Below are 115343 nucleotides of genomic sequence, written 5' to 3'. Positions count from 1 at the left end.
ATGCCGGTCTCGCGCAGTTGGGCGCCTTTACCCATGAATGGTTGGGCTATTTATTGGTGGTGGCGGTCGTACTGCATATTGCGGGCGCGCTCAAGCATCATCTGTTTGATAAGGATCGCACCTTGCTGCGAATGCTCGGGCGTTAAACGAGAAATGGGTGGGTTAAAGTCTGGAGGAGTAAAGCGCGCGTAAACAGCGAGTAACAGCCGCGTAAACACAGTAAACGCCTCGTAAAGTGCGAGTAAAGGGCGCGTAAAAGCCGGGTTGGGCGGGTTTTAATTGGGGTGATGAGCGCCTATGTTGGTATTACGGCGCCAAACAACAGGCGCGCCCTTGGAACTTCGGGACTTATCATGAAAAATTTATCTGTGTTTGCATTGGCGTTTAACGATCACCTGGTTCAACCAGAAGAGTTTGAAGACATTAAACCGGCCACGCCGGCACTGGCTATTTTGACTGACTTTCGCAGCCACAAACCGCATATGGTGGATAGCCATCTGGAAGCCGCTGAGGCGTTGGAGCTGATGCGTGCGGAGGATGTCCGGATCAAGCTGGTGGTAGATGACCATAAAGAGTTTGTGGGGGTGATCAGTGTGGATGACCTGTCACATCACAAAATGCTGCTGAAACAAATGGCGCTGCAATTGAAACACGATGAGCTGCTGGTTCGCGATTTAATGCACCCCCGCGGCGAGATTCGTGCCATCGATTTTGACCAATTCAAAAAATGCACTGTGGGCGATGTGGTTTCTACCCTTAAAAAATCCCATCAGGAATACCTGCTGGTGGTGGACAAAGAGGCGCACCATATTCGCGGCATAGTTGCGGCGCGCGACATCGCCAGCCGTTTGCATGTACCGGTGGAGATCGAAAAAGAACTCACCTTTATGGATATTTTCTCCGCCGTCAAAGCGCACTAAACCCCCGTATTTTACTTCCCTCGGTTCGCATACTCCTTTACGGGCGCCGCAAGGCGCTCTTTTTTTGTCCCAACTTGTGCAGCACTCGTCCTAAAGGCGGTAAGCGCCTCTGGCGTGGGTTGAGACCGATGCCATATTGCTACCGGCTGTTACCCCCGGTAACTAGCCTATCTTTTTGATTTTATTGTCTATTTTTCCATTTCTGCAGCTTGCCAATGCCACCTTGGGGTGCAGTTCAAAACTGGGACGACGCTGGTGCGGCAGAGGTAGATTCTGCTAACACAGGGTTATTGATTCGTGAGTCATTCCACCCATAACGACAGGTTGCAGCAGCCACTGCGACAGGCTCACAGGGCGCGATAACCCCTTACGGTGTATTCAAATAATAGATAACGACTCCCTGTCACTGATGAGGTGAACATGAAAGCAATCATTTCGGCTGCAGCGCTTTTGCTGACGGCAACACAATTAACAGCGCAAGTACCCAACCCACCACCCAGCACTACCCCGACCATTAACCCGGTAGCGGTGGGAAGCGGTAGCTATTTGACCAATTGGGATGGCCGCATCGATTTGGCGATTCCCGATAACCGCGATGTGCAAACCACCAAACACATCACCAGCAACCTGGCCAACCAACCCATGCCCACCAATTCCTGGTGGAGCTCGATTCTGTGGGAAGGCACCAACTCCCCCTGGCAGGATTGGGGCACCCGCGGCTCACACAATGTGAGTTACGCCCACCCCTTTGCGATTAAGCCGGAAATCAACGGTATTCGTCTCTATTCGCCACGCTTGGAGGATTTTTGGGCTATCGATTACGCATTTGTGGGCACCATGCCGGCACCGGCCACCCAGTGGGTAAACGGTGTAGAACAGCCTATGCACGACACGGTTTACTTTAAAGAACTCGATTTTGTGCTGGGTAACAGCGCGGCCAGCGGCAACTTTACGGCCAAGGTGCACGACTACAGCGACTGGTATGTCACCACCCGCATGGAGGCGGGTACGGCGGCGATGGATGTGACCTTTGGTCATGGCTCGCCCTACGTGTTTGCCAACTATAGCAACGGTAATCCCACCCTGAGTTTTGCCACCCACAGCACCGCCCCGGTCGCCGCGAGCACACCGGAAATCTGGTCGGGCAATAGCAGTTCGGCGGTTATCGGTTTCTCGGTACAGGGCCGCAACTACGCTGCTTTTGCCCCGGCCGGCACCACTTGGTCCGGGCTTGGCACTTCCAAAATCACCGCCAACCTGCCAGCAGGTAAAAAATACTTCTCGGTGGCGGCGCTTCCCAGTCGTGCGGCTCTGCCTGTGGTGAGCAAATATGCCTACAACCACGTGACCGGATCGCAAGTGAGCTGGAACTATCAAGCGAGCAATAGCAAGTTGCTTAGTACCTATGCGGTAACAACCAACAACTACCCCGAATCAACCGGCACTGGCACCCTGATGGGCCTGTATCCGCATCAGTGGCGCAAACTGGCCGGTGGCGCCAGCCTGACGGGCGACAGCTATTTCACTCCTCGCGGTTATATGAAATTGGCCGAGGGTGCTTCGTTCACTACCGCCATTACCTACCAGGGGGTGATTCCCTCGCTGCCAGCCCTGACCGATCAGGCGGACAAAACCCGTTTATCCGGTCTGGTTAACAATGTGCGCTCGGAAGTATTCAGCAACCGCGACACCTATTACACCGGTAAGCGCCTGGGCAAGGTGGCAACCCTTATCCCACTGGCACAACAGGCGGGCAATACCGCCGCCGAAACCCAATTTAAAGATGAGTTGAAGTGGCGGTTGGAAGGCTGGTTAAAGGCGGATGTGATCGATGATTTGGAGCCATCGCCCTTCGCCAAAAACCTGTTCTACTACAACAGTAACTGGGGCACTTTGCTTGGTATTGATGGCAGCTTCGGCAGTTTAAAAGAGCTGAACGATCACCACTTCCACTATGGTTACTTTGTGCGGGCGGCGGCTGAAGTGGCGCGCAACGACAAAAACTGGGCCCAACCCCAGCAGTTTGGCGGCATGATTGAATTACTGATGCGCGACTACGGCAACTGGGAGCGCCCACGCAACCCGGCTACCAGCACTACCGGCAAAATGTTCCCCTTCCTACGCAACTTTGACATTTATGCCGGCCATTCCTGGGCCTCAGGCCATGCGCGTTTTGGTGCGGGCAATAACAACGAGTCATCCTCTGAAGCGATGAACGCCTGGACTGCGATGATCCTCTGGGGCGAAGAAACCGGTAATACCGCTGTGCGTGATGCCGGTATCTTCCTTTATACCACCGAGATGACTGCCATCCAGGAATACTGGAACAACGTGCATGAAGAGAACTACCACCCCGCCTACAAACGCCCCATGGCGTCGCTGGTGTGGGGCGGCAAAACAGATTACGCCACCTGGTTCAGCCCGTTGGCAGAGGCCATGCACGGCATTATTCTGTTACCGATCCAGTCAGGTTCGCTCTATCTGGGCCAATACCCCGAGTATGCGCGCAAGAACTTTGACTACATGGCCAATGGCCGCACCATGTTTACTATGTGGGATGCGATTTTCTATGCCTATCAAGCGGTGTATGACCCGACCACTGCGCTGGCTAACTTTAATGCCAACGAAGGGCGGATGCGCAATTCGGTTGCTGGCCCGGCGTCTTACACCGAGGAAGGCAACTCACTGGCCAATACCTTTGCCTGGATCAAAACATTCCACCGCTTTGGTCGTATCGACAACGAGGTAGTTGCCACCAATCACGCTACCTTTGCGGTGTTCCGCAAGGACAACGAGCGCACCTACGTGGCCTACAACGCCAGTGCTACCGATGCCAAAAACGTGACTTTTAACGATGGCACCAGCCTGCTGGTCAGCCCGGGTGAGTTGAAGGTCTATACCGGGGTGATAGTACCTGTATCTTCCAGCAGCAGTTCGGCGCCAAGCAGTGCGTCTTCCCTGAGCAGCCTGTCGTCAGCGAGCAGTTTGTCTTCGGTCAGTAGCAGTTCGGCCACCTCAATGAGCAGCTCATCCAGCGAATCGTCTGCCTCCAGTATGTCGTCAACTTCATCCGTCTCCAGTTCGTCTTCATCGGCAGTGACAACGGGTGTGGTGCAAATGACCGCGTTGGCGGGCGGTATGCAATTCAGCATCCGTCTGCCAGAGCGTAAACAACAAGTGCATTTATTTGCCCGTCGCAATGGTGCGCAGGACTTTGTGAGAATTGACCTGCATGCGCAAGCTGGTGGTGAAATCAATAATGGCGATGGCACCTACACCTACCAAGCCAGCCGCAGTGGTGTGTATGCGGCAGGTGATTTGGTCGAGGCGCGCTTTTATACCTTCACGCCAGCGAGCGGCCAGCTGTTCTACCCGGGGCCAATCGAAAATAGTTGGACGGCAATGACCTACGCGGGAGCTTCTTCGGCATCGAGTATATCCAGCTCCAGTTCGTCGGCACCTTCGAGTGTATCCAGTTCATCGGTACCCTCCAGCGTTTCCAGCTCATCGCTGTCATCAAGCAGTTCCAGCTCCTCGTCCTCCGCCACCACCGGCTACTCGGCGAACGCGGTAATGCCGAATGGCGCGCCAGTGGCTTACACCACTACTGCGAACTACAGCAACGGCGGGGTGAAAATCACCTTTACTACCAGTGAAAACCTCAACTGGGCATGGGTATTCACCCCCGGTTGGAACAACATGACACGGGTACAAGGCAATAGCTTTGAGGTGACTATCCCCAATGTGGCTCCGGGTACAGCGATCAGCTATTACTTCACGGTAAGCACCGCCACCCGCGGTGAGGCAAACAACAACAATCAGCAACATCAGTGGATTGTGCAATAAACCCCACCGGTTTTTTCTTCCAACCGCTTGACCGGCGCCTGACAGCGCCGGTTTTTTTATGCGCCTCGTTTCTGGCGGAATAATGTACCTGCGGTGTTTTTCCGGTAAGCTGCGCGCACTTTGTGTTGATCGGGTAGTTGCACCATGAAAGACAACATAGCTCCACTGTTAATTAAATTATTTGCGCTGCTGCCGCTGGGATTTTTGCGTGTTATCGGCGCCACACTCGGGCGCTGCTGGTGGCTGGTGAATGGTCGCGCTGCCAAAATCACTACTGAAAATATCCGTTTGTGTTTCCCCCAATTATCGCCGGCCGAGCAGCGTTTACTGGCCAAACAAAGTTTGCAGGAAACTGCCAAAACAGCGATGGAAGCTGGCGCTATCTGGCGCAACTCCTGGGAGTGGCTGGATAGCAAAATTGTCACCAAAGAGGGCGACGATTTGCTGCGCCGTAAATTGGCGGAGGGGAAGGGCGTATTAGTACTCGCTCCGCACCATGGCAACTGGGAAGTGGTGGCACCCTATTTGGCGAGCGTGGCGCGGCTTACGGCCATGTATCAACCGGTGGAAAATCCCAAAATGGATGCGCTGGTTCTGGCGGGGCGCAGCAAGTTAAACATCTCTATGGCGCCCACCAATCGCAAAGGTGTAATGATGTTATTCAAGGCGCTGCAGGGCGGCACTATTGTGGGTATTTTGCCCGATCAAGTGCCCGCTGCTGATGCCGGCGGCGAAGTGGCACCTTTTATGGGGCAGCCTGCGCTGACCATGACGCTGGTGCACGGGTTAATCCAGCGTACCGGCTGCGCGGTGTGTTCATGTTATGCCGAGCGGGTTGCCGGGGGGTTCAAAATGGTGGTGATGGAAGCTGACCCGGCGATTTACAGCGAGGATCAGCTCACCTCGGTGGCTGGTTTGAATGCCAGCGTGGCGGCCTGTGTGCAGCGCGCTCCGGCCCAGTATCAATGGGAATACAAACGCTTTCGTCGCCTGCCGCCCGAGTACCCCAAACACTATAGATTTAAAGGATAAATCCTGTGGCGAGGGTGTTTTAGCAAACACCAGCGGCTACAATTAGCGCACTTGTAATCTCAATAACGCTTTTCTAAAAACTTCCGGTTGTGGTGATGAATAAAAAAACTCTGTTGATGGCAGGTCGCTCGGCGCGCACCTTGACCTTGGCCGCGATGGCGGTGGTATCCCTAAGTGCTTGCACCCAGCAAAAACTGGTGCAAACCCAAACTGAATTAACCAGCGCGCGCGAGTGCCTTGTCAAACAGGAACAGCAGGGCCAGTTGATGGTGTCGCAACAGGCGACGCTAATGGAACAGCTGCAGAAAGTACAAACCCAACTCAACGTACAGCAGACTATGCTGGCAGAGCGTCCACAAGTGATCCAAATGGCGGCGCAGCCCAAAACCGATTGCCCGCCACCACCACCGCCCGAAAAGTTCCTCAGCAGCCAGCCGCCGTTGAGCGATAAACAAATTGTCGGTCTGCGCGAGCAAGCGCTCATCGCCGGTCTGAACGTGGTGATGCAGGCGCGTATCAGTACCAATGTGCCGCACTCGGTGATAGATGCGCGCAACATCCAGATGTTTGAGCGCAACAGCGAAGAGTGGGTGCGTTTTACCATCTACAACCCCGACACCAAAGAGCCCCATGTACTGGAACGCAAACGTCTGCGTTTCCAAACTGTGCAAACTGCCACCAGTGCTAACCCTGACCGCCGTCCGGTGGTAGAGATCCGTTTCACCATTGGCAAGCTCAGCCAGCGCGGTGAATTTGTGCTGGCAGATCGCAGCGACTCTGAGTTTCCCATCCTGATTGGCCGCAACCTGCTGCGCGATGTGATGCTGGTAGATGTGAGTGGCAATAACCTCGCACCACTCCAGCGCAGCGATGACGCCGGGAAAAACTAATACCGATTAATCTCAGGCCGGTGCACCGCACCGGCCGTGCAAGACCCGCCTGTTAAGGATCCTCCCAATGAAAAAAGCTTCCCGTGCTCCCTTTTACACCGTGATCGGCCTGTTAGTTCTGGTCGGTGTGGTAACCGCCTGGATGCGCCATAGCCAAATGGAAATCCCCTTTGTGCCGGGTGTGCAAAAACCGGTGTGGCTGATTGAGGCGCGTATCGACTTTGACGCCACTGGTGAGCCGGTGACGGCGCGCTTGGGTCTGCCCGACAGCCCACCCGGCTATCGCAGCTTCAGTGAGCAAGCGGCTGCACCGGGTTATGGCTATTCGGTAGTGAGTGAAAATGGTGTGCGTCGCGGGGAGTGGTCAAAGCGTGAAGCCGTGGGCCCGCAGACCATTTACTACAAAACCCAATTTATGGAAGCGGAAGACGCCCAGGCCGATGAAGTGCTGGAGGAACCGCTGAGCCGACTGGTTGATTGGGACGGTTCATCGCAGGAGACCGCAGCCCAGCAGGTATTGGATACCGCTTGGGCAAAATCCAGCAGCCCGCGCAGCCTGGCACGGGAACTGATTAAACTGCTCAATAGCGAAACCCTGGATCAAAATGCCGCCCTGTTGCTGGCTGCCCAGAGTGAAAAGTCCCAGCTGCTGGAAAAGCTGCTCAATCAAGCGGGCATACCCGCGCGCCCGGCGCTGGGTTTGTATCTGGAAGACGCACGCCGCCACCAGAACCTGACCCGTCTGGTGCAGGTTTACGATGATAAACATTGGGTGCTGTTCAATCCCTATACCGGGGAGCAAGGCGTGCCCCACAACCTGCTGTTGTGGCACACCGGCAGTGAATCGATTCTGGATGTGGCCGGCGGCAACCGTTCGCGGGTCAGCTTCTCCATGATCCACCAGACCGTACCGGCGCTGGATCTTGTCAATGCACAGAATAAGGACAGCGCTTTCAGTGTGCTCAGCATCCAGCACTTGCCGATTGAAGAGCAGAGTATGTTTAAACTGCTGCTGCTCTTGCCTATGGGCGCGTTGGTGGTGGTGTTTATGCGCATCATTATCGGCCTTAAAACCTCGGGCACCTTTATGCCGATCCTGATCGCCATGGCCTTTTTGCAGACTTCATTGGTATTGGGGGTGGTCAGTTTTGTGACGGTGGTGGCAATGGGTCTGGTGCTGCGCACCTACCTGTCGCGGCTCAACCTGTTATTGATCTCGCGGATTGCGACGCTGGTAGTGCTGGTGATTTTTATCATCTCGGTGCTCAGCTTGGTCGGCTATCAAATGGGCCTGAATACCGGCATGACCATCACTTTCTTCCCAATGATCATCATCGCCTGGACGATTGAGCGTATGTCGATCCTGTGGGAAGAAGAGGGCCCCAAAGAAGTATTGGTGCAGGGCGGTGGCAGCTTGCTGGTAGCAGTCTTGGCCTATGCACTGATGCAGCTGTCGCTGGTGGGGCACCTGACATTCAACTTCCCCGAACTGAATTTGGTGGCACTCGCACTGATTATGTTGATGGGTCAATACACCGGCTACAAACTTTCCGAATTGCGTCGTTTCCGCGCCATGGTGGATAACGCCGAGGTGGGCAAATTAAACGAGCCAACCAAAGCCGCTGACCCAGCCAAAGGAGCCGATGCATGAGTCAGGCTCCCACTGCACCAAGCAGCACTACACCACTGGCACCGGCAGCACCTAACGGTATCAAGCGCTGGTGGAACTCCTGGGTTAGTCCTTGGCGTTTAAAGCGCATGGGCATACTCGGCATGAATTGCCGCAACCACGACTTTATTGCTACCTACAACCCGCGCAGTCTGTTTCCCTTGGTGGATAACAAACTCAAAACCAAACTGCTCGCGGAAGAGTACGAAGTCGCCACTCCCCAGCTGTTTTTTGTGGTCAATGCGCAGCATGAAATCGCCACCATTGAAAACAAACTGATGGCGTTGGAAGCTTTTGCGGTGAAACCCGCCAAGGGTTCGGGCGGCAAGGGGATTTTGGTCATCATTGGCCGCCGTGGCGATAAGTTCATCAAATCGTCGGGTGTGGAAATCACCATCGAAGATATTCGCCGCCATATGACCAATGCCCTTGCTGGCCTCTATTCATTGGGCGGCAAGCCGGATGTGGTGATCGTTGAAGACCTGATCCAGTTCGATGACTACTTCAAGGATTACTCCTACGAAGGTGTGCCGGACATCCGCATCATCATCTTCAGAGGCTACCCGGTAATGGCCATGCTGCGCCTCGCGACCCACAAGTCCGACGGCAAAGCCAACCTGCACCAGGGTGCGGTGGGCGTGGGTTTGGATATAGCCACTGGCCGCGCACTCAAAGCCGTGCAGCACTCCAAACCGGTAACCCATCACCCGGATACCAAGCGCGCACTCAACGAGATCCAGATTGCCGATTGGCGCAACTGGCTGTTGCTGGCCTCCAAGTGCTACGAAATGACCGGCCTCGGCTATATCGGCACCGATCTGGTATTGGACAAAGTGCGCGGCGCGCAACTGCTTGAACTCAACGCTCGCCCGGGTCTCGCAATTCAAGTAGCCAATGGCCGCGGTTTATTGCCGCGCCTGCGCCATGTTGAATCGCTCAAAGAACGCATGCACCGCACCGCCGAACAGCGGGTGGATTATGTAATGAAGACGTTTACGGCAGATGGTTTGTAATCTGGCGTAATTTTTTAATCAGCGGCGACTATCGCCCTAAACCTGACTGGAGTAGTAATCATGGCGACATCCGCTATTGTTGGGCCTGGCCTGTTAATGGGTACGTTTGCACTTATCATCCTCATCGGTTTTGCTCTCTCATTCGTTGAAAAACGCTTGGAGCCAAAGCGCGAGCATTAATATGCATGTGCGATTGAACGCAAGTGATAGATAAAAAACCGGGCCATTTAAGCCCGGTTTTTTATGCGCAAATTAAATTCCACCAAATGCCCTGCGCAATACTGGCACAAGTGGAATTTGTGCTGGATCAAATAATATTGCGCGCGTGCAAGTGCGGCCACGCACAATTGATCGAGATCAACAACACCCGGTCCTGACGCGCGCAATCTACTCCTGAAGGCACTGTCTTTCCATTAACAGACCAGTGCAATAACCGATGGAGAAATCACCATGTTAATTTCAGGTATTGTTGCAACTGCATCCTTAGTGGCTGTGTTGGTACTCTTGTTGGTAGGCGGTTTGGCGCTTGCGGCGTTGGATAAACATTTTGATGCGGGGCGCGAGCACTAACTTTTGCGATAGTTCACAGCCCGGCAGCGGTTAACCTATACACTGCAGTGACTTATTGGCTATTTTGTCGATAACAACGAGTGATAGTGAATGATGTTGTCGGTGCGTGCGAGAATTACAGCGCTGGTTGAGTGGCTATTTGCGTTTGCGCAGCGCTATCCGTTTGCGATAGCGCTGTTTGGTTTTGTCTCAGGTGTGCTCAGTTTTGTGATGGTCGAGCGCAATCAGGAGTTGGTGAAAGTCATTGCCATCCTGATGCTGGTGAGTTGGGTATGGCTGGCATCAGAGGTTTTGTTAACGCGCGGTATATTTCACTGGTTTGGCTTTAAGTTGCCGCCCGCGTTGGTCAGTTTTGCCACGCAGATGGTGCATCAGGAAAGCCTGTTCTTTGTTGTCCCCTTCTTTTTTATCACCACTGCCTGGAATAGCGGGCAGATGGTATTTACTGCATTTTTAATCGTCGCCGCGTTTGTCTCGATTGTTGACCCTATTTACTATCGCTGGTTGGCGCCGCGCCGTTGGCTGTATTTTATTTATCATGGCGTTACGATTTTTGCGGTATCGCTCACTGCCTTACCGATTATTTTCCAACTGCCGACACCCAAGGCGTATCTCTATTCGCTACTTATTGCGGTAGCGCTCACCCTGCCCAATGTGGCGCGCTCACTGCAATTAGTGTGGTGGAAGCGCTTTTTTGTGGTGATCTTGCTGGCGGCTGCCGCTGGTGCCTTGGGATTATTGATGCGCCCCTGGATTCCACCGGCGACGCTTTGGCTTACCGAGGTGGCAATCACCGATGAAATAAATACTGAAGATCGCGTACCGATGCGTGTCTATAAAAAGGTGTCCGCTGAGCAGCTGCGTAACGGTATTTATGCCTACACGGCGATCCACGCTCCGCGCGGGTTAAATGAGCGCATTTACCATGTGTGGACTCATAACGGCAAAGTCATTGATAAAGTGGCGCTGCATATCAGCGGTGCGCGCGAGGCGGGCTATCGCTCCTGGTCGCGTAAAGAAAATTTCCCCGAGGATTCCGTCGGGCGTTGGAATATCCGGGTGGTAACTGAAGCCAATCAGGTCATTGGTATCCTGCGCTTTCAGGTTGTTGCAGCCCCTGCTACGGAATTACCGAGTAAGGAACCTGTTACCGCGCCCGAATCTCTACCCAGCGAATAGCACCAGCCAGAAAACTGTCGGGCAGCACCGACAAACACCTGTCGGCAACAAACACCTATAATGCGCAAAACATTCAGGTGTCTGTTGTCCATGTCTTATTTCCCCGTCACCAATCACCAGCCCAAAACTACAGGCGCAGCGCCGTCTGCAGCACGTGCCGATGTTTCTCCGACTAAACCACGCGCCTTGCGTATCGCGTTATTGGGCTACCGCAGCCACCCGCATGTGGGCGGGCAGGGGATTTACTTACAGTATTTGAGCAAAGCATTGGTGGAGTTAGGGCACAGCGTTGATGTCATTTCCGGCCCACCCTATCCTGAATTAGATCCGCGTGTACGCTTGATCCAACTGCCAAGCCTCGATTTATACGCGCACCCGAATCCCACCCGCGCACTGCGGCCACAACATTTTTTATCGCTCGCGGATTTTTACGAGTGGTGGAGTAAATTGAGCGGCGCCTTTGGTGAGCCTTATTCATTTGGCCGCCGGTTATGCGCGCATTTTAAAAAACACAAACCGCAGTACGATATTGTCCACGACAACCAAAGTCTTTGTTACGGTTTACTGGATTTGCAAAAACGCGGAGTGAATGTGATCGCCACTGTGCATCACCCGATTACGCAAGACCGCGATCTCGCACTGGCTGCGGCGACGGAAAAAGGCCAGCGCTGGTTGATCAATCGCTGGTACAGTTTTTTGGCGATGCAAAAAAAGGTGGTGCAGCAACTCAGCCATGTGATCACCGTATCGCAGCAATCGCAGCGCGATATCGCCGCCGCATTTGATCGCCCAGTAGAAAATATCCATGTCATTCCCAATGGTGTGGATACCAGTATTTTTAAACCGCTCGACAATATTTCGCGCGCACCATTCCGGTTAATTACCACAGCCTCCTCTGATCAGCCCTTGAAGGGATTAAGCGTGTTATTGCGCGCGCTGGCGTCACTGCGCAATGAGTTTCCCGAGTTGCAGTTAATTGTCATCGGAAAATTGAAAGAGAATGGCGAAACGCAAAAAGAATTACAGGCGTTAAATTTACAAGACGTAGTGCAATTTAAATCCGGCATCAGCAATCAGGAACTCGTCGAAGAATATGCGCAGGCAAGTATCGCTATAGTGCCTTCGCTCTATGAAGGGTTCGGTTTGCCCGCTGCCGAAGCCATGGCTTGTGCAGTGCCGTTAATTTGCAGCGACGGCGGTGCATTGCCAGAAGTAGTGGGCAAGGCCGCACGTTTGGTGCGCGCAGGTAACGTTGAAGATTTGCAAAGCGCGCTGCACGAATTATTAAACAACGAAAAAACACGCGAGCAATTAGGCGCACAGGGTCGCGCACATATTCTGCAACAACTCAGTTGGGATTGCGTCGGTAAAAAAATGGAACGCTACTATTATCAGGTGTTGCAACAACAGTTGCAGGTTGATCCAGTAGTTGAACGTGAAGTAGCGAGTGAGCGAGTGCAAAATGCTTACGATTAATTTTCACGATTTTCCGCTTAACGCAGGCGACCGCGTATTGGATCTCGGCTGCGGCGAAGGCCGCCATGTGATCAATGCCTATTTGCACGGCGATGTCACCGCCATCGGTGTCGATTTAAATCACCGCGATCTACTCACCAGCCGCGAACGCTTTTTACCTTTTGCCCAAGCTTCAGGTAATAAACAATTTTATCTGCAACAAGCGGATGCGACCCAATTGCCCTTTGCCGACCACAGCGTCGATAAAATTATTTGCAGCGAAGTACTGGAACACATTCCCGACTATCAAGCCGTGCTCGCTGAAATCGAGCGCATCTTAAAACCTGGCGGCCTGCTGGCTATCACCGTACCGCGCGCCTGGCCAGAAAAAATCTGTTGGTGGTTAAGCCATGAATACCATCAAGTTGAAGGTGGCCATATTCGTATTTTTAATGGCGCACATCTGCGTCGTGAAATAGAAAAACAATCATTTCAATTTTATAAACGCCACTGGGCGCATGCACTGCATTCACCTTTTTGGTGGCTAAAATGCCTCTGGTGGAAAACCCAGGATACTAATCCGCTCATCAAAAGCTATCATCGTTTATTAGTCTGGGATTTAATGGAAAAACCCTGGATTACACAAACCCTGGAAAAATGGCTGAATCCGATTATGGGAAAAAGTGTGGTGATGTATTTTAAAAAAATTGACCCCACCCTAGCCCTCCCCTTGTCAGGGGAGGGGATTAAAACTCCTCCCCTTTATCAAGGGGGAGGCCGGGAGGGGGTTGTGCGGGCAGGAGGGGGTAACACATGAAAAATTTATTACTCACCAAAGGATTTTTCCCCGAGTCGCTCCTGCGCCCAACCGTCAATTATATTTTGCAAACCCAATTACCTAACGGCTGCATCCCTTGGTTCACAGGCGGAAAAGCTGATCCTTGGGATCATATCGAAGCCGCCATGGGTTTAACTATTGGCGGTGAATTAGCAGCTGCGCGCCGCGCCTATCAATGGCTTGTGCAAGAACAACTTGCTGACGGCAGTTGGTGGGCAAATTATCTTGGCGATGAACCGGTCGATAAAGATCATCGCGAAACCAATTTTATTGCCTATATCGCCACGGGCATTTGGCATTATTATTTAGTGACGGAAGATGCAAGCGTTCTGCGCGAATTTTTTCCGACTGTAAAAAAAGCGATTGAATTTGTCTTGCGCTACCAGGCATCGACGGGCGAAATCTATTGGGCAGTCGCCGAAGATGGCAGCGCAAAAAAAGATGCGTTGGTAACAGCATCCAGCTCAATATATAAAAGCCTTGAATGCGCGATTTTAATCGCACAGACACTGGGCGAAGAATCGGCGCATTGGTATAAAGCGTATCAACATCTCGGAAATACATTACGTCATCATCCCGAATGTTTTGATCGCACCTGGGAACCCAAAACCCGTTTCTCTATGGATTGGTTCTATCCCATTCTGACGGGAATTGCGCAGGGCAAATCCGCGCAGCAGCGCATTGACAATAAATGGCATACCTTTGTTGAACCCAATATTGGTTGCCGCTGCGTAAGCGATGAACCCTGGGTAACCGTTGCAGAGTCCTGTGAATTAACACTCGCATTATTAGCAGCAGGCGAACACGCCAAAGCGGTGAATTTATTTAGTTGGTTATTCCAATTTATGGATGAAGATGGCGGCTATTGGACGGGCTACAATTTCCGCGATGACGTAATCTGGCCGCGCGAAAAAACTACCTGGACCACCGGCGCGATTTTATTAGCCGCCGATGCCCTCACCGAACATACAGGCGCGGCGCGTCTATTTATTCAATCTGCATTAATAGTGGAATCTGCAGTGGATGATACAGACCAATCACTGCATGCCAAAACCGAGCATTGATTTTTGCGAAACTAATTGATCTTTTAAGAAACTAGCGACTATGCGAATCCCACGAATTTTTACCGAACAAAATTTGCTGAGCGGCGAACAGATCGAACTGGAAGAAGCCGCCTCGCACCATTTAAGCAAGGTGCTGCGCATGCAAGCCGGGCGCGAATTGATTTTATTCAACGGTGCAGGCGGTGAATTCGCTGCGACTATCCATGAAGTGAATAAAAAACATGTGATCGTCAGCGTGCAAGAACACAGCGCCGAAAACCGTGAATCGCCATTGGAACTGGAGCTTGCGATTGGTATTTCGCGCGGTGAACGGTTTGAATGGGTGCTACAAAAAGCCACCGAACTCGGCGTCACCAAAATTACACCGCTAATTACTGAACGCACTGAAGTGAAAGTGAATGGTGACCGCCAGGAAAAAATGCACGATCGCTGGCAACATATTCTCATCAGCGCCTGCGAGCAGTGCCAACGCAATTTATTGCCGCAATTATCCGCCCCCATCCAAATCTTCGATTGGCTTCCTAGCGTCAATTCCGATTTGCGTTTTGTATTACATCACCGCGACAGCAAAACGCTACCCGCTGAACAAAAACCGCAAAACGTTACCTTGTTGATTGGCCCAGAAGGTGGATTAAGCGAGAGTGAAATCGAACAGGCCTTGGCGAAAAATTTTAACGCGCTCACCCTCGGGCCAAGAGTATTGCGCACAGAAACTGCGCCAGTTGCGGCAATTAGTTTGGTGCAGTATTTGTGGGGGGATTTTTAGTAATCGATCTGGGTGGATAATAACTACTTTTTTGGTTATCGAATGTAGGCTATCGAGTTAACTCCCCCGCCGGAAAATCCTAGCGGGGCTATTACAAAAAAATAATTATGTAAGCGTGGAAGGTTAAAACATTTTCCCGCGATTATTTTGATCGTCAGATTGGATCGACAAACTATCTGCCGCATGGGACAAATAATTTGAATCGGTTTCCGAGGCGAGTTTAATCATCAGGCGCAAGTCGTTGGGTGAGTCGGCGTGCAGCAGCGCGTCTTCGTAGGTGATTTCACCGGCGTCGTAGAGTGCATAAAGCGCTTGGTCGAATGTCTGCATTCCTAATTCGGTGGAGCGTTTCATCAATTCTTTTAATTCTGATACTTCCCCTTTGCGAATTAAATCCTGCGCCAGTGGGGTGTTGATCATAATTTCCAGACAGGCGCGGCGGCCATTGCCGTCGGGTGTGGGGATTAATTGCTGCGCCACAATCGCTTTTAAGTTCAGTGATAAATCCATCCACAATTGGCGATGGCGATCCGCCGGGAAGAAGTGAATGATACGGTCCAGCGCCTGGTTGGCGTTGTTGGCGTGCAGCGTACACAAACACAAGTGACCGGTTTCCGCAAAGGCGATGGCGTGATCCATGGTTTCGCGCGAGCGCACCTCACCAATCAAAATCACATCGGGCGCCTGGCGCAGGGTATTTTTCAGTGCAACCTCAAAGGATTCGGTATCAATACCCACTTCGCGTTGGGTGATGATGCAACCTTGGTGCTGATGGATAAATTCAATTGGGTCTTCGATGGAAATAATATGGCCTTTGCTATTCTGGTTGCGATGGCCAATCATGGAGGCGAGTGACGTGGATTTACCGGTACCGGTCGCGCCTACAAAAATAATCAGGCCACGTTTGGTCATGGCCAATTCTTTAATAATTTCCGGCAGGCCCAATTCATCCACTTGCGGAATTTTGGTTTCAATACGGCGCAATACCATGCCCGCGAGGTTGCGCTGGTAAAACGCGCTGGCGCGGAAACGGCCAATACCGCGTGCACTTACCGCAAAGTTAAGTTCTTTTTTCTCCAGAAATTCATTACGCTGTTTTTCATTCATCACACTCAGCACCAGCTCGCGCGCTTTTTCTGGCGCGAGTGGTGTGGCGGTCACGGGCACAACCTTGCCGTGGACTTTGATCGAAGGCGGTACACCGGCGGTGATAAATAAATCCGACGCGCCTTTTTCTACCATCAAGGACAATAACCGATCAAAATCCATAACAATGCACCTTAAATATTATTGAAAAGTTGTGCTGCAAAAAATGATTAAACCTTTTGTTTCTAACTAGACGTTTTCAGGGGCTTTTAGTTAGAAGTTTTCCGGGAATTTGGCTTTGGATTTGGCGGCATCGCGGCTGATAATGCGGCGCGCGACCAAATCGGCCAAGCACTGATCCATGGTCTGCATACCGAGCGATGCGCCGGTTTGGATTGCCGAATACATTTGCGCCACTTTGTCTTCGCGAATCAGGTTACGGATCGCCGAGGTGCCGCGCATAATTTCGTGCGCCGCGACACGGCCGCCGCCATTTTTCTTCATCAGGGTTTGTGAGATTACCGCTTGCAGCGATTCCGACAACATTGAACGCACCATGGATTTTTCGTTCGCGGGGAATACGTCCACGATACGGTCGATGGTTTTGGCGGCGGAGGTGGTGTGCAGGGTGCCGAATACCAAGTGACCAGTTTCGGCGGCAGTTAACGCGAGACGAATAGTTTCCAGGTCGCGCATCTCACCGACGAGAATAATGTCCGGGTCTTCACGCAGTGCCGAGCGCAGTGCTTCGTTAAAACCGTGGGTATCGCGGTGCACTTCACGCTGGTTAATCAAACACTTTTTGGATTCGTGTACGAATTCAATCGGGTCTTCAATGGTGAGTACGTGTTCGTATTTGTTGTCGTTGATGTAGTCGATCATCGCCGCGAGCGTGGTGGATTTACCCGAACCGGTCGGCCCGGTCACTAACACTAATCCACGCGGTACCGCGCAGATATCGCGGAACACATTGCCCATGCCCAATTCTTCCATCGTTAATACTTTGGAGGGAATGGTACGGAACACGGCGCCGGCGCCGCGGTTCTGGTTGAAGGCGTTCACCCGGAAGCGGGCCACACCGGGCACTTCGAACGAGAAGTCGGTTTCCAGAAATTCTTCGTAGTCCTTGCGCTGCTTGTCATTCATAATGTCGTAAATCAAGCCGTGCACCTGCTTGTGCTCCATGGGCGGCAGGTTGATACGGCGCACGTCGCCGTCGACACGAATCATCGGCGGCAAACCCGCCGAGAGGTGCAAGTCAGACGCGCCTTGTTTGGCACTAAACGCCAGCAGTTCGGTGATATCCATCAGAGCAACCTTTTGTTATTCGTCTGCGCCGCAGACGTTTGTGGGCAATTTCAGCGATTTTTAAGAAAACGGAATATGCACAAGATAGACGACCAGCTCGCGAAAGTCACCGCACGAATTCATCAAGCTGCCACAGCTGCCGGGCGAAATCCGCAAACTGTGCAGTTGATCGCTGTGAGCAAAACCCAACCTGCACAAGCCTTGAGCGAAGCCTATGCTTGGGGCCAGCGCGCCTTCGGTGAAAACTACCTGCAGGAGGCGCTGGACAAACAAGTCCAGCTGGCGGGTTTGACGGATATCGAATGGCACTTTATCGGCCCGATTCAATCCAACAAAACCCGCCCGATTGCCGAGCACTTTGACTGGGTGCACTCGGTCGACCGGCTTAAAATCGCCCAGCGTTTGCATGAGCAGCGGCCTGAATCCCTGCCGCCGCTGAATATCTGTGTGCAGGTGAATATAGACGATGAAACCACCAAGTCGGGTATCAGCCTCATCGAATTACCCGCGTTAGTTGCCGCCATAGCGCCGTTGAATCGCCTAAAGCTGCGCGGTTTGATGGCAATTCCGGCGGCGACGAATAATACCGATCAGCAGCGCGCTGCCTTTGCCAAATTGCGCCTGGCGCTTGCGGCATTAAACCAGCAGGGCTATGGGCTGGATTGCCTGTCCATGGGCATGTCCGGCGATATGGAAGCGGCCATTGCCGAAGGTGCGACCCATGTGCGGGTCGGCACCGATATTTTTGGCGCGCGCGCCAAACCGGCGACCGCGTGATTACTTTTACTTTTTGTTAAGGATTTATTGTGGCTACACCAAAAATCGCAGTACCCAAGACAGCACCCAAGATTGCCTTTATCGGCGCGGGCAATATGGCCAAGGCCATTATCGGCGGCCTGCTTGCCGAAGGTTTTAATCACAGCCAGATGCTCGCTGCCGGCCCGCGTCAGGAAACGCTGGATAAAGTGCAGCAGGAATTTGCTATTGAAACCACCACTGACAATAACGCGGCGGCGGCCTGGGCGGATGTAATAGTGCTGGCGGTTAAACCGCAAATGCTTAAAGAAGTGACTCTGGCGCTGCGCGATTCGCTGTCGCATCAGCCGCTGGTTATTTCGCTCGCGGCGGGCATTACTACCGACAGTATCGGCGTTTGGTTGGACGGCGACTTGCCCGTCGTGCGCTGCATGCCCAACACGCCTTCACAATTGCGCGCCGGTGCCAGTGGTTTATTTGCTAACAGCCGGGTGAATGATGAACATAAATCCCTCGCCAACGCGATTCTCGGTGCAGTAGGCATAGTGCAATGGTTGGATGACGAAGCCTTATTAAACCCGGTCACTGCCGTCTCCGGCTCCGGCCCCGCCTATTTCTTTTTAATAATGGAAGCCATGATTGATGCCGGTGTGGAGCTGGGGTTGAGCCGTGAATGTGCGACGGAGTTGACCTTGCAAACCGCGCTGGGTGCCGCCATGCTCGCTAAAGAAAGTGAGTATGATGTGGCCGAGCTGCGCCGCCGCGTTACCTCGCCCAAGGGCACTACCGAGCAGGCGATATTGTCATTTGAGCAGGATAATATCCGCGCCGTTGTCGCCCGCGCCATGACGGCCTGCAGCAATCGCGCGGTGGAATTATCGGAACTATTAGGTAAGTAACTGGCGCCTGTAGGTAAGTAACAGCGTCTGTTGTCAGGCCAGAATTTCTTTCATCACCGGAGCTTTGCATGTTTGCCAATATTTTGCATTTGATCGCCTACAGCCTTTTGTCGCTGGTGCTACTGGTTGTAGTGCTGCGTTTTTTGCTGCAACTGGTGCGCGCTGATTTTTACAACCCCATCTCCCAGGCGCTGGTTAAAATCACTATGCCGCCACTGCGCCCGCTGCGCAAAGTGATCCCCAGTATTCTCGGTATCGATACAGCGTCGGTAGTATTGATCCTGCTGGTGCAGTTGATTGCGAGCGCCATTCTCTGCCTGATCACCGGCTTGACCGGGTTAATCGCGCTGCCGCATATCCTGCTGGCCTGGGGGTTTGTGGGCGCGCTCACCATCATCGTAAACGTGTTCTTCTGGTGCATGATTATCAGCATCATCGGCAGTTTTATCGCGCCCATGAGCCATCACCCGCTGCTCAGCCTCGCCAATCAAATTATCGATCCGCTCTGCAAACCTATCCGCAAAGTGATTCCACCGCTAGGTGGGGTGATTGATGTCTCGCCGATTGTCGTGCTGCTCGGCCTGCAGATCGTGGAGAAAATCCTGATCCGTGAACTGGCCATTTGGCTGCAACTCAACCCGCAAGTGGTGCTGGGTTACTGGTACTAGTTTCTTTCTTGTTGCTCCCTCATTACCTGCTGGCAGTGGCGCTTATGCAACTGCCAGCGGCTATCTCCCTTCTTTTCTATTCCTCCGATACTGCCTTGCGAGTGCGCAGGGCGTCTCATTTCAGCAATTCTGTAAAAAAATTGAATCCAAAACCCGCGGCAGGCCGTAAAGCAACTGAATGGGCCACATTCTGGCGGAGTCCAGTGGCCCGATGAATCCTCAACGGTTGATAACAACGAGAATGACTATGGATCCGAATCAGGAGTTTTTGCAGCTGCTCAGCGCCACCGCACAGGGCGATAGGCAGGCTTTCGCCAACCTCTACCAGCGCAGTGCGGGCAAACTTTACGCCGTCAGCCTGCAGATGTTGCGCCGTCGCGATTTGGCGGAAGAGGCGGTACAGGAGGCATTTGTGCGGATATGGCACAACGCGGGCGAGTATCAGCAGGAGAAGGGCGAAGTGCTTACCTGGATGATCAGCATAGTGCGCTACCGCGCGCTGGATATGCTGCGCGCCACCAAGAGTCGGCGCGAGACTGGCGCCGAGGAATTGGAAGAGGCAGTTCATCATCAGACACCCGAGCAAGAGTTGTATGAGCAGCGCGACCGGGTGCGCATCGACCGCTGCATGGATCGGTTGGAAGACAGCCAGCGCAGCGCCATCGAACTCGCCTATTTTCGCGGTTTGACCCACATGGAAGTCTGCGCCCGGATGGAGCTGCCACTAGGCACCATCAAAACCTGGATTCGTCGCGGATTGGAACGTTTAAAGAGGTGCCTTGAATCATGAATTACCTTACCGATGAACGTCAAAATGCACTCTCGGCTGAATATGTGCTCGGCAGCTTGCAAGGCCCTGCGCGTGTCCGCTACCAGCGACTGCTGATGCAACACCCAGGCCTGCGCTCCAGCCTGTGGCGCTGGGAGAGTCGCCTGAATGAGTTGGGTGCTGCACTGCCCAATGTCCAGCCCGCGCCCGAGGTGTGGGAGCGTATCCAACAGCAGTTGGGTTTTGTCAGCACCGGTGCTAGCACCGACAGGGTCAGTAATGTGCTGGCACTGCCGCAACGCAAACCACGCGCCTTGCAATGGTTCGCCGGGTTAGCTACCGCCGCGGCAATCCTGATGGCGGTCTTGCTGGTGAATCTGCAACCGGTCGAACCTTTATCGCCGGCCCAAATCGCCGTGGTGCAAAGCGAAAAAGCCCAAGCCCTGTGGTTGATTGAATTACGCGAGGACCAACTAGTGGTGAGCGCCACCGACAAGTTCACCCCGCTGGACAATCAGGACTATGAATTGTGGATGGTCGCCGCCGATGGTCGCGCGCCAATCTCACTCGGTCTGCTCCCCAAAACTGGCAAGTTGAGTTTGCCGCGTTCGGCACTGTTTGATCAGCTACAAGTCGCCGCACTCGCAGTGAGTTTGGAACCACTCGGTGGATCGCCCACTGGCCAGCCGACCACCGTGTTGTACACGGCGGAATTGGTGGCGATGTAAGTGTTTTTGCAGGGATAAAAAGTTAGACTCCTGATTTGTCCGGTTGGTGATCTTGCTTATCAACCGGACAGTATTTCGATGTGCTAACAACAATTTACAGGATGTTAAGAGATGAAAATCTTACCGACAGAATTTGATGGAAAACCTATTCGCCGCGTTTACGACGAAGAAACTGAAACTTGGTGGTTCTCGGTGATTGATGTGGTGCAGGTGCTGACCCAGCAACCGGATTATCAAGGAGCACGCAATTATTGGAAGGTATTGAAAAACCGCTTAGCCAAAGAGGGTAGTCAACTGGTTACAGATTGTAACCAGTTGAAAATGCCTGCTGAAGACGGCAAGCAGCGCTTAACAGATGCGGCAACTGCACAGACTCTCTTGCGTCTTGTGCAATCAGTGCCAAGTCCTAAAGCCGAACCCATCAAACTCTGGCTGGCGAAGGTCGGTTACGAACGTATGCAGGAAATGTCAGATCCGGGGCTGTCGCTAAATCGTGCCCGTGAAACCTGGCAGCAGCAGGGGCGCAGCGAAAAGTGGATTCAGCAGCGCATGACGGGGCAGGAGACGCGCAATAAACTCACTGATTATTGGGCAAGTCACGGTGTTAATAAAGGTGATGAATTTGCCATCCTGACGAATATTATTCACCGCGAGTGGGCCGATGTGAACGTCAAGGAGCATAAAGCGCTGAAAGGTTTGGAAAGCCAAAATCTGCGCGATCATATGAGTGAAGCCGAACTGATTTTTACCGCACTGGCCGAATTATCTACTCGCCAAATAGCGGAAGCAGAAGATGCAACCGGTATGGATGAAAATAAAGCCGCAGCCAGTCAGGGTGGTGGCATTGCCAAACAGGCGCGTATTGCACTGGAGCAAAAGACCGGTAAGTCGGTAATTAGCGATACCAATTTTTTACCGCCTACTGCTAAAACTATTAATACCAAGCCCAAAAAAGAATAGTGTGTTGATTTTGTTGTATCCAAACCCCGCCCCGCGCGGGGTTTTTTATGCCCGCTAAAAAATATTTTTGCGCACTTACACGATAATTAAAAAATAATCACAAAAAGTTGAATCCAAAAATCAACTTGAGCCGTTTGCTGTTGTGAATGTCACAACAACCAACGGAGTCATCATGAAACATAATTATTTATCGGCCGTTATTGGTACCCTCTGTGCAAGCCTGCTTGCCACTGGCAGTTTTGCATCATCCCACCGCGAAGCGCCGAATATCACCCGCGCACCCGCGCTCGATTCAACCGATTTTTACGCGTTTAATTCCTATGAAAGCGGGCGCGAAGATTATGTCACGCTGATCGCCAACTATATTCCGCTGCAAGATGCCTACGGCGGCCCCAATTATTTTGCGATGGACCCACACGCTGTATATAGCATCCACGTGGATAACACCGGCGATGCTGTAGAAGACCTTACCTTTGAATTTCGTTTCAGCCAGGCACTGGCAGGCGGTGAAGGTGTAAAGCTGACGGTAGGGCCGGAAGGTAACAGCCGTTCAGTTGCGGTTCCTTTGAAAAATGTCGGCGGCATTTCTGCAAGCGATATGGCTGCTGCTAATTTCAGTGAAAGTTATACCGTGAAATTGCGCACAGGTGATCGTAAAACCGGTATGCGTTCTGATGTCACTATGGCATCGGGCATGGGTATGACATTTAACAAACCACTGGATTTTATTGGCACCAAAACATTTTCATCCACACAGGCTTATGCCAATTACGCCAACAGTTTTATTTATGAAATTGCGATTCCCGGGTGTAGTGCCAACGGCAAAGTATTTGTCGGCCAGCGCAAAGATCCCTTTGTGGTCAATCTCGGAAAAACATTTGATTTGGTTAATTATGTTCCCGTCGAAGGCGATAGTGCCGCTGGAGCTGGCGACGGTGGTGGCTTCCCCGGTGGTATTACCCAATCGGCAATGAATGATGATTTGCTCGATAAAAATGTCACCGCCATTTCGCTCGAAATTCCCAAAAGCTGTTTGGTGGGCAGTGGCAATGGTGTGATTGGCAGTTGGACTACTGCGAGCTTGCCGCAGGCGCGTATTTTAAATCCGCAGGCATCGTTTAATAAAACGGAAGTAAATGGCGGTGCGCTCACCCAGGTGTCGCGTTTGGGCAACCCACTGGTGAATGAATTGGTGATTGGTTTAAAAGATAAGGATCGCTTTTCCACTGCCGAACCAAAAACAGATGGCCAGTTTGCTGATTACGTTACGCATCCCTCGCTACCTGAATTATTAAATATTTTATTTAAAGATGCGGTTAACACCACGCTCGGTGCCAATTTGCCCACGCTGGCGCCCACTAATTTCCCGCGCATGGATTTAGTCACCGCTTTTCTCACCGGCTTCCCCGGCGTCAATCAATTAAAAACCGTTACGCCGTCAGAAATGTTGCGCTTGAACACTGGCATTGCTGCAACGGCACAAGCGGAGCAATCCAATTTTGGTGTGGCGGGTAATGATCTGGCTGGTTTCCCTAATGGCCGTCGCCCGGGTGACGATGTGGTGGATATTGCGTTGCGCGTTGTTATGGGGCGTTTGTGTTATCCAATTCCTGTTGGCGGTGTGGATACCGATTTGGGTTTGTGTAAACCCGAAGACGCCAATGTGGGCAATGTGCCTTTCACCGACGGTGCACCACTTAACGCGATGATGATGAAAAATTCCTTCCCTTATCTGGCCGATCCACTGCCCGGTTCTAACTAAGGAGTTGCCATGAAAATTTCTAACGCACTCTTACCGCTGATTTTGTCGGGCAGTTTATTCATCACGGCTTGTGGTGGTGACGGCGCTAAAAAACCAAAAGTCAATGCGCCACCCACGGCAAATAATGCGGCGCTCAGTACCAAGGCCGACACGCCATTTACCGGAAAATTAATGGCGAGTGATTTGGATAAAGACATGCTCAGTTTTGCAGTGGTGACAGCACCACAAAACGGCATGCTTAGCCTGCAAACCGACGGTAGTTTTAGTTACACCCCGGCGCCGGATTTTGTGGGTGCTGATCAATTTACCTTTAGTGTGAGCGATGGCAAAACCAGCTCGGCGGTAGCCACAGTCAATATCACTATTGATTTACTGACGGTTGCCATGAGCAGTTATACCCGCACGGCATTTAATCAACAGCCCAACGATACACCCTTGTCACTCAACAGCCGCAACATCACGCAAGATGTAAGTGATGAAAACGCGTTTGATGATCTGTTGGCGCCTTAACGTGAAATAGTTGTTGATTAAAAGTTCCTTACCTTGATGCCCGCTATGGATGGCAGGCTTTTTAAAATTCATAAAAATATCTCCGTTAAAAACGACTCTATTTTATTAGCTGAATTGCAGCGGGTGTGACCGATGAAAACATTATCTTTGTTAATCTGGGTTGGATTTTATCTTGCCCTATTGTTGCCAACCGCCAATGTATTGGCGACAACAAATGCACAAACATTGACCCAATCAAACGCACGTTATCAACCCCACTCACCAGAGCAAATTATTGCGCGTTGGGATACAACTGCCGCGCAAGTAACTAACACAACGCGGGTGATGAATGCTGATAGCATCAGCCAATTAGCGAATGATTATTTAAGCAAAGCATCACAACCGGGTTATAGCCATCTTTACGGTATAGCTGAAGCAGTGTTAAAGCCGCAGGTTGAATCCGGCAGTAATCACTTGCCCACACTCCTGGCCTGGGCGCAGGTACAACAACATCAACATCGTTTTAGTTTGGCTCAGCAAACACTCAGCCTTATTTTGCTGCAAGACGCAGCGCAACCAACGGCGCTGTTATTAAAAGCGCGTTTGCATTTAATTCAGGGCGAATTATCTGCCGCCAAAAAAACCTGCATGGCTTTGCTCGGCAAAGTGGATTTACTGACCCTGGGTGCGTGCAATTTGGAAGTGCGCAGCAGCGAAAGTGAGCAGGCATTGCGCGAAAGCTATGCGCAGTTACAACAATTAATTGCGAGCCAAGGTTTACCCAGGGATGAACGCAACCTCTGGCTATTACAAATGTTGGCGGATATGGCGCTGCGTTTGAATCAACCCGAGCGCGCCTTGCAGCATTTACAGCAGGTTAGTCATAAGAATTCCCTCAGCTATTGGGTGCAGTGGGCTGATATTAATCTGGCGCTGGGCGATTCGCCTGCGGTAATCCAGCAATTAACGCCTTTAATAAATAATGCGCCGCAGCAGGATGATGCGCTGTTGTTGCGCCTAGTGATAGCGGAAAAAAATCTGCTGCAGGATTCGCCAATACACGAACAACTTGCGCAGCGAATGCAGTTGCGTATTGCACGCGATGATCAAGCGCATGCCGCTGAAGTGGCACTGTTTTTTTTGCAAGTGCAACCGGATGCACAACAAGCGCTCTACTGGGCTGAACGCAATTGGCAACTGGCGCGGGAAGCAAGCGATAAATTATTGCTGGAACGTGCGCAACAAGCCGTTGCGCTTGACCTGACTCATTTGCAGCAGGAGGGTTAAGCATGACGCAGATAAAAATGTTGCATCGATTTTTTGTATTGCTGTTGATCAGCTGGGCTTTTACCAACCAGGCTGCGGCCCACCAACTCAGTACCGCCTACGCGAATGTGCAAATTAATTCGCAGGGATTAGTAACCGGTGAGCTGCAAGTGCGCCTGTATGATTTGGAGCGTGCGCTACTGGTGGATGTGGATGGCGACGGCCAATTGCGCTGGCAAGAATTACAAAATCGTGCAGATGCCGTAAAAAAATATTTAACCAACCACTTGCAATTGACGCGCGGCAGCGAGTGCCCGGTGGTATTGGGTGATGACTGGCAAATTGATGCGCATTTTAATGAAGCTTATGTGGTAATTCCGCTGCGTGCGCAGTGTTCACTTGCTGGCGATATAGCTGTTCACTACAGCGCAATCTTTAAAGACGATGCCGACCATAAATTATTGCTGACACTTTCCAGTACCAGCAATAACAAATCATCCAGTATCAGAGTGCTGGACGATACACAGCGCCAGATAAACTGGCAGGCGGAGCAGGGCAGTAAACTTGCGACGCTGGGTGAATTTATTTATCAGGGCGTGCTGCATATTTGGATTGGACTGGACCATATTTTATTTTTGCTGTTGTTGTTAGTCGCCTGTGTGGTGGAGCGGCGCAACCATCGCTGGCAGGCGGTCAGCAATAATCGGCAAATTATTATTAACGCTTGCTGGATTGTCACTGCATTTACCCTCGCGCATTCCATCACCCTGACACTTACGGCGCTACACATTATTCAACTGCCGAGCCGCTGGGTGGAATTGGGTATTGCAGTCTCGGTATTGCTGGTTGCCCTCAATAATATTTTCCCGCTGTTGCTGCGTTTGGGTTGGCTCACCTTTGGGTTTGGTTTGCTACACGGGATGGGTTTTGCCGGCGTGTTAGGTGAATTGGGTTTGCCTGCCGATCAACAACTGTTGGCGGTGTTGGCCTTTAATCTGGGCGTGGAGTTGGGGCAAATGACAATCGTATTACTGCTGTTACCGGTGTTGATGTTATTGCGCCATTACTTTTGGTATGCGCGCTATGCCTTGGGAGGCACCTCGGCAGTGATTGCGTTGGTGGCAGTGCAATGGATTTTGCAGCGCTGGGCAGCCTAGGAAAGTGATGATGAAAAAAATACAGTATTTTTTTGCAGCGATTGTTATTCCACTTTACGGCAGCGCCAGTGAGCCGGAGCGACTTGCGCTTGCCACCGCGACAAGGCCAATGCCAGCACTGGAGAATTTAGTGGTCTACGGCCATCGCCTGAATTTAGTGGGCAGCAGCTTGGCGGCCGCAGAGGGTGTTATCGGCAGTGCTGAAATTGCCAACCGACCACTTGCGCGCACCGGTGAAATTCTGGAAATGGTTCCCGGTATGGTGGTTACCCAGCACAGTGGTTCCGGTAAAGCGAACCAATATTTCTTGCGCGGTTTTAATTTGGATCACGGCACTGATTTTGCCACCAGCATCGACACTATGCCGGTAAATATGCGCAGCCACGGTCACGGTCAGGGCTATACGGATTTAAATTTTATTATCCCTGAATTAATTCACACCATTCATTATCGCAAAGGCACTTATTACGCCGAGGTCGGTGATTTTTCCGGTGCAGGAGCGGCAGCGTTTGTAGTAAAAAATACCTTGGATAATAGTGAACTGGCGCTTACCGCGGGTGATTACGGCTATCAGCGTTTATACAGCGCGACACCAATCATTATTGATGATGGGCATTTATTAGTTGGAATGGAGGCGCAAGCTTACTCGGGCCCCTGGAAAGATATTGATGAAGACCTGCGCAAAACCAATCTGCTTGCGCGTTATTCATCGCGCCTTGCCGGCGGTGAATTTTCACTTACAGCGATGGGCTATCGCAATCGTTGGAACTCGGCCGATCAAATTCCACAGCGCGCGGTGGAGCAGGGCATGATTGACGCACTGGGCTCACTGGATACCGATGTGGGAGGTGATGCCAGCCGTTACAGTCTGTCAACACAATGGGTGAACGCCAATTGGTCGATCAGCGCTTACCTTGTTGATTCAACATTACATTTATTTTCCAACTTCACCTATTTTTTGGATGACCCGGTTAACGGTGATGAGTTTGAGCAAGTGGATGATCGGCAACTGCTCGGCGGTGAGTTGGTGCGCAACTGGCAAACCAGCCTTGCCGGAAAATCCGCAACCCATAAACTCGGTGTGCAAATTCGCCACGATGCGATCGATGAAGTGGGCTTGTATAAAACCCGCGCGCGCGAACGTTTGTCAGCGACACGCGTAGATGCAATTGATGAAACATCGCTGGCGCTTTTTGCGCAGAGCGATATTCAACTAAGCGAGAAAATTCGTGCTCATCTGGGCTTGCGTCATGATTATCTGCAAGTGGAGGTAGATAGCGATCTTGCACAAAACTCCGGCAGGGCATCAGATGACATTACCAGTATTAAAGCGGGTGTGAGTTATAGCTTTAGCGATAATGTTGAAACCTATTTAAACCTCGGTCAGGGTTTTCATTCCAACGATGCACGCGGTGCAACAATTGTGATTGATCCGCTATCGGGTGAGCTGAGTGAACCGGTGGATTTATTATCGCGCTCACAAGGGGCAGAGCTGGGTGCAAAATTATTCGATAACCGGCGCTACAGTATTTCCACATCGATTTGGTACCTGGCGCTGGATTCAGAATTATTGTTTGTGGGCGATGCGGGCAATACCGAGGCGAGTCGCGCCTCTGAGCGTTCTGGTGTCGAAATCGCCAGCTATGTCTGGTTTGCCGAGGGCTGGAGCCTGGATACCGAACTGGCCTGGACCCACTCGCGTTTTAGCGAACAACAAACTGTGCAGGGCAAGTATGTGGATGGTTCGCTGCCGTTTGTCGCCAGTGCCGGTGTGAGTTATGCGCCGGCGGCACAGGGCTTTCATGGCAATTTGCGCTACCGCTATTTTGGCGCGCGGGTTTTGGACAGTTTTAATCAGCAGCGCGCGTCGTCCACCAGTGTGGTCAACCTGGGTTTAGGCTATCGCTGGGCGCAGTGGTCGCTGGGGTTGGATCTGCTCAATCTGGCCAACAGCCGCGATCACGACATCACCTATTTTTACCCCTCGCGCCTGCCGGGCGAGGTGGACGAGGGGGTGGAGGATGTGCATTTTCATCCGCTCGAACCGCGCAGCCTACGCGTGTCGGTGCAGCTGGATTTTTGATTGCGGGTGTCGGTTTTTTTTACATATTGTGACATTTCAAGCTTTTATCCACTGCAGTGAAATTTATTTAACTTAATGATTATTAAGGATTTATTTTATCTAGAAAACCGAATTTGGCGCGTGGATCATTTTTTGCATATAAAAGGGGGTTCATTATAGTTAGTAGAAATATTAACTATTCTATTTAGATGCTTATAAACGGACATACCTATGAAACTGAAGCAGCTCTTATTAATTCCCTTTATGTTGTTGGTCAGCATTAGCGCCAGCGCCACCATTATTGATTTTGACAGCCAGGTCGCGCCTGGTACTTTTGGGCCAAGTTCCGGTGCTGGTTTTGTGGATTCAGGTTTTGTATTCAGCACTAATATGGATGTGATTGATGTAAGTGAAACCGGTGGTTGGTGGGGTACTGGTACCGGTGGTGGCCACAGTGGCAAGTTTGCTGCGTTGAACAACTATGGCGATGATATGTTCATGACCCAGCAGGGCGGCGGTAGCTTCAGCGTGCAGGATCTGTGGCTGCACGGTTGGCAAGCTGAATGGCAAACCGGCGCTGTTATCGGCTGGTTCAATGGTGGCCTGGTAGATATGGTTGAAGTCAGTTTCAGTAGCCCCTGGCAGAACGTGGCGCTGAACTTCGCCAATATCGATACCTTGCAAATCACCTCCAGCTATTATTTTCTGGTTGATGATATCCAGATTAATAGCACCAGCGTGCCAGAGTCATCTTCCCTGGTGTTAATGGCGATTGCATTGGCTGGATTGGTCTGCCTGCGTCGTCGCAAGCAAAATGTCTAAGTAAGACAGCTTTGCAAACCCTGAAAAACGCAGCAGCTCGCTGCGTTTTTTTTGCCCCAACAATTCCCTCATCGCGCGCGGTGCGCGCCGCAATTCCCTGACAGAAAGATGTTGTAAAGTCGCAATTTAGCCGCCACTCAGCCCCCGCAATTAACCGCTGGCTGCTCAACTTCTAGCCAATGGCGCGTTTTTCGGCTTTAATGCTCCTCTACCTAAAATAATTATGTAATCACCCTTTGGTTATTTCGCTGGGTTATTACTAACAACAGACGAGATTCGCGTTATGGACGTCAGATCCTTGCATCGCCAAATGACCCATTACAACCGTTGGAAGCGCCAGTTGGATGAGCGCCTGCAGCGGTTTGAGCATTGGGGCAAGGCGCACAGCCTGTTTGGCCAGAGCATGGACAAAACCCTGCACCGCGCCCGTCAGCTGTTGCGCGGCGAGAGTTTTACCATCGCCTGCGTCGGCGAATTCTCGCGCGGTAAAACCGAGCTGATTAACGCGCTGCTCTACGCTGGCGGCGGTCGTCGCCTGTTGCCATCGCAACCGGGCCGCACCACCATGTGCCCGACCGAAATTTTCTGGGATGCTAGCCAGCCCGCCAATTGCGTGCGCCTGCTCCCCATCGAAACCCGCCGCAGTAATACCAGCCTGCAGAGTTTCAAGCGAATCCCGCAAAAGTGGGTGACTATTCAGTTTGATGCCAGGGATTACGAACAGACCCGCGCGGCGATCAATCAAGTCTCAGCCAGTAAACAGGTCAGCGTGGCCGATGCAATTAAGTTAGGCTTTGCCGAGGACGAGCTGGGTGAGCGCGATGCCCAGGGCATGGTCACTCTCCCGGCCTGGCGCCACGCGCTGATTAGCCTCGATCACCCATTGCTGCGCCAAGGTCTGCGCATTGTGGACACCCCCGGCCTGAACGCGCTGGGCAACGAACCTGAACTCACCTTAAAAACCCTGCCCGATGCCCAGGCGATTTTGTTTTTGCTCTCTGCCGATGCTGGCGTGACTGCGAGCGATATGGAGATCTGGCGCGAGCATATTCAGGGCCTGCGCGACAATAACTGCACCGCCGTCATCGCCCTGCTCAACAAAATCGATAGCCTGTGGGACGACCTTACTCCCGCCGATGAAGTGGCGGCGAGCATCGATCGCCTGCGTCAGCTCACGGCGCATCAGCTTGGCCTCGCGTCACAGCATGTGGTGGCGGTGTCGGCCAAACAGGGGCTGCTCGGCAAAGTCGGGCGCAATCAGGCGCAACTGGCGCGCAGCAACTTCCCGCAGTTGGAATCCATGCTTGCGGAAGCGGTATTGCGCAACCAGCAACAAATTATCGGCCACGCGCTGATTGGTGACAGCTACGCCATGGTGATCAATACCCGCAGCGGGTTGGCCAAGCGCATCGCCGAGTGCGAAGCAGAGTTGGAAAGTTTGCGTGCCGCTGCCCCCGAGCAGGCCAACGAAAAATTACAGGCATTGCGCGACACTATTCGGCGCACCCATCACGAATACCATAAACAAGCGCTGTCGCTGCGCACCAGTCAGCGCTTATTGGAATCCCAGCAATTGTCGTTGTTAAGCCCGATTGGCATGCCGTCACTGGACCGGCAAATCGAGGAGGCGCACAGCAACCTCGCCCAGAGTTGGACAACCTTGGGGTTAGCGCGCGCCATCGCCAGTTTCTTTGACGCGGTGGACAGCAACATTAATCACCTTGAGCGGGAGATAGAGCGCTGTAACCGCGTGCTCACCTCTATTTACGAGCGCCCGGAGCACAGCCTGTCGGGTGATGATTTGATGATGCGGCACCTGCTTAAAATCCAGAAGCAGCGCCGCCAGTTACGTCAGTTACAGACCCGCGCCGAGAAGTTCCGCAAGTCGCTCACTACCGTACTCACCCATAAAAGTGCGCTGATCAGCCGTTTTATCAATACGTTGGTGCAGGAGGTGCGCGCGGTATATATGGATCTGCATCAGCACATCAATCACTGGATGCAGGAAGCATTGGCGCCGCTGTTCCATCAAAACCAATATCAAAAGCAGCTGCTGGAACACCACATGTTGCGGCTCACACAAATGCAGTCCCAGCGCAATAGTCACGCCGAGCAGCTGCAAACCTTGCAGACCAACCTCTACCAGTTGCAATCGGCGCTGATGAGTATCGAACCGCTCTACCGCGAAATTCTGGCCGAACCCCTGGAGCCAGAATTGATGGATGATTTACCTGCCAGCACCGACACCACCGGCGCACGTGTGCTGCCCTTTGCCAAAAGCAAAGCGGTGTTGCAGGGCAACTCATAAACTCTACCTTGCAGCAGGCAGGTGCTCTCTTTAGACTGTCGCATCATTTAATGTCGATGGGCGCGCCGCCACTGGCGCGCCCACTGCTTGCGGTAAGAGATCACCATGCCAAACGAACTACCCGCCAACTCGGTGGGTCTTGTTACTCCCCGGACTCATCACTTCACGGCGCCGCTGTTGCTGGCCTGCGGGCGCACGCTCGATGAGTATGAATTGGTCTACGAAACCTACGGCCAATTAAATGCGGCAAAATCCAATGCGATACTGATTTGCCACGCGCTTTCCGGCCATCATCACGCTGCCGGTTATCACAGCATGGACGACAAACGCCCCGGCTGGTGGGATGCCTATATCGGCCCTGGCAAACCGATTGATACCAACAAATTTTTTGTCGTTGCGCTCAATAATCTCGGCGGCTGCCATGGCTCCACCGGGCCGCGCTCCATCAACCCCGCAACTGGCAAAGCCTGGGGTGCGGATTTCCCGATGATCCGCGTGCGCGATTGGGTCGCCAGTCAGGCGCGTTTGGCCGATGTATTGGGTATTGATGTCTGGGCCGCCGTGATTGGTGGCAGCCTCGGCGGTATGCAGGTCATGCGCTGGGCGCTGGATTTCCCGCAGCGGATTCGCCATGCAGTGGTGATCGCCTCGGCAATGAAACTCTCGGCGCAAAACATCGCGTTCAACGAAGCGGCGCGCAAAGCGATTGTTAGCGACCCCAACTTTTTTGACGGCGATTACCTCGCGCACAACACCATTCCCAAAAACGGTTTGGCAGTCGCGCGCATGATTGGCCACATCACTTACTTGTCGGATTATGCGATGGGTGAAAAATTCGGCCGCGATTTGCGCAGCGGCAGTTTTGAACTGGGCATCGCGGAGCCGGTGGAATTTCAAATCGAAAGTTACCTGCGTTATCAGGGCGACAGTTTCGCCAATGCCTTTGATGCAAATTCGTATATTCGCATCACCAAAGCGCTGGATTATTTTGACTTGGCGCGCGAATACAATGACGATCCGGTGCTTGCCTTTAAACAAACCCAGGCAAATTATTTGGTGATTTCCTTCAGTACTGACTGGCGTTTTGCACCCGAACGTTCGCACGAAATTGTCAACGCATTGGTGGGCGCTAATCGCGCAGTGACCTACGCGGAAATTGAATCCAAACACGGCCACGATGCCTTTTTATTGCCGGACGAACGCTACCAGCAAGTGTTTAGTCGCTACCTTGCCGGAGTGGAAATCTGATGCGTATTGATCTCAATGAAATCCAACACTGGATCACCCAAGGCAGCCGCATTCTCGACTTGGGTTGCGGTGATGGCACATTGTTAAAATTTTTAATCGATACCAAACAAGTGCAAGGTTACGGTTTGGAAATTGATGCAGAGCAAATCAATACCTGTATCGATAAAGGCTTGAATGTAATCGAGCAAAACCTGGATCGCGGCCTCGGCAATTTCGCCGATAAAAGTTTTGATACAGTGCTCATGACCCAAGCGCTGCAAACCCTGCATTTTCCCCATTTGGTATTGGATGAAATGTTGCGCGTGGGCAAAGAATGTATTGTCACCTTCCCCAATTTTGGCCACTGGAAAGCGCGCTTCTATTTAGCGACGCGCGGCCGTATGCCGGTATCAGACTTGCTGCCCTACGAGTGGTACGACACACCCAACATTCACTTCTGTACGTTTAAAGACTTTGAAGTGCTGTGCCGCGAGCGTAATATCAAAGTGATCCATCGCCAGGTGGTGAACGAACAGTCCGGTCAGACGCTCAAAGATTTTATGCCCAATCTGTTCGGTGAGACGGCGATTTATCATTTAAGTAAATAATGGCTTCAGGCAAATACTACTTTGCATTTTTACCTGTACCGTCGTGATTCATTCATTACAGGAGTGTTGTTATGAAAAAGTTACTACAGGGTTTTTTGTTAAGCCTGATTGCCCTAACAGCTCAGGCCCAAATTGATCAACCCAAAGAAATCGCTACCCAGCAGCACTTTGGTGTTTACACCGTGCACTACAACGTATTTAACAGCACTGATATTCCGGCAAACGTAGCGGAAGCCTATAAGTTGGTGCGCGGTAAGGATCGGGCGCTGGTCAATATCAGTGTGACCAAAACTGAAAATGGTGCAACGAGTTTGGGTTTGCCAGCACAGGTCAGTGGTGTACGTCGCAATTTAATGCAGCAAAAACAAACGCTAAAATTTATTGAAGTGAGCGAAGGCGACGCCACCTATTATTTAGCGCCCTTTGTTTTTAACAATGAAGAGTTATTGCATTTTGATATCGAATTAAACGTAGATGGCGCGGCACGGCCGCTTAAGATTACTTTTAATCGCACACTTTATGCGGATAAATAACAACACTTATTGAATGACAAAGGCGCCTGCGGGCGCCTTTTGTTTCTAATGATGATTCTCAGGAAAAAATGCAATGCAAAAAATAGTATTAGCCAGTGGCAATGCAGGCAAATTGCGTGAGTTCCAGCAGTTACTCAATGGCTGCGGTTTTGAGGTGGTGCCGCAATCTGATTTTTTTAGTGAGAGCGCGGAAGAAACCGGTTTAACTTTTGTTGAAAATGCGATTATCAAAGCGCGTTATGCCTGCGCCAAAACCGGCTTGCCAGCCATTGCTGATGACTCGGGTATTGAGGTCGATGCGCTCAATGGTCGCCCCGGAATTTATTCCGCGCGCTATGCGGGTGAAGCTGCAAAAGACGCAGACAACAATGCAAAACTTTTGCAGGAATTAAATGGCGTTGCTACAGAAAAACGCACGGCGCGCTACCATGCGGTGCTGGCGTTTATGCGCCATGCAGAAGACCCAACGCCGATTCTGTGTCATGGTACATGGGAAGGTGTGATTCTTACCGAACCGCGCGGTGAAGGTGGTTTTGGTTATGATCCGTTATTTTTTGTGCCCAGCCACAATTGTGCGTCGGCTGAGTTGGATAAAGCCGAAAAAAATCGCATCAGTCATCGCGGTAAAGCCATGCAGGAATTGTTACAAAAATTATCTGCACTGAAGAGCCAATAATGTCACTGATACTACCGTCGCTATCACTACAATTACCACCACTAGCGCTCTATGTTCACGTGCCTTGGTGTATTCGCAAATGCCCTTATTGCGACTTCAATTCCCATCAAGCGAATAATGATATTCCTGAAGCAGAATATGTAAATGCGCTGCGTTTGGATTTACAACAGGATCAAGTGCTTGCGCAAGGCCGCAAACTCACCAGCATTTTTTTTGGCGGTGGCACACCCAGTATGTTGTCGGCGCAGGCGATTGGCCAGATATTAAAAGATGCAGAAAAAATTATCGGTTTTGAACCTGATATAGAAATTACCCTCGAAGCAAACCCCGGTACGTTTGAGCAGGAAAAATTTTCCGGTTTTCGCGCGGCAGGGGTGAATCGTCTATCCATCGGCATTCAAAGTTTTAATGATCAACAATTAAAATTGCTCGGCCGCGTACACGGTCGTGAAGAAGCGCTGCGCGCGGTCGGCGTTGCACGCACTGCCGGGTTTGACAATATCAATCTGGATTTAATGCACGGTTTACCGGAACAATCCGTTGCTGCGGCACAAGCCGATTTGCAACAGGCAATTGATCTCGCGCCGGAACACCTCTCTTGGTATCAACTCACCATCGAGCAAAACACCGCATTTTATTCCGCACCACCGATATTGCCGGAGGAGGAAATACTCGCCGATATTCAGGATGCAGGCGTGGAATTATTGGCTGCTGCTGGCTACGCACAATATGAAATTTCCGCCTATGCACGCGCTAAAAAATATGCACGCCATAATCTCAATTACTGGGAGTTTGGCGATTATCTCGGAATAGGGGCGGGCGCTCACGGCAAAATTACTTTACCTGCCGAAGATAAAATTCTGCGCTTGTGGAAAACCCGCTTACCCAAACATTATTTGGATGCGGCCCAATCCCAAAAAATCTCCACCAATCTTGGCGGTCATCAAAATACATTTGGCGGCGGCAGCGATTTGTTGCTGCCTGCAGCGCTACCGCTGGAATTTATGATGAATGCACTGCGCTTGCACGGGGGAGTGCCAGTAAATTATTTCACTGAGCGCACCGGCCTTGATTGGCAACAACTTGAGCCCCAGTGGCACACATTAACGCAGCAAGGTTTGGTAGAAATTGCACAAGGCTGCGCGCGCCCAACCACTTTAGGTCGCCGCTTTTTAAATCGGGTATTGCAAACTTTTATCAGTGAATAAACACAGCCGCTCGCACCTGTGCGGGTTTGGTAAGCTGTGTTGTGGTGCTGATTGGGTAATCTTGCGTAAATAACTTTGCGTCAAAGGGCGATTCGCGGCAACTTTACTGCTCTATCAAAACACATTCGTTAATAACAATGAATCGATAAAAAGGAGCGACTATGACAACTACACGCCGTGATTTTCTTACCACCAGTGCTATCGCCGGTGCCGCGTTGGTGGCGGGCGATGCACTCGCCAAACCTGTAGCCGGAGCCAATGCTATGCCGAAATTGTTGCACCATGTTTTTTTCTGGTTGAAAAATCCGGATTCAAAAGAAGATCTGGAAAAATTAATAGCCGGGGTGAAATCACTCGCGGCGATTGAAACCGTGCGCAGCATCCACGTGGGCGTGCCTGCCTCTACGGAAAAGCGTGACGTGGTGGATAACTCCTACCATGTTTCCGAATTGCTCGGTTTTGATGATGTGGCGGGGCAGGATATTTATCAGGTTCATCCACTGCATCAAAAGTTTATCGATGAGCATAAACACCTGTGGAGCAAAGTTGTGGTGTACGACGCACTTGCGGTTTAAACCATTTTTGCCAAATGGCAGATAATAAAAAAGCCCGCTTCGGATTACCGCAGCGGGCTTTTTTACATTTTACGGTATTTAATTGGGGGCGATTTACAGCTCTATGTCGTAATCGATAATCACCGGCATATGGCTGGAAAACTGCTGGGTTTTATAAATTGCCGCATACTCCACTTTGCCGCCGAGACTGTTGGACACCACTTGAAAATCGGTGCGCCAACCGTCGCCATCATCTTTTAAACCATTCGGCCACCAGCTGTATTCATCGCTGTCTTTGTTGACCTTGCGGAAGGCATCGACGTAACCAATTTGGTTAAACAGTTGGCTCAACCATTGACGCTCGTGGGGTAAAAACCCGGAGTTGTGTTGGTTTTCCGCGCTGTTACTCACATCTTTGGGTGTGTGGGCCATTTGCCAGTTGCCGCAGAAAATATATTCACGGCGTTTGCGGGTAATTTTGTCCAGATGGGCCTGGAAGTCGTCAAAAAATTTGATTTTGACTTCTTGCGATTCCAATTCCGAGCTGGCGCTCGGCGCGAGCAGTGAGCCAATGCTCAACTGCTCAAAATCGACTTGTAAATAGCGGCCTTCCATATCCACGCCCGACGCAAAACCTAACCCGTAAATTAGTGCTTTGGGTTGCATACGCGAATAAATAGCGACACCGTTGTAGTGTTTGGTACCTGAATCGAAAAAATAGGCGTGGTAGCCCTTGAGTTGGAACTCGGGTTTTTCCAGTTCACGCTCAAGCGCGCGAAGATCTTGTAGACAGATGAAATCTGCATCCTGATTCGCGAGCCAAGTGTATAGGCCGCGTTGCGCCGCCTGAAAAATGCCATCGACGCTAAGACTGATAACTCTCATGTTAGCCCCTTGATTACGGACTGTGTATCATACCCGAGCTTGGTGTGATTGTGTTACCGCTACGGTTGGGTTTTTTGTGGTAGGTGTTACTATTTTTCACATCCTTACATTTGGCTCGGCGCGTTGATCCAAATGCGGGTCTCACTCATGGTTGAGACCTCGTTGTATTTATTTTTGTCACCTCAAACTTAGTTCATAGTCGGATACTTTGCATGGAAAAATACCAATTTGACTTCATTCAGCTGGCAGTCAAACATCAAGCCCTATGCTTTGGTGAGTTTTTGCTCAAGTCCGGGCGCACCAGCCCCTACTTCTTTAATGCCGGCCGCTTTCAAACCGGTCAGGCACTGGCTGAGTTGGGACGTTACTATGCGGCGGCGATCACGGCATCTGGCGTGGAATTCGATATAGTCTTTGGCCCGGCTTATAAAGGCATCCCTCTGGCAGCCACCACCGCGATTGCCTTGGCTGACCAGCACGGACGCGACTTGCCCTACTGCTATAACCGCAAAGAAGCCAAAGATCACGGCGAAGGCGGCACCTTGGTAGGAGCGCCGCTGCAGGGAAAAGTTCTGATTGTGGACGATGTAATTACCGCAGGCACCGCGGTGCGCGAGGTGATGGCGATTATTAATGCGGCCGGTGCCAAACCAGCGGCCGTATTGATTGGTTTGAACCGTCAGGAAAAAGGCCAGGGTGAGTTATCGGCCATTCAGGAAGTGGAACAGACCTTTGGGATTCCGGTCATTAGCATTATCAATTTGAATCACATCATCGATTATCTGCAAGGTCAGGCAGGGCAAGAGGCGATGGTGGAAAAAATTAAAACTTATCGTGCAACCTACGGTGTGGATCTGGCGTGATCTACCATTCTGTTGTCGATAACGCTAACGAGGTGATGAATCCAGATGCGTAAACTGTTGGTGGTGTTTGCTATTGGAGTGATGTTTGCGCAGGGTGTTGCGGCACAGGCTAACAAATCAGCCAAGGTAATCTATCGCTACAAAAACAGCGAAGGTGTCACCGTGATGGACAGTAATATTCCCGCTGAGTTTGTCAGTAAGGGTTATGAAGTTGTCAGTATTAGCGGCAAGGTGATTGAAGTGGTGCCGCCCGCTCCCGAGGGCGATGCTGCCAAGCGTGCGCTACAAGAAAAGCAATTGCGCGAACAGCGCGAGCGCGAGGATATACAGTTGCGCCGCAGCTATAGCAATGTCGGTGATATAGATGCTGCCAAGCAGCGTAACCTTGAGAGTTTGCGCGGCAATATCAGCATTCTGGAAGCCAATTTACACTCAGCTAATAAACGCTTGCAGGATTATCAATCGCAAGCGGCAGCGGTTGAGCGCAGCGGCCGTCAACTACCGGAAGACCTGCTTAAAAGCATTAACAATCTCACCCAGGAAGAAAAGGATATTCAGTTGCAAATCCAGCAGCGCGAGCAGGAATACAGTGAGATGTCTAAAAAGTTTGATGAAGATCGCACACGGTTTATTGAAATTACCCAATAAATTTTTTGTATTCATGCGTAAAAAAACCGGCAATTGCCGGTTTTTTTACGCCTGTACAGCACTGGACACTAAAAATCCCTGGGCGATTAATTGCCACTGTTCTTGCCAGTGCTCGGTAGGACGGCGTCGAAAACCGGTGCGTACAAATTCGGCGATTCGGCCATCCACCAAGGCGATTAATAAGTTGGCCGCAGCGGCGATGGGCAATTGGGGATGCACCCCCTCGCGCAATTCTGCTTCGCGCAAAATTTGTTTGAGTTGGGTTTCGATGCGATCAAAAAATTGTTCGATGCGTGTGCGCAGTCGCTCGGTTTCACCGGTGAGAGCATCGCCGGTGAGCAAGCGGGTTAAGCCCGGATTGCGCTCTGCAAAATTAAGTAGCAGGGAAAGAATTTTTTCGCAGCGTTTAAGGGTGGATTTTTCATCTGCCAGGATTAGCGTAATACGCGAAAAAATCGTCTCTTCAATAAATTCAATTAAACCCTCAAACATTTTGGATTTGCTGGGAAAGTGGCGATAGAGCGCCGCTTCCGACACGCCGACTTCTTTCGCCAGTGCCGCCGTGGTAATGCGCTCGCCGGGGCTGGCTTCCAGCATCCGCGCCAGACATTCCAATATTTGCTGACGGCGCGGTGTTGTTGTGTTTGGGGTTTTAATCATAGAGCCTCCATTCATTGCAGGCTGCACCTGCTTTTGCTAATGCAGCCTGCCATTTCATTACGCTTTGGCTTTATTGGTAATTAGTGTACCGACACCGGCGTCGGTGAAAATTTCCAACAGCACGGCGTGATTGACGCGACCATCCACAATGTGGGCGCTGGTGACACCACCTTTTACGGCATCCAGTGCGCAGGCGATTTTTGGCAGCATGCCACCGTAGATAGTGCCGTCGGCAATTAAGCCGTCTACTTGTTCAGTGCTCAAGCCGGTTAATACATTGCCTTGTTTGTCTTGCAGGCCAGACACGTTGGTGAGCAGCATTAATTTTTCCGCGCGCAAAAATTCTGCGATTTTTCCCGCAACCAAATCGGCGTTGATATTGTAGGAGGCACCGTCTTCACCCACACCAATGGGTGCAATCACCGGAATAAAATCGCTGTTGATCAGCATATCAATGACCGAGGTATTGACATGCTCCACTTCACCTACGTGACCTATATCCAAAATTTCCGGCGCTAACATTTCCGGTGTTTTATGGGTAACGGTGAGTTTTTTTGCGCGAATTAATTTGCCATCTTTACCGGTCAAACCAATCGCCTGGCCGCCATTGCGATTGATCAAGCTGACGATTTGTTTATTGACTGTGCCGCCCAATACCATTTCGACTACATCCATCGTCGCGCTGTCGGTCACGCGCATACCATTGATGAATTCCGATTTAATATTGAGCTTTTCCAACAGGCTGCCAATTTGTGGCCCGCCGCCGTGAACCACTACCGGGTTCATGCCCACCAGTTTCATCAATACTATGTCGCGCGCAAAACTGTTTTGCAGCTCTTCGCCTTCCATCGCATTGCCGCCAAATTTCACCACCACCGTTTTGCCGGTAAAACGTTGGATGTAGGGCAGGGCTTCGGTTAATACGTTGGCGATATTCATTGCCGATTCGCGGTTTAAAGACATAACTCAAATATCCTGTAAATAATAAAAAGTCGTTGATGAAAAGTGTTTGATAACCGCTAATAATTCAAAAATCGATGTGCAGATTGGCATCAACTTTAATTAATTCGCGTTTGAAAATCTGTTGTATTTTTTCCAGTGCTTCGGGTGATTCCGCTTCAAAGCGCAGGGTGAGCGCGGGTGAGGTATTTGACGCGCGCACCAAGCCCCAACCCTTGGTGTAATCCACGCGTAAACCATCGATAGTGGTGAGTGCACCATTGGCAAAATCGCCGGTTTCGGCGAGTTTTTTAATCAAGCCAAATTTGTCCTGATCACTGATATTGATCTTGATTTCCGGTGTTGCATGCAACTGCGGGAAACCGGCAAAAATGTCATCGATGTTTTGATCGCGCAGGGTAATAATTTCCAACAGGCGCGCCATGGCGTAGATACCGTCGTCGAAGCCGTACCAGCGATCCTTGATAAAAATATGGCCGGAATATTCGCCGCCGATAAGCGCTTGCGTCTCTTCCATTTTCGCTTTCATCGGCGAGTGGCCCGTTTTCCACATGATCGGCCGGCCGCCATAACTGCTGATTACCTGGTTCAACTGGCGTGAGCATTTTACGTCGAACAGCACATCGGCGCCGGGGTTGCGCGCGAGAATATCTTTGGCAAATAACATCAATAAACGGTCGGGCCAAATAATATCGCCCTTGGGAGTGACCACCACCAAGCGGTCGCCATCACCGTCGAAAGCGACACCAATATCGGCTTTGACCTCTTTGACTTTGGCGATCAGTGCTTGCAAGTTTTCTTCGATGGTTGGGTCGGGATTGTGATTGGGGAATTCGCCATCCAGATCGCAAAAAAGCGATGTGACATCACAGCCCAATTCTTCAAATAATTGCGGTGCAACCAAACCGGGCACCGCATTGCCGGCGTCCACCACTATGCTGATATTTCCCGCCAGCGCCACGTCGGAAAAAATGCGTTCGATATAGTCGGGGATAATTGCGCGCGGAGTCTCCTCACCCAAGCCTTGATGGAAGCGCTGCGCAATAATACGCGAGCGCAATTCCACTACCGCGTCATCGGCCAGCGCGCGATTGTTGATCACCACTTTAAAACCGTTGTATTCCTTGGGGTTGTGGCTGGCGGTCACCATCACACCGCTGTGGGTATCGTCAAAATGAAAGGTGGCGAAGTACATGAGCGGCGTCGGGACCACGCCCACATTAATTACATTACAGCCGGTGCGCAAAATACCTTTAATTAACGCCTGGGTGAGCGCTTCACTGTGAGTGCGACCGTCGCGTGCGACCACAATGCTGTGTTCACCCTGATCGATTGCTTCGCTTCCCACCGCCTGGCCGATTAGCTGTGCCAGCTGCGGCGTAATTTGGCTGTTTACCAAACCGCGAATGTCATAAGAGCGGAAGATCTCCAGAGGCACATCACTCTCGGTGAGGCTGCTGCGTTTGGCACTGCTGGCTTTTTTGCCCGAGTTTTCGCTCAGCCCGAGGATATCCTCATCTTCATCGATAACCGCAATATCCAGAATGTCCTGGGTTTGGAACAGTGGATTGATAAGGTTTTCTTCGTCCACAGAATCTTTACTGGCTTTCACTGTGTCTTGCAGGCTAGGTGTTGGGCTATCTGTATCTTTAAATGTGGCGCGAGTAATCACTTTGCTGAGGAACCAGCAGAGCGCCAAACTGGCGGCGGCGATCAGGCTAACAACCAGCAGCCAGAGTGTTGGCATTTCTTCGGCGGTGTTTTTAAGTTGTTCAGAAGGGGTAAATTGCACCACAAGGTGGCTTTGGTCGATATTGGCGCTCGCTTTGGCTCCCGCGTTGCCGCTGCCGGATTTGCGAATGGTCTGCACCGGGCTGCCGCTGAACTGTTGTAACAATATTGTCTCGCCCACACTTTGGTTCCCACCGGCTGACAGTTCCACCAGTTGGCTGGCATCAGTGGTGATGAGGAGCGTACCCAAGGGGGCGGACTCAGGGTTGGCTGCCAGCGGTTTTACCCATTGCAGCATCCAGCGGTTATCCAGTTCGATCAATTCAGGCAGGGCGGGTTTGCGCTGCTCGGCACGCTGGATCAAGTCCAATTCCAGATAGCGCACCGGGAATTCAGCCTCTCGATCAAGGGCCGCTGTTCCCGTCGGGGTCAGGCGGATATGCAGGATCCCCGGGTTGTCGGCCGCCAGGCGCTGCGTTAATTGTTGGCGCGTTTCATCGCTATTGTCCGGGTTGCTGCTATCCAGCGCTGCCAGCCAGGCCGGGTTATTGGCCAGCAATTCAACCGCATTGGCCTGCTCGCGCAAATGGTTTTCAAGCGCACTTTTGCGCTCATTGACCGTTTCCTGGGTAAGCCGTTGCAGGTTTTCGTGATTTTTTACCACTACCAGCTGCTGGTGCAGGAAATAGGCAGCCAACAAATTAACCACTAGCGCAATTCCCAGCAGGGTGAGGAGGATTTTTTGCTGCACTGCCGCTTTGCGTTTGGCTTGCTCCAGTGCACGTTGGGCGCTGCGTGATAGGGGCGCCGTACCTGTTGCTTTTATAGTGATATCCCGTGGTTTCACGTAGTTACCTTTTGCTAATTCAGTCGTCGTTATTGTGTGGGTGCTGTCACTTTGCGTGCGATCAGTGCAATCAATTCCCGTGCCAGCTGCTGTTTGCTGCGCTGGCTCAGTTCGTGGTTTGAGTGTTCATCAATCACCGTCACCGCATTGTCATCACTATTAAAGCCGATGCGGCTGTCGCTGATATTGTTGGCAATCACCAGATCCAGCTTTTTGTGCACCAGCTTCGCCCGGCCATAGTCCAGTAGGTTTTCACTCTCGGCGGCAAAACCGACGGTAAAAGGGCGCTTGGGCAGCGCGGCAACGCTGGCGACTATGTCGGGATTTTTGACCAGGGTCAGGGTGATGCTTTCATCAGCACCTTTTTTAAGCTTTTGGGGCGCAACCTGCGCGGGGCGATAATCGGCCACGGCGGCAGCGGCGATAAACACATCGCAGCTGTCGGCAGCGGCCATGCTGGCGTCGAACATTTGCTGCGCGCTGGTGACATCAATGCGCTGCACCCGCGGCGGTGTTTTCAGCTGGGTCGGGCCGCTAATCAGAATCGTCTTGGCGCCCGCTTCTGCAGCAGCCTCGGCGAGGGCATAACCCATCTTGCCGGAGCTGTGATTGCTCAGGTAGCGCACTGGGTCAATCGCTTCGCGGGTGGGGCCAGCGGTAATCACAAGCGTTTTGCCCGCGAGGCTACCGGTCGCAAACAGGCTGGCGGTGGCATCGACCAACTGTAAAGGTTCCAGCATCCGCCCGGGACCGATATCGCCACAGGCCTGACCGCCGTCGGCGGGGCCAAAAATATGAATTTTGCGCTCGATTAGCAAATCCAGATTGGCTTGTGTCGCCTGATTGCGCCACATCCCCTGGTTCATCGCCGGCGCCAGCGCAATAGGGGCGGCGGTCGCGAGGCAAATGCTGGTGAGCAAATCATTACCCATGCCTTGGGTCAGGCGTGCCATAAAATCGGCGCTGGCGGGGGCGATCAATACTAAATCCGCCCAGCGCGCCAGCTGGATATGGCCCATGCCCGCTTCCGCTTCGGGGTCGAGCAATTGGGTATGTACCGGGTTCCCCGATAGCGCTTGCAGGGTCAGCGGCGTAATAAATTCCTGCGCCGCCGGCGTCATCACCACTTGCACGCTGGCACCCGCATCTTGCAGGCGGCGCACCAGATCGGCACTTTTATAGGCCGCAATACCGCCGGTGACACCGAGGAGAATCTGTTTATTGGTAAGGGATGACATAGGTACCCACAAAGCTCTGGCGCTACACGCACGGGTGAATAAACAAGCAGCTAGTGCAAACCTTAGCTTGCATTGACGTAATTGGCCACTTACGGCGCTGACCGCGCAGGGCTTGACGAAAGCTGGCTAAGATACCATTCTTGCCAGCGTTTTCGTATCCGCTGGCGCGTCTATCTGCGCCAGTGAGCAACAGTTGCTACTACAAGGAATCGCGCTTTTTAATGGCGCTTATATAAAGGAGACGATTATGTCCATCGCCCATTGGCCCGCCGCTGAGCGTCCACGCGAAAAACTACTCACCCTCGGCCCGCGAGCCCTGTCCGATGCCGAATTGCTCGCCATTTTCCTGCGCGTTGGCTGCGTGGGGAAATCAGCGGTGGATCTGGCGCGGGAACTATTGCAACAATATGGTGGCCTGCGCCCGCTACTGGAGGCATCACAACGCGACTTCTGCAAAGGCTTGGGGCTGGGTGACGCAAAATATGCCCAATTGCAGGCCGTATTGGAAATGGGGCGGCGGCACCTGTCAGCCTCGATGAAGTCCGGCGATATGCTCAATAGCCCTGAACTGGTGCGGCGCTATCTTAGCGCCCAGTTGCGCCATCAACCCCGCGAAGTGTTTGCGGTGTTGTTTCTGGATAACCAAAATCGCCTGATTGTTTATGAAGAGCTGTTTTTCGGCACTATCGATGGCGCCTCAGTCTACCCGCGCGAAGTGGTTCGTCGCGCCTTGGCGCACAACGCTGCCGCGGTCATTCTGGCGCATAATCATCCCAGTGGTGTGGCCGAGCCCAGTCAAGCGGACCAGCGCATTACCCAGCGGTTGATGGCGGCGCTCGATCTGATCGATGTGCGGGTGCTGGATCACATGGTAGTGGGCGATAGCGAAGTGGTGTCGTTTGCCGAGCGAGGCATACTGTAAAGCGCAGAGGATTAGATTTTTTGGTCAAAAAAACAGCTTTTCATTGCTATTGAAGGGCTGTTTTGGTATAAAACGCGGCTCTTTGCGGCAGGGTTGTGAAGGCGTATAAAAGAGCGCCACTTTCGCGCAAGTTTCCCCCTATGAAATTTGCTGCGCCGACCCCGTTTTCAAGCCGCGTTTAGGAAAGAATAGGCTGCTTACAACAATGCTCTAGGCTGGTTGTTAGTCTGTTTTACGGTTCTAGCACAGCGCTTCCAGCTTAGCGCGCTGATTTATTTAATGAGGCACTAAAATGTCCAAGGTATGTCAAGTTACTGGTAAACGTCCCATTACCGGCAACAATGTTTCCCACGCAAAAAACCACACCAAGCGTCGTTTTTTGCCAAACCTGCAATCCCACCGTTTTTGGGTAGAAGCTGAGAAGCGTTTTGTAACTCTGCGCCTGACTCCAAAAGGTATGCGTATCATCGACAAGCGTGGCATTGACGCTGTGTTGGCTGATGTTCGTGCCAACGGCCACAAAGTGTAATTAGGAGCTATTGTCATGCGCGAAAAAATTCGTCTGAACTCTTCTGCTGGTACTGGTCACTTCTACACCACTGACAAGAACAAGCGCACCATGCCAGAAAAGATGGAAATCAAAAAGTTTGACCCAGTAGTGCGTAAGCACGTGGTCTACAAAGAAGGCAAAATCAAGTAATTACCTGATCTGCTTTAAAAACCCGGCCCTGGTTAACCAGCGCCGGGTTTTTTATTGCCTGTGTACCTGCTCCAGCTTTCCCCCGCCTTTTCCGGCGCTACTTAAGCGCCAATTTGCGCCGCTGCATACACCCAAAAAAGAAATTCGCGCCAAGGTCGGCGTAAATCCGGCGCTGAACTACACTCAAGACAGAATAAAAAACCTATTTCAGTGACGAGTTCCCGGTGCCAACTATGATCAACCCCCAGGGTTTACAGGAGTGGATGGACACACTCGCGGAGCAGGAATTACCCACCTTGAATGCGGTGGTGCGGGAAATTTGCGAGCTGAGTGAAAACGAAAAGTGTCGCGCAGAGGATCTCACCAAAATCATCCTGCGCGATGCGGACTTAACCTCCAAAGTGTTAAAAATCGCCAATTCTGTGCATTATAATCCGGCATTTGCATCGATTAAGACGGTATCGCGCGCGATAGTGCACTTGGGTTTTGACAACCTGCGTAATATCACACTCGCTACTACCCTGATCGAGAACTTTTTGCAGGGCAAACCCAAAGCGCTTTTGATCCAAAGTCTCGCACGCTCCTTCCACGCCGCAGTGCAAGCCAAGGCGATGGTGCCGTTTTTGGATGGCGATAAAAAAGAACAGATATTTATCGCGGCGCTGTTGCGTAACATCAGTGAGTTGGCGCTTATATCGACTGGCCTGCCGGTGGTGGCGGAGTTTATCGAGGCGCGCGACCGCGAACCGCAGGCGGAGCACAGCCTTGCCCTGGAGTATTTGGGGGTGGATACCAGCCTGCTCTCCCGCCATTTGATCAAAGACTGGACCCTGGGCGATTTGCTGAGCGAGGCCTGCGAGAATCATGTGCATTCCAGCGCCGCCGCACGCGCCGTGAATTTGGGCAACCAGATTGCGACCTATATCCAGCGCGGGATTAAAAGCCCCGAAATGCATAAGCTCTGCCAGCAGACGGCCAGCCTCTGTAAGTTGCCACTGGAGGACGCCCAGCAGCAGATTCTATTGATGGCAGATGAGGCGTCGGTAATCGCCAAGATTTACGGCGTGGATATGCTCATCAGCGCCTTACCTGACCCCGATGATATAGATGCCAAAGAGCAGCCCTCCAGCGATGTGGCTGACTACCTGTTCCAGCAGCGCTTGAACCAGATCCACAAAGCGATGATGGCTGGTGACAGCTTGCCCAAAGTGACTCAATTGTCGCTCGCGGCCCTGCATGAGGGCGCGGCTATAGCGCGGGTCGCCATTTTGTTTGTCGATCATAAAACCAAACAACTGGACGTGCGTTACGTGGCGGGCAAGGGAACGCACCTGTGGCGGCAGCAGGTCAAAATCAACTTGGAACAATTGCACAAAGGTGAATTACTGCATGAGTTTTTGCGCCAGCAGGAACCTTATTGGTATCAACCCAAGGTGGCGTTAAAAGACATGGGGGCGTTACAAGTGATGGGAGCTACTGGTGGTTTATTTCTGGCGCCCTTGCAGCTCAATAAACGGCTCCTGGCTATCGCTTATGCCGATGGTGAACGCAGTGGTTTGAACGCACGCCAATTTGAGGAATTCCAGCTGATCGCCAATCAATTAAACCTGATGATGCGTTTGAATGCGGGTACCCAGTGAGCGCCGCTGGCATAATAGCGGCGTCTACCGCTCACAGGATTACCTATGCCCGAGTTGCCCGAAGTTGAAACTACCTTGCGCGGTATTGCGCCCCACGTCGTCGGCCGTAAAACCACGGCATTGATTGTGCGCCAGCCGCGCCTGCGCTGGCCTATCCCCACCGACTTGCAGGAGCGGGTTGTCGGCCATTCACTGCGCGGTGCTTACCGGCGCGGCAAATATCTATTGCTGGATTTCGGTCACGGCCATGCGTTGATCCACTTGGGTATGTCCGGCAGCCTGCGTATTGTGCAAGCCGACGAGCCGCCGCTGTTTCACGATCATGTTGACCTGATCTTCGGTAAACAGGCGCTGCGTTATTGCGATCCGCGCCGTTTCGGTTGCTGGTTATGGGTGGAGGGCGACCCCAAAACTCACAAGCTATTGGCCGATTTAGGGCCGGAGCCGCTTACCGATACATTCACTGCAGATTATTTATACGAGCGCAGCCGCAAGCGCAGCCAGGCGGTGAAACAGTTCATCATGGACAGCAAAATCGTGGTGGGGGTGGGGAACATCTACGCCAATGAATCGCTATTTATGGCGGGCATCAAACCGATTCGCAAAGCGAGCGCACTGACGCGTAAGGATTGTGAGCAACTGGTGCGCGATATTAAATTTGTACTGCAACGCTCCATTGATCAGGGCGGCACGACATTGCGCGATTTTGTCGGTGGTGATGGCAAACCGGGGTACTTCAAGCAGCAACTACTGGTCTATGGGCGCGGTAATCAGCCCTGTATGACCTGTAAAAAACCGCTCAAAGAGGTGCGCATGAGTGATCGCACCACGGTGTATTGCGTGGCGTGCCAGAAATAGGCTGACGTTATCTGGTGTAATGGTGTGCCGTGGGTAGAGACGTAGAATCAGCGATATCGATCAATCATAAGGAGATAGGTTATGCCCCATTCAGATACAAAAGCGAGAACCCTGCGCAAGGCGCGGATGAAGAGTCAATTCGGGTTGGATAAACCCAGGCAGGCTGCTTTGCGCAACCCTCGCAATACGCGCAGTAAAGCCAAAGTATTGCGGGAGTTTGAGAGCGGGGAGTATTTCATTCAGCCTGCCGCTCCCTCTTATCTATTCAAAGGTACGCGTCCGGGATGGCAGAATGCGGACGATGTTTGGAATAAATGGGGCGGCCGAGGAAAAGTCGCCTGTGTGAAATGTGGCAAAGCGGCAGACAGTATTGATCACCGCAAAAATTGGACGAGCCACGTGCTCGATCAATGTGACTGGATAAGTGTCAGGGCTGCTAATGGCTATTGGGAAGGGCTGCGTAAAAGCGATGTGATTGAGGCATACAACGATTTTAGCAACCTACAGCCCATGTGTACTTCCTGCAACAGCACCAAAAATGGGCCTAAAAACATTGATCGCCTTAAGCCGGTATTCGTCCGTAATGGCGGATGAGAATTGATCAGCGACCAAATTTTTGCTTGAGTGCCGTTTCTACAGGAGCGGCGACAAACTTGCTGACATCACCGCCCAAAATGGCGATTTCCCGCACGATTGACGAAGATATATAAGAAAGGTGTTCCGCCGGGGTGAGAAAGATACTCTCCATGGTGGGCGCCAGTGCGCGGTTCATATTGGCCAGCTGAAACTCGTATTCAAAATCCGATACTGCACGCAACCCCCGCAATACCGCCTGCGCATTCTGCTGGCGTACAAACTCCACCAACAAAATATCAAACCCCACGACGGTCACATTGGTTAAGTGGCTGAGCGTTTGTTGCGCGAGTGCTACACGCTCGTCCAGACTGAACAGCGGGTTTTTACGATTGCTCGCTGCGACGGCGACTATCACTTTGTCGAACAGCCGACAGGCGCGCTCCACTAAATCGATGTGGCCGTTGGTGATGGGGTCAAAAGTGCCCGGATAGACCACTGTGCGCATAGGGATAGTTCCAGAGAAGACGCCGGCTGGCGGGGCCGGCATGGTACAAAATTCGTAATGAACTGACCAGCAAACTGTAAATCACCAATTTGTCTATAGGCGCTCCACAAACCTGGGTTAGCCTCTACTAGACTGAACAGAGGTTTCAGTTCTCGATGGACGAACTGAAGTATAGACAAGGGTTTTTGGAGGTGTGAGATGGCTGGCAACATCAAGGCGACGCGGTTAGGGGACATCCTGCGAGAGAAGGGACTACTGCGAGAGGATCAATTGCAACTGGCCATCGCGGAGCAAAAACGCCGTCGTGCCACGGTAGACCCCAGCGATAAACGCATGATGGATGCCACCTCTTTGGGTGAAATCCTGATTGAAATGGGCTACATCACGCGCCAACAATTGAAGCGCGGTCTGAATTGGCAGATGTACCTGCGCAAAATGACCCTGGTGATGAGCCTGGTGGCGCCGATGATGAGTGCCGCCGGTGGTGCGGTGGCACAGACCACGACGAATACCACCACGAGCAGCAGCTCAACGACCAGTTCGCTGGTGATTCAGGCGGAAAACTTTTCGGCCATGAAAGGGATCAAGGTTGAGGCCACCAAAGATACGGGCGGTGGCTCGAATATTGGTGCGATAGATCCGGGCGATTGGCTGGCTTATGAAAATACGGTTATCGAGATAGCGGTACCTACCACTTACAAAATCACTTATCGCCTATCCAGCCCGCAGGGTGGCAGTAGTTTCTATTTGTACGAGCTCGACACCGATACCGAATATGACAGGGTTACAGTTCCCAAAACCGGTAGTTGGCAAACTTGGGTTAGCGTGGAGCAGACAGTGACCTTGCCCGCAGGGCGCCACACTTTGGGTATTAAAGCCTTGAGCAAGGGTTTTAATATCAATTGGTTTAAATTGGACAAGATAGCGGAAGAGGCACCGGCCCCCCCCTCCAGTTCGTCACAGCCGAGTAGTGTTGCCGTATCCAGTTCATCGCAGCCCAGCAGTGTTGCGGTATCCAGCTCGTCACAGCCGAGTAGTGTGGCCGTGTCGAGCTCCTCCCAGCCCAGCAGCGTAGCGGTATCCAGCTCATCGCAACCGAGCAGTGTGGCAGTGTCAAGTTCCTCCCAGCCCAGCAGTGTTGCGGTATCCAGCTCGTCACAACCGAGCAGTGTGGCCGTATCGAGTTCATCGCAGCCCAGCAGCGCTGCGGTATCCAGCACGGCAAGCAGCACGGGCACTGCGCCGACTACCTCGCTGCGCATCGAATCAGAAGCTTATACCGCGATGGGGGGTATTAAAGTTGAACCCACCACTGATGAAGGTGGCGGCTTCAATATCGGTGCGATAGATGCCAGTGATTGGCTGGCCTATGGCAACCATGAAATCCATGCGCCTACCGCCGGTAATTACAAGGTGAGCTATCGCGTTTCCAGCCTTTATGGGGGCGGAAGTTTCTACCTCTACAATCTGGATACGGGCCATCAATTTGCACCCGTGGCCGTGCCCAAAACGGGCGGCTTCCAGAAATGGATTACCATCGAACAGACCATTACCCTGCCAGCGGGCACTCATAAGTTGGGCATCACTGCCCTCGTCAAGGGTTTTAATCTCAATTGGATGCAAGTGGACTACAAAGGCATAGCTCTGCCAGTCACAATCCAGGCGGAAGATTTTGCTGCTATGTCTGGTATCAAAGTGGAGGCCACGACCGATGTGGGTGGTGGTTCAAACATTGGCGCTATCGACGCGGGCGATTGGTTGTCTTATGAAAATAAGGTGATCGATATTCCCGTTACCGGTAATTACAAAGTTACTTATCGCACCTCCAGCCTCTACGGTGGCGGCAGTCTTGCATTTCATGAGGCGGATGGCAGTAAACAGTATGATGTGGTTGCCGTGCCCAAAACCGGAAGTTTCCAAAAATGGGTGGATGTGGAGCGTATAGTCACACTCGAGGCTGGCCCTCATATTTTTGGCATGACCGCGCTTGCCAAGGGTTACAACATTAACTGGTTTAAAATTGAGGAGGCACCTGCCGGTTCGGTACCGAGTAATACGGAGCCAGTTTCCAGTTCGTCCAGCTCCACTTCGTCGGTTGCCTCATCAACTTCCTCGCAAACCAGCAGCGCGCCGGTGGTATCCAGTTCGTCCTCCAGCTCGGCAGCACCGATCACCAGTTCATCAAGTTCGTCAGCTGCAAGTTCACTGGGTTCAGAGGGCAGCGCGGTTGCAGGGCCGGTGTATCTGCGCTGGAATATCCCAAGCTTGCGTGAAGACGGAACCACACTCGACATCAGTGAGTTAGGTGGTTATGAGGTGCGCTATCGCCGGCTGACTGATACCGAGTACACCTATGTGAGCGTCGAGAATGCCTACACCAATGAGCTGAATCTAGCTTGGTTGGAAGGGACTTATGTGTTTGAGGTGGCCGCGTTTGATAAAAATGGTCTCTACAGCCGTTTTATCAAAATCGCACCTAACTGAGTGATGGCCGTGATTTAGGTCGAGGTTTGCGTTTGGTCAGGGGCATCGCGATAGAACAACCGGTAGTGAACGCTGCCGGAGGTTTTATCTCGGTGCAAGCGCCAGCTGGCAGGGGGCAGGTACTGGTCATGCAGGCCGGACTCAATATAAATCGCCGCCCCTTCGCTTAATAATTGCTGCTGTTCTATCAGGTCGATCACGGCTTGCCACAGGTTTAATTGGAACGGCGGGTCGATAAACACTACATCAAACCGCGGTGTCTGGCGTTGTGCCGTTGCAGTACCTAAATACCCCAGTGCATCCATCTGCAATACTTTCCCACCCTCTGCCTTGAGTAACTCAAGGTTGGCGTTGAGCTGAGCAGCGGCGCGGCTATCGCGTTCAATCAGCAGGCTGCTCGCGGCACCACGCGACAGTGCCTCCAACCCCAAGGCACCGGAACCGGCAAACAAATCCAGGCAGTGAGCGCCTTGAATATCCGGCGCCAGCCAATTGAACAGGGTTTCGCGAATCCGGTCACCGGTGGGGCGCAGGCCATCCACATCAGGAAAACCGAGTTTTCGCCCGCGCCACAGGCCGCCAATAATGCGCAGTTGGTTGCTACCCTTGGGTGATTTTGTGAGCGATTTTGCGACGGGTTTGGACAAGGCTTTTTCTCTGCGGGCGGTGAAGAAGTGGTAGGATAGCGCCTTTGCTGGCTTTGCAGAATCCATATCTGCTGCTGTGCGCCACTCATCCATTTTTGCCAACACCCCAGATCACACTTATGTTTTTCAATCTCTTTAAAAAATCCGATAAGCCTGACGCTAAGGTTGATGCCAAGCCCGATGGCAGTTTCGATAACAATTCCGATAACAACCCGCTTATCGAATCGCCTGCTGTCGAGGTGGTCAGCGAGAGCGAACCCGCACCCGTTGTCGAGTCCCCGGTAGTAGTTAACCCACCGGAAGCCCCCGCGAAACTCGGCTTTTTTGCCCGTATCAAACAGGGTTTAAGCCGCACCAGCAGTCACTTTGCCGAGGGTTTGGGCAATCTGTTTCTCGGTCGCAAAACCATCGATGATGAGCTGTTTGAAGAGCTGGAAACCCAATTATTGGTTGCCGATGTGGGGATGGATGCAACCACAGAAATTATCGATAGCCTGACAGCCCGCGTCGCCCGTAAGCAGCTCAACGATGTGGATGCACTTTATCAAGCCCTGCGCGACCAGCTCACAGATTTGCTGCGCCCGGTGGAAAAACCGCTGGTGATCGACAGTAGCAGGCAACCTTATGTGATTCTGGTGGTGGGTGTGAATGGGGTGGGCAAAACGACCACCATCGGCAAACTTGCCAAGCGCCTGCAAAACGAGGGTAAAAAAGTCATGTTGGCGGCGGGGGATACTTTCCGCGCGGCGGCGGTCGAACAGCTGCAGGTTTGGGGTGAGCGCAACAATGTCCCGGTGATTGCCCAGCATACCGGTGCGGATTCGGCGTCGGTAATATTCGACGCCCTGCAAGCGGCCAAATCGCGGGGAATTGATGTGATCATTGCCGATACTGCGGGCCGCCTGCACAACAAAAACCATTTGATGGATGAGTTGTCCAAGGTCAAACGAGTGATGGCCAAGGTTGATGGCTCTGCGCCTCACGAAGTGTTGTTGGTACTGGATGCTGGAACCGGCCAGAACGCGGTCAACCAAACCGAAACCTTCCGCGACGCTGCCGGGGTAACCGGGTTGGTATTAACCAAGCTCGATGGCACCGCCAAAGGCGGAGTAATTTTTGCCCTGAGCAAGAAATTCGGCCTGCCGGTGCGTTTTATTGGTGTCGGCGAGGCGATTGATGATTTACAGCCGTTTGCGGCTGAGCCGTTTATCAAGGCGCTGTTTAATCAAACGGATGCCGCTTAACTATTTAGCAAACAGGGTTTGTTGTGATTCGATTTGAAACCGTAAGCAAGCGCTACGACACCGGCTACGAAGCCTTGGCGCGCGTCGACTTTGAAGTGCAGGCGGGGGAGATGGTTTTCCTCACCGGCCACTCGGGGGCGGGCAAAAGCACGCTGATGAAAATGATAATGCTCATGGAGCAGCCATCGCTGGGGCAGGTATTTGTGGATGGTCATCATCTGGAAACCATGCCCAAAAGCCAGATCCCCTATTTTCGCCGCAATATCGGCGTAGTTTTCCAAAATCACCAATTGCTCTTTGATCGCACGGTGTTCGATAACGTCGCCCTACCATTGCAGGTTGCCGGTTACCCTCATCAGGAAATCGGCAAACGCGTGCGCGCCGCGCTCGACAAGGTTGACCTGCTGGATAAAGAACGCAGCAACCCGGTGGTGCTCTCCGGTGGTGAACAACAGCGCGTGGGCATCGCCCGGGCGGTAGTCAATAAACCAACCTTATTACTGGCGGATGAACCCACTGGTAACCTCGACCCTGAATTAGCCAACGAAATCATGACGCTGTTTCGCCAGTTCAACGAGGTGGGCACCACAGTAATGATCGCCACCCACGACGTGGAATTGTTAAAGCGGATGAACAAACGGGTGTTGGGCTTGGTGCAAGGTAAACTGGTACACGACGGGGTGCTCTGGTGAAATCGAATCGTCCCGCAAAACCCGAGCGCCGCAATCGTATGGGCGCGAGCACCACTAGCCGTGCTGATCGCCCGCGCCGCGAAGCGCCGCCGCGTGTAGAAACTGTGCGTCCGCAAGGTGCGGTGCAGAGCCAAATGTCCTGGCGCGACAAGTTTGATGCCTGGAGTGCCCATCACAGCAACTCCGCCATCGAAAGCCTGCTGCGTATGTTTGAAACACCGCTGCAAAGTGCCATGACCTGGTTGGTGATTGCGATTGCTATCGCACTGCCCGCTGCGCTGTTTGTGGTTTTCAATAATCTGCAGCAAATTGGCCAAACCTGGCAGGATTCCAGTCAGGTATCGGTGTTTTTAAAGAAGGATATCACTGCAACCCAGGCGCAGGATTTACGCGGCCGTTTGGCCCAGCGCCCGGATGTGTTACAGGCAAATTATATCTCGCCCGAACAGGCACTTGCGGAGTTCAAGCAGGGTTCCGGGTTGGGTGAACTTGCCAATCATTTGGATGAAAATCCACTGCCCGGGGTGATTTTGGTTACCCCGAAAATGGTCGAAAATACACCGGCAGCGCTGGCCGATCTGCAGCAGACCTTGACCGCCAACCCGCTGGTCGCCGATGTGCGCTTGGATATGCTCTGGGTGAAGCGCTTGCATCAATTTATTGCCTTGGCCGAGCGTTTTGTCACCGCCTTGGCGGGGCTGCTGGCGCTGGGGGTGTTGTTGGTTATCGGTAATACCATTCGTATGGCGATTGAAAATCGCCGCGATGAAATTCTGGTCGTGAAACTGGTAGGTGGCACCGACGCCTATGTGCGCCGCCCGTTTCTCTATACCGGTCTTTGGTTTGGTGTCGGCGGGGGCATTGTCGCGGCCATTTTATTGGGCCTGGGTTTTTGGTGGTTAGCGGCGCCAGTTGCACAGTTGGCTGATCTGTATCAAAGCAGCTTTCGTTTACAAGGCTTAGGTTTTATAGAGAGCTTACAGTTAATCCTGTTTGCGGGAGTAACGGGGTTGATCGGCGCCTGGATCGCGGTGGCGCGCCACTTGTACCAGATCCAACCACGTTAAATCGGCGGGTAAATCTGGTGTCCCTAGCCGGTGCAACATTCGCGTAAAGTGAACTTTTTCGGTGCTAGCACAACTAAATAGCCGGTGGTACACTCGGACCACAGTTATTGGAGGTATACATGAGCGCAAGTACAAGTCTGCAACCTATTGGCATCCTTGCCCCTGGTGCAAACCTGAACGCCTATGTTCAAGCGGTCAGTGCTTTTTCTATCCTCACTGTGGAGGAGGAGCAAGAGCTGGCGCGCGATCTGCACCACAACGGCAATCTTGATGCCGCGCGTAAATTGGTAATGGCCCATCTGCGTTTTGTCGTGCACATTGCACGTTCATACAATGGTTATGGTTTGCCGTTGGGCGATTTGGTGCAAGAAGGCAATGTCGGTCTGATGAAAGCCGTTAAACGTTTCGATCCCGATAAGGGCGTGCGTTTGGTGTCTTTTGCTGTGCATTGGATCAAAGCCGAAATTCATGAATTTATCCTGAAAAACTGGCGCATCGTGAAAATCGCCACCACCAAAGCCCAGCGCAAATTGTTCTTCAATCTGCGTGGCGCTAAAAAGCGTTTGGCGTGGTTGAGCAACGACGAAGCTCACGCCGTCGCGGCAGATCTGGGTGTTGATGTTAAGCAAGTACGCGAAATGGAAGGCCGCCTCGCTTCTTATGACGCAGGTTTTGATGCCGGTGAAGATGACGAAGACGATGGTTATGTGGCGCCAGCCCATTACCTCGAAGACAATCGCTACGACCCTGCTGTGCGTTTGGAGGAGTCCAATTGGGAGGAGTCCAATGTCAACAGTTTGGAAAAAGCGATTGAACAGTTGGATGATCGTAGCCGTGTGATTTTGCAGCGCCGCTGGTTAAATGAAGACAAGGCGACACTCCATGACCTGGCTGCCGAATACGGTGTTTCAGCGGAGCGTATCCGCCAGTTGGAAAAAAATGCCATGAACAAAGTCAAAACCATGATGTTGGAAGCCTGACCAACAGCGATTATTGACTACTAAAAAGCCGCGCATTGCGCGGCTTTTTTATTGCTTTTTTGTTTTATAACAAGCCTTTTGCGGAGGAATAAATGGCGCGTTTATTGATTATAATCGCTGCAATTAGCGGTTTTTTAGCGGTAATTATCGGCGCATTCGCGGCACATGGCTTGGCGCAACTGCTTTCAACCAGCGCCTTGGCGACTGTAAAAACGGGGGTACAGTACCAGTTCTATCACACCTTTGCCTTGTTGTTTCTGGGGTTGTGGTTGTTACATAAACCGGCAACACCAGGGTTAAAAGCTGCTGGCCTAGCCTTTATACTGGGCATCCTGTTATTCAGTGGCAGCCTTTACGGATTGGCGCTGGGTGCACCGCGCTGGCTGGGGCCAGTGACTCCGCTTGGTGGTCTGTGCTTCCTGCTGGGCTGGCTGTTGCTAATGCTGGCGGCCTGGCAAACCAAACCGGATGCCTGATGGCGCGGCCTTTTTCTTATCTAACGATTGATAACCTCTATGTCTGATTTTCCTGAGTTAACTCCCGACCTTGAAGGCGGTGAGCAAGGGTTTCTTATCAAGCCTGAATTTAAACCCAAAGCGATTCGCAGTTTTGTGATCCGCGCCGGGCGTATTACTGTGGGGCAAAAAAATGCCTTTGATACCTATTGGCCGAGCTTTGGTTTGAGCCTGTTTAAGGGGCGAATTGACCCGGCAGTGGTGTTTGCCCGCAAGGCGCCACTGGTATTGGAAATCGGTTTTGGCATGGGCGATTCCCTGTTGGAGATGGCGCGCAACGAGCCGGAAAAAAACTTTATCGGTATTGAAGTACACCCGCCAGGTGTCGGGCGCTTGATTAACGTAGCCGGGCAGGAGGGGTTAACCAACCTGCGGGTGTACATGGCTGATGCTATGGATGTACTGGAAGATTGTATTCCCGACGGCAGCATAGATCGCCTGCAACTTTACTTTCCTGACCCTTGGCACAAAAAGAAACATCACAAACGGCGAATCCTGCAGTCAGCCTTTGTTCAGAAACTCCGCCCTAAACTCGTCGACGGCGGCATATTTCATATGGCCACTGACTGGCAAGCCTATGCGGAGCATATGCTGGAAGTGATGAATGGGGCGCCGGGATTTGCCACTGAATTTAAAGAAACCGGCTATGCACCACGACCGGAGTATCGGCCAATCACCAAGTTTGAAAAGCGCGGTGAGCGCCTGGGGCACGGTGTTTGGGATCTTTTGTTCAAGAAAACAGCATAAACTGGCGTTCAAAGTCGCTTAAATTGGCAGACAGCACTTTAATTTGTTAATGTAAGCGACTGAAAATAATCATGAAACGGATTTTAAGCCGGTGTAGTTGACTGATCGTTTTGATCATTTTTTATCAATCCGGGTATGTATAAAGTAACCAGCCCGATTGTTTTTTTGGAACTCGCTATTTTCAACGGAGAACTATGACTATGAAACACACACAAGTATTAGCTTTATCTGCAGTAATTGCCGCTTTATCAGCAGGCGCTAGCGCCGATAACCACAAATTCGAAGTACGTGCCGATGCTGGCCGTGTATTCTTTGACGAAGCTCTTGAAGATGCCAATACCTGGGGTCTGGGTTTTGGTTACGTGTTGAACGAAAACTGGACTTTGGAAGCCGTTGCCAGCAAGTGGGACAGTGAAACCCAAGCGGGCGCTGTTGACGTAGATGGCACACAATACCGTTTGGATGCCCTGTACAACATCAACACTGAAAGCCTGTGGCGCCCTTATGTTGCCTTTGGTGTAGGTGACCAGGAGCGTGAATTCAACGCCGCTACCCCATCATCCGAGCGCGACACCCTGTTGAACCTCGGTGCCGGTGTTAAGCGTTCACTGGGCGGTAACTGGGAATTCCGTACCGATGTTCGCGCTTTCAACAGCCTGGACAATGAGTACACCGATCTGGCCCTGAATGCTGGTATTAGCTATCTGTTTGGCGGTTCACCTGCGCCAGTAAAAGCAGCGCCAGCACCTGCACCGGTCGTTGAAAAAGACAGCGATGGCGACGGTGTATTTGACTCCAAAGACCAGTGCCCTAACACCCCATCAACTCACAAGGTTGACGCTGTTGGTTGTTCTTTGAAGTTGACTGAAACTGTTGCCATTGAACTGAACATTACCTTCGATACTGCCAAGTCAGTTATCAAGCCTGATTTTGAAGGTGAAGTAGCTAAACTGGCTACCTTTATGGATCAGTATGCTGATACTCAAGTGACTGTTGAAGGCCACACTGATAGCCAGGGTTCTGATGCCTACAACCAAAAGCTGTCACAAAGCCGTGCTGATGCAGTGAAAGCAGCGCTGATTACCAAATACGGTATTGCTGCTGATCGCGTAAATGCAATTGGTTACGGTGAAGCCAAACCGGTTGCAGACAACATGACTGCTGATGGTCGCGAGCAAAACCGTCGCGTAGTTGGTCAAGTGTCTACCAAGGTAACCAAGACCGAAACTCGCAATTAATAGTTTCTTGCGTGTTAAAAAACCGGCCTGAGTGCCGGTTTTTTATTGCCTGCGATTTGGATGATTCCCGTGGATGTTACCCAAGGTGACGGGATTCAACCTTGATTGGGTGTTGTGTAATCGATTACGCATATTTTTTTATACATTTTATAACTGGTAGGGCAGGTAGCAAATCTGCCCTACCAGTAAATTCGTTTGCGGCAACTAAGGAAAAAACCTGCTCTGTTATGTTGATATTGGCGCCAGTTGTGACCTTGTTCCCCATGTAACTTGATCAGTTTTGCCATCGCACAATATGTAATCGTTTTCACTTGTGCCGTAAGTAAAGAACATGGCTGAATAACCCGATAGATGACAAAAATTGCGTGCTAATCAAATTAGCTCCATTAAATGGATCGCTCGCCGCCTTGTTTCAAATTCCACTTAATATAAAAGCCCCATTTTTAGGATATGTTTCCTGTTTGGCGCCTTATTTTGCGACCAACCTCCAAGCTGTTGACTCTTTTTATCAAATGGTCTTTTATACTAAAACTTAGCTTTTTCGAGTTAGCATCATCCGGGAATAGTTTTAAGCATTATTCTCGGGGGTTGTGATTGATGAAGTTAATGATTGATACCAAAACCATAAAGATAATGAGGGAGATCACGCTGTGTTCAACAAAGACAAGGCCCCTGCGGCCACAACTCACACCTATCACCAAAAATTGCTGGCAGTTGCCATTGCCTGTGCAGCGAGTGCTCCGGCTGTATTTGCGCAAGAGAACAATAAAGATTTGGAAGAAGTGGTAGTAACCGGTAGCTACCGCGCCAGTTTGGCGCAAGCACTGGATATCAAGCGCAATAGCACCACCCAGGTGGATGCGATTGTTGCTGAAGATATAGGTAAATTCCCCGATATGAACCTGGCGGAATCCATGCAGCGCATTGCCGGCGTCTCTATTGACCGCGATGGTGGCGAAGGGCGCCAGATTTCGATCCGCGGTTTGGGTTCGGATTTTACCCGGGTACGCATCAATGGCCTGGAGGCCTTGTCCACCGCCGGGCAGGGCTCCAACGGTCCCAACCGCAGTCGCGGCTTTGATTTCAATACCTTCGCCTCCGAACTCTTTAGTGAGGTGAAGGTGAATAAAACCCAATCAGCTCAAATCGATGAGGGTTCTTTGGGGTCTACCGTGGATTTACGCGGATCGCGCCCCTTTGATTTTGATGGCTTTCAATTTTCAGCCAGCGCCCAGGGTGGTTACAACGAACTGAGTGAAAGCACCGACCCCCGTTTCTCTGGATTGATCAGCAATAAAACCGAGGATGGCCGTTTTGGTGCTTTGATGTCGCTGTCTTACAGCGAGCGGGAAATTTTGGAAGAGGGCTTCAACCCGGTGCGCTTTGACTGGGGCAATGGTTTTGGTACCAGCGGAAATTCCAATGTTGGGCGCCCGGTAACGGGAACTTCCAATCCGAACAATATGTACGGTTTTTGCTCGCCAGTGGGCTATGACCCCCAAACGCCGCGCAACCCGATTAGCAATGAAACCGGCAGTGCAGCCAACCTCAATCGCAATAACGGCTACGGCACTTTTGGTATCGATGAGAACAACTGTGCCACAGGCCTGCCGCGCCCGGCCAATACGCCGGAAAATATCGCCGCCTATGAAACCGCAACGGAATCCTGGCACCCGCGCTACCCTGGCTGGCGCCGTCAGGAGCATGACTTGAGCCGCTTGGGTGTGACCGCGGCTTTCCAATTCCAGCCGAGTGATTCCACGCTGTTTAACCTGGATATCCTTTACTCCAATTACGAAAAAAACCAGCGCGAGGATACCCTGGGGGTCAACCTGCATCGCGCGGTAAATTTGGGGGGTAAAACCCAGATTGTCGTGCGTGAAGCAGAGAAGGATTCACTGAATCGCCTGACTTACGCGGTGATGGATAACGTGGATTTCCGCACCGAATCGGCGATGTTTGAAGAAACTACCGAGTTTGCGCAGTACAGCCTGAGCATGGAGCATGAGTTTAACGACCAGTTGCGTCTGGATGCGATTGTGGGTACTTCCGAGTCCAATTACGAGCGCCCGGTCAACTCGCTGATTACCCTCGACAATACCGACCTTGACGGTTTTGTATGGGATGCGCGCCAGAGTTTCAAAGAACCCACGATGGTATTCCCCTTTGACTTGACGGACAGCAACAACTGGGACTGGCTGGGTTACGGCGAAGTACCCGTAAACTCCAACGGTTCGGCGCGTGGTTCCAATATCAGCGAAGTGCGTTTGAACCCAATGTATGTGGATAACACCTTTGATACGGCTAAGGTCGATTTAAGTTACGACCTGAATGACGCGGTGAAATTTACCGCAGGTGTCAATTACAAGGATTACACCATGCGCTCGCAGGAGTTCCGCCATCTGAGTTATGGCCTCTTGCCCCAAGCCCTGCCCAGCGGGGTGACAGTTGCCGATATCAGTGAAGTATTGGATGGTTATGGCAAAGGGTTGGATGGTGCAGTGGACAGCTGGCTGGTACCCGACTTTGGCCAGGTCGCTGATCTGCTCGGCATCTACAACAATGAGGATAACGGGCAACCCGGCGGTAACTACACCCTGGCCAGCGTTGGTCACTTTGGTGCTTCGGGCAATAATTATGACGTGAACGAAGAAACCTACGGCGCCTATTTCCAAATCGATTTTACCGCCAATCTTTGGGATCGCGACCTGCGCGGCAACCTGGGCACACGCTACAGCAAAACCAATATTACCTCCTCCGGTTATGTGACCTGTCCCGGCGTGCGCGCGGTACCGGCCACAGACACTACACCTGCTATTCCGGCCATCCCGGCGGGCGACAATAATTGTGAGGGCAGTGAGGAGTTTTACGGTATCGCCAGTGCAACGGCGACCCCGGGTATGCGTTATTACTTACCGATTGAGGCGACCCATGACTACGACGATTGGCTGCCCTCCATCAACCTCGCCTGGGATCTGGCCGAGGATGTGGTACTGCGGTTTGGCGCGGCTAAGACCATGGCGCGCCCTAACCTCAACCACTTGTCGCCCACCATCAGCGGTAACCCCAGCACCTATAGCAATGACGATGCGCTCTACAGCATCAATGCGGGCAACCCCCAGGTAAACCCCTACCGCGCTGATACCTACGACTTGGGTGCGGAATGGTATTTCTCCGAGGGTGCATTGCTGTCGGCAGCGGTGTTTTACAAGGACATCAAGAGCTATATCCAGCGCGTGCGTCAGGTGCAAACCTGGGACCAGACCGGCTGGCCAGTGGAACTACTGCCGGAAGGGTTTGATGGCAATGAATCCTTCAGTGTACAGAGCTACTACAACACCCCCGGCGGTCCGCTGCAGGGCTTTGAGTTGACTTATCAGCAGCCGTTCACCTTCCTGCCCGGCCTGTGGCAGAACTTTGGTTTCCAGGCAAACTACACCCAGGTGGAGTCGGAACTGGATTATGTGGAAAGCAGTTCGGTGAACAGCACTACCCGTGAAGTCACCACGGTGTACAAGACCAATGATCTAGTGAATATGTCGCCCAAATCCTATAACGCCACCTTCTACTATGACGATGGCACCTTCAGTGCGCGTATCTCCACTTCCTATCGCGACCGCTACCTGACCGGCATTCTGGTGCCCGAGCTGGGTTTTGATTTGGATGGTAATGATGTCTACACCGCTGATGTGCAGGGTAAGCAAGCGACCACTAACTACGATTTTAATATGTCGTACAAGTTGAGCGACCAGCTGACCATGACCTTTGAAGCCATCAATCTGACCGATGAGTTTGACGACCGTTACGATAACTCCGAGTTAATGACCCCGCTCAGATACTCGCATACGGGCCGTCAGTACTACCTGGGTGCGCGCTACAAGTTCTAAGCCCGCTCAGGTGATTGTGTTTAGGTAATTGAAAGTACCACCTGCCGGTGTAAGCCGGCAGTTTCCCCGCTGTTGTCATGATGCCAATGACCCTTTCCGGAGCCCTGTGCTCCGGTTTTTTTAACAACCAGGAGTAGTCCGTGAAAATTTATGTTGTGTTGATGAGCCTGTGTTTAGTCGTGGGCGGTTGCAGTCAATTGCCCAAGACCAGTAGTAGCACTATTTATATCGCCTCGGATTCCACCGCCGCTGACCACACCTTGAATGAAGACTATCAAGCCAAGCGCCACCCGGTCACCGGCTGGGGCCAGGCGTTGCAGGCGCAACTTGATGTGCTGCCAGTGGCGCAGCGCCAGCAGCTCTTTGGTGCAAAACAACTGCTTGTGGCGAATAAAGCGCGCGGTGGGCGCAGCACACGGACTTTTTTTGAAGAGGGGCGGTGGGATGAAATTTATCGCAACCTGCAGCCGGGTGATTGGGTATTGATACAGTTTGGCCACAACGATGCCGCCGTCGACAAAACCGAGCGCTACACCAACATCGCCGCCTATAAACAGTATTTGCGCTTGTTTGTGCAGCAGGCTCGGGAGCGACAAGCACGGCCGGTAGTGCTTACCCCGGTGAGCCGCAATTACCCTTGGATGGAGGGTAAATTGGGCAATGCGCACGGCGACTATCCCGCCGCCGCCCGGGACGTGGCGCAGGAGTTAGCGGTACCGCTGCTGGATTTGGGTTTGTTATCGGCTGAATTTTTTAGCGCCAAGGGCGAAGCCTACGTCAGCAGCCATTATTTTATGAACTTGCCCGCCGGCAAGTATCCGGCCTATCCCGACGGCCTCAAGGACAATACCCACTTCCAGCCCGAGGGCGCTGCCGTCACCGCCAAACTGGTTGTGGATGGATTGATTCCGCTCCTCCAACCCGCCCATTAGTGGCGATAGTCGGCGATTAACTCGCGATAGCCCAGCCTGAAATCCGGGTAGCGCAGTACGTAGCCAGTGCTGAGTAAGCGCTGGTTGCTGATGCGTTTATTGCCGCGTTCGTTGACGGCATCGGCAGCCAAAAAGTCGCTAATCCCAAGTTGCAGGGCGATCCAGCTAACGACTTCCACCATGGGGCTGGGGCTGGAATCCGTGGCCAGATAAACCGGCTCCAGCGCTTGAACTTTGGCCAATTCGATCAGGTGGGCGAGCACCCCGGCGCAATCCTCAACGTGGATGCGATTGGTGTAATGAGGGCTGGCGGAGGCGCGGTGGTTGATCACCTGCTCAATCAAGCGATTCCTGCCGGGACCGTAAATGCCGCTAAAACGCAGGATACTGCTGTTATATCCGCTATTAAGCAGGGTTTGCTCCGCTTCCAGTAATCGTTGACCGCTAAAGCTCTCGGGCTGGGTGGGCGATGTTTCATCCACCCAGCTGCCATCGTTTTGGCCGTAAACCGCCGTGCTGGACACAAAGAGGATCAGGCGCGGTGTGTGTGTCTGTTGTTTTAGCCCGACAACCAACTGCTGGCAGCTCTGCACATAGGCTTGTTGATAGCCCGCATCGCTGCGCTCGGCGGGCGTCATGCTGATCACAATCACGTCAAAACCCTCAGCCAGAATCGGCGCCAGTTGCCCGGCCTGGGTGACATCGCACTGACGATAGCCGAGGTAGGGCAGGTCGCTGCAAGCGCGGCGGCGCAGGCCGGTTATGTCATAGCCGCGCGGCGCCAGTTGCTGTGCGAGGCGCTGGCCTATATCGCCGCAGCCGATAATTAATAACTTTTCACTCAACACAGGTTCATTCATAGGTTCGGTTTCATTGGGGTGATGGTGCGATGGTGTGAAGTTGCGTTAATTAGTATTTGATAAATGTTGCTTATCTGATAGTTTTAGGCTATTCCAAGAAACGCCCCTCGCTTTTTAAAAAAGCCCATCCTGCGGAGCTGTATTATGACCCTGACCGAACTGCGCTACATAGTCACCCTTGCCCAGGAACAACATTTTGGCCGCGCCGCCGACCGCTGTTATGTCAGCCAGCCCACCTTGAGTATTGCGGTGAAAAAGCTGGAGGACGAGCTGGGGGTAGCCCTGTTTGAACGCACCAAGTCGCGGGTGCAGCCCACGCCACTCGGCGAACAAATTGTCGCCCAGGCCAATTTAGTGCTGGAGCAAACGGCGGCGATTAAAGACCTGGCCGACGCCGGTAAAGACCAGCTCAGCAGCCCGCTGTCGGTGGGTGCGATTTTCACCATTGGGCCTTACTTGTTGCCCAAGTTTATTCCCCACCTGCAACAGCTGGCGAGCAAAATGCCGCTCTATGTGGAGGAGGGTTATACCCACAACCTGCGTAAAAAACTGCGCAATGGCGAGCTGGATGTGATTATTGTCGCCCTGCCATTTGTGGAACCGGACGTAGTCACCCAGGCGCTGTACGACGAACCCTTTGTGGTATTGATGCCCAAGGATCACCCCCTCGCCGCCAAAACCGCCATCGACCCGCTCGATCTCAATAGCGAGCAGCTGTTATTGCTCGGCGAAGGCCATTGCTTCCGCGATCAGGTGCTCACCACCTGCCCGAGCCTGCAACACAGCGCCGAAGCCAGCGCCAATAGCAGCAACGTGCGCACCGCCGCCGAGGGCAGTTCCCTTGAAACCCTGCGCCACATGGTGGCCTCGGGTCTCGGCCTGACCATTCTGCCCGCGTCTGCCGCTGAAAGTTCACTCTACAGCGCCGAAGTACTGGTCACTCGCCCCTTTACCGAACCTTCACCCAGCCGCACTGTGGCCTTGGCTTGGCGCGCGAGTTTCCCCCGCCATAAAGCGATTGACGCGCTGCGCACGGCGATCAAGGCCTGTCGCCATTAGGCATGATCTTTGATGTCCAATGTGAGCATAGCCATCAATACCAGTAAAACTCTCGACCAGATCCCGGTCACCGCGATTAAGGGGGTTGGTGCCATTTTAGCGGCTAAATTGGCGAAGATAGGCCTGTTTAGCGTACAAGATATTCTGCTCCACCTGCCTCTGCGCTATTTGGATCGCACCCGTATTACGCCGATTGGTGCGCTACAGCCCAATATCAATGCGGTGTTGGAGGCGGAGGTGCGCGCCTGCGACGTGGTATTTGGCAAGCGCCGCAGTCTGGTATGCAAGGTGCAGGACGGCACTGGCACTATTACCCTGCGTTTTTATCACTTCAACAATGCGCAAAAACAGCGGTTGGTGCAGGGCACACGCCTGCGTATTTTTGGTGAGACACGCCGCGGCGCCGCGGGTTTGGAGATGTACCACCCCGAATACGACGAGCTGGATAGCGCTGCGCCCTTGCCGCTGGAGCAGTCGCTCACCCCGATTTACCCCGCCACCGAAGGCTTGACCCAACCGCGCCTGCGCTCGCTGGCAGTGCAGGCATTGACCTGGCTGGACAAACACGCGCTGAAAGAATTGCTGCCCGAGGTGGTGCGCCGCCAGCTCAATCAGGTGCCGCTGGCCGAGGCGCTGCGCTACCTGCATCAGCCGCCCACCAGCGCCAATATCCAGCAGTTAATGGCTGGCGAACACCCTTACCAAGAGCGGTTGGCGTTTGAGGAACTGCTTGCCCATCATCTGAGTTTGTTATTGCTGCGCCGCGAAACCCAGGCTGATGGCGCTGCCCGTTTGAAGCTGGATGCCGCCTTGCAGCAGCGGTTTGTTGCCGGTTTGGGGTTTGACCTGACCCGTGCCCAGCGCCGGGTGGTGGGTGAAATCGCCGCTGACTTGGCTAAACCGATTCCCATGTTGCGCTTGGTGCAGGGCGATGTCGGCTCGGGTAAAACCGTAGTGGCGGCACTGGCGGCGCTGGCAGCGGTATCGGCGGGCAAACAGGCGGCGATTATGGCGCCCACCGAAATCCTTGCCGAACAGCATCGCCTCAACTTTGGCAAATGGCTGGAGCCGCTGGGTATCCAGCTCGGTTGGCTCACCGGCAAACTCAAAGTGGCGGAGCGCCGCCACCAATTGGCGGCGATTGCCAGCGGTGAGGCGCAGGTGGTGGTTGGCACTCACGCGCTGTTTCAGGAGGCGGTGAGTTTTGCCAACTTGGGTTTGATTGTGATTGATGAACAGCATCGATTTGGCGTGCATCAGCGGCTAACACTCTCCGAAAAAGGTACTAATAGCAGCGAACAGCACCGCTCCGGGCTATTGCGCCCCCATCAGTTGATCATGACCGCTACCCCCATCCCGCGTACCTTGGCGATGAGCGCCTATGCCGATTTGGACTGCTCGGTGATCGATGAGCTGCCGCCCGGAAGAACGCCCATCACCACTGTGGTGATTAGCGATAATCGCCGCGAGGAAGTGGTTGAGCGGGTACGTTTGGCTTGCGAGCAGGGTCGGCAGGCTTATTGGGTGTGTACGCTCATCGAAGAGTCCGAAGCGCTGGAGGCCCAGGCGGCCGAGGCAACGGCGGCGAACCTCACCGAATCCCTGCCACAGCTGCGTATTGGGCTAATCCACGGGCGCTTGAAACCCGCGGAAAAAGAGGCGGTGATGGCGGCCTTTAAAGCCAATCAGCTGGATCTGCTGGTGGCGACCACGGTGATTGAAGTAGGGGTGGATGTACCCAACGCCAGTTTGATGATTATCGAAAACCCCGAGCGCCTCGGTCTCGCCCAGTTGCACCAACTGCGCGGGCGAGTGGGGCGCGGGTCGGCCGCTAGCCACTGTGTACTCTTGTATGGCTCGCCGTTATCTCACAACGGGCGCGAGCGCTTGCGGGTGATGCGCGAAAGTAGTGACGGTTTTTATATCGCCGAACAGGATCTTGAACTGCGCGGCCCTGGCGAAGTGCTGGGCACCCGTCAAACGGGTGAAATGCAATTCAAAATCGCCGACCTGCAGCGCGATGGCCATTTGCTCCCCCAGGTGAAGGATGCGGCCCTGCTGTTGATGAGCGATTACCCGCAAGTCTGCGAGCAGCTAGTGGTGCGGTGGCTCGGCAATAATCAGCGCTACCTGCAGGTGTGATACCCACTGCAAGTCAAATTGTGACATGTATCACGTTTTTTGGCAGATTGGCGTATGTTTCATCTTGTGGCTAAAAATAGTCGTTTTTCTGGCGCATTTATTTCTTTTATCTGTCCGATTGTCATTGTGGCTTGCAAAACTCGACTATGCTTGAAAGCGGTAGGCGGGATGCGTATGGCGAGTTAACAAATCTTCCCTGCGCTATATGAGAAATGATTTTCCTGCTTTACACTCCCCCTTACAAGAAGGTCAGGATTCACCTAACCCTATGTATATCAATCAGTTATCGTCAATGAGAGGAGTAGGTCGTGCCAGTCCCTTCCAGTGTTCAGTCATTGCTCAATAAACAGAATGTGCATTATCAGGTGTCTGAGGTGCCACTCGATGAGAATGAGAGAGCACTTTGGCATGACCAGCATTTACGCACTATGAGCGCAGCCAAATCCGTAATATTGCAAGACGCCAAAGGCCGTGTGCAGGTGATTTATGCCGCTGACCGCCTGTTGGATCTCAAGGCCGTTAACCGCCAACTGGGGCGTGAACTTCACGCGGCCAAGCCGGAAGACATTCACAAGTTTTGCCTCTCTCACAATTTACAGTCCATCCCGGCGCTACCCAAGTTAGCTGGGCTGTTGACCCTGATTGACCGCAGCCTGATTGAGCGCAGTGAATTACTGGCGGACTCGGGCGATGAACAGCAGTTGCTGCGTTTTACCCGCGAAGAATTTCAGCAAATTATGGAAGACGCGACGGTTTGCGATATAGCCGTGCCGCTTGAACCTTTGGAGGTAGACGATACCAGCATCACCGACAGCGAGCAGATTCTGGGTGCGGTACGTAATTTCACCCAACTGCGTATCAAGCAGCGCCTGGAAGAAACTCTGGAATTACCGCCCTTATCCGATACCGCCCAGCGCATCATCAAATTGCGGGTGAACCCCAATGCGGATATCAGTGATTTGGCACAAATCGTGGAGACTGACCCGAGCCTCGCAGCGCAGGTCGTCAGCTGGGCGGCATCTCCCTATTATTCTGCGCCGGGAAAAATCAAATCCATCCACGATGCCATAGTGCGTGTGCTGGGGTTTGACATGGTACTCAACCTCGCACTGGGTTTGTCCCTTGGCAAGGCCATGACCATTCCCAAAGAAGGCCCGCATGGTGCACTGCCTTACTGGCAACAAGCGGTATACATGGCGGCCACTATTGAAGGTTTGGTGACGGCAATCCCGCGTGATCACCGCCCCAGTTTTGGCATGGCCTACCTTTGTGGCCTGTTGCACAACTTCGGTTATCTGATTCTGGCGGAAGTGTTTCCGCCTTACTTCCACAACTACTGTGAATTGGCCGATGCCAACCCCCATGTTGAGCATCAGGTTATTGAACGCCATTTACTGGGTATTACCCGCGAGCAATTGGCGGCTTCACTGATGTCGCTCTGGTCAATGCCGGAGGAAGTCGTGGTTGGGTTGCGCTATCAGGCCAACCCGCATTACCAGGGTGAATATGCTGCATACGCCAAGTTGATTTTTGTCGCCCAGCGATTGTTGCACCAACACAACATCGGCCGTGGCCCCAAGCTGGAGATTCCCGCACAAGTGTTTGAAGACCTGCATTTGGATCCGGAAAAGGCCTACACCACGGTGGCCAATATTATTGAGAGCAGCGACGATTTAAAGCACATCGCGAACGAACTGGCGCCCCACCACTAGTGCGGCGCCAGTCTAAAACTGCGTGATCAAAACCCCTTTTGCGAGGGGTTTTTTGTTTATAGTGAAACTGTTTTTAGTGGCCGGCGATAAGAGCCACACCCCATCAACCAGCGAGAGAGCCCATGACCGAATTATTCCCTGCCGCCGAGGCAGCAAAAGTACTAGTTGCACGGCGTATTGCCGGAACCCAGGGGGAGCGTTTGGCGCCCTCCTGTCGCCCGCAAAACATTGAACAGGCGCTGGCGATCCAGGCTGCCGTGAGCGAGCAGTGGTGCGAGCAAATGGACGACAGCATTGTCGGTTGGAAATGCCTGTTGCCGCCGGAGGACAAACTGATCGTCGGCCCCATTTATACCCGCACTATCGATTCGGTTCCGCCGGTGAGCCTGTGGACTAAAACGACAGCAGAGGGCGAGCGTGCGCGCATCGAACCGGAACTGGCATTTTTCTTTGGGCGGGATCTGCCCCCGCGCCCTGAACCCTATACCCCGGAGGAGGTGGATGCCGCCATCGCCCGCACCCACATGGCGCTGGAGCTGATCAACAGCCGCTACACCGATCCGTCCAGCTGTGAATTCCCCGAAATGCTCGCCGACGGTTTGGTGAATCAGGGCCTGTTTATCGGCCCGCAAGTGGATTCCCGCAACGCGCGTAGCGCCAGCAGTTTTACCGTGATTATGACCTGCGCCAACGGCGAAATAATTGAGCGCCAGGGCCAGCACCCCAATACCCATCCGCGTGCGCCGCTCTACTGGCTGGCGGAATTTCTGCGCAGCCGCGGCGAGGGCATAGTGGCCGGGCAGGCGGTGATTACCGGTTCCTATGCCGGCGTGATTGAAGTACCGGTGAATAGCGCGATCAAGATCGACTATGCTGGTCTGGGTAGTATGGAAGTCAGTTTTACCCCAAGGAAGGCAAACTAAGGAGCCATTATGAGTAACGAAACCGCTGTTAAACCTTTTTATTCCTGCCAGATTCCGGTGCGCTGGGGCGATATGGACGCCTATGGCCATGTGAATAACACCCTCTACTTTCGCTATTTTGAAGAGGCGCGTTTCCAGTGGATGCTGGAAAAAGGCCTACCACTCAAAAGTGATACCCACCCGGTGGTGGTCACTATTGGCTGCACCTTTATGCGCCCGATTTTCCACCCGGAACTGCTGCGTATCGATGTGTTTTTGAGTGAGCCGGGGCGCTCCAGCTTTATGGTCAAGTACCTGGTTTACACCCAGTCCCACCCGGATACACCCGCCGCTGAAGGCTATTCCAAAGTGGTGTGGGTGAGTGCAGTGGACGGAAAATCCGTGCCCCTGCCGGACAATGTGCGCTGCTGGTTTGACCCCCAGTGATACCGGCATGGCTGGAGGCGGGGTTTTGGGGCTTTATCGCCTCCAGTGCGCTGTTAATCGGCGCGCTTTTGGGGTGGTTTATCCGCTTCCCGCCCAAAGCCGTCGCCTATGTCATGGCGTTTGGCAGCGGTATTCTGGTTGCAGCGCTCAGTTTTGAATTGGTGGGCGAGGCGCTGGCGCAGGCCAGTGTGCTGTGGATTGCCGGTGGTTTTATGGGTGGCGCACTGGTGTTCTCGCTGGTGAATCATCGGTTGAATAGCCCCGGTGTAAAACACCGCAAACGCTCCCACACCCAGCAACCGGCGGCGGAAAATACCGGTGTTGCCATAGCCGCTGGCACCCTGCTGGACGGCATCCCGGAATCCATCGCCATAGGGTTGTTAGTGGCGAGCGGAGGCAAACTCAGTTTGGCCACCATCGCCGCAATTTTTATCTCCAATATTCCCGAGGCGCTATCCAGCACCGCCGGTATGCGTCGTGCCGGGCGCAGCGGCTGGTTTATGTTGCGCCTGTGGGGCGGCATCGCGTTTTGCTCGGGTGTATTTGCGATTCTGGGCGCGGTGTTTTTTGGCGCTGCTCCGCTGCAGGTAAAAGCGCTGATCACCTGTGTGGCCGCTGGCGGTATTTTTGCGATGGTGGTGGAAACCATGATCCCTGAAGCCTTTGCCGAAACCCATGAAATGTCAGGGTTGATTGCGGCGCTGGGCTTTGTGGTGGCAGTGGCGTTACAAGCGCTGGAAGCGTAAAAAAACGCGCTATTCAACCAGTGGCAAGTTGCAGTTGCATGACAAAAACGATGAATTGAACGCGCCGTTAAAAATATAAAAAAATGTGTCCCCTTTTTCGTTCCAGCTCTCTCTTGGTAGTTGCCAGAGGCCTTGCGGCCAATACCACTAACCAGAGAGAGACTCATGAAAACCCCATTTTTCCCTAGCAATTTATTGGCCGCTGCCATCGGCAGTATTGCCTTGACCAGCCTTTCTGTTTTTTCCCAAAACACTGTTGCCCAAACTAGCGCCGCACAAACTGATCTGCTCGAAGAAGTGGTCGTGCAGGGTAGTTACAGCAGAAGTTTGCAATCGGCGTTGGATACCAAGCGCAACGCCGTGGGCGTGGTGGATGCTATCGCCTCGGAAGATATCGGTAAGTTCCCTGCACAAAATATCGCGGAAGCTTTGCAGCGCGTGACCGGTGTGGCAGTGGTGCGCGACCGTGGCGAAGGTGTGTATGTGCGGGTGCGTGGTCTGGGTTCCAACTTTCAGGTGACCAGCCTCAACAGCCGCGCCATGGCGGTCAACGAAAACGTGCGCACCTCCGGGCAATTTGGCCGTCAGTTCCGTTTTGACACCTTGCCCGCCGAGCTGGTCTCCAGCGTGGAAGTGATCAAAAGCCCCACCGCCGATTTGGATGAAGGCGCCATCGGCGGCACGGTCAACATCAAAACCTTCAAACCGTTGGATCTGGACGGCAGCAAATACACCGGCTCGCTGCAAGCCAGCCACGCGGAATTAGCTGACAAAACCGACCCGCGCCTGTCCGGTTTGGCGAGTTGGAGCAACAGCGACAACACCTTTGGCGCGCTGGTTTCCGCCGCTTACGCCGAGCGCAGTGTGCGTCAGGATCGTTCGCTCAACTTTGGTTGGACCCAATCCGCTGGCATAGATACAGACGGCGATGGCGCGGTTGATTCCGGCCCTATCATCACCCCCGGTGGCATTCGCCCGACCCTGGAATTGGAAGACCGTGAGCGCATGGGTATCGCTTCGGCCTTGCAATGGCGCCCGAGTGACATCGCCGAAGTCAACTTCGACATTTTCTACGTCGATCAAACGGTGAACTACGACGAATTCACCTACAGCGCGGATTACAACCTCAACAAACTCACCCCCGGTTCGGCAGTGATTCGTGACGGCGCTTTGATTGGTGGCTCCACCACCGATGGCGCGGTGCAAATCGGCCGCGAAAGTTCGGGCATCAACGACGAAAACCTGGCACTGGGCTTAAACGGCGCGCTCTATCTGGGCAACTGGAAACTCTCCGGCGACCTGTTCCACTCCACCGCCGACAGCGAAGATGCCGACCCGATTATCCGTACCCGTTTTCGTCGCACCAGCGGCGTGGCGTTTGATTTTTACTTCCCCAAAGTGGATGGCGACTGGGTGCCCAGCATCACCTATCAAAACGCTGACCTGACCGACCCCGAGCAGTGGCTGGGGCGCCGTTTGGAGTGGCGCACTATTCGCGCGGAAGATGAAGAACAGGCCATTAAGTTTGATGCCGAGCGCGAGCTGAATGTCGCCGGTCTCACCAAATTCACCAGCGGCATCAAGCTGCGTGAGCGCTCGCGCAACTATGACCGCCGCGACCTGGTGTTGATCAATGGCATTGAAGGTGAGGTGTTTGACGAGAGCTACTTTGAGCCCTTCCCGGTGAGCGGTTTCCTCGGCGATGCCAAAGGCGAATTCCCCACCCTGTGGCTGGTGCCGGATGAAACTAAATTCTGGAGCAACTACCCCAGCGCGACCGACTTGGCAGCGCCCCTCTCATCGGGCGATTTGCGCAATTCCTACCGCATCGACGAGACCATCACCTCCGCCTATGCAATGGTGGATATGGAGCACCAGCTGGGCGGTTTGCCACTCAAAGGTAATCTTGGTGTGCGCGTTGCCCAAACTGAACAGACCTCGTCCGGTCATGCGTCTGTGGGCGGTGTGACTACGCCGGTGAGCTTTGACGAGGACTATACCGATGTGCTGCCCTCGGCCAACTTCTCGCTCAACTGGACTGACGATTTACTCACCCGCGCTGCCGTGGCCAAGGTAATTACCCGCCCGGATCTACAAGACATGGCTCCGCGCCTGACCTTTAACTCCGGCGATGTTAATACTGCCACCGGCGGTAACCCGCTGCTCAACCCCTTTGAAGCCTGGCAGTATGACCTGACACTGGAATGGTATCTGGACAAGGTTACCGCGCTCTCGGCCGGTATCTTCTACAAGGATATTGAAACCTTTATCCAAACCCAAAAGTCGGATTTGCTGTTCAACGGTGTGGTTTATGAACTCAGCTCCAAGGTGAACGGCTCCAACGCCGAAGTCACCGGGATGGAACTGGCCTATCAACAAGTGTTTGACCAACTGCCCGCGCCCTTTGACGGCTTGGGTTTGCAGGCCAACTACACCTGGACCGACTCCAGCGCCGTCTATGTGGACAACGACAAATCGGTCAAAGGCGAGTTGGAAGATGTCGCCAAAAACAGCTACAACATCACCGCCTTTTATGAAAAGGACGGCTTCGGCCTGCGCCTCAGCTACAGCTGGCGCGATGGTGTACTCAACCAGATCGGCACCAACAGCCTCGCCTCGGAAAACAAAGCGGAGTTCGGCACCCTGGATTTAAGCGCGTCTTATGACCTGTCGGACAATGTCACGGTGTTTGTGGAAGGTATCAACATCACCGACCAAGCCCAGCAGGACTTTGTGCAGGGCGATGAATTCCGCAGTTATACCGACTACGGCAGCACCTATTCCTTAGGGGTGCGCGCCAGTTTCTAAGCCATTCGTCACTCCTGCGAACGCAGGAGTCCAGAGGCATTTTATGGATACCCGTGTTCGCGGGTATGACGAAGTTTGTATTTCCCAATTTCAGGCTGGGCGGTCATTTCAGCTCAGCCCTTTTTTGGGCACCTGGCTTGGTTGTCATCTAATAGTCATCTTTTTGCGTCAAAAACAGCGCTGGTTTTCCAATGTCTGTTATTTACTTTTGTGGATGTTTTTTTATGCGTTTAACCCGTCGTCACTTTCTTAAAAATGCCAGCGCTACCGCCATCGCCCTGGGCGGCCTGCGCAGTTTGCAACTGCAGGCACAGGTCTACGCCCAAGACCCGATTTACGGGATCGATAAAGTCGGCCAACTGCTGGCCGACCCGGCGGGCATTCTCAATTTGCCGCGCGATTTTAGCTACAAAATTATCGCCCGCACCGGCGACCGCATGAGCGATGGATTAATTACCCCCAGCGCGATGGACGGTATGGCCGCCTTCCCGCTGCCGGGCGATGTGAGCAAATGCATTCTGGTGCGCAACCACGAACTGGATTCGGTGGGCGAGGAAATTGATGCCTTCGGCGGCGATAAGGATTTAGCGCGCAAACATGTCGGCACAAAAAGTTACGACAGCTTTGGCGGTCTGCCCGTCAACGGCGGCACCAGCACCCTGGTTTACAGTCATCGCAGCCAGCGGGTAGAGCGCAGCCACCTGAGTTTGGTGGGCACCGCGCGCAACTGTGCCGGCGGCGCTACGCCCTGGGGCAGTTGGCTCAGCTGCGAGGAGACACTGGTCGGCAAAGCCCAAGGCTACGGTCGCGAACACGGGTATATCTTTGAAGTCCCCTCGCTCGGCAAGGGCTTGGTCGACCCGGTGCCACTCAAGGATATGGGGCGTTTTGTACACGAAGCGGCGGCGGTCGATAGCACCAACGGCATTGTGTGCCTCTCGGAAGATACGGATCGCAGCCTGTTTTACCGCTTTATCCCCAAAACCCCGGGCAAACTGGCGGAGGGCGGACAGCTGCAAGCCCTCGCCATTCGCGGCTGGCCGAGCGCCAATACCCGCAATTGGAAGGAAGACGCACAGGACAAGAATGCGCAACCCGTCGCTATGCGCCAGCGCTTTGAATGCGAGTGGATCGACTTGGAGGATGTCACCTCCCCCGAGGGTGATTTGAATACTCGCGGCGAAGCCAAAGGCGCGGCGATTTTTGCACGCGGCGAAGGCTTGGCGTTTGCCTTGCGCGACGACAAAACCCGCGAAGTACTCTTTGCGGCGACTGGTGGCGGCCCGCTCAAAATCGGCCAGGTGTGGCGCTATCAACCCAGCGCCTTTGAAGGCACGACGCGCGAAACAGAGCAGCCGGGGGTGATGGAATTAGTCTACGAAACCCACAACCGCGCCATTTTGGAATCCTGCGATAACATCGCCGTGGCGCCCTGGGGCGACCTGATCATCTGCGAAGACAGCTACTCGGAAAACCCGGATACGGTGAACTACCTGCGCGGCCTCACTCCGGACGGGCGCATCTACACCCTCGCGATGAACGCCCACCCCGACAAAGGTGAATTCTGTGGCGCCTGTTTCTCCCCCGACGGCACTACGCTGTTCGTCAACATCCAACGCCCCGGCTTCACCCTCGCCATCACCGGCCCCTGGGGCAACCTGCGCAGCCGCGCCAAGGGGATTGATAAGTTGGGCTGACCTGATCGTCAAGCGGTTAATGCGATGAGCCGTTGGGAAAGGCCAGCTTCTAAATGTGCGCTTTCCTTGACAATATTCAGTTGCATTGCCGCCTTGGCAATGGCTAATAAATCTGGTGCTACCGGCTTTTGTTGATGTTGAACGAACCATTCCAGCACAGTCGCCAAGTGCCAGATTGTGGCACTGCCGTCATGGACTGGTGCGGGAAACTCACTGCTGTGTTTGATCATGAGTTTGCGCATGTTCTGGCGGCTAAAACCCAATAGTCCGGCAATATCACTTAGCCCTACCAAATCCGGTGCTACTTCTACCAAACGCGCGTCGGGAATAGCTATTTTTATTGCACTCAAGGCGCTGACCAGTGCCTCTAGTGCATTCGCGGCGGTGCGGTCAAATTGCAATGCAAGTCGACCTGACTGGCCTATACCAACCAATGCATCATCACAATCGACTGCCTCTAATCGGCTGATACACTGATCCGCATTCAGCCCTGATGGTAGGGTAAATTTCAACGTGAACGTGAATGTTTGCATGTCATTTCTCCGTTTTAGTCGTGCAGTTATCGACGACTCGGCGAATCTGTTTGGCGTGATTTTCCGGATTTTTGGGTGTGCTCCAGATACTTGCGATACAGAATTCTCCACAGCGGCACTGCTGATCATTGAATGGGCAATAGATTTTGCCCCAGGCATGGCTGCCTCCCGGCTCAACTTGCCAGCCGTGTTGTTCGGCATAATCAAGTGCGGCCTCAATGGTTTTGTGAGGGTGTTTACGTCTGGGCATCATCACTCCTTGTTGATGGTTATAGGCTAATCCTGAGTTGATTGGTTGTCAAGTGACAACCTATGATTTATGAAGGCAGGAAATATCTGCTAATGAATGAGTTGTTAGCTTAGACGATACTACTCCTCCAGTCGCCACTGCACTCCCACCCAAAAACTCCTCCCATAGTGCGTGTAACCAGCGAATTCGCCATCCAACACACTTTCCCACTGGGCGGCGTTGGTGAGGTTGGTGGCGTCCATGCTGAGGCTGAGATTGGAATTCAGGTGCCAGCTCAGGTGCATGTCCAGGGTGCCGAAAGCTTCTATGTTTTGTGCCGCGAGGTTACTGCTGGCGACCTGATTGAGCACTTGATCGCGCCAGCTGTAGTGGGCGCGCCAATGCCACTGGTCGGTTTCGCGATAGATTCCCAGGTTAACGCTGTTGCGCGCCACATCGGCGAGCCGGTCACGGGTGATGTTAGTGCTTAAGTCGTCGCCAGTGCTTGTAGCGGTGCGATAGCTGGCGCGCGTCCAGGTGTGGGTGTAATTGGCGTTTACACCCCAGTGTTGCAGTGGTTCGGGCAGGGTTTGCTGCCACGCGAGTTCGATGCCGGCGATGTAGGCGCGGGCGCCATTGTCGGGGCTGGTTAGTTCGTACACTGTGCCGTTGATCACTTGTGTGCGGGTGCTGGTTTGGAAGAAGTTATCCTGTTTTTTGGCAAATATCCCTGCCGATAGCAGCATTTTTTCGGCAGGGTAGTGTTCCAGTGCGCTGTCCCATTGCCAGCCGGTGACTGGTTTTAATTCCGGGTTGCCGCCGGTGGCGGTGGCTATGTCGCCGGAGTTGAGGGTGAGCCTTGGCGCCAGGTCCTGAAACTCGGGGCGCGCCATCACCTTTGCCAGTGCGGAGCGCCAGAGTAATTGTTCATCCAACTCTACCACCAGATTTGCAGCTGGCAGCAGTTGCCTATAGGTCTGCTGATAGCTCTGCTTATTCGTCGTGGTTTGTACGCCGCCCTGTGTCTGTTGGTCGGTTGCCACCCAGCGCAGTCCTATGTCGCCGCGCAGCGGCCAGCGGCCTTGGTCGGCACCCAAATTCAGCTGGAGGTAAAGCGCGCGGCTGTCCTCCCTGATGCGGTAGCTATTTTGTAAATCCTCGTTGTTTGAGGGGGATTGATAAAACGCTTGTTCATCAACACCTTGCCAAAATTTTTCCGCCTTGGGCACTAACCAGTTGTGGGGCAGGCGGCGGGTATTGCCCAAAAAGTCAGCGACCGGCAGGGCGACAAAATAGTCGCTAGGGAAATAAACGCCGCTAATACCCCCGCTCACGAGGCGATCCTTGCGCCAGTAGTCGCGGCTGTGGCGGCGCCAGTGCAGGCCTATGTCCAGGCTGTGCCAGAGTGGGTGATCGAGTGTGCGGGTGCTGTCTAGTTTGAGCGCATTGTCGCTGTCTGTGCTGCGGGTGCTGCGCCATTCCAGGCGGCGGCCAGGGAAATTGCTGAGGTCGAGCAGGTCGATATTCTGGTAGTCAATCTGCGGCAGCGCGTTGTTGGCGGTGTAATCAAAACTGAAACTGACATCCTGAACGCGGCGCAGACGGGTGCGTTTCACTGCCTCGGGGTTGCCGCTGCTGGCGCGGCTGTTCACCCAACTGGTGCTGAGTTGCCAGTCGTCACCCTGCCAGCCGAGGGTGATATCCAGCATGCGGTTGTTATCTTCCAAACCGGCAGATTCGTGGCCGATTTGCACTGAGCCGGTGTGGGTGCTGCCCGCGACCAAGGCATTGCCGCGGGTTTGGATGGCATCGCCCAGCAAACCCTCGCTGTCATAGTCGGCGCTGTAGCTGTATTCCTGATAATCGATCTGCTGGTGCAGCTGCAGCCAATGCACATCCAGCTGCCAGGATTCGCTGGGGTGCCACTGCACGCTGCTGCTCAACCCCAAGCGTTCACGCTGTTCCAGTTCCAGGGTGGGGCGCACCCCGGCGGGGGTGACTAGCGTGTCGCGGTCGTCCCCTGTTGGCAGTTGGTTTATAGATAGATGCTCCCAGCGGAAGTTGAGTGCGCGATCCTGTCGCAAATGGCGTTGGTTATAAGCGCCTGCGAGACTAAACCCCAGTGTGCGATCGCTATTGACCCAGTTGCCCAGTGCCGCCAACTTGGGGCGCCAATCGCCTACCAGCTCGGCGCTGTTGGCGCTTGCACTCAGGCTCAGGCGCGGCTCTCCAATCGTCAGCGGTGCAAAAGGGCGGATATCCACACTGCCACCAATTGCCCCTTCTTCATCGCTCGCCCTTGTGCTTTTGCGCACCTCAACCCCGGCCACCAACTCGGTGGGGAAGGTGTCGTAGTGGAAACGGCGCCCGTACTGCTCGGAGTTGCGTACATTTTCGTTCACCGTGAGCGGGTGGCCATTCAGGCTGACGCGATTGAACTGGGTGGGCAGGCCGCGAATGCTTAAAAACAGCGCCTCGCCGCGGTCGCGTACCACTGAAATACCGGGGCTGCGCTGAATCGCCTCGGCAATATTGTGGGCGGGGAATTTGGCGATATCCTCGGCGAAAATACTTTCTATGAAGCCAATATTGCTGCGTTTCTGGTCGATGGCGGTCTGCTGGTTGTTGCTGTAACTGCCCAGCACCAACAGCTGCTCCACAGTGTGTGTTGTGCTGGTTGGTACTGCCGGTGGCACAGGGGTGATGAGCGATGGACGCGTTTGAATCAACCAGCCGGAGGGGCGCTGCAGGGCGATAAAATCGGTGTTCGCCAGCAATTTCTGCAGTGCTTGTTCCGGGCTGAAATATCCTTGTAGCGCCGGTGCTGTGGCACCTGCCAGTGCGCGTGGGTCGAACACAATACTCACCTGCAGTTGGCGCGCCGCGTGGGTAAGGGCGTCGCTCAGGGGTTGCGCGGGTAGGTTGAGTGCAGTGGCGGCCGCCGGGAGTTTGGCATCCGTTTGTGCATAAGTAGTACCCATGCTCGCCAGCAGTAGACCGGTGAAGATCAATCCCGGTAAATGCCTGTATCTGCCGGAGGATTTCATGGTGTGGTGTTAAGGTTTCACTGCCGGGCAAACAGTTGGATGACGGCTTTGCCTTGTTGGGTGATCTGGCGCTGCTCGAGCTGATGTAATTCGGTCATCAACTGCAGGGTTGCATCTACCTCTTTGAGGCGAAAGCGGCCGGCGACAGCAATCTTGGCGAGCGCGGGGTCTGCCAATTGAATGGGCGTAGGGCTGTAGCGGTTGAGTTGCTCCACCACCAGCCCCAAACTGCCGTTTTGCAATTCCAGCCAGCCCGAGCGCCAATCCACCAGTTCGGCCAGATTGACAGCCACTGTCTCTACGCCTTTGGCGCTAATTAGCGCGCGTTCACCGGCCCGCAGCAGTAGCGGTTGGGCGGTGGGGTTGGCGCGGACCTCAATTGCGCCTTCATAAACGGTGACTTCAGTTTCATGCAGGCGTTTGTCGATATTAAATTCAGTGCCCACCGCCACCACACTGGCAGTACCAATGGTCACTGCAAAGGGGCGGGTTTTATCCTTGGCGACGCGAAAATAGGTGGCGCCTGCTTGCAGCTCGATGTTGCGCTGCTGTGCACTAAGGGTGATGGCCAAACGGCTGGCCGGGCTGATCTCCAGCAGCGAACCGTCGCTTAGTTGCAGGTCGTGACGAATCCCGGTGGCGGTGGCAAAGGGCAGGGTTTTGGCCGCAGGTGCCTCGCCCAAAAAGCGATTGCTTACCAGCAGTGCAACGCAGAGCGTAAGGCACAAGGCCCAGGCGGCGCCCCGTCTGAAACCTGCACCGGCACTAGCCGCCGTGCGTGCCTGCTGACTAGCCAGCAGGTTCTGCGCGGCTTGGGTTAGCGCCGGGTCAGCCCAAGTGCTAAGCATGCGTTCAAACAGCGCGCGGCGTTCGTTATTGCTATCCAGCCACAGTAGCAGGCGGCGTTTGGAAAGTTCATCCAGCGGTTGTTCACTCAGCTGTTCCAGCCATTCGGCCGCCGTCTGGTAATCATCATTGTCGCTATTCACAGGAATCGTATTCATTGCAATCAAAAGGCTTAAAAGTGGCGATGGTTGTCTAAAAAACGCTGCAAATCGGCGAGCGCGCGGGTCATGTGTTTTTTAACGGCCGCTTCGCTCAGGCCCATTGCCGCCGCTATCTGCTCGCGTGATTCGCCCTGCAGGCGACGACGAATTAATACTTCACGCCGCTGGACGGGCATGGTCGCCAAAAAACCGGTAAGCAGTTCGGCACGTTGGCGTTGACTGGTGCGTTCTTCCGGGCAGGGGAGCGGGCTGCTGAGGTCATCCAGGGTGTCCAGTGACAGGGTTTGGCGTTTGCCACCCAGTAACAAATTGCGCGCGATACGCACCGCATAGGCCAGCGGGTTGCGCAGCGGTTGGGTGCGGGCTTGCTCTATCACCCGCAGGATAGATTCCTGATAGATATCCGCTGCATCGCTGCTGTTTGGCGCAATTCGCTGGATATAACGTTTAAGTGGCCCAGTGGCAGACGTCAGGCGTTCATCCAGTGGCGCTGACTCTGAGGCGGGCCGATGAGGGTCAAGCATGGCAGCAACTCTCGCGATGGACTAGCGCGCCAGCTTAGTGGGTGAATATGACAATTCGATGAGTAAGGCGCCAGTGGCAGCGCCTTTTGTTGTATAGCTTGTGCCTTAAGCCTGGCGCAGTTGCTCCAGCTCCTGCCATTGAATCGTGTCGCTGTGATGCAACAGGCGCATCACACCCTGGTGATCCTCCACCAAGGCCGTGCAGCTTTCGATCCAATCGCCGCAATTGGCGTAGCGCAAACCCCCTTCTTCACGCAGCGCCGGGTAGTGAATGTGTCCGCACACCACACCGTCGTAGCCGCGCCGTTTTGCTTCCGCCAAGGCTTCTTTTTCGTAAGTTGCGATCGCCGCTTTGGCACCTTTGATATTGCTTTTAATCAGACCCGCGAGCGAAAAATAAGGTCGCCCCACCAGCTTGCGCAGCCGGTCTGACCAGCGGTTGATAAACAGCAATAACTCGTAACCGTGATCGCCAATCACGCGTTTTAACCAGCTGTGATTGATGTAGGCGTCCATCGCATCACCGTGCATGATCAGTAAACGCTTGCCATCGGCGGTGACATATTCATGCTCGTGGGCGATTTCGATGGGGCCAAAGAGTTCGCCGCTGAAGTGGCGCATGGGGTCGTCGTGATTGCCTGGCACATAGACTACACGCATACCCTTAGCGGCCAGTTCGTAGAATTTGAGCATCACTTGATAGTGTTTGGCGGGCCAGCAGAAGCGGCGTTTGAGTGACCATAAATCGACAATATCGCCCACCAGATAAAGCGTGTCGCAGTGAATTTGGTTGAGAAAGTCGAGCAGGTAATCGGCTTTGCAGTCGCGAAAACCCAGGTGGATATCGGAGATCCACACGGTGCGGGCATTAATCAAACTGCTGGTAGGTTTGGGGGTGTTATCTGTAGATGCAAGTGGTAAAGCGAGTGCAGCAGCGAGGTGATTGGCAGAGGTGTTCATAGTGCGTTTCCTGAGCTGTTTCGCAGCATATTGCGGCGAAAACATGACGGAAACGCAACATTTTGATGAAGTTTGAGTGACAACTAGCCCAATTTATCCAGGGCTTTTTGCATTTCACTCTGGTTGAGCCAGCCGAGTACGGCCTGACGGCTCTCCAGCATTTGTGCATAGATTTGCAGCACTTGCGGGTTGGGGTTAGTTTGCTCTCGCAGCAGGGCGATACGTGACTCCAAAAACTGGATGTCGCTTTGCACTTTGTGCGCAACATCCTGACTGTTGTATGCCTGATTGCCAATATTGAGGGTAGTCATCGGTTCTGTCCTTGCTGATTTAGCCGCCACTCCAGTCATTGGGTACGGCACGACAGATCGCAGTATCTACCAGGCGACAATGTGAAAACAGTCGCAAATTTCGCTATTGTTTGTGCGCTTTGGCTTACAAACCGATCATCGCCGATTCAATTCTGCTGCTTTTTGAGCAGGGTCAGGCTGAACATAACGGTGGCTGACAGCACTATCGCGGGCCCGGCGGGGCTGTCCCATAAATAGGACGCGCCCAAACCGGCAACTACGGCCAGCATGCCCAACAGGCTGGCGATAATGGCCATCTGTTCCGGGGTGCGGCTCAGGCGGCGGCTTGCGGCAGCGGGGATAATCAGCAGCGCGGTAATCAGCAATACACCGACCACTTTCATCGCAATCGCAATTACCAGCGCCATCAATAACATCAGTGCGGTGCGCACCCGCGTCACCGGTACACCTTCCACCTGCGCCAATTCCTCGTGCACAGTAATCGCCAATAAGGGCCGCCAGAGCCAGATCAGCGCCGCCAGTACCGCAAGGGAAATTACCCAGATGCTGATCACGTCTCCTTGGCTGACCGACAAAATATCACCAAATAAATAGGCGAGCAGGTCGATGCGGCTCTCGCTAAATACACTGACACATACCAAACCGAGGGCGAGAGTGGAGTGGGAGAGAATGCCCAGCAGCGTATCGGTGGCGAGAAAACGGTTGTTTTGCAGCGCGACCAAAATCAGTGCCAATAACAGGCACCCCAGCGCTATGGCGAGGTTGAGGTTGATGTCCAGCAGCAAACCAAAGGTCACACCCAGCAGTGCCGAATGGGCGAGGGTATCGCCAAAATAAGCCATGCGCCGCCAGACGGCAAAGGCACCCAGTGGGCCAGCAACCAGCGCCACGGCAATACCGGCGAGCAGGGCGAGCAGTAAAAAATCAGGCATGGTGGTCGTGTCCGCAGCTGCTGGTATGCACATGGTCGCCGGGTTTGGCGTTAATGACGTTACCGTGGGCATCGTGTTGGTGATCGTGGTGATGGGTGTAAATGGCGACTTGCGGAGTTACCACCGCCCCGCCCAGCGCATCGCCAAAGAGCGCAAGGTAGGCCGGGTGATTGGTGACTTGTTCCGGGTGGCCGTGGCAGCATACATGCTGGTTGAGGCAGATGACTGTGTCGGTGGTTGCCATCACCAAATGCAGGTCGTGGGAGACTAATAACACGCCGCAGTGGCGCTGGTTGCGAATCTCGTTAATCAATGCGTAGAGCGCCGATTGGCCGCCCACATCCACACCTTGCACCGGTTCGTCCAGTACCAGAAGTTGGGGGTCGCGCAATAGCGCACGCGCGAGCAATACCCGCTGGGTTTCGCCACCCGAGAGGGATTGGATCGGCATATTGATCAGTTTATCGATACCGGTCAGTTGCAGTATCTCACCCAAATCCACACGCGCTTTGCCACCCAGCGCCAGAAAGCGCGCCACAGTGAGCGGCAAGCTGGCATCCAAATGGAGCTTTTGCGGCATATAGCCAATGCGTAAATCCGCTGCTTTTTCGATGCTGCCCTGATCGATCTTAATCAGCCCAAGTACGGCACGCACCAACGTGGTTTTGCCTGCGCCATTGGGGCCAATCAGGGTAACGATTTTGCCTGCCGCGAGATCCAGATCGGCGTTTTGCAGAATCTGCCGTCCATTGCGCAGCACACCCAAGCCGCGGGCTTTAATCAATAACTCACTCATGCCGTCGCTCGCTCGGGTGTGTGGTTGGCACAGTTGGCGCAGAGTCCAGATACTTCCAGCGCCTGGGTTTCCACGGTAAAACCTGCGTCTTGCGCGACCGCCAGAATTTGTTCGCTCAACTGCGGTTGATCCAGTTCCACCGCAATGCCACAGGCGCGGCAGATCAAAAAATGACTCTGGTGTTTGGTGCCGGGCGACGGGCAGCCGATAAAGGCATTGAGTACATTAATACGATGGATCAGCCCCTGCTCCAGCAGGAAATCCAGCGCGCGATACACCGTTGGCGGCGCCACACGGCGGGTATTGGCTTTGGCCAACATCTCCATCAGGGTATAGGCGCCGAGCGGTTTGTGGTTTTGCCAGATCAGCTCCAGCACCTGCAAGCGCAAATCGGTCAGGCGCACACCGCGGCTCAGGCACAGTTGGCGCGCGGCTTCTAATGCATCGCTAATACAATGGCCGTGATCGTGATGGCTGCAGGCGAGCGGTGTGTGTTCCATAGCGTTGTCACTGTCGGTTGGCGCGCGCCCATCTCTGTGTGGGGCAGGCGAGGAATGAGTTGGCTATGTTACTATATAACCTTTGTTCGGGCATTTATTTCACTGCCGCCGTTGCGCGGTGTTACAGGATTCACAATCATGGGTTTACCCCGCTTGGGTTTTGTTTTCCCCCTGGCTTTTATTTGTCGCACCTTGATGGCGTTGTTGCTATGTTCATTGGCGAGCACGGCGGCGGCCAAACCCAAGGTGTTGGCCAGCATTAAACCACTGGCGCTTATCGCCCAGGAGGTGGCTGGCAGTCATGCGGCTATCGATACTCTGCTACCTGTAACAGCCTCAGCCCATGATTATCCGCTCAAAATGTCCGATCATCGTCGCCTGCGCGATGCGGATTTGGTGCTGTGGGTGGGAGCGGAATTGGAGAGTTTTCTGGCGCGCCCACTCGCCAGTTTGCCGGCGCAACAAGTACTGACAACCTATGGCTTGAGCGATTTATTTTGGCCTGAACTCGATAATCACGATCATGCCCATACCAGTCGCGACAATCAGCATCAGCACGCCAGCGGCGATCCACATATCTGGCTGGATCCGCGCAATGCGGCGGTTATCGCCCGTGCATTGGCCGAGCGCCTGACTCAAATTGCGCCTGAGTCGGGTGCACAATTTACCCTCAATGCCGAGCGTTTTAGTCAGTCGTTAGTGGAGTTGGATGCGCAGTTGCTCAAGCAGTTGGCGCCGGTAAAGCCCTTGGGTTTTGCGGTGTATCACGAGGGCTACAGCCACTTTGTTAGCCATTACGGCCTGCATCAATTGGCCTATGTAACGTTTACGCCGGAGCGTCGCCCGGGCGCGAAACATTTGCAGGAATTGCGCGATGTACTGGCGAAAGAGGGGCGCTGTGTATTTTTGGAGCCCTACCATAACAGCCGTTCGCTAGAGGAAATGGCGCATTCGTTGGGCTTGAATATCGGAATGCTGGACCCTGTGGGTAATGAGCAAGTATCCAGCTATCACATGTTGATGGAGCAATTGGGGCAGAGTTTTTTACGCTGTCTTGCGGATAGTACTGACAGTGGCGCCGCCAATCACTGAGCTGTGAAAGGGTTTGCGCAGTTTTACATTGCGCGCTTCCAGCATGTCCAGCTGGCGTTTGTTTAACTCCAGCACAAATGAATCGTAATACTCGCGCACCTCCGCATCGCGTGACGCGCTGCCATCGCGCAGCAGTTCCAGCATTCCTTCTTGTGTCGCCATGCGATGGCGAATTCCTGTTTTGTGATAAATGCAGCTGGCTAATTGTTGCAGGCGAAAAATCGCCGTTTGCGAGAAGATTAAAGTATCCATAAACAGTCCTGTGCAAATAGGGGTTAATACCCGACAGAAAGAATAAACATCGCGATGGTTTATTGCTGTGGCTGATACATCTGCACGCAAAAACGGCTTACAAAAGCAGCGTTCCTGATCAGTCTAGGTCAGCTGCCAGTTACTGATGTTTGTTTTGACGCCAACCTAAAAAGCAAATGACAAATTTGTGATTCTGTACAAAAAAAGAGCCCCGCAGCGGCTCGATAACACTTATCAAGTCTTTGCAGGGCTAATACACGAGGAGAAAATAAAGGGTCAAACAAAACAATAACGAGAAAATACTTGCCGGATTAGCGGTTGACCAATCCGGCTACAACCGGTGTTTCAGTGTTTCAATCAGAGTTCGAACTGCTTGGCCAGTTTGGCTTCCAACTGCTCTTCGAGTTTGGCGTGTGCCTTGTCGTTCAGAGCATCTTCTTTAGCAGTCAATTCATCAGCAATACGCGCTTCCGCGTCTTCCTGAGTTTCAACCCAAGTCGCCTTTACGCCTAAATCGGCAGCGGCCAGGGTCAATTCTTGATTCTTCGCATCATCGGCATAAGCGCCGGTTGCGGTCAGTAACAAAGTGGCAAATATCAGTGTGGTCTTTTTCATCGTGGGTTCCTCCGATGGATCATTCAATTCCAGTTGCCTTGTGAGCAACCTAGTTGTCTTGGGTAAAGTGTTTAAGTCTAGCGTTTGGGTAACATCAGAAGCGGGTTAAGCTCTTTTGTTACCTTATGTTACTCATGGTAACACATTAAATTTGATTGGCTAGTGGTTGGTTAAATCTTTTTGTTATTGAAATCTATAAAATGTGAATAAATACCGAAACTTAGCCGGTTATCCTATAAATCGCACGAGCTTTGTCGTCTGGTAACACATTTTTGTGGTGGTAACACTTTTGTAATCATCGCTTCCCTGATTGTTACCTTTGGGGGGATTGCATTATGGCTCTGGCTCGATCACTGGGCCTTTGGTGTATCCTGCGGCCTATTTACAGCCCCTTTAGTGCAGATATTCCTATGACCGAGACTCTCCAAAATCAGCCGCCTCTGGTGCTTGTTGATGGTTCTTCCTACCTTTATCGTGCCTATCACGCCCTGCCACCACTCACCAATTCCAAAGGCCAGCCCACGGGTGCGGTCAAAGGGGTGGTAAATATGATGCGTCGGTTGGTGAAGGACTACCCACGCAGCCCTATAGCCGTAGTCTTTGATGCTAAAGGCAAAACCTTCCGCGACGACATGTTTGCCGAATACAAAGCCAATCGCCCGCCTATGCCCGACGATTTGCGCCCCCAGGTGCAACCCATTCACGACATAGTGCAAGCCATGGGGCTGCCGCTATTAGTAATAGAGGGAGTAGAGGCCGACGATGTGATTGGCACCCTCGCGCGCCAAGCCACCGAACAAAAACGCGACGTGGTGATTTCCACCGGCGATAAAGACATGGCGCAGCTGGTGAATGAGCATGTCACTTTGGTCAATACCATGACTGAAACGGTATTGGATATTCCCGGCGTTAATGCCAAGTACGGTTTTGGTCCGGAGTTGATGATTGATTACCTCGCGCTCATGGGCGACAAGGTCGACAATATTCCCGGTGTGCCCGGTGTGGGTGAAAAAACCGCGCAGGGATTAATTCAGGGCATGGGTGGGTTGGATGCAATTTATGCCGATTTGGAAAAAGTGCGCACCCTGTCATTTCGCGGCGCCAAAACCATGCCGGAAAAATTAATTGAACATCGCGATATGGCTTATCTGTCTTATCGCTTGGCCACGATTAAAGTGGATGTGGAATTGCCGCTGAGCCCGGAATCTATTCATCTTTCAGCGCCTGATAATCAGCGCTTGCGCGAATTATTTGAAGAGTTGGAATTTAAAAGTTGGGTAAAAGATTTAGGTGAAGGTGCAGTTGCGCACAATAGGGTCGAGCAATCTGCAACAGTCAATGATCTTACTGCGGGAAATAGTAGCGAACAAAAAATTGAAACCGCTACTACCCTTCCGCAGGAAATTCGTTACGACATCATTACTGATAAAAATTTATTTTCCGAGTGGTTAGTGCGTTTACAAAATGCAGCCCTGTTTTCGTTTGATACCGAAACCACCGCGCTGGAAATTATGGATGCCAAAATTGTCGGGGTGAATTTTGCGATTGAAGCTGGTATTGCCGCTTATGTGCCTTGCGGTCATGACTATATGGGCGCACCCGAGCAACTGCCGCTGGAGTGGGTGCTGGAGCAATTAAAACCCATTTTGGAAGATGCCAATAAAATAAAAATTGGCCAGAATTTAAAATACGATCGCAGTGTGCTGCTCAATTACAACATCGAATTGCGCGGTATTAAATTCGATACCATGCTGGAATCCTATGTATGGAACTCCATAGGCAGTCGCCACAATATGGATGACCTCGCCCAAAATTATCTGGATTACAAAACCGTCACCTTTGAAGAGCTGGCGGGCAAAGGTGTAAAACAGCTCAGCTTTAACCAATTAAAAATTGAGGACGCCGGACACTACGCGGCGGAAGACGCCGATATCACTCTGCGCTTGCATCAATTTTTTTGGCCACAGTTAGAAAAAATTGAATCGCTAAAAAATGTATTTGAAAATATTGAAATGCCGTTGGTGCCAGTGTTGTCGCGTATTGAACGTAACGGCGCGTTGGTGGATGCCAAGTTGCTCGGCAAACACAGTATTGAATTAGGTGAGCGATTAACACAACTTGAGCGCAAAGCCTATGAGATTGCCGGGCAAGAATTTAATTTAAGTTCGCCCAAACAATTAGGCGCGATTTTATTTGAACAACAGAAGTTGCCCGTTATTAAAAAAACACCGACAGGTACGCCTTCAACTGCAGAGGAGGTGTTGCAAGAGTTGGCACTGGATTATCCGCTACCCAAAGTGTTGATGGAGTATCGCGGCCTGGCAAAATTAAAATCGACCTACACCGATAAATTGCCGCTGGTGATTAACCCGCGCACTGGCCGCATACATACCAGCTATCATCAAGCGGTAGCGGCAACCGGGCGTTTATCCTCGCAAGATCCCAACCTGCAAAATATTCCGATTAAAACGGAAGAGGGGCGCCGTATTCGCCAGGCGTTTATCGCCCCTAAAGGTTATAAATTGGTAGCGGCGGACTACTCGCAAATTGAACTGCGCATTATGGCGCACTTGTCGGATGACGCCGGCCTGCTCAGCGCCTTTGAAAAAGGGCTGGATGTACACCGTGCCACCGCCGCCGAAGTATTTGGCGTGGCGTTGGATGCGGTCAGCCCGGAAATGCGTCGCAGTGCCAAGGCGATCAACTTTGGTTTGATCTACGGCATGTCGGCCTTTGGTCTTGCCAAACAATTGCACCTCGGGCGCAACGAAGCACAGCAATATATTGATCGCTACTTTGAGCGCTACCCGGGTGTGCAGCGCTATATGAACAATATCCGTGCGCTTGCCCATGAACAGGGGTATGTGGAGACCTTGTTTGGTCGTCGCCTATATCTGCCGGAGATCAACGCCAAAAACAAAAACCTGCAAATGGGTGCCGAGCGCACCGCTATTAATGCCCCCATGCAGGGTACCGCTGCCGATATCATCAAAACCGCGATGATTAAGGTGCAGGCCTGGCTGGATGAAACGGGATTGGATGCCAAAATCATCATGCAAGTACACGATGAATTGGTACTGGAAGTCGCTGAGTCACAACTCGATAGCGTGCGTGCAGGGTTAATTGAACGCATGTCGGCGGCAGCGTCACTTAAGGTGCCGTTACTGGTGGAAGCGGGTGTGGGCGATAACTGGGATGAGGCACATTAAGCGCTGTGTAAATTTTTTTAACAAGCTAAGGCTTTGTTTTTATTAATGTTTGCTGAATTAACCAAAGATTGTGCAAATTTATTTACAAATTTGTTGAACTTAATTTGAAAGGGGTGGGTCTCAGTTATGTGTGTTTTACGATCATGAGCTAACTCCTCCCCTAATGGCGTTTAAGCCAGCTGAGCATGAAGTCAATTAAGCTAAGCCAACCCCGATTTTATCGGGGTTTTTTTTGCCTGTTATTTGGCAATCACAGGCGCGGTATTCAGGGGGATAAGGTGACGATTGGATGGTTTTGATGCCGCGGGAGGTGATCTCGATCACTAAATTGTGCAAAAAATGTTGCACTGAGCGTATTTGAAAAATTTCACTGAACTTTATTGCCAGCCCTTAGGTCAGAGTAATCAGTTAAGCCAACTTATTGATTTAACGTGTGTATTTTCCTCCCGTCTTTGGTTGTTTTACTCTAGCCCATCTGGCGCCACCCCAAGGGTGCCAGTTTTTTATCCGATGATTTTCACAAATCATCGGATTTTTTTATTGGGGGTTCTATTGCTGCGATGTCGCGCCTGGCGCTGTGCCAGCTGTATCCAATTGGACCGATTCCGGCGCGAGCCAGGATTGCAATTTCGCTTTGAGTTCATCGAGACCGGCATATTTCAGCGCCGAAAAACACTGGATACTGACCAGCTTGTCCAGATTGGCTTGTTTGAGCTGCTTTTGCACCGCGAACAGGGAGTTATTGGCCTGCATACGGCTGAGTTTATCGGCTTTGGTGAGTAGGATATGCACCGGCATATTGCCCTTGATCGCCCAGTTGAGCATGGTGGTGTCAAAGTCCTGCAGTGGGTGACGAATATCCATCAGCAGGATCAAACCTTGCAAGCACTGGCGTTTTTGCAGGTATTCCGACAAGTCGCGCTGCCATTTTTCTTTTTGATCGCGCGAAACCTTGGCGTAGCCGTAACCGGGCAAGTCCACCAGGCGCTGGGTATCGCTCAGGTTAAAAAAGTTGATTAACTGGGTGCGACCGGGGGTTTTACTGGTGCGTGCCAGCTTTTGGTTGGTCAACGCATTAATCGCACTGGATTTACCGGCGTTGGAGCGACCCGCAAAGGCGACTTCATAGCCAGTCTCGGGAGGACACTCGCGGATACTGGGTGCGCTCTTGGTGAAATAAGCCTTGGTAAATACGATCTCGGTCAAGATAATAACCCTTCAAAATAGTGTGTTATTAGCGCGTTGGTAATATAATGCCGGCGCTTTTCGGGCCGCCGTGCGCGCCAAAAGCGGGATTCATGCGGAATAGGGGTGAGATTGTAGCTTGTTGACTTGTCATTAAGCGAACCTAACCCGAATTTCTTGCGTATATACTTGCCACCAAAGACGCACGCATAACAATCAGATTCATCGATCAAATCGGATTAGCCAATGAAACATATCGTACGAAATGCACTTTTATCACTGGGTCTGGTAGCGGTTGCCCAGGGCGCTATGGCGGCTGGCGATGCTACAGCGGGTGCTGCCAAGGCAGCCGTATGTGGTGCCTGTCACGGCGCCGACGGCAATAGCCTGGTTGGAACCTTCCCGAAATTGGCTGGTTTGGGCGAGAAATACCTTGTTAAACAGTTGCAGGATATTCAAGCCTGGGACCTGGAGCAGGACGCCGCCAAAAAAGAAACTACCGGCCGTAAAGTGCCGGAAATGGTGGGTTTGTTGGCCAACTTGAATGAGCAGGATCTGGCAGACATAGCCGCTCACTACGCGGCTCAAACTATGCAACTGTCTGGTTCCAAACCATTGCAAGTGCAGGTCAACTCCGGTTTGAAAGTGGATGCCTTGGCCTTGGGTGCACGCACCTTTCGTGCAGGTAATATCAGTACGGGTGTCCCTGCTTGTACCGGTTGTCACGCACCGGATGCCAAGGGCAACGTTGCTGCTGGTTTCCCACGCTTGAGCGGGCAACATCCGGAATATATCGAAAAACAATTGCGCGCTTTCCGCGCGGGCGATCGCACTAACGATGGCGACCAAATGACCATGCGTTCGATTGCTGCCCCATTGAGTGATGCCGAGATAGTTGCTTTGGCTAACTACATCGCCGGTTTGCACTGATCGCGGCGAGAGTTAACAAGTGTTAAAAAAGGCGACTCCGGTCGCCTTTTTTGTATCTGCTCTTTACAGATATGACCTTGGGTCGCAGAATCCGGCCCAAGTTGGGAACTAGTCAGTCTATTGCAGGACTAAACCCACAGGTTTTTGCACAACTATTACATCAACAATATAAGTATTGAGGAGCGGTTTATGCGTATTTTGGTTGCCCTGTTAGGGCTGGTGTTTTCGCTGAGTGCCTGTGCCCAGGAATCAGCTGATACTTATAAAGAAGGTCAACACTACGTGGTACTGGAGCAGCCGGTACGCACCAGTGACCCCAGCAAAATTGAAGTAGCGGAAGTATTCGCCTATTCCTGCCCGCATTGCTTTGATTTTGAACCCATGCTGCAAGCCTGGGAAAAAAAGCAGGGGTCAGATGTTTACCTGAGTCAAACCCATGCTATGTGGAATCCGCAGATGGAGCCGCTGGTGCGTGGTTACTACACCTCTGTAGCGCTTAAGCTGAAAGAAAAAACCCACATGGCCGTTTTTAACGCCCTGCATTTGGAGCGCAAACAAATCAATAGTGCTGAACAGTGGGCTGACTTTTTCGCTACCTACGGCGTTGAGAAGGCCAAGGCACTGAGCACCTATAACTCCTTTGGTGTTACCAGCCAGATCAAACAAGCTGAAGCCCGTGCGCGCAGCTACAAAATCACCGGCACACCGGAAATGGTGGTTGATGGCAAATACCGCATCAGCTCGCGTTTGGCGGGTGGCCATGCCGAGATGCTGAAAGTGGTGGATTTTCTGGTTGCCAAGATTCGCGCTGAACGCGGTACCACAGCGCCCGCGCAATAACTTTTTCCAGGCTTTTGCCTGAAACCCGCGCCGCGTTACGCTGCGCGGGTTTTGTTTTTCTGTGACGCTAAAAATGTGATTTAAGCAGCACTGGCTATACTCAACAGACTCCCTTTTCAACGCCCCGATTAAGCAGGTCCCCACAGGTTGTATGACAGCAAATAACAGCGATAAAAATAACTGGCGCGAAAAGTATTTGAATGCGCTTGATGAGCAGGATCAGCTGGAAAAAAAGTTTGCCGAGCAGCAGGCCATTTTGCGCAGCGCGTTGGTGCGCGTGAGCATTGCCGCCGATGGACAGGATGAAGTACTGGATCGGACTCTCTCCAGCCTGCGTGAAAAGCTGCGTGGCGATATGAGCACGGTGGATATGTCCGACATTCTTCAACAATTGGAGCGTGCGGCGTTGAGCTTTGAGCAGCAGCGCGAACAGGGCTCGCAGGATGTGCGCCAGGCGTTGATGGACGTGACCAAACCGCTGCAGCAATTCAAATTGTCGCGCAGTGTAAAAAAAGAGCTGGGCGATTATCTTTCCCAGCTGCCCCAGCGTAGTAAGAAAGTGCGCCTCTATCCGGCGCTGTTGCAGCAGCTGGCCAAAATCCAACAGTTGGCGCTGGAGGAAATCGAACAGCCCAAGATCGGATTTTTTGAACGCTTACTGGGAGCCAAAGCGGAGCCTAAAACGACTGCCGCCGATCTCTTGGCAGATATGGATAACCCTGATGCATTGGGACAGGAAGAATCGCAAGCGGCGCTGGAACAGCATCGCGAGGAGGCGCGCGTTTCCCTGAACATTGCCCCGCGCGCCAAAAGTCAGGTGCCTGAACTGGCACCGGAATATGCTGAGGAAATTGCACGGGTGCTGAACCAGTTTTTACTCAGCCTTGAAAATGAAGCGGCGATAAAGGACAAGGTTGACGCTATCCGCCGCCAGGTGGCGAATGGGTTGGCGCAAACGGCGCTAATCCCAACACTGGAGGCTGTGCGCGATCTGGTGATGGAGGCCTACCTCGCGGCGAATCAGGCGTTTGCCAATTATTTAAAAAACGTCAATCAGGAATTGGCCGAAATTTATGGGTTGTTGGGCGGCGCGGTTAAAAATAACCAACAGGAACTCGCGGCATCGCGCAAGTTGCAAGACGACGTAATGCGCGAGATGAGTGATTTGGAAACCAGTGCCAATAGTGCCACCGACATCAATCAACTCAAAGACCGGGTGAAATCCCAGATTGGCAATATTCGCCAGGCAATTGATCAGTACCAGAGCAGCGATATCAACCAACATCAATTGGCGCAGCAGTTAGCGACGCTGGGCGAAAAAATAAAACTGATGGAAACCGAAGCGGAGCAAAATCGCTCCAGTCTGGAAAAACATCGGCACAAAGCATTGCATGACCCGCTCACTGAGCTGCCTAACCGCGAGGCCTATAACGAACGCGCCGTAGCAGAAGTGCAGCGCTGGCAGCGCTACCAACGGCCATTGACGATTGCGATTTTTGATATCGATTATTTTAAAAAGATAAACGATAACTTTGGTCATCAGGCGGGCGACCGAGTGATTAAAGTAATTGGGCGCTCGATTGCCAAACGCCTGCGTGAAGTGGATTTTTTCTGTCGCTATGGCGGCGAAGAGTTTGTGGCATTTATGCCGGAAACCGATGCCGACTCTGCGCTCGTGGTGTTGGAAAAATTGCGTGAGGCAATTGCCAAGGCGGCGTTTAATTACAAAAACCAACCTATGTCCATCAGCATCTCTATTGGATTAACCGAATTTAAAGCGGGCGATGATTTAGCCAGTGCATTTGAACGTGCCGACAAAGCGCTGTACCGCGCCAAAGCCAATGGTCGCAATCGCTGCGAATTAATAAGAGATATTGCACAATGAAATATTTTTTTTGGGTTAGCAAAGTCCCCTTGTGGTGCAGCTTTTTTCTTATTTCCATGAATGTCGCTGCGGCGCAATTTACGGCGACCTTGGTAGAGGCCGACGGTGCACCGCTGGCAGATGGGGTTATCGCCCTGATTCCCGCGCAGCAACCCAATTACACCGATGTACCTACCGCACTGATGGACCAGCGGCAGAATATGTTTGTGCCCAAGGTGCTCGCCATTCGCACCAATACCCAGGTGCGTTTTCCCAATGGCGACGATGTTCGCCACCACGTCTATTCCTTTTCGCCAGCGAAAAAATTTGAGTTGCGTCTCTATCACGGTATGACCGCGGAGCCAGTAGTGTTTGATAAACCCGGCACTGTAGTGCTGGGCTGCAATATTCACGATTCCATGGTGGCCTATATTTATGTGGTGGACAGCGAGTATTTTGCAGTGACCGATAACACCGGCAAGGTGAGCATCAGCGCACCTGCAGGCAGCTATCAATTACAGGTCTATCATCCCCGTTTGCCCGGCGACTACCCGGCAAGTGCGGTGCAGTTAAATGAGAGTGCAGCAGCGCAGACTATTCGCCTGGAGAAGCTGAACCCTCCCGATAACGCTGCGCCAGCAGACGATTACTCCAACTTGTTTTAACCGGAACCCGGAATGCCAAAGTTTAGTTATCTGCTCAAATTGCTAACTTTTTTAATCGGGTTAGTGATTGTGCTGGAAACGATTTCCTACCTCGCGACACGTGTCATCATTAATAAAGCGGTGACACAAAATGCGCGTGTTGAATTACTCGCTGGTGGCGAGTTGTTTACGCGCATCATGCAAAAAAATGTTGAACAGTTGGCGCTCTCGGTAAAAGTGCTCACGGAAGATTTTGGCTTTAAAGATGCGGTAGCCACTAACGATGAAAAAACCATTGCCTCGGCATTAATGAATCACTCGGCGCGGGTGAAAGCGGATATCGGTGTGATGATTGGTCGCGATGGCAAATTAGTGGCTAGCAGTGAAAGTTTTGCATTGCAGGTGGGCGATGAATTTGCCAACTTGCAAGATCAGGCCCAGCGTCGCGGTCAGGCGTATGACATTATTTTTGTGGATGGTCGCGCCTACCAATTTGTAATGTTTACGGTCAAGGCGCCAGTGGTAATTGGCCTTGCGGGAATGGGTTTTGAAATAAAACAGGATTTCAGCGCAGAACTGCGCAAACTGACCGGTCTGGAAGTGTCGTTTGTCAGTCAGTTAGACGATGGCTTTCATTATCTCAACGGCACGCTTAGCCATGAGCAACCACAGAATTTAATTCGCCAATTAACACAGCGCGAGAAGTTGGGCGATGTATTTATCTATGACGATTTTATTTCCCTGGCGGTGCCGGCGGCGCGTCAAAACCAGCAGTTGATTGCCGTATTACAGGTATCTTTAAGCCAATCCCTCGCGCACTTTTCGCATTTAAATGTGCAGTTGTTTGTGCTGGCGTTGGTGTTTTCTGTGCTTGCCGGTATAGCGGCATTATTTTTAGCGCGCAGCGTCACGCGCCCGGTGACCTTGTTAGCCACAATTGCGCGGCGCATTGCCGGTGGTTTTTATTCCACCCCGATTGCGGTGAAATCCAATGATGAGTTGGGCGATTTGGCACGCGCTTTTATCAGCATGCAAAAAGCGATTGGTGAGCGTGAACAGCAAGTGTTGTATCAATCAGAGCATGATCCGCTGACCGGCCTGCCTAATCGGCTGGTAATTTTTCCGCGTTTGGAAGAGGCGATTTCGCGCTCGCGACCGCTGAAACAAGCCGTATTTTTGTTAGTGATAGATATTAAAAATTTTACCCAGATCAACGATGAACTCAGCCAGGAAATTGGCGATGCGGTGTTGCGCGAAGTCGGCCAAAAAATTCACCGGTTGTTAACGCACGGTGAAGTATTGCGGTTTGGTAGCGATGAGTTTTTAGCTATTTTAATGGCGCCCGATAAAGAGACGGTGAATGAGCTGGTTGAATTGATCCATGCCGGGTTTAAAACGCCGCTACAGGTCAGCGGTATTCAAGTCAGTGTGGAAATGAATATCGGTTTGGCGACCTATCCGGCGGATGCCGATTCGGCGGATTCGTTGTTGCGCCGCGCTAATCTCGCCTTAAATGAGGGGCGCGCGAGCGAACAGCGCAGCTGTTGGTATCAACCGGGTTGGGATGAAAAACATTTGCGTCGTTTGCATTTGTTTCGCGAATTTGAACCCTCGTTAAATGCCGGCCATATCAGTTTGTATTACCAGCCGAAAATTAATTTGGATCAGCCCGATAATCTGGGTTCGGAAGCGCTGGTGCGCTGGCACCATCCGGAGATGGGTTTTGTTAGCCCGGATGAATTTATCAGTGTCATAGAAAGTTCCGGGCAAATTACCTTGCTCACGCGCTGGGCGTTAAAAACGGCAGTAACCCATTTGCGTCGTTTGTTGGATCTGCAGATTAATATCACCTGCTCGGTGAACCTCTCGGCGCTTGATTTGCTAGTGGATGACCTGCCGGCCTATGTCGCGGAGTTGTTGCAGTCACAACGTGTACCTGCCGAGCATTTGGTATTGGAAATTACCGAGAGCGCCATCATGCGCGAGGCCGATAAATGCCTGAATAATTTGCGCCGTTTGCGCGACTTGGGTTTGACCTTGTCGATTGATGATTTTGGCACTGGTTATTCGTCGCTCTCGCAATTAAAAAAATTGCCGGTTTCGGAATTAAAAATTGATAAATCCTTTATTTTAAATTTGGACACCAGCGCTGATGATCAATTGATTGTGCGCTCCACCATTGATTTAGGGCATACCCTCGGCTTGAGCATTACGGCAGAAGGTGTTGAATCCGAGGCGATTAAAACCTTATTAAAAGATTACGGCTGCGATACCGCTCAAGGCTACTTGTATAGCAAGCCGCTACCAGCGGAAGATTTTATCCAGTGGGTGAATCGGTATCTGGCGGAGTTGCGCGCATGAAAATAATGGCTATCAAAAAAATGACTGTCCCCAAAATGTTATTGAGTATTGTTTTATTGCTGCCAACATTGTTTGTGCACGCGGTTACTGATACTGATTTGGCGGCCGACCAACCCATCAAGCGCAGCCGCTTATTGGCAACCGGCGGCGCAACAACCATTGAAGGCAGTGCCGGTGGTGGCATAGTGCCTATGGCGGTTATTTCCGGTTACGGCGCGCAGGAAGAGCAGAGCGCTACCGCCTTTGCAAGTTATGTGGATACCGGCGATTATCAATTGGAAGCGATTGGCGGCAGCTGGAGTTGGCGCAATCGCGTGGAACTATCCATCGCGCAGCAAAAACTGACACACGATTCTTTAACTGCCGCCTTGTCCCTGCCGAGCGATTCCATTAGCCAGCGAATTATTTCTGCCAAGGTGCGTGTAGCGGGCGATTTAATTTACACACGGCTACCACAGCTGAGTATTGGTGTTCAGCATAAAAAGAATCTGGATTTTTTGGTGCCTGCAGCGGTTGGTGCAAAGGACGATTCGGGCACCGATATCAATTTCACTGCCACCAAATTAATTTTGGGTGGATTGTTGCACCGCAATTTATTACTCAATGCGAACTTGCGTTATACCAAGGCCAATCAAACCGGATTGGTGGGTTTTGGCGGCGATAAAAATAATGACTATGAATTGCTACCGGAAATATCTGCGGGTGTCTTAGTGAATCGCCATTGGCTCCTGGGCACCGAATATCGCCAAAAGCCCAACAATTTATCCTTTATTAAAGAGGATGACTGGCAGACAGTATTTGTTGGCTGGTTTCCTAATAAACGCGTAGCGCTGGTTGCTGCTTATGTGGACTTGGGTGAAGTGGCCACCTTTAAAGATCAAACCGGTTGGTATTTATCGCTGCAGGGGAGTTTTTAATAATGTTACTGCGCCCGATGTTAATGATGAGCATTTTTTTGTTGCTATCCGCCTGCACAAGTTTAACCAGAGAGCCCTCGCTTTACGATGCGCTGGGTCAACGCGAGGGAATTGCCAATATTACCCATCAGATGATTTTAAATTTCGCACAAGACGAGCGGGTAAAACATCGCTTCAAAGGCGTGAATATGCAGAAATTTAAAATCGGATTTACCAATTATGTCTGCGCCCTGGTGCAAGGCCCTTGCGAATATCAGGGGGACTCCATGAAAACCATTCACGCCGGGTATAACTACACCAACACCGAATTTAATGCGATTGTGGATAATTTGATTTTGGCCATGGAACAATGTGGTGTGCCGGTGGCAACACAAAACCGGTTGCTCGCAAAATTGGCGCCGACTTATAAAGATGTTGTCTATCACTAGCGGTTAATAATTACCTAACCATTGATGATGTTGTTCGGGGTAGTCGCTACTTTGGTCGGGGTTTTGCAACTTGATCAAGCGGCGCTTGGACAGGTTGAGCCGTTGCAATCGGCTGCCGAAGTGTTGTCGAAATAAATCATCCATTGCACCCGATTTGCTCAAGGTCTGTAACCCACTTTGCAGTCGCTCTGCCAGTTCGGGGGCATTGGGGCTCACATAAAAATAAACCGGCAGCGGCATATAGAGCAGCAGGTTTTTTTCAATGGCCAGATTCTTGGCCCGCTCGCCGTCCAGCAGATAATTATCTTCTATTTCAATAATGCTCAAGGGTACAAACATATAGCGCTGCGCCGCTAACATTTTTAACAGGCTGGTCATGTTCAGCGATTCAGTTACCGCAAATTGATTGTGGGTGTAGACATGCCCCTCCCAGCCGCGTCCAAAACCCATCGATAATTGGCGCAGTTCGTTGAGTGCATAAATTTTGTCAAATAGCGCCTGGTTATCCTTGTGAATCAACAGCACCCGGTAGCCCATGGCGCCTTGCAATATAGGTTGGTCAATGCGCAGTAATTTCAACCGCGGCCCCTGCGCAACCGGAAAGCCAACCAGGCGATCAATATTCAACGCGTCGCCCGCAATCAACAACTCGTGTTTGCGTTCGGACGTGAGTGTCTGTTCAGAAAAATTGATGTGATAAGGGCCATGGCTGGCGCGCGTGGTTTCAAGCGCAGCGGCAATCAGCGCAAGATAATATTGTTCGCTGACCTGATGGTTATTGCCTATGTATTTAACCTGCAATACATCACCAGTGGCGGAGGCGGCAGAAAAGAGCGCGACTATGCCCATTAGCCTTAGAAAACGGGTCACCTGTACTTGAACAGAAGCCATAGTGTTGCACCACAGAATTTAAACGAGCATGGCTTAACTATACGACGCTTTACGAAAAATTCCTGCGCAAAAATTTATGATAACGGTTACATCTTGCGTCGGTAAGGTTAAGATGAATCCTTCGCAAGTTTGCTAAAGAATTATTATGAAAAATATCGTGATTGTCGGTGGTGGTACCGCTGGCTGGATGAGTGCGTTGGTTATGGCGCGCGAGTGGATTCAGCAGGGCGTCAGTATTCGTGTAATTGAATCTCCCGACATTGGCATTATCGGCGTGGGTGAAGGTTCAACACCTGCACTTAAATTATTTTTTGATCGTTTGCATATCGCGGAAAGTGAGTGGATGCCCGCATGCAACGCCACCTACAAATGCGGTATTCGCTTTGATGGCTGGTCGACCCACGCTGGTTTTGAATCCTATTTCCATCCTTTTTCGGCGGCCTTGGATCGCCAGACCTTGCCGATGTTTATGCACAACGCGCAAATGCGTTTGCGTGGTGCGGATGTTTACGCTCAACCCGATCGCTTTTTTATTGCTGCGCGTCTGGCACAACAATGCCTTGCACCTGTAGCGCCGGAGCATTTTCCGTTTGACGTGCATTATGGCTATCACTTTGACTCCACATTGCTCGGGCAATTTTTGCGGAAAAAAGCGCTGGCTCTGGGGGTTATTCATGAGTCTGCGCATGTCGTTGCGGTACAGCAACGGGAAAATGGTGATATTGCCAGCGTGCAGTTGGCGGACGAGCGCATTATTGCTGCTGATTTTTTTGTCGACTGCACCGGTTTTTCCAGCTTGTTGCTGCAACAAACCTTGCAGGTTCCCTTTATAAGTTACGCCAATAATTTGTTGAACAATGCGGCTGTGGCTATGCCTTCGGTTATCGGAGAAAAAATTCCATCGCAAACACTTGCGACTGCAATGTCGTGCGGTTGGGCCTGGCAAATTCCACTCACCAATCGCTATGGCAATGGTTATGTGTATAGCGCTGATTTTTGCTCGGCAGATCAAGCCGAAACAGAATTGCGTGCGCACTTGGGGTTATTGGATGCTGACGTACCGGTACGTCATTTGAAAATGAAAATTGGGCGGGTGGAGCAGCACTGGGCGCACAATTGTTTGGCGGTGGGATTAGCGCAGGGTTTTATCGAGCCGTTGGAAGCGACCGCGTTATTTTTGGTGCAGCAGACGGTCGCGATTTTTGCGGAATATTTTGCGCGAGGGGAATTTACCAATCAGTTACAGGCTGAATTTAATCAACGCATTAATAATCATTTTGACGGCGTGCGCGATTATATTGTCACCCACTACAAAACCAGTTCGCGGCGCGACACTGATTATTGGCGCGCTAACACCGCCAATCAGCAGGATGTATCGCCAGTCATGTTGGAGTTGTATCGCAGCTGGTATGCCGGTAAGGATTTAGCGGCGGAAATAGATAGATTGCAGCTCGGCCATTATTATCCGGCACCCTCCTGGTACAGCATTTTTACCGGCATGGGCATTGTACCCAAAGGTGAGCAGCTGCGTAGGGCAACTGCGGAGGAGGCGTGTTTTGACATCGCCGCTGTCGATGAATTTTTGCGTCGCTGTAGTTTGAACTTTAACGACCATCGCGCGCAGTTGATGCGCTGGCAATTATCGGGTTGAGGTGTTTTTCGGCCTGATTCTTATACCCATAAAAAAACTCTGCACCAGGCAGAGTTTTTTTATGGGCTTCCGGATTATTTGAACGGGAGGCTGGCTCCCGTTCTACCTAGAACTTGGCGCGGACACCCAGGGTATAACGAGCTTCATACACATTTTGGTTAACGACTACGTTGCTCCATTGCATGTAAGTCTCTTCATACTCTTCGGTGACATTGGTGCCTTGCGCATAGACCGTCAGGTTGTCGTTGATGTCATAACTAACCGAAACATCCACGTATGAGGTCGGCGCTTGCCACCAGGCGGCCGGGCTGCCGTCGTTCCAGGCGCGACCAATAAAACGCTCGCTGCGGTAGTTGTAGGCAACACGCGCTTGCCACCGGTCGTATTCGTACCAGAGCACGGCGTTGACCTGATCTTCCGAGTTATCGGCCATCGGCATGGTTGCGCCGTAGAAGTCTTTTTCGCCGCCGGTGCCATCAGTAAAGGTGTAGTTTACCGTTGCACCCAAACCACCCCAGGCGCCAGGCAAGAAATCAAACGCTTGCTGATAGCCCAATTCCATTCCCTTCACCACGCCGCCGTCGGTATTGCCACGGGTGGTCAGATCCATGGTTTCACCCGGTCTGCGGTTGACGCCGTCCGAGTCGGCGACAGTTGGAATTCGAACCGTGGTAGTGGCGATAGAGGTTTCTACATCCACACGGAACATGCCCAGGCTCAGGATGCCACTCTCGGTGAAATACCACTCGTAGCTCAAATCCAGGTTATCGGCGCGCCATGGCTCCATGTAGGGGTTGCCGTTTTGCGACGCGCTAACCACCTGGAACACACCCAATTCAGGGTTGTTATTGGTGGTATAGGTGCGACCCAGGCCCAGATCGTTGGCATCCAACTGGGTCATGGTTTTGGAGTAGGCCAAGCGCAACTTGGTGTCTTCGCTGGTATCAAAGGCGATATTGAAACGTGGCAGGAAGTCATTAAATTTGCGTTCAACTACCTCGGTACCGGCGATAGTCGGTGCAACACCATCCAGTGCCGGATACACCACGCCATCCACTGTCACCTTGGTCGTATCGACCGAAGGGATAAATTGGGTGATGTCGAGGCTGGTTTCTACGTACTGCATACCAAAGTTGGCTTGATATGGCAGGCCGGCTTCACCTTCAAACGAACCTTGAATGTAGAAGGTTTGGGTTTGGTCGCCCACCACAAAACTTTGTGAGCCATCTTTTTGTCGCACGTTGCCGGGGTAGAGCGCCTCGTGGAACGCCGCCGTATTTTTCATCGCTTTGGGGTTGATGAAGTAGTAGCTATTGCCATCGCTAGCCGGGCCAAAATCGCTCACCTGATGGATGTAACCCAGTTCTTGCAGCTCGGTGAACTTGAAGGTGCGGGCAATGGTGTCGCCATCTTTCACACCGGCGATACCTGAGTCTTTCCATTTGGAGTAGACAGTGACATCCGCGCCATTGGCATCTTTCACGGTAAAGGGAGCGATCAGGTCATATTGGTAGCGTTCGATTTCGCGGTCGGCAAAGCGATAGCCGAAGTCCAGTTTTACCCCGTCCTGGAAGTCGTAAGTACCGTCAACGCGGAACACGTCGAGCGTCGATTCTTCTTCGCGGTTTTGATGCGCGAAAGAGGAGACCAAGCCGTAGCTATTAATATCCTGACCAAAACCGGCGGGGTATTGAATGCTGGGGTGTTTGCCAGAGAAGTCGGCTACTACCGGTACGCGCTCGCCATTAGGGCCGTAACCACCCGGGTTAACCGGCGCTTTTACCCCACCATAGCTGGTTTGCAGACCGGATTGCATGCCGCTGGTCAGCAGTGCATCGGCAAAACTGCCGGTGTGATCGTTAGTCGCATTGCCGTGAGCATAGCGTACCGAGCCGCTCAGCTTGTCGGTCAGTTCAACATTGGCCTGCAGGTTAAAGTTCAGCGATTCGCGCTCATCCATTTGGGTTTCACCTTTGGCGATAACCCGCAAGGCATCCAGATTGGTGATCGATGAGGTGTAGAAATCTTTACCGGTGCCGTTCGCGTCCGCAGCTGGGCCGCGATTGATCAGGGTGGACGGGTCCGGCCTTACCCAATCGTACTGTGCCCAGGAGTTATCGGCGATCAAGCCGTTCACGTAATCGCCTTGGTCCATCTTGGTGTAAAAAACATCGGCCAATAATTCAACGCGATCATTCACCTGGAATTGGGTCGTTGCCGATACACCGGTGCGCTCGCGCTCCGCCATACGGTTGGTGACGCCGTAGTCGATGGTGCCAAAAACCTGGTCGTTGGTATCGCCATCGCCAGTGAGATCGGTAGGAGTACCGTAAGCTGGCCACAGCGGATCTGTACCTCTAACAGGCTGGGATGACTCGTTGTAACCGCGGAACCACCAGTCGCTGTACATACCGTAGCGGTAGTTGGCGAGAGTCGCTTCGGAGTTGGACACACTAATCAGTGCACCAAAGTTGTCGCCGTTATTAAAGCCTGCAAAACCATTCACTTTATGGCCGGTATCGTCATCGGTGTACTGGCCTTGTGAGGCTTCGGCAGAACCCGCAAAAGTCCAGCCTGAATCCAGGTCAAAGGGGCGACGGGTTTTCAGGTCGATAGTACCGGCAACACCGGCCGCCAGGGTTGAGGCCTGAGCAGATTTAATGACATCCACGCGCGACAGCAGTTCGGCGGGAATATCGGTAAATTCGGGTTGGGCGGTGGTGATAGAGCCCGCGCTCAGGAATTGTTCACCATTCAACAGGGTGCTCACCTGCGGCATACCGCGCACGTTCACGGTTGAACCTTCACCGGCGTTGCGGCGAATTTGAATGCCGGGTACACGCTGCAGCGAGTCGGCGATGGTGGTATCCGGCAGCTTGCCAATGTCTTCGGCGCTGATGGCGTCCACTACCGAGGCAGAATTGCGTTTAACACTGACAGAGTTGGTCAGTGACGCGCGAATACCGGTGACTACTACTTCCTCCAAGCCTTGGTCTTGTGCGTAGGCACCCGTGGCAAGACTGGCGGCGATCAGGGTAGAAAGTAATTTCCGGTTAAAACTTGCAGAACTCTTCATGCGTACGTCCTCTAGTTTTTGATTTGTTATGTCGTCTATTGCCCGTGAGGTTGCTCAAGACCAGGCGCTCGGTCGGGTGAGGCTTGAATATGAATTGCCGTCCCATGCTCGAGAAGGCGGAATCCTATTTGTAATCGTTTACATTTTCAAATGATTTGTGCGTAAAAAAAATTATAAAAAAGCGGGTGTTTTGATAGATAAAAATATTGGCTTCTAACGTTTTTTATTTATCTATATGAAAAATAACAACTTGTTAGTTTTATTTGAGGGTGGCTTTGGGCTTAATAGTTAAAACTATGACCTATGTCATCCATACAAAAATTTGCAACCGATTACATTAGGTTACATTTTTACACAGTATTGATAAAAAATAGTCATGGTCTTGGGGGGGAGTATTTATCGCGCTCTGTTTCAGTGGGGAGGGATTATCACTAGACTGGCGGCCGCGCAGCCTGCCTGCATCAACCCTGTTTGGCATTTAACGTGTTAAGGATGTTTCATGATTCCAACCAATATCATCACCGGCTTTTTAGGGGTGGGTAAAACCACGGCGATTAAACACTTGCTTGCGACTAAACCGGCGGGCGAGGTTTGGTCGGTGCTGGTGAATGAGTTTGGTGAAATTGGTATAGATGGCGCGCTGCTCAAAGAGAGTAACGCCCATGTGCGTGAGGTGCCGGGCGGTTGCATTTGCTGTGTGGCGGGGCTGCCGATGAAAATGGCGCTGAACATGCTTATCGCCCGCACCAAACCCGACCGCATTTTGATTGAGCCCACCGGCCTTGGTCACCCGGAAGAAATCATCAATACCCTGACCGGCGAATATTACGACACAGTGCTGGATTTGCGCGCGACCCTGACTCTCGTTGATCCGCGCAAGTTGAGTGACGAGCGCTATACCGGCAATGCGACATTTAACGATCAAATCGCCGTGGCCGATGTGCTGGTTGCCAACAAGATCGACCAGTGTTCGCCGCTGGATCGCGCCAATTTCGACGATCTTGTCGCCAGTTTTACACCACCTAAACAAGCGTCGTTTGCGGTGGAGCAGGGGGCTTTGCAATTGCCCTGGCTGGATTATCCGCGCCAGGCTCACACACTCGCTCACCCTGGCCTGCACGCGGCCGCCAAACCCAACCGCCTCAGTCCCCAGCGCGAGCTTTACAATGCGGCAATTAAGTTGCCGGAGGGTAAGGAGTATCTGCGCCGCGAAAATAGCGGGCAGAGGTTTTACTCCTGTGGCTGGATGTTCCAACCCGCAATCGTGTTTGACTTCAATCAACTCTTCGGCTGGATGACCGGGTTGGCGCTGGTGCGCGCCAAAGCGGTGATGAATACTGATCAGGGTGTCTACATGTTTAATGCCGAGCAGGGTGTACTGAGTGTGAAACCACTGGACGCGGACGCTGAGCTGGATCTGCTCGATAGTCGTATTGAGTTAATAGATGATCGATTGCTCGCGGTAGATGAGTTGGAGCAACAGCTGTTGGGTGCACGCCGGTTGTAAATTGTGCCAGCCCGCAAGCAAGGCAAGGTTTTGGGTGTTGCAATGGAAATATCACCGACTTAACGGTATTGGGCTAAGGTTAGTGGTAGGGTTTGCGCCGCAAAACCATGATTAGAATAAATCAGCAATAAAAACCAACACAGATAGACGGATCAGAGGTCAATAAAATGATGTTACTGCTTTCTTTACTCGCGATATGGATATTGGTCGCCGTGCTGACTTACCGTCAGGTGGCTTTGGCTGCTGCGTCATCGATTGTGATTATCGCCTGGCTGGTGCTCGGTGCTATCACCCCGGCTATGCTCTCCCCTTGGTTAGTGGTGCCCTTGGCATTGATTCTGGTTGTGCTCAATGTAGGTTCCGTGCGCCGCGCATTGCTCACCAAACCGGTGTTTGCCATGCTCAAAAAATCCATGCCGCCCATTAGCGCCACTGAGCGCGATGCTCTGGAAGCGGGTACTACCTGGTGGGAAAAGCAGCTGTTTAGCGGCCGTCCCGATTGGAATGAGTTTGCCGAAATCAGCCTGCCGCAACTCACCGCCGAAGAGCAGTCCTTTATTGATAACGAGGTCAGTGAACTCTGTGCTTTGTTGGACGAATGGAAGATCCAGAATGACCTTAAAGACCTGCCGCCAGAGGCATGGCAGTTCCTCAAAGACAAAAATTTCTTTGGGTTGATTATCCCCAAAGAGTACGGCGGGCGCGATTTTAGCCCCTACGCACAAAGCCGCATTATGAGCAAAATCGCCAGCCGTTCCGGCACGGCGGCGGTTACGGCGATGGTTCCCAACTCCCTCGGCCCAGGTGAGCTGCTGGTCAAATACGGCACCGAAGAGCAGCGCCAGCGCTGGTTGCCCGGTTTGGCGAACGGTACCGAGATTCCCTGTTTTGGCCTGACTGGCCCCGAAGCGGGCTCCGATGCGGGCTCAATTCCCGATACCGGTATTGTCTGCAAAGGTATGTTTGAAGGGCAGGAAGTCATCGGCCTGAAGCTCACCTTTAGCAAGCGCTGGATCACCCTCGCCCCGGTGGCAACGGTAGTGGGTTTGGCCTTTAAAGTGTACGACCCTGAAGGTTTGTTGGGGGATGCCAGCAAAACTGACTACGGTATTACCTGTGCATTGATCCCCGCCAACCACCCCGGTGTAGAGATTGGCAAGCGCCACAACCCCGGCTCACCCTTTATGAATGGCCCTATTTATGGGACGGATGTATTTATCCCCGTGGATTGGATCATCGGCGGCGCCGCCATGGCCGGTAAGGGTTGGCGCATGCTGATTGAATGTCTCGGTGCAGGTCGCGGGGTTTCGCTACCGGCACTGTCTACCGCCAGCGGTGAAATGAACTACCGCATGGTTGGCGCCTATGCGCGTATTCGTCGCCAGTTCAATACCGAAGTCGGCAAGTTTGAAGGGGTGCAAGAAGCTACTGCCGAAATCGCGGCGACCGGTTATACCCTGGAGGCGATGCGCCAGTTCGTTACCAAGGGCTTGGAAACCGGCGCACCGTCGGTAATGACCGCCATGGCTAAATATCACGCCACTGAACTGATGCGTAAATCGGTCGAGCACTCGATGGATGTGGTGGGTGGCCGCGCCATTCAAAAAGGCCCGCGTAACTTTTTAGTCGCTTCTTACCACTCGGTTCCGGTGGCGATTACCGTTGAGGGTGCCAATATTCTTACCCGCTCACTGATGATCTTTGGTCAGGGCGCTATGCGCTGCCATCCCTTCTTGTTTGAAGAGATGCAGGCCATGCAGTTGGAAAACGGCAGCGAGGGCCTGAAAAAGTTCGATAAGTTGTTTACTTCGCACCTTGGCCATATCGCCAACAACATGCTACGCACCAAATTGCTGGGCATAGTGGGCGGCCGGTTCAGCAGCCTGCCCGCCAATGCCGATGATTTCAGCAAGCGCTGGTATCAGCGCATTAATCTGCTGAGTGCGGCCTTAGCGTCCATGTCGGATATTGCCCTCGGGGTTTTGGGTGGCAATCTCAAGCGCCGCGAGTTGCTGTCAGCGCGCTTGGGTGATGTGCACAGCCAGTTGTTTATCGCTTGTGCGATTTTGAAATTCCACTCTGCTCATGCACGCACCCGCGCAGAAGATGCGCACGCAGAGTACGCCTTAACCCGGGCACTTTATATTGCACAGGAGGCGCTGCGTGACTTTGCCGATAATTTCCCGGTGAAATTCCTCGCCAAAGTGATCAGTTTTGTCGCTATGCCGTTTGGCAGTATTGTGAAGAAACCCAATGATCATCTGATTCGCGAACTGGGAGATTTAATTATGGAGGAGAATCCGGTGCGCACCATGCTCGGCCAGTACCTCTATGTCAGCCACGACCCGGAGGATGCGTTTGGTCGCGTAGAGGGGACCTATCAAATGCTTTTGTCACTTGGTCCTGTGTGGCAGTCATTCCTCAAGGCGAAAAATACCGGCAAGATCAGTGGCTCTTCTATCGAAGAGCTGGCCAAAGATGCGGCTGCTAAAAACATCATTCAACCGCAAGATGTGGCGCGAGTGGTGGATTATGATGCGCGCCGTTTCGATTGCCTGATTACTGACTCCTTCGACAAGCTCTAGGGCAAATGGTATTGGCAAGCATTAAAAAACCCGCTACGGCGGGTTTTTTAATGGGCGGGTACTGCAAACTCAGTGGTCATCAAGGCGATCGCTTGCCATCACTGAACAGTTGCGGCCTTGGGCTTTGGCTTGATAGAGCGCTATATCGGCGCGCTTGAAGGTGTCATTAAACTCTTCTCCCGGCAAGCGGTCGCTCACCCCAAAACTGGCAGTTACCGCGAGTGGGTTGTCCGGTTCAAATAGGGTTCCATCAATTGACAGGCGGATTTTCTCCGCCATGGCGATAGCAAATTCCTTGCGTTTATTGGGTAGCAGCACAATAAATTCTTCACCGCCCCAGCGGCCAAGATAATCCTTGCGGCCGATGGCTTTGGCGATAATGGTGGCCACTGCTTGTAAAACCCGGTCGCCAGTGTCGTGGCCGCGCCGATCATTGATGCGCTTGAAGTGATCTATATCGATCAGGATCAAGGCAAAATCCGGATTCGTGCCGGCACCGTTTTCGCGTTCATTCAGCGCGATCATAGTGCTGACAATCTGGTCAATACCAAAGCGGTTGTAGGCTTGGGTCAGTGGGTCGACGGTAGACAAACGGCGGAACTTGTCGGTTTCGCGGCGCAGTTCAGTAGTGTATTGGTTAAGGGTATTGATCACCTGTACATCGTGGCGTGACTGCTCGCGCAGGCGGATTAAATGGATGATGGCGTAGCTAAAAATACCCAGCAGCCAAGCAGTGAGAATCGCTAAATACCAGGTCTCCGCACTCACCCACTCACCCACAAATTCAATTTTCTCGATGATCATGTCGTAGTTACCCGGTTCCATACCCTCGGCGTAATCAATACCCAGGGTAGTAATATTGCTGCGCTCGGGCTGTGCATGGATGCGGGGAATGTTGAGTTGATCCAACCACCAGTCGGCCACCTTGAACTCACTCAGCTCAATACGCGTCTCACCTTGCAGGTCGCCGACAGGGATATTGACGGAGATAAACTTGCCGCTGTTGGCATCCTCCGGTGTGGAATAGGCGGGGTTGAAATTGCGCATTGCAAAGCGAATTTTGCGCGATTTGCCGATCACCCTCAGTTTGACATTCAGGTATGAGTAGCCTGATAAATCGGTTCCCTGCAGCCCGTCATTGGTCAGCAGTAAGTTGAAGCTGCAAGGGAAATAGGGGGCTGAGACTTCACGGGGAAATGTACAGCGCCAGTGAAGCTTGCGTTCATCCACCCAAAATGCCGCTGGGGATCCATCCCCACCTGGGCCGGCATGAAAAAAATAACTGGGGGTGTTGCTAGGTAAGAGGGTCAGGCGTTTTTGCGGTAGATATTGCTGTAATAACAGCGCGATAAGCGTGGCGGCTATGGCGAGCAGCAATATGGAATTGAAACGCTTGTCATTCATGGATTGGCATAATCATTTAGAGTAGAGAATTACCTTGCCTATTGGCGCTGCTTTTGTTTTTATCGCCGCTCTAAGGTTAGCAGTATTGGCGCGGTTGGTCGTTCTATATGTGTGCAATCGGACAATTGATTATTGGATAAAAAGAATAGCTTTGACGAGGTGTATTTTGAGAAGCTCGAAAGTGTTGAGTAAAGCCTAGGAAGTATAGTTAGGTTAGAAATACGGTCATAGTAATTGGTGTGCAGCTGTTATTATTTTTTGGCATTTGATATTTCAAATGTTCCGTGCAGAAGAATTCATAAGGTCACACTGAAATGGTAGGGCGTATAAATTAATAAGCACGCTTCAGAACTAACAACTATCCAAAGCGTGCATATGTGATTGGCGAATTATTACAGATTAGTTTGCTGTAGGCTTTTTGCCTTCAATGCATTGCGAATCATACAGGTTGGTATCACTAGTACGCTTGTCAAAAACATCAAGGCAATCCAGGTTATTAGTAGTTCTTTTATACTAATAGATGTTTTGTTTTCCAATACAGAATTAGAAACAGGTACAAACAATTCATCCTTGATTCCCACTAGTTCGGTACGCATTTGAGAGGCAATTCGCTCTGAAACATCAAAATACTCAGTCAGTTGATTTAGAATTCCAGGTAGGCGTGCTTTTGCCTGCGCAAGTGCTTCGATAGCGCCTGGATTTGCATTGGTAGGATGTTTGATTGCCGCTAGTAACTGTTCGGTCTCAGCAATAGTGCTTTTAACCGTGCTGATTTGTCTGGTTAGGCTTAACCACCTTTGGTTGAGTTGTTGGTTGTACTTTTCACGCTCCAGATCACCGGAAAGACTGGCCAGCTTGTCAAGTATGTCACTGTTAAGCTGGGGAGCTAGCATCTGGTTATTGGTATTTCCATCAGCGCCTAAACCAGCACTGGTGTTAGGTTGGCGATAGGAGTCTCGCACCGATGACGCTTCATACTCAAGGCCTTTGAGTTTGATATTTAAGCGGTTCAGTTTGTCGGTGTAATAATACTTAGACAGTTCTGGAAAGTTGCTTAAACCCTGTATGCGAATAGAGGCTAAAACACTGGCAATATCATAGTTGCTCAAGTCATCCAGAGCGTTATTAAGATCATTTAAGCGCATACCAGTTTTGGGGTCGGCGATGGTTTGAGAGCCTTCAAACTGGCTCAGCTCGTTAATATTGCCCCTTAGTAGATTAATTTTATCGGTCAATATATCCCCGGCAATCAGCAGCTCTTCTTCTTTTATAAGGGTTAGGTTCAATGATTTAGCTGTTGTTAAATGGGCTTGTATTTCAAGAACGCCCTTCTCTTTGATTGCTTTTTCTGCCCAAAGAGCAGGTAGGTCGGCTAGAACTTTTTCAGCGACACCTATCGGGATCACGTGCTTATCTAGGCGCCAGCTGATGAGCACTTCACCAGCAGTCGCTTGCACAATTTCTTCATCCATTTGTTTTTGCAGGTCGGCGATATTCTCTACCGTGAGTCGTTTGTCGCTCAGGCGACGACTGTAGCGTTCAATAATCAACGGATAAGTGGGGGAATAGGGGGTCGCGCTCAAACCACGCTGAAAGTCAGAGATCTTTAGTCCATAAGCGCTTAAATTATTGCGTTCAAATACTTGCTGTGCGATTGCAGGAGCAATTATATCGCTATGCGCAAATTTCGCGCCGCTGGGGAATTGTTGCAAGTGAGCATTAGGAAATGTCAGCCGAATAGGTTTGCTGTAAACGGTTTCTGGTGTTGTCGCGAGCGTTTGTATCGCTTTAACGGCGCCAAATATGGCTGATACAAGGACTAAAGCAACAAACCAAACCTTCCAGGTTTTTAGCAATGCGCGCAACAAACCAAGAAGGTCTATTTCGTCATCTTTATCATAGGTGCTATTTGTGTTTATTGGCGCTGGGTTGTTCTGTGACAAGATGAGCTCCTTAAGGGGCTGGATTAGGGGGAAAGTTGCTATATTGCTAATCCTTTGCAAATTACGCGGTAGCGCTAGTCCAAGATCGATTTAATGACGGCATATTACCACTAAAATAGTATTTCAAAACTTTTCAGCTTGTCGGTATAGTTCGCCCCTTTTATGGGGTTTCCCTTGAGTTGCGAAACAATATTGAGTCGCAGATTCCCACAGTGAAACAGCTGACTACTTTGGTCTTGGTGCATATATTTACAGTTGCTTCCAGTTTGTTAAGTTAAGATTCCAGAAAACCTTTCTTCTACTATAAATGTTCGGTTTATTCAAAGAATTCAGCGCCAGTATGGATACCGCATTAAGGCAGGAACTATATGATTCACGCATTATTTAACGCCCCGCGAATAATTAAACGCTTCCTATGTGTCAGTTTTGATGCGCTAGCCATGGCTGCCGCCTATTATTTGGCCAGCTGTATGCGGTTAGGTACATTGGTACCGCCAATTCAGAGCAAAGAGGTGTTTACTATAAGCATCACCATTGCTATCAGTCTGTTTATATTCATTCGGCTGGGAATGTATAGAGCGGTATTACGCTATATGTCTACACAGGCAATGATCACAATTGGTATTTGTGCCTGTGTTTCAGGTTTAGTCTTAGCAATCGTCAGTTTTTATGTAAATTCCTATGTGCCGCGTTCTGTTCCCTTTATTTATTCTCTATTGCTTTTTATCACTATCGGTACGCCCAGGCTGTTGGTACGCAGCATTGTCCAGATGCTCAATCACCGGGTTGCAGACAGAACAACTTCTGTATTCATCTACGGTGCCGGTCATACCGGTCACCAATTAGCTGTAGCCTTACAGGCAACCCCTTATAAGGTGGTAGGTTTTATAGATGACAACCCCTTATTGCATCGAACTACCGTAGCAGGTATTAAAGTTTACGGCGCTCATTCACTGCCACAATTGTTGCAAAATAAAAATGCAGAAAAAGTCTTGTTGGCGCTGGGCAGTGCAAGCCATGCCGCGCGCGCGGCAGTGTTGAAAAAGTTGGAGCCCTTGGCTATTGAAGTGCAAACAGTTCCCGCCGTTGGCGATATTCTTAGCGGCAAAACCAAAATCGAACAAATTAAAGATGTAGATATAGAAGACCTGTTAGGGCGTGATCCCGTTAAACCAAACCCCAAGCTTATGCATGCCTGCATAGAAAATAAAATTGTTATGGTCACGGGTGCCGGCGGCTCAATTGGCTCTGAGTTGTGCCGGCAAATTGTTAAGCAGCGCCCCAAAATTCTTATTTTATTTGAGCTTAATGAGTACGCGCTCTACAGCATAGAGCACGAACTGCGCAGTGAAATGCGTGGTCAGGAAATAGAGTTAGTGCCCTTGTTGGGCTCAGTGCAAAACAGAGAGCGCCTTGAGTCTGTAATGAGCACCTTTGCTGTACAAACCGTTTATCACGCCGCTGCTTATAAACACGTTCCTCTGGTGGAACATAATATTGTTGAGGGGGTGCGCAATAATATATTTGGAACCTGGTACTGCGCGGAGGCCGCCATTGCTGCCAAGGTTGAATCTTTTGTGCTTATCTCAACAGATAAAGCCGTGCGCCCAACCAATATTATGGGTGCTACCAAGCGTATGGCAGAGCTTGTATTACAGGCACTGGCGCAGCGCCAAAAAACAACCCGCTTTACTATGGTTCGCTTTGGTAACGTGCTGGGCTCGTCTGGGTCTGTTGTTCCTTTGTTTCGCAAACAGATTAAGGCAGGCGGCCCTGTAACTGTTACTCACCCGGATATTATTCGTTACTTTATGACAATTCCCGAAGCTGCGGAGTTGGTAATTCAAGCTGGTTCAATGGGGTTGGGTGGTGATGTATTTGTATTGGATATGGGTGACCCAGTAAAAATTGTCGACCTTGCGCGACGTATGATCCATTTATCTGGTTTGGAAATTAAAGATGAGGCGCATCCAGATGGTGATATTGCAATTGAATACACCGGCTTGCGTCCTGGTGAAAAACTTTATGAAGAGTTGTTAATTGGCGATAATGTAAGCGGTACCGAGCATTCAAGAATTATGTCTGCGCAAGAAGTGTGTTTGAACTGGCCAGAAACAGAGTCTCTGATTTCTGCCCTTGCAATAGCATGTGACAGTTATAAGTGCGATGACGTAAAAAGTATT

97 protein-coding genes (2 of these 97 only partly in view) are annotated in these 115343 nt (G+C 52.3%); 70 read left to right on the top strand and 27 right to left on the bottom strand.

What is annotated here, in order from left to right; genetic code table 11:
- The 12 genes from NNX04_RS14030 to NNX04_RS13975 form a co-directional block, all read left to right on the top strand.
- A protein-coding gene (locus NNX04_RS14030; protein ID WP_261946170.1) for a cytochrome b crosses the window boundary here: on the top strand, positions 1-146 show its 3' end. 400 nt of this gene lie to the left of the window's left edge; 146 of the gene's 546 nt are visible here — the last part of the coding sequence; its start codon lies off the left edge, out of view; its stop codon occupies positions 144-146.
- 207 nt (positions 147-353) lie between these two features.
- Positions 354-920 (top strand): CBS domain-containing protein, encoded by a 567-nt coding sequence (locus NNX04_RS14025; protein ID WP_007639256.1) that lies wholly within the window; start codon positions 354-356, stop codon positions 918-920.
- Positions 921-1340: 420 nt separating this feature from the next.
- Positions 1341-4766 carry a glycosyl hydrolase gene (locus NNX04_RS14020; RefSeq protein ID WP_261946169.1) on the top strand — a complete coding sequence of 1142 codons (3426 nt, stop codon included), beginning with the start codon at positions 1341-1343 and terminating at the stop codon, positions 4764-4766.
- A 144-nt stretch (positions 4767-4910) separates the two neighbouring features.
- Positions 4911-5798, top strand: a complete 888-nt coding sequence (locus NNX04_RS14015; protein WP_007639259.1) for a lysophospholipid acyltransferase family protein — start codon at positions 4911-4913, stop codon at positions 5796-5798.
- Positions 5799-5893: 95 nt separating this feature from the next.
- A complete protein-coding gene (locus tag NNX04_RS14010) occupies positions 5894-6688 on the top strand; it encodes an ATP-dependent zinc protease family protein (protein WP_225318518.1) in 795 nt (264 codons plus the stop codon).
- Positions 6689-6755: 67 nt separating this feature from the next.
- Complete coding sequence (locus NNX04_RS14005) at positions 6756-8339, top strand: inactive transglutaminase family protein (protein ID WP_261946168.1); 1584 nt, start codon at positions 6756-6758, stop codon at positions 8337-8339.
- A complete protein-coding gene (locus NNX04_RS14000; protein ID WP_007639262.1) occupies positions 8336-9370 on the top strand; it encodes an alpha-L-glutamate ligase-like protein in 1035 nt (344 codons plus the stop codon). Before NNX04_RS14005 ends, NNX04_RS14000 begins: the two co-directional genes overlap by 4 nt.
- 660 nt (positions 9371-10030) lie before the next feature.
- The gene (locus NNX04_RS13995) at positions 10031-11119 is read left to right on the top strand and encodes a DUF2914 domain-containing protein (RefSeq protein ID WP_261946167.1); all 1089 of its coding nucleotides are present in this window, start codon (positions 10031-10033) and stop codon (positions 11117-11119) included.
- A gap of 90 nt (positions 11120-11209) precedes the next feature.
- The gene (locus NNX04_RS13990; protein WP_261946166.1) at positions 11210-12595 is read left to right on the top strand and encodes a glycosyltransferase family 4 protein; all 1386 of its coding nucleotides are present in this window, start codon (positions 11210-11212) and stop codon (positions 12593-12595) included.
- On the top strand, positions 12582-13391 hold the full coding sequence (locus NNX04_RS13985; RefSeq protein ID WP_261946165.1) for a class I SAM-dependent methyltransferase: 810 nt from the start codon (positions 12582-12584) through the stop codon (positions 13389-13391). The genes NNX04_RS13990 and NNX04_RS13985 overlap by 14 nt, the downstream gene beginning before the upstream one ends.
- On the top strand, positions 13388-14476 hold the full coding sequence (locus tag NNX04_RS13980) for a prenyltransferase (RefSeq protein WP_261946164.1): 1089 nt from the start codon (positions 13388-13390) through the stop codon (positions 14474-14476). Before NNX04_RS13985 ends, NNX04_RS13980 begins: the two co-directional genes overlap by 4 nt.
- 40 nt (positions 14477-14516) lie before the next feature.
- Positions 14517-15242, top strand: a complete 726-nt coding sequence (locus tag NNX04_RS13975; RefSeq protein WP_261946163.1) for a 16S rRNA (uracil(1498)-N(3))-methyltransferase — start codon at positions 14517-14519, stop codon at positions 15240-15242.
- A 123-nt stretch (positions 15243-15365) separates the two neighbouring features.
- On the opposite strand, the gene NNX04_RS13970 is transcribed toward NNX04_RS13975, so the two are convergent.
- Together NNX04_RS13970 and NNX04_RS13965 are read right to left on the bottom strand one after the other, a co-directional pair.
- Positions 15366-16511: a PilT/PilU family type 4a pilus ATPase gene (locus tag NNX04_RS13970; protein ID WP_007639271.1), complete on the bottom strand. Its 1146-nt coding sequence runs from the start codon at positions 16509-16511 to the stop codon at positions 15366-15368.
- Between the two features lie 90 nt (positions 16512-16601).
- Positions 16602-17636: a type IV pilus twitching motility protein PilT gene (locus NNX04_RS13965; protein WP_007639272.1), complete on the bottom strand. Its 1035-nt coding sequence runs from the start codon at positions 17634-17636 to the stop codon at positions 16602-16604.
- Between the two features lie 75 nt (positions 17637-17711).
- Between NNX04_RS13965 and NNX04_RS13960 the strand changes: the two genes are divergently transcribed.
- The 19 genes from NNX04_RS13960 (at position 17712) to NNX04_RS13870 (ending at position 37109) form a co-directional block, all read left to right on the top strand.
- Complete coding sequence (locus NNX04_RS13960) at positions 17712-18413, top strand: YggS family pyridoxal phosphate-dependent enzyme (protein WP_261946162.1); 702 nt, start codon at positions 17712-17714, stop codon at positions 18411-18413.
- A gap of 29 nt (positions 18414-18442) precedes the next feature.
- Positions 18443-19291 carry a pyrroline-5-carboxylate reductase gene (proC, locus tag NNX04_RS13955; RefSeq protein WP_261946161.1) on the top strand — a complete coding sequence of 283 codons (849 nt, stop codon included), beginning with the start codon at positions 18443-18445 and terminating at the stop codon, positions 19289-19291.
- 68 nt (positions 19292-19359) lie between these two features.
- A complete protein-coding gene (locus tag NNX04_RS13950) occupies positions 19360-19959 on the top strand; it encodes a YggT family protein (protein ID WP_151055054.1) in 600 nt (199 codons plus the stop codon).
- Positions 19960-20206: 247 nt separating this feature from the next.
- Positions 20207-20749 (top strand): sigma-70 family RNA polymerase sigma factor, encoded by a 543-nt coding sequence (locus NNX04_RS13945; protein WP_151055053.1) that lies wholly within the window; start codon positions 20207-20209, stop codon positions 20747-20749.
- On the top strand, positions 20746-21456 hold the full coding sequence (locus tag NNX04_RS13940; RefSeq protein WP_151055050.1) for an anti-sigma factor: 711 nt from the start codon (positions 20746-20748) through the stop codon (positions 21454-21456). Before NNX04_RS13945 ends, NNX04_RS13940 begins: the two co-directional genes overlap by 4 nt.
- Before the next feature lie 111 nt (positions 21457-21567).
- The gene (locus NNX04_RS13935) at positions 21568-22416 is read left to right on the top strand and encodes a BRO family protein (protein ID WP_261946160.1); all 849 of its coding nucleotides are present in this window, start codon (positions 21568-21570) and stop codon (positions 22414-22416) included.
- Between the two features lie 172 nt (positions 22417-22588).
- Positions 22589-24178, top strand: coding sequence for a DUF4331 domain-containing protein (locus NNX04_RS13930; protein ID WP_261946159.1), 1590 nt, complete (start codon positions 22589-22591; stop codon positions 24176-24178).
- A gap of 9 nt (positions 24179-24187) precedes the next feature.
- Positions 24188-24688 (top strand): cadherin-like domain-containing protein, encoded by a 501-nt coding sequence (locus tag NNX04_RS13925; RefSeq protein WP_151055045.1) that lies wholly within the window; start codon positions 24188-24190, stop codon positions 24686-24688.
- A gap of 132 nt (positions 24689-24820) precedes the next feature.
- Positions 24821-25954, top strand: coding sequence for a tetratricopeptide repeat protein (locus NNX04_RS13920; protein WP_261946158.1), 1134 nt, complete (start codon positions 24821-24823; stop codon positions 25952-25954).
- A gap of 2 nt (positions 25955-25956) precedes the next feature.
- The gene (locus tag NNX04_RS13915) at positions 25957-27090 is read left to right on the top strand and encodes a HupE/UreJ family protein (protein WP_261946157.1); all 1134 of its coding nucleotides are present in this window, start codon (positions 25957-25959) and stop codon (positions 27088-27090) included.
- A gap of 7 nt (positions 27091-27097) precedes the next feature.
- Entirely contained in the window at positions 27098-29173 is a 2076-nt protein-coding gene (locus NNX04_RS13910; RefSeq protein ID WP_261946156.1) for a TonB-dependent receptor, read from the top strand.
- 210 nt (positions 29174-29383) lie between these two features.
- A complete protein-coding gene (locus NNX04_RS13905; RefSeq protein WP_261946155.1) occupies positions 29384-29974 on the top strand; it encodes a PEP-CTERM sorting domain-containing protein in 591 nt (196 codons plus the stop codon).
- A 283-nt stretch (positions 29975-30257) separates the two neighbouring features.
- Complete coding sequence (locus NNX04_RS13900) at positions 30258-32282, top strand: dynamin family protein (protein WP_261946154.1); 2025 nt, start codon at positions 30258-30260, stop codon at positions 32280-32282.
- 105 nt (positions 32283-32387) lie between these two features.
- A complete protein-coding gene (metX, locus tag NNX04_RS13895; RefSeq protein ID WP_261946153.1) occupies positions 32388-33530 on the top strand; it encodes a homoserine O-succinyltransferase MetX in 1143 nt (380 codons plus the stop codon).
- Positions 33530-34117 (top strand): methionine biosynthesis protein MetW, encoded by a 588-nt coding sequence (metW, locus tag NNX04_RS13890; protein WP_007639297.1) that lies wholly within the window; start codon positions 33530-33532, stop codon positions 34115-34117. The genes metX and metW overlap by 1 nt, the downstream gene beginning before the upstream one ends.
- 71 nt (positions 34118-34188) lie before the next feature.
- Positions 34189-34650, top strand: coding sequence for a DUF4426 domain-containing protein (locus NNX04_RS13885; protein WP_261946152.1), 462 nt, complete (start codon positions 34189-34191; stop codon positions 34648-34650).
- 73 nt (positions 34651-34723) lie between these two features.
- Positions 34724-35326, top strand: a complete 603-nt coding sequence (locus NNX04_RS13880; protein WP_261946151.1) for an XTP/dITP diphosphatase — start codon at positions 34724-34726, stop codon at positions 35324-35326.
- Positions 35326-36534, top strand: a complete 1209-nt coding sequence (gene hemW, locus NNX04_RS13875) for a radical SAM family heme chaperone HemW (RefSeq protein WP_261946150.1) — start codon at positions 35326-35328, stop codon at positions 36532-36534. The genes NNX04_RS13880 and hemW overlap by 1 nt, the downstream gene beginning before the upstream one ends.
- A 161-nt stretch (positions 36535-36695) precedes the next feature.
- A complete protein-coding gene (locus NNX04_RS13870; protein ID WP_007639303.1) occupies positions 36696-37109 on the top strand; it encodes a Dabb family protein in 414 nt (137 codons plus the stop codon).
- 93 nt (positions 37110-37202) lie between these two features.
- On the opposite strand, the gene NNX04_RS13865 is transcribed toward NNX04_RS13870, so the two are convergent.
- Complete coding sequence (locus tag NNX04_RS13865) at positions 37203-37973, bottom strand: exodeoxyribonuclease III (RefSeq protein WP_007639305.1); 771 nt, start codon at positions 37971-37973, stop codon at positions 37203-37205.
- A gap of 212 nt (positions 37974-38185) precedes the next feature.
- Here NNX04_RS13865 and pyrE point away from each other — a divergent pair, with 212 nt between their 5' ends.
- A complete protein-coding gene (gene pyrE / locus NNX04_RS13860; protein WP_151055020.1) occupies positions 38186-38836 on the top strand; it encodes an orotate phosphoribosyltransferase in 651 nt (216 codons plus the stop codon).
- Between the two features lie 45 nt (positions 38837-38881).
- On the top strand, positions 38882-39484 hold the full coding sequence (locus tag NNX04_RS13855; RefSeq protein ID WP_261946149.1) for a hypothetical protein: 603 nt from the start codon (positions 38882-38884) through the stop codon (positions 39482-39484).
- Positions 39485-39529: 45 nt separating this feature from the next.
- Here NNX04_RS13855 and slmA read toward each other — a convergent pair whose 3' ends face one another.
- The 4 genes from slmA to coaBC form a co-directional block, all read right to left on the bottom strand.
- Entirely contained in the window at positions 39530-40144 is a 615-nt protein-coding gene (slmA, locus tag NNX04_RS13850; RefSeq protein ID WP_007639312.1) for a nucleoid occlusion factor SlmA, read from the bottom strand.
- A gap of 57 nt (positions 40145-40201) precedes the next feature.
- On the bottom strand, positions 40202-41107 hold the full coding sequence (gene argB, locus NNX04_RS13845) for an acetylglutamate kinase (RefSeq protein WP_007639314.1): 906 nt from the start codon (positions 41105-41107) through the stop codon (positions 40202-40204).
- 64 nt (positions 41108-41171) lie between these two features.
- The gene (locus tag NNX04_RS13840) at positions 41172-43682 is read right to left on the bottom strand and encodes a phosphomannomutase/phosphoglucomutase (protein ID WP_007639316.1); all 2511 of its coding nucleotides are present in this window, start codon (positions 43680-43682) and stop codon (positions 41172-41174) included.
- 29 nt (positions 43683-43711) lie between these two features.
- The gene (gene coaBC / locus NNX04_RS13835) at positions 43712-44920 is read right to left on the bottom strand and encodes a bifunctional phosphopantothenoylcysteine decarboxylase/phosphopantothenate--cysteine ligase CoaBC (protein WP_261946148.1); all 1209 of its coding nucleotides are present in this window, start codon (positions 44918-44920) and stop codon (positions 43712-43714) included.
- 247 nt (positions 44921-45167) lie between these two features.
- On the opposite strand from coaBC, the gene radC reads away from it, so the two are divergent.
- From radC to NNX04_RS13805, 6 genes are all read left to right on the top strand, one after another.
- On the top strand, positions 45168-45842 hold the full coding sequence (radC, locus tag NNX04_RS13830; protein ID WP_007639319.1) for a RadC family protein: 675 nt from the start codon (positions 45168-45170) through the stop codon (positions 45840-45842).
- Between the two features lie 292 nt (positions 45843-46134).
- Positions 46135-46371 (top strand): 50S ribosomal protein L28, encoded by a 237-nt coding sequence (gene rpmB / locus NNX04_RS13825; protein WP_007639320.1) that lies wholly within the window; start codon positions 46135-46137, stop codon positions 46369-46371.
- 15 nt (positions 46372-46386) lie between these two features.
- Positions 46387-46542, top strand: a complete 156-nt coding sequence (gene rpmG / locus NNX04_RS13820) for a 50S ribosomal protein L33 (protein ID WP_007639321.1) — start codon at positions 46387-46389, stop codon at positions 46540-46542.
- Between the two features lie 233 nt (positions 46543-46775).
- On the top strand, positions 46776-48182 hold the full coding sequence (locus NNX04_RS13815) for an HDOD domain-containing protein (RefSeq protein WP_007639323.1): 1407 nt from the start codon (positions 46776-46778) through the stop codon (positions 48180-48182).
- 45 nt (positions 48183-48227) lie between these two features.
- Positions 48228-49040 carry a bifunctional DNA-formamidopyrimidine glycosylase/DNA-(apurinic or apyrimidinic site) lyase gene (gene mutM / locus NNX04_RS13810; protein ID WP_007639324.1) on the top strand — a complete coding sequence of 271 codons (813 nt, stop codon included), beginning with the start codon at positions 48228-48230 and terminating at the stop codon, positions 49038-49040.
- Positions 49041-49121: 81 nt separating this feature from the next.
- The gene (locus tag NNX04_RS13805) at positions 49122-49634 is read left to right on the top strand and encodes a hypothetical protein (RefSeq protein WP_007639325.1); all 513 of its coding nucleotides are present in this window, start codon (positions 49122-49124) and stop codon (positions 49632-49634) included.
- Between the two features lie 7 nt (positions 49635-49641).
- Here the strand turns inward: NNX04_RS13805 and coaD are convergent, their stop codons facing one another.
- A complete protein-coding gene (gene coaD, locus NNX04_RS13800; RefSeq protein WP_261946147.1) occupies positions 49642-50121 on the bottom strand; it encodes a pantetheine-phosphate adenylyltransferase in 480 nt (159 codons plus the stop codon).
- A 198-nt stretch (positions 50122-50319) separates the two neighbouring features.
- Between coaD and NNX04_RS13795 the strand changes: the two genes are divergently transcribed.
- A complete protein-coding gene (locus NNX04_RS13795; protein ID WP_261946146.1) occupies positions 50320-52605 on the top strand; it encodes a carbohydrate-binding protein in 2286 nt (761 codons plus the stop codon).
- 14 nt (positions 52606-52619) lie between these two features.
- On the opposite strand, the gene rsmD is transcribed toward NNX04_RS13795, so the two are convergent.
- The gene (gene rsmD, locus NNX04_RS13790) at positions 52620-53345 is read right to left on the bottom strand and encodes a 16S rRNA (guanine(966)-N(2))-methyltransferase RsmD (RefSeq protein ID WP_261946145.1); all 726 of its coding nucleotides are present in this window, start codon (positions 53343-53345) and stop codon (positions 52620-52622) included.
- A 26-nt stretch (positions 53346-53371) separates the two neighbouring features.
- Between rsmD and ftsY the strand changes: the two genes are divergently transcribed.
- The 9 genes from ftsY to NNX04_RS13745 all read left to right on the top strand — a co-directional run bounded on the left by ftsY (position 53372) and on the right by NNX04_RS13745 (position 64554).
- Positions 53372-54496 (top strand): signal recognition particle-docking protein FtsY, encoded by a 1125-nt coding sequence (gene ftsY, locus NNX04_RS13785; protein ID WP_151055002.1) that lies wholly within the window; start codon positions 53372-53374, stop codon positions 54494-54496.
- A gap of 23 nt (positions 54497-54519) precedes the next feature.
- Complete coding sequence (gene ftsE, locus NNX04_RS13780) at positions 54520-55188, top strand: cell division ATP-binding protein FtsE (protein WP_007639335.1); 669 nt, start codon at positions 54520-54522, stop codon at positions 55186-55188.
- A complete protein-coding gene (ftsX, locus tag NNX04_RS13775; protein ID WP_261946144.1) occupies positions 55185-56255 on the top strand; it encodes a permease-like cell division protein FtsX in 1071 nt (356 codons plus the stop codon). The genes ftsE and ftsX overlap by 4 nt, the downstream gene beginning before the upstream one ends.
- A 119-nt stretch (positions 56256-56374) precedes the next feature.
- Positions 56375-57235 (top strand): RNA polymerase sigma factor RpoH, encoded by an 861-nt coding sequence (gene rpoH / locus NNX04_RS13770; protein WP_007639339.1) that lies wholly within the window; start codon positions 56375-56377, stop codon positions 57233-57235.
- 92 nt (positions 57236-57327) lie between these two features.
- Positions 57328-57711 carry a DUF423 domain-containing protein gene (locus tag NNX04_RS13765; protein WP_261946143.1) on the top strand — a complete coding sequence of 128 codons (384 nt, stop codon included), beginning with the start codon at positions 57328-57330 and terminating at the stop codon, positions 57709-57711.
- A 39-nt stretch (positions 57712-57750) separates the two neighbouring features.
- Positions 57751-58497: a tRNA (guanosine(46)-N7)-methyltransferase TrmB gene (trmB, locus tag NNX04_RS13760; RefSeq protein WP_225318514.1), complete on the top strand. Its 747-nt coding sequence runs from the start codon at positions 57751-57753 to the stop codon at positions 58495-58497.
- A 200-nt stretch (positions 58498-58697) separates the two neighbouring features.
- On the top strand, positions 58698-59735 hold the full coding sequence (locus NNX04_RS13755; RefSeq protein ID WP_151059210.1) for an OmpA family protein: 1038 nt from the start codon (positions 58698-58700) through the stop codon (positions 59733-59735).
- A gap of 650 nt (positions 59736-60385) precedes the next feature.
- Entirely contained in the window at positions 60386-63622 is a 3237-nt protein-coding gene (locus tag NNX04_RS13750) for a TonB-dependent receptor (protein WP_261946142.1), read from the top strand.
- 140 nt (positions 63623-63762) lie between these two features.
- Positions 63763-64554, top strand: coding sequence for a rhamnogalacturonan acetylesterase (locus tag NNX04_RS13745; RefSeq protein WP_261946141.1), 792 nt, complete (start codon positions 63763-63765; stop codon positions 64552-64554).
- Here NNX04_RS13745 and NNX04_RS13740 read toward each other — a convergent pair.
- A complete protein-coding gene (locus tag NNX04_RS13740) occupies positions 64551-65414 on the bottom strand; it encodes an SDR family oxidoreductase (protein ID WP_261946140.1) in 864 nt (287 codons plus the stop codon). The genes NNX04_RS13745 and NNX04_RS13740 overlap by 4 nt on opposite strands.
- A 144-nt stretch (positions 65415-65558) precedes the next feature.
- On the opposite strand from NNX04_RS13740, the gene NNX04_RS13735 reads away from it, so the two are divergent.
- The 8 genes from NNX04_RS13735 (at position 65559) to NNX04_RS13700 (ending at position 76927) form a co-directional block, all read left to right on the top strand.
- Entirely contained in the window at positions 65559-66473 is a 915-nt protein-coding gene (locus NNX04_RS13735; RefSeq protein WP_007639348.1) for a hydrogen peroxide-inducible genes activator, read from the top strand.
- A 12-nt stretch (positions 66474-66485) separates the two neighbouring features.
- A complete protein-coding gene (gene recG, locus NNX04_RS13730; protein ID WP_261946139.1) occupies positions 66486-68615 on the top strand; it encodes an ATP-dependent DNA helicase RecG in 2130 nt (709 codons plus the stop codon).
- Between the two features lie 308 nt (positions 68616-68923).
- Positions 68924-70327 (top strand): HDOD domain-containing protein, encoded by a 1404-nt coding sequence (locus NNX04_RS13725; protein ID WP_261946138.1) that lies wholly within the window; start codon positions 68924-68926, stop codon positions 70325-70327.
- A gap of 122 nt (positions 70328-70449) precedes the next feature.
- Positions 70450-71250 carry a 2-keto-4-pentenoate hydratase gene (locus NNX04_RS13720; RefSeq protein ID WP_261946137.1) on the top strand — a complete coding sequence of 267 codons (801 nt, stop codon included), beginning with the start codon at positions 70450-70452 and terminating at the stop codon, positions 71248-71250.
- A 9-nt stretch (positions 71251-71259) separates the two neighbouring features.
- Entirely contained in the window at positions 71260-71676 is a 417-nt protein-coding gene (locus NNX04_RS13715) for an acyl-CoA thioesterase (RefSeq protein WP_007639355.1), read from the top strand.
- Positions 71673-72422 (top strand): ZIP family metal transporter, encoded by a 750-nt coding sequence (locus NNX04_RS13710; RefSeq protein ID WP_261946136.1) that lies wholly within the window; start codon positions 71673-71675, stop codon positions 72420-72422. Before NNX04_RS13715 ends, NNX04_RS13710 begins: the two co-directional genes overlap by 4 nt.
- Positions 72423-72587: 165 nt before the next feature.
- Entirely contained in the window at positions 72588-75230 is a 2643-nt protein-coding gene (locus NNX04_RS13705; protein WP_261946135.1) for a TonB-dependent receptor, read from the top strand.
- A gap of 224 nt (positions 75231-75454) precedes the next feature.
- Positions 75455-76927 carry an alkaline phosphatase PhoX gene (locus NNX04_RS13700; RefSeq protein WP_261946134.1) on the top strand — a complete coding sequence of 491 codons (1473 nt, stop codon included), beginning with the start codon at positions 75455-75457 and terminating at the stop codon, positions 76925-76927.
- A gap of 8 nt (positions 76928-76935) precedes the next feature.
- Here the strand turns inward: NNX04_RS13700 and NNX04_RS13695 are convergent, their stop codons facing one another.
- From NNX04_RS13695 to NNX04_RS13650, 10 genes are all read right to left on the bottom strand, one after another.
- Positions 76936-77460 carry a helix-turn-helix transcriptional regulator gene (locus NNX04_RS13695; RefSeq protein WP_040391087.1) on the bottom strand — a complete coding sequence of 175 codons (525 nt, stop codon included), beginning with the start codon at positions 77458-77460 and terminating at the stop codon, positions 76936-76938.
- Position 77461: 1 nt separating this feature from the next.
- Positions 77462-77710, bottom strand: a complete 249-nt coding sequence (locus NNX04_RS13690; protein WP_040391088.1) for a hypothetical protein — start codon at positions 77708-77710, stop codon at positions 77462-77464.
- A gap of 119 nt (positions 77711-77829) precedes the next feature.
- On the bottom strand, positions 77830-80700 hold the full coding sequence (locus tag NNX04_RS13685; RefSeq protein WP_261946133.1) for a TonB-dependent receptor: 2871 nt from the start codon (positions 80698-80700) through the stop codon (positions 77830-77832).
- Positions 80701-80753: 53 nt separating this feature from the next.
- A complete protein-coding gene (locus NNX04_RS13680; protein ID WP_261946132.1) occupies positions 80754-81740 on the bottom strand; it encodes a FecR family protein in 987 nt (328 codons plus the stop codon).
- A gap of 14 nt (positions 81741-81754) precedes the next feature.
- Complete coding sequence (locus NNX04_RS13675) at positions 81755-82267, bottom strand: RNA polymerase sigma factor (RefSeq protein WP_261946131.1); 513 nt, start codon at positions 82265-82267, stop codon at positions 81755-81757.
- Positions 82268-82372: 105 nt separating this feature from the next.
- Complete coding sequence (locus NNX04_RS13670) at positions 82373-83227, bottom strand: UDP-2,3-diacylglucosamine diphosphatase (RefSeq protein ID WP_261946130.1); 855 nt, start codon at positions 83225-83227, stop codon at positions 82373-82375.
- Positions 83228-83310: 83 nt separating this feature from the next.
- Positions 83311-83538, bottom strand: coding sequence for a hypothetical protein (locus NNX04_RS13665; RefSeq protein ID WP_007639376.1), 228 nt, complete (start codon positions 83536-83538; stop codon positions 83311-83313).
- A 146-nt stretch (positions 83539-83684) separates the two neighbouring features.
- Positions 83685-84470, bottom strand: coding sequence for a zinc ABC transporter permease subunit ZnuB (gene znuB, locus NNX04_RS13660; protein ID WP_007639377.1), 786 nt, complete (start codon positions 84468-84470; stop codon positions 83685-83687).
- Positions 84463-85266 carry a zinc ABC transporter ATP-binding protein ZnuC gene (gene znuC / locus NNX04_RS13655; protein ID WP_151054963.1) on the bottom strand — a complete coding sequence of 268 codons (804 nt, stop codon included), beginning with the start codon at positions 85264-85266 and terminating at the stop codon, positions 84463-84465. The genes znuB and znuC overlap by 8 nt, the downstream gene beginning before the upstream one ends.
- Positions 85263-85766 (bottom strand): Fur family transcriptional regulator, encoded by a 504-nt coding sequence (locus NNX04_RS13650; RefSeq protein WP_151054961.1) that lies wholly within the window; start codon positions 85764-85766, stop codon positions 85263-85265. The genes znuC and NNX04_RS13650 overlap by 4 nt, the downstream gene beginning before the upstream one ends.
- 138 nt (positions 85767-85904) lie before the next feature.
- Between NNX04_RS13650 and NNX04_RS13645 the strand changes: the two genes are divergently transcribed.
- A complete protein-coding gene (locus tag NNX04_RS13645; RefSeq protein ID WP_261946129.1) occupies positions 85905-86858 on the top strand; it encodes a zinc ABC transporter substrate-binding protein in 954 nt (317 codons plus the stop codon).
- On the opposite strand, the gene NNX04_RS13640 is transcribed toward NNX04_RS13645, so the two are convergent.
- Both NNX04_RS13640 and NNX04_RS13635 read right to left on the bottom strand, forming a co-directional pair.
- Entirely contained in the window at positions 86811-87110 is a 300-nt protein-coding gene (locus NNX04_RS13640) for a hypothetical protein (RefSeq protein ID WP_007639390.1), read from the bottom strand. The genes NNX04_RS13645 and NNX04_RS13640 overlap by 48 nt on opposite strands.
- 357 nt (positions 87111-87467) lie before the next feature.
- The gene (locus NNX04_RS13635) at positions 87468-87725 is read right to left on the bottom strand and encodes a hypothetical protein (protein ID WP_007639391.1); all 258 of its coding nucleotides are present in this window, start codon (positions 87723-87725) and stop codon (positions 87468-87470) included.
- Between the two features lie 410 nt (positions 87726-88135).
- Here NNX04_RS13635 and polA point away from each other — a divergent pair, with 410 nt between their 5' ends.
- On the top strand, positions 88136-90934 hold the full coding sequence (gene polA, locus NNX04_RS13630) for a DNA polymerase I (protein WP_261946128.1): 2799 nt from the start codon (positions 88136-88138) through the stop codon (positions 90932-90934).
- A 549-nt stretch (positions 90935-91483) separates the two neighbouring features.
- Here polA and yihA read toward each other — a convergent pair.
- A complete protein-coding gene (yihA, locus tag NNX04_RS13625; protein ID WP_261946127.1) occupies positions 91484-92140 on the bottom strand; it encodes a ribosome biogenesis GTP-binding protein YihA/YsxC in 657 nt (218 codons plus the stop codon).
- Positions 92141-92365: 225 nt separating this feature from the next.
- On the opposite strand from yihA, the gene NNX04_RS13620 reads away from it, so the two are divergent.
- The 7 genes from NNX04_RS13620 to NNX04_RS13590 all read left to right on the top strand — a co-directional run bounded on the left by NNX04_RS13620 (position 92366) and on the right by NNX04_RS13590 (position 100103).
- Positions 92366-93049, top strand: a complete 684-nt coding sequence (locus tag NNX04_RS13620; protein WP_007639404.1) for a c-type cytochrome — start codon at positions 92366-92368, stop codon at positions 93047-93049.
- 189 nt (positions 93050-93238) lie between these two features.
- Entirely contained in the window at positions 93239-93889 is a 651-nt protein-coding gene (locus NNX04_RS13615; protein WP_261946126.1) for a thiol:disulfide interchange protein DsbA/DsbL, read from the top strand.
- Between the two features lie 151 nt (positions 93890-94040).
- On the top strand, positions 94041-95774 hold the full coding sequence (locus NNX04_RS13610) for a sensor domain-containing diguanylate cyclase (RefSeq protein WP_261946125.1): 1734 nt from the start codon (positions 94041-94043) through the stop codon (positions 95772-95774).
- Complete coding sequence (locus NNX04_RS13605) at positions 95771-96418, top strand: methylamine utilization protein (RefSeq protein ID WP_261946124.1); 648 nt, start codon at positions 95771-95773, stop codon at positions 96416-96418. Before NNX04_RS13610 ends, NNX04_RS13605 begins: the two co-directional genes overlap by 4 nt.
- Positions 96419-96430: 12 nt before the next feature.
- Complete coding sequence (locus NNX04_RS13600) at positions 96431-98758, top strand: putative bifunctional diguanylate cyclase/phosphodiesterase (protein WP_151054949.1); 2328 nt, start codon at positions 96431-96433, stop codon at positions 98756-98758.
- Positions 98755-99675: a DUF3034 family protein gene (locus NNX04_RS13595; protein ID WP_261946123.1), complete on the top strand. Its 921-nt coding sequence runs from the start codon at positions 98755-98757 to the stop codon at positions 99673-99675. The genes NNX04_RS13600 and NNX04_RS13595 overlap by 4 nt, the downstream gene beginning before the upstream one ends.
- A 2-nt stretch (positions 99676-99677) precedes the next feature.
- Positions 99678-100103, top strand: coding sequence for a group I truncated hemoglobin (locus tag NNX04_RS13590; RefSeq protein WP_261946122.1), 426 nt, complete (start codon positions 99678-99680; stop codon positions 100101-100103).
- A 3-nt stretch (positions 100104-100106) separates the two neighbouring features.
- Here NNX04_RS13590 and NNX04_RS13585 read toward each other — a convergent pair whose 3' ends face one another.
- Positions 100107-100994, bottom strand: a complete 888-nt coding sequence (locus NNX04_RS13585) for an amino acid ABC transporter substrate-binding protein (protein WP_151054945.1) — start codon at positions 100992-100994, stop codon at positions 100107-100109.
- Between the two features lie 145 nt (positions 100995-101139).
- Between NNX04_RS13585 and NNX04_RS13580 the strand changes: the two genes are divergently transcribed.
- A complete protein-coding gene (locus NNX04_RS13580) occupies positions 101140-102645 on the top strand; it encodes a tryptophan halogenase family protein (RefSeq protein WP_261946121.1) in 1506 nt (501 codons plus the stop codon).
- Between the two features lie 106 nt (positions 102646-102751).
- On the opposite strand, the gene NNX04_RS13575 is transcribed toward NNX04_RS13580, so the two are convergent.
- Positions 102752-105721, bottom strand: coding sequence for a TonB-dependent receptor (locus NNX04_RS13575; RefSeq protein ID WP_261946120.1), 2970 nt, complete (start codon positions 105719-105721; stop codon positions 102752-102754).
- Positions 105722-106220: 499 nt separating this feature from the next.
- Here NNX04_RS13575 and NNX04_RS13570 point away from each other — a divergent pair, with 499 nt between their 5' ends.
- Entirely contained in the window at positions 106221-107228 is a 1008-nt protein-coding gene (locus tag NNX04_RS13570) for a CobW family GTP-binding protein (RefSeq protein ID WP_261946119.1), read from the top strand.
- 167 nt (positions 107229-107395) lie between these two features.
- Positions 107396-109813, top strand: coding sequence for an acyl-CoA dehydrogenase (locus NNX04_RS13565; protein ID WP_225318511.1), 2418 nt, complete (start codon positions 107396-107398; stop codon positions 109811-109813).
- 69 nt (positions 109814-109882) lie between these two features.
- Here NNX04_RS13565 and NNX04_RS13560 read toward each other — a convergent pair whose 3' ends face one another.
- Both NNX04_RS13560 and NNX04_RS13555 read right to left on the bottom strand, forming a co-directional pair.
- A complete protein-coding gene (locus tag NNX04_RS13560) occupies positions 109883-111217 on the bottom strand; it encodes a GGDEF domain-containing protein (RefSeq protein WP_261946118.1) in 1335 nt (444 codons plus the stop codon).
- A gap of 392 nt (positions 111218-111609) precedes the next feature.
- Entirely contained in the window at positions 111610-113160 is a 1551-nt protein-coding gene (locus NNX04_RS13555; RefSeq protein ID WP_261946117.1) for a hypothetical protein, read from the bottom strand.
- A 368-nt stretch (positions 113161-113528) separates the two neighbouring features.
- Between NNX04_RS13555 and NNX04_RS13550 the strand changes: the two genes are divergently transcribed.
- Positions 113529-115343, top strand: partial view of a polysaccharide biosynthesis protein gene (locus tag NNX04_RS13550; RefSeq protein ID WP_261946116.1) — the 5' portion only. It continues 96 nt past the right edge of the window; only the first 1815 of its 1911 coding nucleotides appear in the window; its start codon is at positions 113529-113531; the stop codon falls past the right edge of the window.

The organism is Cellvibrio sp. QJXJ, from assembly GCF_024452345.1.
Taxonomy (GTDB): Bacteria; Pseudomonadota; Gammaproteobacteria; order Pseudomonadales; family Cellvibrionaceae; genus Cellvibrio.
The sequence above is the reverse complement of the archived record's forward strand: the minus strand, read 5'-3'. Positions and strand labels throughout refer to the sequence as shown.

Excerpts from the sequence above, each read along its gene's own strand:
- argB (WP_007639314.1), bottom strand. The coding sequence starts at position 41,107 with ATGTCTTTAAACCGCGAATCGGCAATGAATATCGCCAACGTATTAACC.
- trmB (WP_225318514.1), top strand. The coding sequence starts at position 57,751 with ATGTCTGATTTTCCTGAGTTAACTCCCGACCTTGAAGGCGGTGAGCAA.
- rsmD (WP_261946145.1), bottom strand. The coding sequence starts at position 53,345 with ATGGATGAGTGGCGCACAGCAGCAGATATGGATTCTGCAAAGCCAGCA.
- NNX04_RS13595 (WP_261946123.1), top strand. The coding sequence starts at position 98,755 with ATGAAAATAATGGCTATCAAAAAAATGACTGTCCCCAAAATGTTATTG.
- NNX04_RS13990 (WP_261946166.1), top strand. The coding sequence starts at position 11,210 with ATGTCTTATTTCCCCGTCACCAATCACCAGCCCAAAACTACAGGCGCA.
- NNX04_RS13940 (WP_151055050.1), top strand. The coding sequence starts at position 20,746 with ATGAATTACCTTACCGATGAACGTCAAAATGCACTCTCGGCTGAATAT.
- NNX04_RS13970 (WP_007639271.1), bottom strand. The coding sequence starts at position 16,511 with ATGGATTTTGATCGGTTATTGTCCTTGATGGTAGAAAAAGGCGCGTCG.
- NNX04_RS13635 (WP_007639391.1), bottom strand. The coding sequence starts at position 87,725 with ATGAAAAAGACCACACTGATATTTGCCACTTTGTTACTGACCGCAACC.
- NNX04_RS13855 (WP_261946149.1), top strand. The coding sequence starts at position 38,882 with ATGCGTAAACTGTTGGTGGTGTTTGCTATTGGAGTGATGTTTGCGCAG.
- NNX04_RS13680 (WP_261946132.1), bottom strand. The coding sequence starts at position 81,740 with ATGAATACGATTCCTGTGAATAGCGACAATGATGATTACCAGACGGCG.
- NNX04_RS13700 (WP_261946134.1), top strand. The coding sequence starts at position 75,455 with ATGCGTTTAACCCGTCGTCACTTTCTTAAAAATGCCAGCGCTACCGCC.
- NNX04_RS13935 (WP_261946160.1), top strand. The coding sequence starts at position 21,568 with ATGAAAATCTTACCGACAGAATTTGATGGAAAACCTATTCGCCGCGTT.
- slmA (WP_007639312.1), bottom strand. The coding sequence starts at position 40,144 with ATGATTAAAACCCCAAACACAACAACACCGCGCCGTCAGCAAATATTG.
- rpmG (WP_007639321.1), top strand. The coding sequence starts at position 46,387 with ATGCGCGAAAAAATTCGTCTGAACTCTTCTGCTGGTACTGGTCACTTC.
- NNX04_RS13675 (WP_261946131.1), bottom strand. The coding sequence starts at position 82,267 with ATGCTTGACCCTCATCGGCCCGCCTCAGAGTCAGCGCCACTGGATGAA.
- hemW (WP_261946150.1), top strand. The coding sequence starts at position 35,326 with ATGTCACTGATACTACCGTCGCTATCACTACAATTACCACCACTAGCG.
- NNX04_RS13880 (WP_261946151.1), top strand. The coding sequence starts at position 34,724 with ATGCAAAAAATAGTATTAGCCAGTGGCAATGCAGGCAAATTGCGTGAG.
- NNX04_RS13795 (WP_261946146.1), top strand. The coding sequence starts at position 50,320 with ATGGCTGGCAACATCAAGGCGACGCGGTTAGGGGACATCCTGCGAGAG.
- NNX04_RS13985 (WP_261946165.1), top strand. The coding sequence starts at position 12,582 with ATGCTTACGATTAATTTTCACGATTTTCCGCTTAACGCAGGCGACCGC.
- NNX04_RS13720 (WP_261946137.1), top strand. The coding sequence starts at position 70,450 with ATGACCGAATTATTCCCTGCCGCCGAGGCAGCAAAAGTACTAGTTGCA.
- NNX04_RS13885 (WP_261946152.1), top strand. The coding sequence starts at position 34,189 with ATGAAAAAGTTACTACAGGGTTTTTTGTTAAGCCTGATTGCCCTAACA.
- ftsY (WP_151055002.1), top strand. The coding sequence starts at position 53,372 with ATGTTTTTCAATCTCTTTAAAAAATCCGATAAGCCTGACGCTAAGGTT.
- NNX04_RS13570 (WP_261946119.1), top strand. The coding sequence starts at position 106,221 with ATGATTCCAACCAATATCATCACCGGCTTTTTAGGGGTGGGTAAAACC.
- NNX04_RS13735 (WP_007639348.1), top strand. The coding sequence starts at position 65,559 with ATGACCCTGACCGAACTGCGCTACATAGTCACCCTTGCCCAGGAACAA.
- NNX04_RS13620 (WP_007639404.1), top strand. The coding sequence starts at position 92,366 with ATGAAACATATCGTACGAAATGCACTTTTATCACTGGGTCTGGTAGCG.
- NNX04_RS14025 (WP_007639256.1), top strand. The coding sequence starts at position 354 with ATGAAAAATTTATCTGTGTTTGCATTGGCGTTTAACGATCACCTGGTT.
- NNX04_RS14020 (WP_261946169.1), top strand. The coding sequence starts at position 1,341 with ATGAAAGCAATCATTTCGGCTGCAGCGCTTTTGCTGACGGCAACACAA.
- NNX04_RS13575 (WP_261946120.1), bottom strand. The coding sequence starts at position 105,721 with ATGAAGAGTTCTGCAAGTTTTAACCGGAAATTACTTTCTACCCTGATC.
- NNX04_RS13975 (WP_261946163.1), top strand. The coding sequence starts at position 14,517 with ATGCGAATCCCACGAATTTTTACCGAACAAAATTTGCTGAGCGGCGAA.
- NNX04_RS13945 (WP_151055053.1), top strand. The coding sequence starts at position 20,207 with ATGGATCCGAATCAGGAGTTTTTGCAGCTGCTCAGCGCCACCGCACAG.
- NNX04_RS13590 (WP_261946122.1), top strand. The coding sequence starts at position 99,678 with ATGTTACTGCGCCCGATGTTAATGATGAGCATTTTTTTGTTGCTATCC.
- NNX04_RS13605 (WP_261946124.1), top strand. The coding sequence starts at position 95,771 with ATGAAATATTTTTTTTGGGTTAGCAAAGTCCCCTTGTGGTGCAGCTTT.
- NNX04_RS13995 (WP_261946167.1), top strand. The coding sequence starts at position 10,031 with ATGATGTTGTCGGTGCGTGCGAGAATTACAGCGCTGGTTGAGTGGCTA.
- NNX04_RS13905 (WP_261946155.1), top strand. The coding sequence starts at position 29,384 with ATGAAACTGAAGCAGCTCTTATTAATTCCCTTTATGTTGTTGGTCAGC.
- rpoH (WP_007639339.1), top strand. The coding sequence starts at position 56,375 with ATGAGCGCAAGTACAAGTCTGCAACCTATTGGCATCCTTGCCCCTGGT.
- NNX04_RS14010 (WP_225318518.1), top strand. The coding sequence starts at position 5,894 with ATGAATAAAAAAACTCTGTTGATGGCAGGTCGCTCGGCGCGCACCTTG.
- NNX04_RS13960 (WP_261946162.1), top strand. The coding sequence starts at position 17,712 with ATGCACAAGATAGACGACCAGCTCGCGAAAGTCACCGCACGAATTCAT.
- NNX04_RS13665 (WP_007639376.1), bottom strand. The coding sequence starts at position 83,538 with ATGACTACCCTCAATATTGGCAATCAGGCATACAACAGTCAGGATGTT.
- NNX04_RS13650 (WP_151054961.1), bottom strand. The coding sequence starts at position 85,766 with ATGGAACACACACCGCTCGCCTGCAGCCATCACGATCACGGCCATTGT.
- NNX04_RS13615 (WP_261946126.1), top strand. The coding sequence starts at position 93,239 with ATGCGTATTTTGGTTGCCCTGTTAGGGCTGGTGTTTTCGCTGAGTGCC.
- recG (WP_261946139.1), top strand. The coding sequence starts at position 66,486 with ATGTCCAATGTGAGCATAGCCATCAATACCAGTAAAACTCTCGACCAG.
- polA (WP_261946128.1), top strand. The coding sequence starts at position 88,136 with ATGACCGAGACTCTCCAAAATCAGCCGCCTCTGGTGCTTGTTGATGGT.
- radC (WP_007639319.1), top strand. The coding sequence starts at position 45,168 with ATGTCCATCGCCCATTGGCCCGCCGCTGAGCGTCCACGCGAAAAACTA.
- rpmB (WP_007639320.1), top strand. The coding sequence starts at position 46,135 with ATGTCCAAGGTATGTCAAGTTACTGGTAAACGTCCCATTACCGGCAAC.
- NNX04_RS13715 (WP_007639355.1), top strand. The coding sequence starts at position 71,260 with ATGAGTAACGAAACCGCTGTTAAACCTTTTTATTCCTGCCAGATTCCG.
- NNX04_RS13585 (WP_151054945.1), bottom strand. The coding sequence starts at position 100,994 with ATGGCTTCTGTTCAAGTACAGGTGACCCGTTTTCTAAGGCTAATGGGC.
- NNX04_RS13950 (WP_151055054.1), top strand. The coding sequence starts at position 19,360 with ATGTTTGCCAATATTTTGCATTTGATCGCCTACAGCCTTTTGTCGCTG.
- NNX04_RS13695 (WP_040391087.1), bottom strand. The coding sequence starts at position 77,460 with ATGCAAACATTCACGTTCACGTTGAAATTTACCCTACCATCAGGGCTG.
- NNX04_RS13815 (WP_007639323.1), top strand. The coding sequence starts at position 46,776 with ATGATCAACCCCCAGGGTTTACAGGAGTGGATGGACACACTCGCGGAG.
- NNX04_RS13670 (WP_261946130.1), bottom strand. The coding sequence starts at position 83,227 with ATGAACACCTCTGCCAATCACCTCGCTGCTGCACTCGCTTTACCACTT.
- pyrE (WP_151055020.1), top strand. The coding sequence starts at position 38,186 with ATGGAAAAATACCAATTTGACTTCATTCAGCTGGCAGTCAAACATCAA.
- NNX04_RS13920 (WP_261946158.1), top strand. The coding sequence starts at position 24,821 with ATGAAAACATTATCTTTGTTAATCTGGGTTGGATTTTATCTTGCCCTA.
- coaBC (WP_261946148.1), bottom strand. The coding sequence starts at position 44,920 with ATGTCATCCCTTACCAATAAACAGATTCTCCTCGGTGTCACCGGCGGT.
- NNX04_RS13740 (WP_261946140.1), bottom strand. The coding sequence starts at position 65,414 with ATGAATGAACCTGTGTTGAGTGAAAAGTTATTAATTATCGGCTGCGGC.
- NNX04_RS13980 (WP_261946164.1), top strand. The coding sequence starts at position 13,388 with ATGAAAAATTTATTACTCACCAAAGGATTTTTCCCCGAGTCGCTCCTG.
- NNX04_RS13610 (WP_261946125.1), top strand. The coding sequence starts at position 94,041 with ATGACAGCAAATAACAGCGATAAAAATAACTGGCGCGAAAAGTATTTG.
- NNX04_RS13925 (WP_151055045.1), top strand. The coding sequence starts at position 24,188 with ATGAAAATTTCTAACGCACTCTTACCGCTGATTTTGTCGGGCAGTTTA.
- NNX04_RS13705 (WP_261946135.1), top strand. The coding sequence starts at position 72,588 with ATGAAAACCCCATTTTTCCCTAGCAATTTATTGGCCGCTGCCATCGGC.
- NNX04_RS14015 (WP_007639259.1), top strand. The coding sequence starts at position 4,911 with ATGAAAGACAACATAGCTCCACTGTTAATTAAATTATTTGCGCTGCTG.
- NNX04_RS13560 (WP_261946118.1), bottom strand. The coding sequence starts at position 111,217 with ATGAATGACAAGCGTTTCAATTCCATATTGCTGCTCGCCATAGCCGCC.
- NNX04_RS13865 (WP_007639305.1), bottom strand. The coding sequence starts at position 37,973 with ATGAGAGTTATCAGTCTTAGCGTCGATGGCATTTTTCAGGCGGCGCAA.
- NNX04_RS13930 (WP_261946159.1), top strand. The coding sequence starts at position 22,589 with ATGAAACATAATTATTTATCGGCCGTTATTGGTACCCTCTGTGCAAGC.
- NNX04_RS13765 (WP_261946143.1), top strand. The coding sequence starts at position 57,328 with ATGGCGCGTTTATTGATTATAATCGCTGCAATTAGCGGTTTTTTAGCG.
- NNX04_RS13805 (WP_007639325.1), top strand. The coding sequence starts at position 49,122 with ATGCCCCATTCAGATACAAAAGCGAGAACCCTGCGCAAGGCGCGGATG.
- NNX04_RS14005 (WP_261946168.1), top strand. The coding sequence starts at position 6,756 with ATGAAAAAAGCTTCCCGTGCTCCCTTTTACACCGTGATCGGCCTGTTA.
- NNX04_RS14000 (WP_007639262.1), top strand. The coding sequence starts at position 8,336 with ATGAGTCAGGCTCCCACTGCACCAAGCAGCACTACACCACTGGCACCG.
- NNX04_RS13965 (WP_007639272.1), bottom strand. The coding sequence starts at position 17,636 with ATGGATATCACCGAACTGCTGGCGTTTAGTGCCAAACAAGGCGCGTCT.
- NNX04_RS13565 (WP_225318511.1), top strand. The coding sequence starts at position 107,396 with ATGATGTTACTGCTTTCTTTACTCGCGATATGGATATTGGTCGCCGTG.
- NNX04_RS13910 (WP_261946156.1), top strand. The coding sequence starts at position 27,098 with ATGATGAAAAAAATACAGTATTTTTTTGCAGCGATTGTTATTCCACTT.
- NNX04_RS13870 (WP_007639303.1), top strand. The coding sequence starts at position 36,696 with ATGACAACTACACGCCGTGATTTTCTTACCACCAGTGCTATCGCCGGT.
- NNX04_RS13690 (WP_040391088.1), bottom strand. The coding sequence starts at position 77,710 with ATGCCCAGACGTAAACACCCTCACAAAACCATTGAGGCCGCACTTGAT.
- NNX04_RS13755 (WP_151059210.1), top strand. The coding sequence starts at position 58,698 with ATGAAACACACACAAGTATTAGCTTTATCTGCAGTAATTGCCGCTTTA.
- NNX04_RS13580 (WP_261946121.1), top strand. The coding sequence starts at position 101,140 with ATGAAAAATATCGTGATTGTCGGTGGTGGTACCGCTGGCTGGATGAGT.
- NNX04_RS13645 (WP_261946129.1), top strand. The coding sequence starts at position 85,905 with ATGGGTTTACCCCGCTTGGGTTTTGTTTTCCCCCTGGCTTTTATTTGT.
- znuC (WP_151054963.1), bottom strand. The coding sequence starts at position 85,266 with ATGAGTGAGTTATTGATTAAAGCCCGCGGCTTGGGTGTGCTGCGCAAT.
- metX (WP_261946153.1), top strand. The coding sequence starts at position 32,388 with ATGCCAAACGAACTACCCGCCAACTCGGTGGGTCTTGTTACTCCCCGG.
- metW (WP_007639297.1), top strand. The coding sequence starts at position 33,530 with ATGCGTATTGATCTCAATGAAATCCAACACTGGATCACCCAAGGCAGC.
- znuB (WP_007639377.1), bottom strand. The coding sequence starts at position 84,470 with ATGCCTGATTTTTTACTGCTCGCCCTGCTCGCCGGTATTGCCGTGGCG.
- coaD (WP_261946147.1), bottom strand. The coding sequence starts at position 50,121 with ATGCGCACAGTGGTCTATCCGGGCACTTTTGACCCCATCACCAACGGC.
- NNX04_RS13900 (WP_261946154.1), top strand. The coding sequence starts at position 30,258 with ATGGACGTCAGATCCTTGCATCGCCAAATGACCCATTACAACCGTTGG.
- NNX04_RS13600 (WP_151054949.1), top strand. The coding sequence starts at position 96,431 with ATGCCAAAGTTTAGTTATCTGCTCAAATTGCTAACTTTTTTAATCGGG.
- NNX04_RS13640 (WP_007639390.1), bottom strand. The coding sequence starts at position 87,110 with ATGGATACTTTAATCTTCTCGCAAACGGCGATTTTTCGCCTGCAACAA.
- NNX04_RS13915 (WP_261946157.1), top strand. The coding sequence starts at position 25,957 with ATGACGCAGATAAAAATGTTGCATCGATTTTTTGTATTGCTGTTGATC.
- mutM (WP_007639324.1), top strand. The coding sequence starts at position 48,228 with ATGCCCGAGTTGCCCGAAGTTGAAACTACCTTGCGCGGTATTGCGCCC.